This window comes from Blastopirellula marina, from assembly GCF_002967715.1.
Classification (GTDB): Bacteria; Planctomycetota; Planctomycetia; order Pirellulales; family Pirellulaceae; genus Bremerella; species Bremerella marina_B.
The window spans coordinates 57,672-173,014 of the sequence record NZ_PUIA01000081.1; the positions used below are offsets into that span (position 1 = coordinate 57,672).

The following is a 115,343-nucleotide window of genomic DNA, read 5'->3' on the forward strand; positions in this document are numbered from 1 at the left end:
TGGCCATATCCACTAGCCACGGTCCGACGAGCGGCAAGCGTAGCAGCTTCCGGTCCATGGCGATCGCGAATGTTTGTTTTTGTCTCAACTGTCGAATCGCAATCGCAAGTCCGATCAACGCCAGCAGAATGATCCATCCGTATGACGTGGTGAAATGACCAACATTCACCAGAATCTGCGTTGGCAGAGGTAGGGGAATCTTCGACTTACGATAGGTATCCTCGAAGACCGGCAAGATAAACAGGATCATGAATGCACAAACCCCACTTCCAGCCAACGTTACGATAGCCGGATAGCTGAGCTTTTTCATGATGCGACCGCGCAGGTCGTTGTCGGTTTCAAGCTTATCGGAGATTCGACGCAGAACTTGCGGCACGTTGCCGGATCGTTCGCCGATGCGAATCTGTTGAATGAGGATCTCGTCGAAGACCCCCTCCTGGCTACTGAGTGCCTTTGAGAAGCTATCCCCTCGTTCAATCGCCGAGTGCAGCGACATCAACAGGGTTCGCCCCCAACGCATCGTCGATTCGTTGGCGATCGTCATAATGGCTTTGGGCAGTGTGACGCCGTTTTCTAGCAGTGTCGCCAGGTGCGAGAACACCTCACCCAAACGACGCGGCGAGACGGACTTGCGTCGGCGTCCAGGCGTCAGTTGAATCGAATGCAGCCAATTGAAAAAGCCGCCAACCCCGGAGCCTGATGCGTTTGATCGAACTGTCGTTGCTTTCATGGCAGTGGCCTAACCCATCGTCTTGAAGTACGCTTCTTCCAGCGTGGTACGCCCTGCAACGGCCATCCGAATGCCGGCAGTCAACAGATCGGTCATCCCTTCCTCGACCGCCATTTCTCGTAGTTTTGCCTGAGGCATTCCTTGATCGATCGCCTCGGCCATACGCAACGTGTTAACCATGATCTCGAATACCGGCACACGCCCCTGATACCCGCTACCCAGGCACTTGTTGCAACCGCGTCCGTGGTAAAACACGGCATCGGACGGAATCTTGCAGCGACGGGCGATCGTCTCAAGCATCGTCTGATTCGGCTTGGCAGGCTCTTTGCAGAAAGGGCATATCGTACGCAGCAGACGCTGTGCGACGCTTCCCAATAGCGAGCCACCAATACGGAAGTGATCGATACCCAAGTCGTTCAATCGCGTCACCGAACCGACCGCATCATTGGTATGCAATGTACTGATCAGCAAGTGCCCGGTCAGAGCGGCTTGAACGGCGGTCGTTGCCGTTTCGTGGTCGCGGATTTCACCCACCATGATGACATCGGGGTCTTGCCGCATGATGTATTTCAGTGCGTTGGCAAAACCTAGCCCGAATTCGTTGTCGGAATGAACCTGAGTGATACCTGGCAGGCGATATTCCACAGGGTCTTCCACCGTCACGATATTGCGGTGAACCTGGTTCAGCTCGGTAAGCATCGCGTAAAGAGTGGTCGACTTACCAGAACCTGTCGGCCCAGTCACGACCAGCATGCCGTGCGGCTTGTCGATCAATTCCTGCAGACGCTGGCGATCAATATCGCTGAAGCCCAACTGGTCCATACGGAAAACCTTCGAGCTTTCGTCGATCAGACGCATCACGACCTTCTCGCCCAGTACGGTGGGGATGGTGCTGATACGAAAGTTCACGCTTTTGCCGTTGTCCTCAATGCTGATATGGCCGTCCTGAGGGCGACGCGTCTCCGTGGTATCCATATCGCCCATCACTTTGATACGGGCAATCACGGCCTCTTCAATGTGATTGGGAATGGTCATCACTTGCTGCAATTGACCATCGACACGGTAACGTACGCGCATTTCCGGCTTGTGCGGTTCCAGGTGAATATCGCTTGAGCCTGAGTTGATTGCCCCCGACAGGATGGACCTCACCAGACGAACCACCGGGGCTGACTCTTCTTCATTTAGAGCGGCGATTTCCTCGGCCTGGTCATCCTGGTCTTCATGCTGCTCGAGTTCCTGCAGCTTCATGTCAACGATCGTCTGGCGAGCGACAATCTTGTCGTCGAACCCACGATCGAGCGTATCTTGAATATCGGCGGTGAAACTCACGATCGGATCGATTGGGTAACCGGTGATCAGTTCCGCTTCCGAGATCGTCTCGATGTCGTCTGGAGCGGCCATCGCCAGTTGCAGACGTCGTTTGACCAGGCCAACAGGCACCGTCGTACGGCTTCGCGAAAACTCTTCCGGGAGCAGACGAACCAACTGCGGATTCACTGCCTCGGCGACGATTGTCTCGAAAGGAACCTCGAACTGCTCGGAAAGTGCTGAACCGACTTGCTCGCGAGTAACGAGCCCTCGGCGCAGCAGAATGGCCCCCAGCATACCTCGTTCGGAACCCTGACTACGGAGCGCCGATTCGAGTTGTTCCTGGGTGATATGCCCGCGGGCTACCAGAATGTCACCTAGTCGTCCAGCCATCGTGAATCTCTGTCAATGCACCCGTTCGACTAACTCACCGCCTGAGGCGATAAGAGCAGTTCGATCTTGTGTTCTAAAACGGCCGGGTCGTAAGGGGTTACGAGGTAATCCTTGGCCCCGGCTTTGAATGCCTTTTGCACGACATCGAGACTTGGATCGGTTGAGAAAACGAGGACCGGTGTCTGGTAGCTCTTTTCATGGACCTGAAGTTGATGAATCAGGTCCAAGCCTTTCATGCCGGCCAGTTCCAGGTCGACAATTACCAGGTCGATCTGCTTCTCTTCAAACTGAGTAAGTGCCGCGTCCGAGTTCTCGACGATCTGCACTTCGAACCCAAGCAGTTCCAATCGGAAGGCGGTGATGTCCGCCAAAAGCGGATCGTCTTCGACGACGAGAATGAAATGCTTGTTTTTACGCATAGCTGCGTCCTTCGAAATGAAGCTTTGGATGTCGCTATTTAACGCACAACCTTAGCTTTCCCTGGAAGGCAAGCAAATCGACAGAGATTGAAATGGGAGATCAGCCCGCATAACCGTTATTTACGGATCATACGGAACGACTGATCATCGCTGGCTCGCAGCTCGCTGCTTAGCAGCTACTTCCACCAACTGGGGCGAGGGACGCAGAGCGATCAGGGGATATTGCTTTAAGAAGTAAGGAGCCTGAGCGACTTCTTTCAGTTGCTCTCGTAGTTCCGGCGGCAGTTCTGCCAGTTTCTCTGGCGTCGTCAGAACGACCATGTTCGGGCCGTCGGCAAATTCCGCCTGAAGTTCGTCAGGGTCCTCGGGAATGAACTTTACCGACTGACGGGCATAAAACACCCAACTGGATTCGCTCACCCCGAAAGAGCATAGCTGAGCTTCTGGCTCGGCGGCCTCGATATCGGCCAATAGCCGACCGATCTGTTGTTGATCTGAAACACGCTGAGCGATAACGGCAAACACCCCGACGATAAACAACATGGAAGTGACCGCGAACACGCGAAACGCTTGCTGATAGTTCTGCTGCGACTTTCGCCACCACGCCAGGCCACCACCAACGACAAGCAGCAAGCCAACCAACGCCACCAGTTCTTCGCCTGGCATGAATTTGCCAGCCAGGATCGTCAAGGCGACCACAAGCACCGCTCCGACGACGGTCGTCAATCCGAATCCAAGATCGAGCCAGCGAGGTGAAAGTTCAGTCCGCTTTTCGATCACTCGGGATACAAACACCCCAGTGATTAGCGCGAGGCCAGGGTAAAGCGGCGTGATGTAGCTGGGAAGCTTCGTCTGTGCGATCGAAAAAGCCCCCATCCATACGCCAACCCAACAGCAGCAGAAAATCAGCGCGGCTTTCGTCTTCGTATTGCTTCTCAGTTGCTGGCTCAGATCCCACAGCATCGGCGTGAAAAAGACCGACCAGGGAAAGAAGCCAACGCATATTGCGATCAGATAGTAAATCGGTGGCCCTGAATGCCCTTCAAAGGAAGTCACCGCGCGATTGAGATTGTGGTCGAGGAAGAAGCCTTCGATCCAACGAAAATCACGAGCGGCGACCCAGATGTACCAAGGCAGTGCCACTCCCAGGCAGGCCACGACCGCAAGGATCGGACGCATGAACCAAACGGTTTTCAGAAAATGAATTGGGTAGAAAGGTCGCAACAAGGAAACTCCCCATTGCCACCAGGTGGTCGTTGGCTCGGCTGCCGGCAAACGCATGATCAACAAGAACATGCCCATGATCGCCGTTGGCAAGATCAGTCCTACCGGCCCCTTCGACAACACAGCCAGCCCCAATGCACCATATAGCAATGCGACTTGCCACCACTGGGCCGGATAGTAGGTCGACTCGGTGCGTTCGCTTTGCTCGCCTTGCGGGAAACTGAAGAAAACAAAGGTCCACAGCCCCAGCGTGACAAAGAAGATCAAAGGTGCATCAGGGGTCGCCGCGCGCGACGCGACGGTAAACATCATCGTGGTTGCCAGGCAAACACCGGCCCATAGTCCGGCCGTGACATTAAACAATCGCCGCCCCATGTCGTAGGTCAGCAGAACCGTCATCATTCCCAGGAACGCGGAAAAAAACCGGGCGCTAAACTCACTGATCCCGAATAGGGAATAGGCCGTAATCATCAGCCAGTAAAGAAACACAGGCTTGTGCGTGCGTAGCTCGTCATTAAATCGAGGAACGACCCAGTCCGCGGCTTCGATCATCTCGATCGCGCAGCCAGCATTGCGTGGCTCGTCGCGATCCCACAACTTGGGACCACCGAGATTGGTGAAGAATACAACTAAGCAGAGGGCAATAAGCAGCCCCAGGTTTTTGTTCGCGGAGAACATGGCAGCATTCCTTTGCTTGCACACGGGTCAAGCGGGCAGTTTACCCGAATTGAAGCCCCTCGGCCAATGGCACTTCGCCAGTACCAGTCTGCCATTGGTGAAACCAACGAAAAGCGTTAATTTGGCGATAGCACGGCATTTACCATCGATCGGAACATGTACAAGACAGTGACCACACACCACGCCAACGCAAAAGTGGAGTCCCCCCGGCAGGCAGAAAGCTCCTACGCCGCCCCCTTGCCTGCTCCGAGCTTGATGGACGCGAAGGTCGAGCGGTTTCCTGCTCGCTTCTTCATAGTTCTATCTGGCGTCCTGGCCCTCTGTGGCGTGCTTTCGTTGTTCATCGATCACGCGGTCAGCGGTCAGTTGGCAGCCCCCCCTCACGAATTTCGTTACATCGAAGGGGATTTGAAAAAGCTTATCGCTCTTTCGGAAGTCTTCGGCCACGGTACCGGCGTGATCATGGTCGTCCTGGCTGTGTTTGCCCTGGATCTGGCCAACCGCTGGAAAGTCGGCTTGCTACTAGGCACCGCTTTTGGTGCTGGCCTGATGGCGAATGTTGCCAAGTTCTTTGGAATCGCTCGCTATCGCCCTCACGCGTTCGATTTTTCCTTGTCCATCTGGGACAGCTTCTATCAATGGTTTCCGTTTATGAATTGGCTGTCGCAAGACGAGCTCCGCCAATCGGCCCTGCAAAGCTTTCCATCTGGCCACTCGGCAACGGCGGCGGGGCTTTGTGTGGGACTCTGCTTTCTTTACCCCCATGCCCGTTGGTACTTTCTGCTGGTCACTGCCCTGGCCTGTTTTCAGCGGGTTGTCTTTCAGATGCATTTCCCCAGCGATGTCTGCCTGGGTGCTGCCCTGGGGATGGCCACCGCAACATTTCTGCTGACCTATGGACGGCTGCCCGAGGCTGTCGCTTGGGCGGAATCGAAGATTAGGAAGACCAGGCCAACTGGGTAGAAGTCGGGCAATCAATTTCTTCGCCAGTGATTCGCCAAACCTGTGGGAATTTGTCACACTCGACGCTAGATCTTGTTCCGATCCCCAAGGAGTACCTCATGACTTCCCTGCTTTGCGTGATGGCGATTCTGACGGCTCCTCCTTCCCAGAAACCTGTTGTCAGCACAGAACTCAACCCTGCCCAGGTCGAACACCAGGAACCGCTTGAGCCGCATGAGATCCGCAAGGCTATTCGGACAGCCCTGCGCGATGAAGCAACAAGTGATTCGATTCACAAGCGACGAAAGGCGATCGTTCGCATCTGCGCCCTCTATGCCGAGATGATGCTCAACGAGGACTTCGCCGAGTACGAGAAGGAAAAACTACAGGCCAAATTGGGGTCGCGACTTCGGAGTGTTCGAGACGACCTCAAGAAGTTAGCTGAGGAACAGCCTGCCGAAAGTTTGTCGGAAGCGAAGTCAGCCAACGGCGGGGGTGCCATCGACGAGCGTGGTGCCGATGAACTGATTGAATTGATTACCACCACAATCGATCCGGAAACCTGGGAAGTTCACGGCGGTAAGGGAAGTATCTTCTACTTCAGTAACTTCCGTGTTCTGGTGGTACGGCAAACGCAGGACGTGCACGCGAAGTTGGGCGGAATCCTTGGTGCCAGGCCATAAAAAAGCCTGCCACGTTGCGGCAGGCTTCTTGGTTCAAAATATATGACAATCGCGATGACTACTTAGCGATGTCAAGCAGTTCGATATCGAACAGCAGAACGGCATTGGGTGGAATGCCTGGGCGGCCTTGAGGGCCATAAGCCAGGTCGGCAGGAATGTACAGCTTCCACTTGCCACCGACCTTCATCAGTTGCAGAGCTTCTGTCCAACCTTCGATGACACCATTGACGGGGAACTGAGCTGGTTCGCCACGCTTGTAAGAGCTATCGAACTCGGTGCCGTCGATCAGGGTGCCTTTATAGTGGCAGACAACCGTGTCGGTCAGCTTTGGCGTAGCCCCGGTACCTTCTTTGACGACTTCGTACTGCAAACCGCTCTTGGTGGTTTTGACACCTTCCTTCTTGGCGTTATCGGCCAGGTATTCCGTACCAGCCTTGGCGGCCATTTCGGCCTTTTTCTGCATCTGGGTTTGGACCAAAGCCTGGAAAGCCTGGAGAGCGGCACCGACCTGTTCTTCAGTCAGCTTCGACTCGGCACCGGTCAGGCCGTCACGAAAACCTGCCACCAGGGCATCGACGTCAAAGGGTACATCGGGATTAGCAATTTCGTTCGCGATATTACGGCCAATGGCGTAGGAAGCTTTTTGTTCGGTCGACTCCAATTTAATCTCCTGGGCAAAAGCCGCGTGAGCGACCAGCACCATCGCGATGGCGCAAAGTGAACGGATCATGAATTTCCTTTCGGGCATTTAGGTGGGGTCCCGGGACGGGTCAGTACCAAGACCAATTCCAGGTACTGCCGCTAATTATCGGGGTTTTTGGTGGTTCGGAAAAGAGAGGGGCGGGCAAAAACGTCAGTTGTTGGCTCGCAACCATTGCGATGCAAAACGTTCAGCAGCCGATCGATTCGGGAAAATCTCCATACCTATCTGAGCACTTTGTTGCTGGGTAGCATCAAGTTTGCGAACTTGTTCCTGCTGCCACTTGGCCGCCAACTCTTGGCTGTGGAAGACATTGGCTCGTCCAAAGGAACGATTGTTGACCATGACCTGAACGGACGCCACCACATGGGGGAATTCCTTCAGCGGATGGTCGTAAGGCTGAGATTTCAGGTGATCAACGACGGCGCGTTCAATCTCGGCAAAGTTGTCTCCGAAATACTCTTTGAAGACTTCCTGGTTGCTGGAAACCTTACCATTGGTGCCGCGGTCGATCGCCCCTTCCAGTGGCCTCAGTTCGCTGACCTTTTTCATGAATTTGTCGAATTCGATCTTCTTACGAGACGCCAGGTAATGGGTCAGTGCCCAGGCCGATGCGTATCCGGTCGAGGTCAGGCTACCGGCCCCGACGGTATCGTCCACCATCGTACCGTCGGCCTGGTTGGCATCCCGGGCTTTCAGATACGACTCCAACTCGAACATTCGCATATCGTTGATATCCCCTGCCCCTTTCCAACGCATGCGTTTCCCGAATTCAGTCGGTGCGTAGTACTCGGCAATTCCCTCCGAAATCCACATCGGCCAGCGGGATAATCGCTGCTGAACGCCAATGTTGTGCAGGATTTGATGGGCTCCTTCGTGCGATATCGTGGAGATGGCCTGACGAATGTAGAGATCCCATTTGAAGGGCGTTTGAGTCGGTTTCTCGTACATGACGACGTGGTTTTCGATCGTATCGTAGTACGCAACAACCCCGTCCGGCAATTGGGCAAAGTCTTTGTATTCGCGTTCGGTGGCGAACATGATCACCACCAGCGGCACCTCAGGCTCATGAACGTCGATCTTCTGCCGTTTGGCATGGGCCATCACGCCCGGAAGCATCGACTCCATGATTCGCATGGTGCCTTGGGCGAACTCGTTGGAGGTGTTGTAGACAAAGATGAAGTGTCGAGACGTAAACGTGCGAAACCCAGGATGCTCATCCTGCAGTCGCTTTTCAAGCTCCTTACGGTCCATTCCCTCGAACGGCTTATCGGTCTTCTTGACCTCGCTGATCGAACGTGTCACCAGGCGACCATCCGGCTGAAGAATCACCAGGCTCGACCCGATCGCAATCTGGATCTTTCCGACTTCCTCTTCCCCATCCTCCGTTCGGAACTCGACGTTACCGGTCACGTTATACAGGACCAGCCCAGGCTTGATGTCGAGGCCGAATGCCCGGGGATCAGGTACCGTTACTCGCTTCTGAGCGGTTGCGTTCGAACTTGCCAACGCCCAAGCGGCAAACACAAGACCTAAGCAAACAAGGGAGCGACGATACGACATTCGTGCTTCTCTTAACAGCGAAACAGCATTCGGGATGAGTTGGGAGCGGTAGGAGTGGCGTGCCCAGAGCCCTGGAATTGCCTCCCTGCAAGTTCATTGTCGTGACCAAACGCTTTCCGGCAAGCAAATTTCATAGCGATTGCCCGCTGCCCCGCTGGAATATCAAAAAGTTTCTCGATTTCTGACACTTAGGGCGATTAGTGGGGTTTAGATTAGATTGAGAGCATTACCCAAGTTGCCTCCGTGGCACCATAGCTTGGCAGGCCATTACCAGGCAAATTATCCGCTAACTCTTTAAACTGCAAACCCTTATGCACACGATGCTTCACTGGCTCAATAATCCATACCGGGCATTGGCTTTTGCCTTTTCGTTTGCTGTTGTGGCCGCCAACTACCATTTTGCCGCCCTAAATGCGGCAGACCCCACCTTCGTAGGGGCATTGGCTATTGCCTTGGAAGATCAGGCAGCCAACGAGCTACAGTTAAGTGACGAAGTGCGGGTAAAACTGAAGACCCTGGCTTATGAACGCGAAAAGCAAGCGCTGGATATGGCCTTGGAATTGAAAGGGGCTTCCCCTGAAGAAAAGCAGGCCAAGTTGGATGCCTACGTCGCCGAGTCCGAAAAGCAGGCGATGGCGCTGCTAACTCCCGAACAGCAACAGAAGCTGGAAAAGCTAAAGGTTAAAAAGGCTGGGCTCCCGTCGATTCTAGAACCTTCGATCGCTGGTCAGTTGAACTTGGCCGATTGGCAGAAAGAGGAACTCTCGCGCCGTCTTGCGGCCGTGCAGAAGCCTGACGCAGGCCCTCGCGAACAGGCCGAATTCGAACGATTTGCTAACCGACTGTTAAGCCCATCGCAACGCGCGAAATGGGAAGAGCTGGCTGGAATCTCAAACAATCCTGAAACGATTCCCGCAGATCAAGTGGTTCCTCCAAATCGCGAAGAGGCAGCCCCTCCTGCGTCGCCTATTGCTACGAATGCCCCTGGTCCCGCGCCGTCGGCGATGTCCCCTTCGGACGTCGCGACTGCACCTGGTGACCACACGATGAAGTTCAGCTTTCGCTATCAACCATGGGGAGACGTGCTGGACTGGTTCGCCGAACAATCGGACCTGTCGTTGGTCATGGACTCCCCTCCCCCAGGTACTTTTAACTATACCGACGGCAAACCTTATACTCCGTCAGAAGCAATCGACCTGCTCAACAGCATCTTGCTGACCAAAGGCTATACACTCGTTCGACGAGAAAAGATGCTGATTGTCGTAAATCTGGAAGACGGGATTCCACCGAACCTGGTGGCGACAGTCTCGATGGAGGACCTCGACAATCGTGGCGAATACGAATTGGTCAGCTGTCTTTTCAATCTGAAGAAGATGACCGCGGACGAAGCGGAAGCCGAGATCACTAAGCTGATTGGCCCTCAAGGATCGGTGGTTGCTCTGACACAGTCCCAGCAAGTATTTGTTACCGAGACAGCAGGTCGCCTGCGCACCATCCGCGATATGATCCAAGCGGTCGAAAACCCGTTTGGTAGCGATGTTACTGTCGTCGAAACCAAGAACTTGATGGCCGAAGAAATCTTGGCCGTGGTACGCCAACTGCTGGGCATGGAAGCAGGCTCGAACACCGCTACAGACGGTTCCATTCGTTTGGCTACCGATACCCTCGGAACCAAGATCTTCATCACGGGGAAAAAAGATGCTGTTGAGAAAGTCCAGAAGCTGATCACCCAGGTCGATGTGCCTGGCGGCGGCCTGGGCAGTTCTCCGGCCGATCAGCTTCAACTGGAAGTTTACCCGCTAGGAACGCTCGATCCAGCCACGACGCTGCAGGTCATGCAGACCCTTCTGGCCGGCAACCCGGACGTTCGCCTGGCGATCGATGAAAATACCGGCAATCTGATCGCATTGGCCCGCGGCGATGAACACTCTACCGTCAAGGCAACGCTTTCTCAGATGCAGCGCGACTCGAAGCAGGTCGAAGTGATCCAACTGATGGTCGTCGACCCGCAAATGGCCGTGCTATCGATCAACAAGCTTTTTGGGGCCGCAGGAGACAAACCGAATCCCAATGCACCCATCATCGATGCCGATCCGCTGAGCTCGCAGCTTCTCGTGCGTGGAACTGGAGATCAGATCAGTCAGATTAAGGATCTGCTGATGAAGATGGGGGAAGATCCAGAAGCAGCCTTGGCCATGAAAGCGGAACGAGGCAACATTCGTTCGATTCCCCTTTCTGGTACCGCGGCCGAACGTGTCTTAAGTGAACTCGAAATGCTGTGGCCAACAGTCAGCACGAGCCGTATTCGCGTGGTACGTCCTTCGTCGACTCCAGCCGTGCGGGGCTATAACCCCAATGCACCGGCCGCAGAATCGCCGGCCACCACAGGCAATTCGTCGAATGACGAAGCCCACAGCGTTCAGCCTTCATTCGACTCGGAAGCTAGTCACTCGCGAAATGGGAAGTTCCACTTCGTCACTTTCGACGAAGACGACGCTCCCGAAGCGCAAGCCAAACAGGCACCAATCATCACCACGGCTCAGGCCCCTAACCCATCCAGCCAGCAGTCTGGCCCACCAGCTATCAAGCCTGCTCCTGAATCCGACGGAACCCAGAAGCCAGGCGAGATCGTGGTCATGATGGGGCCCAGCGGTTTGATCATTGCCTCGGACGACCAGGACTCGTTAGACAAGCTCGAGGCGCTGATTGAAACCTTGAGCTCACGTTACTCGTCCTCGGCTGAGTACTCTGTCTATTACCTTCGCTACGTGAAAGCCGATGTTGCCGCGCAGATGCTGCAAAGCATTCTGACGGGCGTTACGCCAAGCGACGACGGCGGCGGATCGCTGATGGGTGATATCGCCTCGGAAATGCTCGGCGGTGGCGGCGGCCTGATGGGATCGCTGATGGGGCTTGGCTCCAGCAGTGCGAGCACCTCCCTCTCGGGCGGTTCCTTGAGTATCATCCCCGACATGCGACTTAACGCGTTGGTCGTTCAGGCAAGCGTGCAAGACTTGGACAAGATCGATCAGCTTCTCAAGATCATGGACCAGCCACACAGCCCAGAGCAGGTCGAAACCAAGCGAACGCCTCGGATGATCCCTGTCCTGTTTACCAGTGCTCAGGATATCGCGACCATTGTGCAGACCGTGTACGCCGACCGAATCGCCAGCACCGGAAATGGGCAACAACAGCGTCAGCCTTCTCCAGAAGACTTCATCCGCGCTCTGCGAGGCGGCCGGGGAGGTCGCGAAGGGGGTGGCGGTGGTGCCGCAAGTGAACCAGAAAAGATGACCATCGGCGTCGATGCCCGAAGCAATTCGCTGGTGGTTTCTGCTCCGGATCCGCTGTTTGAAGAAGTAAAATCCTTGGTCGAAGAACTAGATCAAGCAGGTGACGACACCAATCAAACCATGCAGGTGGTCAAGGTCCGCAGTTCAAATCCCGAGACGATCCAGAAGGCGTTGTCATCATTGACCGGTCAATCGGTCACAGTCAATTCGACCGCGGCGAACAGTTCGAGCAGTGGCTCGAACAATGCCAGCAATAATGCCCCGGCGGCAGCAGCACCGAACCCTGACGAAATGCGTCAACGAATGGAAATGTTCCAACGCATTCGCGATCAGATGCAGCGTTCAGGAGGCGACAGTGGCCGTGGAAGCCGCGGAGGATCAGGGGGAGGCCCCCCATCCGGTGGCAGCGGGCGAGGTGGCTTTAGTGGTGGCGGAGGAAGTGGCCGCGGTGGTCGCTAAACCTAACTGGCAACCATTCCCCGAGTGATTAAAGCGAGCTCGGGGCTGATTGCTTGGAATTGTTCGAGCAGGATTCGCAGGTCTTCCTCTGCTCGCTCAAAGTCCTCGTTACGTCCGTGATCTTCCATTCGTTTGGCAGCTTCAATCCCCTTCTCTGCAGCGAAATATCCAAACGAACCTTTCATGCTGTGGGCACTCCGTTGAAGCTTGGGTCCATCCTGATTGGCGAGCGCGTCTTGCATGTCTGTCAGCAGACGCTGGCTATCTTCCATAAAAACACCAATCAACGTAACCAGTAAGTCGTGGTCACCGCCGACATTCGCCAAGGCACCGGCATAGTTCACTAACTTTAGTTCGACAGGCTCCTCAGCTACTGGCTCGCTTGGCTCAGGCAAGCTTTCCACTTCGATGGCCTCCTCCACGACATCGCGGTCGTTTACGATTGCCTCCTCTGTTGGCAACGGCGAGTCTTTTCGCGTCAAAACACGCTCGATGACTTCGTACAGGACATTCGCATTGATTGGCTTGGTGACATAATCGTCCATGCCAGCCTCCAAGCATCGTTCCCGATCCCCTTTCATCGCATGAGCCGTCATGGCAATGATCGGTGTGTGACGTCCCGTTTCAGCTTGGATCGCACGAATGGCAGCCGTGGCCTCAAACCCATCCATAATGGGCATCTGAACGTCCATCAAGATCAGATCGAACTCGTGGGCACTCCAAGCTTCGACAGCCTGTTTGCCATCTCCGACGACATGGACCTCGTGCCCGCACTTTTCAAGAAGAAGCGATGCCAGCTTTTGATTTACCAGGTTGTCTTCCGCTAGAAGAATCTTGGCCTGAATGGTGACTGGCATACCGTCCGCAGTTGCTTGACGCTCGTGACGGCGTGCGAGTTCCTCGTAACCGAGAACAGTGACCATAGCGTCGAACAAATCAGACTGCTTTACCGGCTTCGCAACGACGGCATCAATTCGACACGGAAGTTCCTGGATTGCCTTTTCACTCATCACTCCACGTGTCAGCAAGATTGCCTTGGTAGCCTCGCAGCCCATATCGGACTGTAGCCGGCGCAGGAGTTCAATTCCTTCAATGGTCGGCATTTCATCATCGACAATCACCACACGCTGCGCTGCCTGGCAGTTGGCCGTGGAATTCCATTGCGCCAGCGCAACACCTCCGTCTCGAAACGGTTTCAGCGATAGCCCCCAGTTATCCAGCATTTCAGCAACGACTTCCAATGCGGAATCGTTGTCGTCCACCAAGGTAACGTGGTTTGCCAGTGCTTCCCGCGGGAATGGTGCCAGCCGCGCGTCAGTCGCGCTGCCTTGCTTCATCAGCGTGGTAAAGTGAAAAGTGGTACCTTGGCCCAGTTCACTTTCCACCCAAATCTGACCGCTCATGAGTTCAACCAGACGCGAACAAATGGAAAGCCCCAGACCGGTGCCTCCGAACTTTCGCGTCGTGGAGCCATCCGCTTGCTCGAAGGCGGCAAATATTTTCTGCAAGGATGACTCAGGAATTCCTACGCCGGTATCGATAACGCTGAAGTGAAGTGTTACGAATTCATCATCTTCAGCTTCGCGTGACTCAACCCGTAGGACAACTTCGCCTGATTCCGTGAACTTGATAGCGTTGCCCACCAGATTCACGATAATCTGCCGTAAGCGTACGGGGTCTCCCAGCACTTCGGCCGGCACCTCAGGTCGAATATGACAGACCAATTCCAAGCCTTTGCCGTGTGCCCGGAAAGCCATCGTTTTCATCAAGTCGCCCAGAACTTCGCGTAGCTGAAAGGGAATCTCTTCCAACATCAGCTTGCCGGCCTCGATCTTCGAGAAGTCGAGGATGTCGTTGATGACCCCGACCAGCGCATCCGCCGAAGTCTTGATCATCTGCAAGTATTCCCGCTGTGAATCGGTTAACTGGGTTTCCAGCAGGATGTCCGCCATACCAATGATGCCGTTCATTGGGGTACGAATCTCGTGACTCATATTGGCAAGAAACTGTCCTTTGGCCTGATTCGCGGCATCGGCAACTTCCTTTTGTTGCTGAATCATATCGTTAGCCAAAGCCAACAAATGCGATTGGGCCTGGATCAGCATGTGGACCGACATCAAGCGATAAGTTCTCGCTTCGCAACGAACGGCAATAGGTTCGTAAGCAACGTCACGAGGACGACTCAGCGCCGCCCGCGCTGCCTCGTGGATGCCGATATTGCTGGTCAATTCCAGCGGTTTGATGTTGATTGCCTCGTACAGAAGCCGTACCGGCCGCTGCGAATAGAGATCTCGCGAGAACAGGCGACTCATGTACTCGAGAAACTTCTCGCGTGAGACTACTCCCAACAATTGATCTTCGACCAGAATCAGGATCCCAGGGAGATCGTGATTGGCGTTGAAGATCTCTTCGACTTCTTTGGTATAGGTCGAAGCATCGACTGCGATGTCATAGGCCGGCAGTTCGGCGACAGTCGAGTTACTCAGTAGTTTGGATAGATCGGAATATATCATCGGGACGTCGCAACGCCGGTTCTCGGTTCGGGAAACGAACGGTTGCCCCCTACGCTTAGGAGGCATCCGTTCGCACTTTGGCAAATTTGATGGCCTTCGACGCTTCGTCAAACTCGAATTCATCCATGAATGCCTGCAGCAACACCAAACCGCGGTTGCCGATGCGATCTAGTGCGTTAGCCGCATTGGGATCAGGTATCGTCGCCGGATCGATGCCGGGGCCATCAAATGCGATTTCAAATTGTGCTTGGGTCGAAGACATCTTTGCCGCGACTCGCACGGTTCTTTCGCGATACGGTTCAGCCATCCGGCGTGATTCGACCAAAGCCAGAGCCTCAGGATTTCCCAGTTGCAACTGATCGATTTCGTCGAGAGTTAGTTCGAGGTTGCCGCGATAGCAGGCACTAAACAAAGCCCCTTCCAAGGCCATACCCAAGCGAACCTGACCACTGTCCTCGCATAGCCCCAGGCTTCCACAAATCTGCTGAATCATTTCAACGAGGCGTTCAAACAACGCTGGGTCGTTTTGCAGTTCGAAGGTGAATTCGGCGGTCCGCATACAATCGGTAAGTCGCTCGTAATTCTTTTCCGCTACCCCCAGAGCACGGACCTGTTGAACCGTTGAAATCAATCGCTCGGCGATCAACGCTTTGGGAACATAGCAGGCGGCTCCCTGCTCCAAGGCCTGGACTGCAAGTTGTTCGCTACCGTGGGCCGTTGTCAGAATCACGGGGATCTCTGGATAGATGGTCTGCATTCGCATCACCAACTCCAGGCCGTTCATTTCCGGCATGTTTAGATCGGTCACCACCAGATCGACTTCTTCGCTGATGGCATGCAGCTTTTCCAGCGCTTCCATGCCGTTGCCCGCCTTGGCGATCGAGCCGTTCGATGGATCTTTCTTCAATATGGCTTCAATCAGGTGCGAATCGACCGGCGTATCATCGACGATCAGGATGGTGGACATATTATACTCTCCTACGATCCCGAAAATGAGAAAGAAAACCATCGCAGCATGTCCACTTCGCGTCGTCTTGAGAAACTCAGGACGAGTGAGGACAGACTTTGAACAACAACGGCATATCGTTCAGTGAACGCCATCTTGTGATGACATCAACAAGGCATTTGGCCAGTTGGCCGATCCAATCACGGTACCGTCGAATGAGTAGCATAGCGTCAACGCGGCGTTCAAATTACAGGTATACCCGCCCTTGAGAACCTCACAGCGCGACATCGATTCAAATTCATGAAACTTTCACGATGCCAATTGAGCGTTAACAGTTGTTAACCGGAAAACTCACAATGAGGCAGTTCAAGAACTCATGGCAACTCGAACGTTAGCTCCAGACATTCCACCACGATTTCGACTGCGTCTTCTTCTTTTTTGCCATGGCACCATTTCCGACACGGACATCCACTTCCGAATTTTCCAGCACGGTTCCTCGCAGGATGGCATTAAAGAATTTAGCCCCGGTTAGCTGGGCCCCTTCCAGGTTGGCGTCGGTAAGGTCGGCTCCGATAAAGATCGCCCCTTCCAGGCAAGCCTTCTTGAGCGATGCTTTCCGCAGGTTGGCACCTTTTAGATCCGAGGACCGCAAGTCAGAGCGATTTAAGTTCGCCCGCGTGAAGTTCCCGCGTAGTTTCGCCATACTCAGGTCGCAATCGGAAAGCGTAGCCACCTCGCACTGCGAGCCATTCATGTCGGCGTAGCGAAATGAGCTGCCGTTGAAATCACCGCCGTTGAGGGTTGCCCCACGCAGCTTCGCGTTCGAGAAATCGGCCCCACGGGCGATAACGTTGGCCAGGTTAGCATCCGCCAGACAGGCATCTTGGAAGCTTGTCTTTTCAAGGATGGCGCGGCTCAAGTCGGCTTCACGCAGATCGGCGATATCGAGTATCGCCTCGGTCAAGTTCTGTTCGACCAACCAAGCTCCACATAGCGGCAGACTGGAGAGCTTCGCCCCTATCAAAGTCTTAAGCTTGATTTGACGTAGCACTTCACCAGACGACTTATGGCGTATCTCGATCATGCCCACGACGATCCGTGAAAGTAACCATCGCCCGACAAGTACCGACTTCATGCGTCGGATGCCACGACGATAGAAAGGGGTTTGCTTTGATCGGAATCGAACGTACCGGTCGTTTTATAGGCTGTAAATCGAAATCTGTGGCTTGTTCAACAGAATTGACGAACCTTAACAAACACTTGAAATACAGGGAATTCCACTAGCCTTTCCCCGATTCAAGAGCTTCCTTCGGAGTAATCACTCCATCGCCGTTGAGGTCGTACTCGTTGAATTCACTTACCTTGGAAGTGCTCCAGGAGGTTGTGAATTCATGCATCATGATCTGGCCATCGGCATCCTGATCGTTGCTCAGGAACCAATCTGGCAGGCCTTTGGGCAAACGCTCGGTTGCAGTGAGGAAGCGGTATGTTTCCTGCTTCGGTTTTTCATTCGATACACTACGCGAGGAACGGCCTTGCCCGAAGCTTTCCGACCGCTGGGTTAGCTCTTCCACGGTAATTTTGCCGTCACCGTTCTTGTCATAGTCGGACGGATTGCCACGCAGCCGCGACCATTCATCCTTTTCCAAAACGCCATTTCCGTTGCGATCGTTTTGCTTCAAAAGGCTCTCGGCATAAAGACGGAAACGGGCATCCACTCCGCGATCGCCGCTACCGCGATCTTCCGAGCGACCTTCGTCCCGCCCGCTGCTTTGGCCTCCGTTGGAACGGACGACCCGCAGGCAAAGCTCTTCGATCGAAAGACGTCCATCCTTGTCTTTGTCGTCTTGGGTCGGATCATCACGCCAACGAACTTCCGACCACTCAGGCCCATCCAGATAGTGATTCTTGTTCTTGTCGTAACGCGACATGATTCCCATCACCTGGTCGACGATGGTCTTGCCGTATCGCTCTTCGAGCGACTTACCATTAACAGGCGGGGGGGCATCGAAGCCTGCGGCTGGTTTTGCGTCGGACGCGGCCCCAAAACTCATGCTTGCCGATTCTACGCCAGCCTCGCGCTTTTCGCGGGCCTTTTGAACTGCTTTCGAGGCATCTTCGACGTTGATGCTGTTGCTGTTTTCCATGCCGGTACCGGTGAGGATGCGTCGCACGAACTCGCCTCCTCGACCTTCCAATTCGCTTCCTTCAATCTTGCCGTTGCGATCTTGGTCCATCCGGCGAAGCATCTCGGTCGGGTCGAATCCTCCCCGTCCGCGATCACTGCCGCGATCACTGCTACGGTCTCGGTCACCACTGTCACGACTACGATCACTGCTGTCGCCGCCTCGATCGCGACCGAAATCTCCTCCTGGTCCTCGCCCGCCGAAGTCCCCTCCAGGACCACGTCCACTAAAGCCACCGCCAGGGCCGCGGCCCCCAAAGTCTCCTCCTGGCCCACGACCACCAAAATCGCCACGCGGTGGCCCCTGCGCGCAAACAGCATCCGCAGCCACAATGGCCAAGGCAAGAGAAGCTATCGGTAAGACAAGTCGCAGTGCAGACTTAGCGATCATGAGCATGATCCAGGGATTTGGCACTTCCAATGAAATCAAAACAGAATGACCTTCAGTGTAATCAGGGTCACGCCATAACGTTAAACCCCGCCAAGCAAAGCAGAGTTGTGCAAAGAGTTGCTATTCCTGTCAAAAATCAGGATTTTGAGTTGGATTTTCGAAATAGACCAGAACCTTTGCCGCTGGCCATGGTTGACGTTATTTATGCAGATTCCCCCTGTCGGCACTACGCATTCGCTAGAAGCCACAGACTCGATACAATCACCCTCGTTCTGGGGGGCAGTTCCATTTCTATTCTGAAAGGTGCTTCGATGAAATTCCTGGTGGCTTTGATTTGTACTGCCGCTGTCGTGCTCGCAACCAACTCGGCCATGGCTCAAGGTCCTGGCGGTCGAGGTGGCCCAGGTGGCGGTGGATTTGGCGGAGGATTTGGAGGTCCAGGGGGTGGTACCGATCTTTTCGGCCTTCTGAACAACGAATCGGTTCAGAAGGAACTCGAGGTCGTTCCTTCTCAGTTGGATGACATTCGCAAGCTGGGCGAGGAAATGCGTAACAGCATGCGAGACATGTTCCAAGGCATGCGTAATGCCAGTGAAGACGAACGTCGAGAAATGTTCAGCAAGCTTCAATCGGCTCGTGAAGACGTGGAAAAGGACCTGGAAAAGGTTCTGATGCCTGCCCAATTGCAGCGTTTGAAGCAGATCCAGGTTCAGCAGCAATCGCGTGGACGTGGTGGCGTTTCGTTCGCAAACCCACGTATCGTTGAGGCCTTGGGACTTTCCGAAGCCCAGTTGGCGGACCTGCGTGACAAGGCCGAAGAGTTGCAAAACGAAATGCGAGCCAAGGTGGAAGAACTTCGCAAAGAAGCCGACGCCGAACTTCTGCAGATGCTGACCCCAGAGCAGCAAAAGAAGTGGAAGGAAATGATGGGTGAACCCTTTGAAATGGAACAACCGCGTGGTGGCTTCCAAGGGGGTGCCCGTGGTGGTCAACGTGGCCCAGGCGGTCGCGGTGGTAACGATGACGGCGAGATCTAACTCGTTGCATTGCAACCTCTTATAGAAGAGAATGCTTAACACAAACAAACCCCTCGCCAGTGCTACTGGCGAGGGGTTAACCGTTAAGATCGGAATCCCTGAACATGGAATCGGGAATTCGCGAAACAATTGGTGGTTGTAAAACGTTTAATACTTAGCAAGCTAAAGCCTAATCCCCCGTTCTCCTCGAGTGGTCTGCCCCTAAATTGGTGGCTGGCAATCGGTCAGGCGCGGTAACCTGATTTCCATCCTCTCCCCTTCTTTGTGTGCGACAAGACTTCATGGTCGATGCTGGTGAAATTCTGTTGAGTTGCGGACTGTTAACGCCTGAACAGGCCGAGATCGTCCGAAACGAACAAGAATCGAGCGCGGACTTCATTCCCAAAGCCGTTCAGCTTTCCTTTGTCGAAGAGGACGAAGCCCTCAAGGCATTGGCCACGGCAGTAGGCCTGGATTTCATCGACCTCAACCACACCGAGATCGATACGGCCCTGATCAAGACGATTCCCCAGCGTCTGATCTACCGCCAATCGCTGCTTCCGGTACGGCGTGAGAACGGCAGCATTGTTGTTGCCACAAGCGATCCCTTCGACCTGTACCCTTTGGACGAAGTCGCATCCGCGACCGGATTGAGTGTTGTCCCGGTCCTGGCTGGCCGCACCGAAATTGCGAAGCTGATCAAAGCGAACCTGGGTGTCGGTGGCGAGACGGTCGAAGGGTTGTTGGCGCGTAAAGAAGAAGACGAAGCCGGTGTTGAACTACTGGCAGATCTCGACGACGATGGGGGCGAACTGGCCGAGATCGAACAGGAAGCTTCCGTCATCCGCCTGGTGAACGAAATCTTGCTGGAAGCGATCGAATCGCGAGCGAGTGACGTTCACATCGAATCCCAATCCAACAACACGGTGGTCATCCGTTACCGTATCGACGGCATGCTCCATTCGCAGCCGGTGCCGCCGGAAATCAACTACTTTCAGGCCGCCATCATCAGCCGTTTAAAAATTATGTCGCGGCTGAACATCGCGGAAAAGCGACTGCCGCAAGACGGTCGTATGAAGTTGAAGGTCCGCGGCCGCGAGATCGACGTCCGTGTATCGGTGATCCCCATGATCCATGGCGAGAGCATCGTCATGCGTATTCTGGACAAAGGATCTCTCACGTTCGACCTGCAAAAGCTGGGGATGGATAAGGACGTTTACTCCCAGTTCCAAAAAATCATTCGCCAGCCGCACGGTATTATTCTGGTCACTGGGCCTACCGGTTCCGGTAAAACGACCACCCTGTACAGTTCACTGCTGGAAATTCGGGACGAAGCAACCAAGATCATCACGACCGAAGACCCGGTCGAATATCAGCTCGACGGCATCAACCAGATTCAAGTCCACTCGAAGATCGGTCTGACCTTCAGCGCTTCGCTGCGAAGTATCTTGCGTCACGACCCGGACGTCGTTCTGGTGGGTGAAATTCGCGACTTGGAAACGGCCGAAAACGCGATTCAAGCCTCTCTCACGGGGCACTTGGTGTTCAGTACGCTGCACACCAACGACGCGGCAGGGGCCTTTGCCCGTATGGTCGACATGGGGGTCGAACCGTTCCTAATCGCCTCGACGGTGGAAGGGGTTATGGCCCAGCGTCTGGTCCGCCGCTTGTGCTCAGAATGCAAAGCGCCCCACGAGGTGCACCGTGTCGACCTGCCGGACGACTTTCCTTGGGACGACTTGCAAGAGCAGGACGAAAAGCGACTCTTTCACCCCGTGGGTTGCCGCAAGTGCCGTGGCGTCGGTTACACCGGGCGTATGGGCATCTACGAACTGCTGACCTCCACCGAAGACCTGCGTCAGATGGTGCACGACAACGTGAGTAGCTGGGAAATCAAACAAGCCGCCATGAAGCAAGGGATGTCCACGCTACGGCAATATGGCTGGCGAAAGGCACTCAGCGGGCAGACATCGGTGGAAGAAATTCTTCGTGTCACCAAGAGTGATAATCTTCGCGGACATTAGTACAATACAGATCCTTCCTCACCCCGAACCCACCCACGATCATGCCTGACTTCGCTTATGTCGCACGTAACCTGCAGGGCCAAAAGGTCACTGGCAAGTTGACTGCGCAGACCGAAGGAGAGGTCATCAATTCGCTGAACGCGAAGCACCTCTTTCCGATCGAAGTCAAGCTGGAAAAACAAGGTGCCCGCTTCCGTATTGGTGGAAAGCGAGTCAGTCCGCAGCAAGCGGCGAACTTCTATGCTCAGCTGGCCTCGCTGGTTCGCAGCGGTGTGCCGTTGATGCGATCGCTCAACGTGCTTTACGATCAGGCCTCGAACCCGGCCCTCAAATCAGTGCTGGAAGACATTCGTGGCCGTGTCGAAGAAGGGGAGCCGCTCGACTCGGCCATGGCACGCCATCCGCGTGCTTTCAGCGACATGGCCATCAACATGGTTCGTGCCGGTGCCGAAGGTGGCTTCCTGGAAGATGCCTTGGAACGAGTTGCTGCGTTCACGGAAGAGCAAGAAGATCTGAAAGGCCGCACGCTCAGCGCACTCGCCTACCCAATCTTCCTGGCCGTCGTGGGCTCAGCCATTTTGACATTCCTGATCGTCTTCTTTGTGCCGAGCTTTGAAGAAATGTTCGCTCGTCTGCGAGAACGAGGGCAATTGCCGGCAATCACCGACTGGCTCCTCTGGTTCAGCGGAACCTTGAACAGCTATGGATTGTTTATCTTGATAGGGATCATTGGTCTGTTCGCTTATTTGCGAACGGCTTTGAAATCGGAAACCGGCAAACGCCGACTCGACTATTTCAAAATCAAAGTTCCCCTGCTCGGTTCGATCATGCTTGATTTATCCGTCGCCAGGTTCTGCCGCGTGCTGGGCACGATGCTAAAAAATGGCGTTCCCATTCTGCGAGCTTTGGAAATCAGTCGCGAAGCCGCCGGCAACCGCATTCTGGCCACGGCCATTGAAGAAGCATCCGAGAACATTTCCTCAGGCGAATCGCTCGCTTCGCCCCTTAGCAGTTCTGGCTATTTCCCCAAGACGGTTGTGGAAATGATCAGCGTCGCGGAAGAATCGAACTCGCTCGACCGCGTCTTGGTCGAAATAGCCGACGGTTTGGAACGAAGAACAACACGGCGGCTCGACCTGGCAGTTCGCCTGTTAGAACCCATTATGTTGTTGGTCATGGCGTTCATTGTGTTGATCGTCGTGATCGCATTGCTGCTGCCTGTCTTCCGGATGAGCAGTGCGTTGTAACACCAAGATATTAATCGCGCTTTCGTAAGCAGACACACCCAATTTGTAAGGAGTAAAAGTTCATGACCCATTCTCGACGTCGCCGCCGTGCGGTAACCGGTTTTACGCTCATTGAAGTTTTGTTGGTGCTTGTGATCCTGGTGATTCTCGGCTCGATCGTGGGTGTTTCCGTGTTTGGTGTCCAGAAACAAGCCCTCGAAAAGGCAGCCAAGACCCAGGTCGAAAGCATCGAGAGCGCCATCAAGTTCTACAAGTTGAACATGAACAAAGCTCCCGAATCGCTCGACAACCTGATCACCCAGCCTTCGGACGACAAGGGGAACAAGTGGAAAGGTCCTTACTGGGAAGAAGACACCATTCCGCTCGACCCATGGGAAAATGAATACCAGTACGAAGTCAACGGTGCAGACTACAAGGTCTGGTCGATGGGTCCTGACGGAGCCAGCGGCACCGAAGACGACATCAACGGCTAACATCCCAATTTGTTGAGAGCCAAGGTGGGTGCCATGCCCACGTCCGCGTGAGCATGCCACGCCGATGTGGACATGGCACCTGCCGTATAAAGAACCAGGCAAATTGCTTTGATCAGAATTCCAGCAATTCGAGGTATTCGCCATGCTCCGCAGCCTTCCGCTGTCGGTGGCCGCCGTGCGTTTACATTGCTGGAACTTCTGTTGGTGCTGGCCATTCTCGTTGTGCTGGTGGGACTCGGGACGCCGGCGGTCTACAACTCGCTGCAAGGGCATCGCCTGACGGTATCGGCCGAACAGGTTCAGACCTCCTTCATGCAGGCCCGAGTCGAGGCCATGGAGTCGGGCCGTATCCGGATGTTTCGCTTCCAGCAAGAGACAGGCAATTTCGCCGTGGCCCCGTTCGTTCGCAGCAGTGACGAACTGGAAAACAACATGGCCGGCACCAGCCAAGGGATCGGCGTATCAAGCATCGTAGTCGATTCCGTCGAGGCGGAAACGATCAACGGCATGTTGGAAGAAGGGGTCGTTTTTGCCGGTGACAATGTCGAAGCCGATATTCGCAGCTACACCTTAGAGCAAGAGCAAGGAGGTGACATGAACATCAGTGGATGGTCCCGCCCCATCTTGTTCTACCCCGACGGTACCGCGGCGGACGCCACGGTGTTTCTTCGCGGGCAAGGCGGGACAATCACCTCGATCAAGCTACGTGGCCTGACAGGCATTGCTCGTATTCAAGATCCCGATCTCGAAGATGGGGGTGTCGATTAAGCGATGAATCCCCTACCTCACAACCGAAGCGGCTTCACGCTGATTGAAGTCATTCTGGCCCTCACTATCCTGGCAGTGTCTTTGGCACTTCTGGGGCAACTGGTTGGTCTTGGCTTTCAGAATGCCAAGCAAGCCCAGGGACTGACCGAAGCGCAGATGATTGCCGAGACGATCATGGAAGAGATTGCGTTAGGCCTGATTCCGCCCGATCCGGTGACCGATATGAACGTCACCATGACGAGCGATCTCTCCACGCTCTCCGTTGAGCAAGATACGCCGTGGGTTTATAGCATCAACTGGGAATCTGCTCCGGTCGATGGCCTGATCATGGTAGCCGTTCAAGTTCGCCGCGCCGGTGCCCAGTCTGCGGCAGAGAACGATTCGTTCCAGATCGTTCGTTGGATGCGTGACCCAGAACTGGCCCTGGAAGAAATCCCCGAGTCCAGTGATGGAGCTCCCCTGGAAGTTGGAGGGGCCATATGATGAAACGCCAATTACAATCTGGCTTCACCCTGCTGGAAGTACTGCTGGCTTCGTCCTTATCGGTGCTGATCCTATTGGCCCTGGGGGGCGCTATCCAGTTTTATCTGTTCCAGGTGACCGACAGCCAGACCAGCATCGAGCAGGCTCAACTCGCCCGAGCCGTCATGCGTCGCATGGAGACCGACCTGCGAAGTGCCATCTGGAAAAATGAAATTGACTTCTCGTCCGTAGAATCCCTCGCAGCCGACTCGCTTGCTGGTGGAGCCGGGGACCTGGCCGCCAGTGCAGGCCTCGATCCCACCATGGCCGAAGATGCCTTGGCTGGTTCAAACACCCAGGAACTCGCTACGTCCGGAGTAATTCCGACCACGATCGGCCTGTACGGAAATGCCTATGAACTTCAGGTCGATATCAGCCGCATTCCGCGGATCGACGAGTACGATCCGCAGTACACCAGTTTCCGCTCGCGCGAAATCGGCGATATCCCCAGCGACATCAAGACCGTTACCTATTTCCTGTTGCAGCCTGGTGTGTCCTCTCTGGGTCACGGGACCGTCGGCGACGCAGGTATCACCGAAACGCAGTTTGGCCTGGTTCGGCGTGAGCTCGATCGTGCAGTCACGCAGTACGCATTGAACAACGGCGATTCGGCCAACCTGGATGCCTCGGCTGAGATCCTCGCCCCGGAAGTATCTCTCGTTCAGTTTCGTTACTTCGACGGATTTACGTGGGTCGAAGAGTGGGACTCGGAAGCGATGGGGGGCCTTCCCATGGCGGTCGATGTGATCATCGCCATTCGCGATCACGACATGACCCAGGCACTGCTCTCGGGCGGTGCGGTCGAAACGCAGGTTGCCGATGCGACCAATCCCATGGGGCAGGTTTTCCGAAGATTGATTCGCATTCCGACCGCCAAGCCGTACGAAGAACCAGAAGAAACCGATTCGACCGACACGATGAGTGAGGATGCCGCCCTATGAGCACCTCCAGGCAAACCTTTCGATCGAAGCGTGGCGCGGTGTTATTCGTTGTCCTGGTGGTCGTGATGATGATCACCCTCTCGGCCTATGCCTACACCGAATTGATGTTCATCGAGAACAAAGCAACACATCTCACCGGGCGACAGATTCAAGCCCGGAATGTTGCCGAGAGCGGCATCGCCATGCTGAACGTCTTCCTGGAACAAGAGCAGGAACTGATCGACGAGCAAGGTGGCATCTACGACAACCCAGACATCATGCGTGGCATTCTCGTCTACCCTGACGACACCGCCGAATCGCGTGGCCGATTTTCGGTTCTCGCCCCGGCCCTCAATGCCGATGGTTCAATCGAAGGGATTCGCTTCGGCCTGGAAGATGAATCGAGCCGAGTCAACTTGAATGCCTTACTGATGTTGGAAAGTCAGACTGAAGGCTCAGGCCGAACACTTCTCATGGCCCTGCCAGGCATGAATGAAGAAATCGCCGACTGCATCCTCGACTACATCGACGAGGATGACGAACCCCGCGAACTCGGTGCGGAGTTCGATTACTACAACACGCTCGATCCGCCGTACAACCCGAAGAACGCCCCGCTGGAAACAGTTGAGGAACTTCTACTCGTGCGTGGCGTGACGCCCGAACTACTGTTCGGCCGTGATACCAACCGCAATGGCCTGGTCGACGACCACGAATGGGCACCACCAGCCGATGGCGATCGCCAGGCCATGGAAATGCTGGAGTTAGTACCTGACCTTGGCTGGTCGTCGTACCTGACGCTGGTGAGCATGGAGAAGAACTACTCCAACACGGGTCAGCCCAAGATTTATCTGAACGAAGAGAATCTGCAAACCCTGCACGATAACATCACGGCCATTTTCCCCGTAGAGTACGCCGACTTCATCTGTGCCTATCGCTTGTACGGTGGAAGCGGAAGTAGCAACCAAGGAAGCGGTGGCAACAGTGGCAGTGGAGGCAGCAGCAGCGGAAGTGGCGGCGGTGGTTCGGTTAGCCTCGATCTTTCGCAACAAGGCCAAACCAAGATTAACAACGTACTGGAACTGATCGGAGCGTCAGTTCAAGTGCAGCAAGGTAATCGCACCGTCAACATGCAGTCGCCCTTCGAGGACAGCGTTATTGCGATGAATGTCTATCTGCCAAGCATGATGGACAACATGACGATAAATCCCTCGCCGGTGATCCCTGGCCGAATCAACATCAACCAGGCACCGTACGAGGTGCTATTGGGAATCCCGGGCATGGACGAAGAAATTGCCGGGCAGATCCTTGAGCAGCGTCTCCCGGTTCCCGATCCAGAAGATCCTGTAACGCGTCACGAGACCTGGATCTTACTACGTGGCATCGTCACGACTCAGCAAATGATTTCTCTCTCGCCATTTGTGTGTGGCGGTGGTGATGTCTACAGAGCACAAGTGGTCGGCTACTTCGAGGATGGAAGTGCTTTCAGCCGCCAGGAAGTCGTGATCGACGCCACACAGCCCCAACCCAAGGTGATGCTGTGGCGAGATATTTCCGAACTTGGCCGAGGGCATCCGTTGGAAGTTTTAGGAGTCGAATTGGGAATCGACGACGGACAAATCAACTGATTTCTGCGGCCAGCCGAGCATTTTTCGGCACGCACCGATAAGCCTGCGAAATACAATAGAATTATGGCTAAGAAACTCGCAATAGAATGGGACTCGCGATCTCTCCGCTTGGTGGTTGCCCGCCAGCGCGGATCGAGTATCGTCGTCGATCAAGCTCTACACATTCCGCTACCGATCCCTCCTGAAGGCACCGATCCAGGCCCTGTCGAAAGCCGGGTCGCTCGACTTCTAACCGAGCAAGTCGCGGCGCATGGACTGAGCAAATTACCTGCGATTGTGGCAATCAACCGATCATCGATCGAACTACAGGTTGTCACCGTTCCACCCGTTCCCGATGACGAACTTCCCGACATTGTTCGCTATCAGGCAATACGTGAATGCACCAACCTGGGTGATGACGGTGTCGTCGACTTCGTTAAGATGCCCCCCACCGACGATGGCAAGTCACGCGTTCACGCCGCTGCGATTTCCGCCAAGACACTCAAAAGCTGTCAAAAGCTCTGCGATCAGGCTCAGATCCAGCCGCAAAGCTTTTACGTTCGCTCGTTCGGTTCCGCTCATCTGGTTGCCAGTCAATCTCGACTTGCCGGACAGACGTTCCTGATCGTCGAACCCCTGGAGGATCGTGTCGAGCTGACGGTTGTTAGCCAAAGCAACGTGATCCTGACACGTTCGACACGCGTTCCCGGAGAACCCAATACCGACCACTACACGCAGGCACTGCAGGGCGAAATTCGCCGCACAATGCTCGCCGCTCAGTCCAAGGGCACTTCCGAGTCGATCACGCAGATTGTGATCCTGGGCCAACCGACTTCGCCTGAAACCTGGCGTTCGCTTGGGGAAGACCTGAAGGCCAAGGTTGAGTTTCTCGACCCGCTTTCGGCTGAGCACGTTTCGAGCAGCGTCCAGGTCGCACCGGAAATCGCCAGCCAGTTTGGTGCGTTGATCGGTACGCTGTTGGCCGATGGATCGGCGCATCAGGCAACGATCGACTTCCTTAACCCCCGTCGCAAACCAGACCCGCCAGACCGCAAGCGTATCTTTGTGTTGGCTGGTTTGGCCGCGGCCAGCGTGGTGCTGATGGCTACTTACCTGATGTACAGCGGCATCGCCTCGCGCGACGCCGAGATCGCTGAGCTAAAAGAAAACATCGCCAAGCTCCAGAAGTCGAACAAACCACTGATCGCGATTGAAGATGAAGTCATCGAAATCGATAACTGGGTAACCTCGGATGTCCAGTGGCTTAACGAACTCTATCGGATGTCTAAGCAGCTTCCTTCGGCTGATGAAATGATCACCACCCGAATCCACATGCAGCCCAGCAATGGCGAAGGGGGAACGACCGCTTTAGAAGGTTACGTTGCCGATCAGTCGGTGATTCGCAAGATCGAAACAAGCTTGATGGACGAACACCATGCAGTGCTCGGCAAGGGTTCGCAGGAACGCGTCTATGGCGACAACTACACGATTAGCTTCCAGGAATACGTAACTATCACCCCGGACGGCACCGACCGCTTTGCCCCGCGTGAAGACAACGACAAGTCCGAGCCAGTAGAGGAAGCTAAGAACGAGTCAGCAGAAGTTTCGACCGATGCCCCAAAGGATGAAGCTACACCGGCGGAAGCTCAAAACGAAGAAGCTGAATCGGCCGAACCAACCACCGACACCGTAAACACCTCAGGAGACCAGTCATGAGCCAACGTGAACGTGTCTTGGCCATCCTGGTAGGCGTCTGCTTACTGACGGTTGGTGGTTACTACTTTATGAGCCAGTATTCTTCAGCCCTGAGTAGTCGCGATCGTCAGATCGAGACCCTCTCGAAGCGATTGAAGGAAGAAAAATTCGTCGAAGCCAAGGCGGAAATGGCGATGGACCGCCTGGTCACTTACCGCCAGCACGCGCTGCCGGAGAGTATTCGTGCTAGCCAATCGTTCTACCAGGAGCGTCTGCGCGAAACACTTGAGGCAACTGGTTTCAACGATATCGTCATCAAGCCGCTCAATGGACGCCGGGGTGGCAATCACTACCAGCACATGTTTACCATTAACGGCCAAGCCACGATGGAACAATTCGTCCAATTCACTTACGAGTTCTACTCGTTCAACATCCTGCATAAATTCACCAAGCTGACGATAATTCCTGTCAAGGATTCCGAGCTTCTCGACATCTCGATGAACGTCTCGGTACTCAGTGTGGACGGCACCGATGAAGTCCCGCAGCCAGATGAAGTACGTCTGCCCAAGTTGGCCCACGGTAGCGCCAAAGACTATACCGACGTCATCCTGCAGCGGAATCTGTTTGCTCCGGCCAACAAGCCTCCTCTGTTCACCTCGAAGACCGAAGTCGAAGCGGAACTGGAACGTCCCCTGCGGTTTCGCCTGAGTGCCAGCGATCCCGATCGCAAAGACCGCGTGACCTTCTTCCTGGGCAAGGATCCACCGCAAGGGGTCGAGCTTTCCGAAAGCGGTTCGCTTCAATGGACGCCAGGGGCCTTGGGGGAATACAAGATTACGGTCGAAGCCCGCGATAACCGCCTTCCCCCCAAGAGCTCTACGCAAGAGCTTTTGGTTAAGGTCGTCGAGCCCAAGCCGGAACCGATGCCCGATACGACGCCCAAGCGTCCCGAATTCGACGAAGCGAAGTTCACCTTCCTGACAGGTACGGTTGCTGTGGGTGGCCAGCCAAAGGCCTGGCTTAACAACCGGCCGAAGAATCAGCAGCTGAAACTGGGGCCTGGCGATACCTTCTCAGTCGGTACCCTCAAGGGGAAAGTCGTCGACGTAAAAGACCGTGAGGTAATCATCGAAATCGAAGGGGACCTGCGAGTCCTCTCGATCGGGCAGCCCCTTGCCGAAGCCACCCCAATGGGCCCAGCCGGCGATCTTTAATCAATAGCCCGTCAAGGTTCAAAAAACCAACCGAATCCAACCATGCCGTCAGCTAGCTGACGGCATTTTTCTTTTAACGAGAGTTCGCCAGCCGTCAAAGTCTAACATGCTGGGAAAATTTATCGCTTGTACCGGTTGGAATCGGTGTAGGGGTAATTCGTGTACTACCGAAAATTCCATGTAGTGCGAGGTGCGCGGTACTCCAGCTATATAGCTGCGCAAATGCAAGTGAGGACAACGGATGGTCAGCCCCTTCGATCAATTAAAAATGACACGTTTACTGGTCAGCGCACTCGTCGTCGCTGTGAGTGGTTTGCTGTCTTACCCTGTCGGTGCACAGGAACAGACATCTGCCGCTAGCGTAGAGTCGTATCAAATCAATCCCCAGAAGCTGGAAGGGCTGACGAGCGTTCTCCAGCAGCTGTTCTCAGGTAAGCCGGATGTGATCATCCATGCGGACAAGTCCTCTGGCAAGCTTGTCGTCCACGCGCCCATGGCCGTTCAGTCGCAGATTGCTCAGTTCGTACAGCAATCCGGCTACAAGGCCGCCAACGCTGCGCCAGTTGAACTGAACGCCTCGGAATTGCGTGTGCGTCCAGCCGTAGACCAGCCAAACGCCACTCCGCCGGAACCGCTGTTTCAACGCAGCCGTGATCTCGGTGACGGCCTCGTTGAACTCGAAATCAAGCTGAACAACCTCCAAGGGGAATCCCTGGAGTCAGGCATCGCCAAGCTTGTTGGCAAGCGAATCCCCGCCAGTATCTCGGCGGAAGGTGCCATGGTGATGATGACCCTGCCTACCAACACCGACAAGAAGGTGAGCCTGCAGGTTTATCGCAACGAAGGCACCGCCATTCTTCGCGGTGCGTCAGATTCGGCACGCAGTTGGGGCGAAGTCATTCGCGCCATGGACACTCCATCCCACAGCGATGCCTACCGCACGACCCTCGTTTCACTCCGCAACGCATCTCGCGACAATGTAGAAAAGGCACTCGATCCACTGCGTGACGCTGAAAACAGCCTTGCCAAAAAGCAGGTCTTCGAAGCTCTAAAAGACGTTGCCGGCAAGAAGAAGCTCCGCTGGAGTGGTGACCTGGCCGCGATGATCTTCCAACCAGAACCAGAACAGCCAGTCGAAGGTAATGCCAACGACGACGACAATGCTGCTCAAATCATCGGCCAACCCCAAGGCGGCAAGCCGATTGATATTCCGGACCAGCCAAACCCCAACAACCCGCAGTTCACCATCAGCCCAGAAGAAGATGGCGGACTCATTGGTCCGGTTCAGATCGAATTCCTGGAAGGGCTGGACGTGATTGTCGTGCGTGGCCACAAACGCGACGTCGAACGTATCACGAACATCATTAACGATATCGAACGACTGAGCGTAGAAACCCAGCCCGTCATCGAAGTTCGCGAACTGCTGCACGCCAACAGCGAAGCAGTCGCAACGATGATCAACGAACTTTACGAAAGCCTTCTTAACGCCCGCTATGGCCAGGTCAGCATCACGGCCCTCAACAAGCCCAATGCGATTCTAGTCATCGGTCGTGCTCAAAGCGTGGAAGGGATTCTGGAACTGATCGAAAAGCTGGACCAACCTGTTGGCCCTGCCAAGACCCTAAAGGTCTTCCCACTTGAGAACTTGGCCGCTGCGGAAGCACAGACCAAGCTTTCCGAGTTCTATACCGAACCTACGGCCCTCGGAACGCGGATTCGTATCAGCTCCGATGTTCGTAGCAACTCGCTAATCGTCGCGGCCAGCCCGCGAGACATGGTGGAAATCGAATACCTGCTGAAGCAAATCGATGTTCCGACCAGCGAATCGACCCTCAAGTTGGAAATCGTGCAGCTTCGCAACTCAGTTGCTGAAGACCTCGCTCCTATCTTGCAGGAAGCCATTACCGGAACGCCTGCCACCGGCGGAAACCAGCAGCAAGCTCAGTCGACTGCCCAGGTTCGCGCCGCCATGCTTTCGTTCATGACGCTAGACACCGAAGGTAAGCAGATCTTGCGGTCCGGAATCTTGAACGAAGTCCAAGTGACCGCGGATACGCGTTCCAATGCCCTTATCATCAAAGCTCCTGAGCACAGCATGGAGTTAGTACTGGCTTTGGTAAAGCATCTCGATTCCCAGCCTTCGGCTGAATCGCAGATCAAAGTGTTCACGATCGTCAACGGTGACGCCACGCAGCTTTCGACAATGCTGAACGAGCTGTTCCAGACCGTTCAGTCGGCCAACAACCAGGCCCGTCAAACCAATGCGTTCTTCACGCCGCAGGCCGCCAGCACCGGTGAATCGAGCCTGATTCCGTTGAACTTTACCGTCGACACCCGCACCAATAGCATCATCGCCTCAGGCTCTGCCACGGACCTTACCGTTGTCGAAGCGATCCTCCTTCGCTTGGATCAGGACGAGGTGACCGAGCGAAAGAGCACCGTCGTGCGTCTGCGTAACGCTCGTGCCGATCTGGTTGCTGAATCGCTGACAGCACTTCTTTCGGAAGAAAGCCAACTGCAAACGCTCGACCCTTCGGTCGTCAGCCCATTCCAGCAATTGGTTCGCGAAGTGATCGTGGTGCCCGAACTGTTCAGCAACAGTCTGATCATCAGTGCCACTCCACGTTACTTCGACCAGGTTCTAGAAATCGTGCGAGAACTCGACGAACGGCCACCGATGGTCATGCTGCAAGTCTTGATCGCCGACGTTCGCCTGAACGACCTGGAAGAACTCGGCTTCGAGCTTGGCCTGCAAGACTCGGTACTATTTGACCGAAGCGTGGTTTCCTCTGGCTCGCTCGATCCAGGCTACAACTGGAACAATCAGACACTGGGCAACAGTTCGAGCGCTGCGAGCCTCGCCACGGCTAGTGCCGTCGGTAGCCAAGGCCTGACGAACTTCGCCCTGGGGCGTGTTAACAACGACCTCGGTTACGGTGGTTTCGTCTTCTCGGCAGCCAGCGAATCGGTCAATATTCTCGTGCGTGCATTGGAACGGGAAAGCCGACTTGAAGTGCTCGCTCGTCCACAAATCATGACCATGGACAACCAGCCCGGCTTTATTCAGGTGGGTGAACGTGTCCCTTATATCACCTCGACGCAGCAAACCGTCAACGGCACGATTAACACGACCGAACTGATCAACACAGGGATCATCCTCAGCGTGACCCCGCGTATCAGCCCAGACGGTGTTGTTGTGATGGCTCTACAAGCCGAACGCTCGGCTGTCGGCTCGGAAGCCAATGGTATTCCGATCTCGATCAACCAGAACGGTGACGTCATTCGTTCGCCACGAATCGATACCCAAACCGCGACGGCCGTGGTGAGTGCTCGCTCGGGCCAAACGATCGTCTTCGGTGGTTTGATCTCGAACTCGTCCGAAGTGGTCAATCGCCAGGTCCCACTCCTGGGCGACGTACCGCTGCTGGGTCGATTCTTCCGCTACGACAGTTACAACGCTCAGCGTAGCGAACTACTGATTATCATTACGCCAATCGTGGTCCGCTCGGACGAGGACGCTGCGTTCCTGAAAGAACAGGAAATGTGCCGCATGAGTTGGTGCCTGGCAGACGTGGCCAAGGTTTACGGCCCCGAGGCCCTCTACGGTATCGATCCTTCGATGCCAATGGACGATGGCATCATCGCGATCCACCCAGACGAAAACCCTGCAGGCGTTCCGGAAGTGATTCCGCCTGGGTATCACGCCCCGGTCCTGGATCCTCCACGAGGTCCACTCCCGCCGCCTAATCAGCAGTTGCCGAGCCTGGGCTCGCCGGGCTTCGCGCCACCAAATGGCGGTATACCCCGATCGTCGGTTCTACAGCCAGTCGAAGTTCGTCCCGTGAACTTCCAACAGAATTACCAGGCGATGCCGCCGCAACAGCAACCGGTTCAGGGATACCCTCAACAGCCACCGGCTCAGCAGCCGCAGCAAGGGGCAGTCTCACAGTATTCGCAGTACACGCAGCCACAACCGGTTCGCTAGTCGCTCTTACAGAACACCAAGGAACAACAACCATGCAACGTCATGCATTCGCGCTGAGTTTGGTTTACCTGACGGTTCTCGCGGCAAGCGGCTGCTCTTCCCTGGGCAAAATGCCAACCATGCCGTGGGAAGATGAAGAACCAGAATACAAAGTCCCGCTGAAGATGGTCGTCACATGGAAGGACGCCGTTCGATACAACCCGAACGATCCTCCCACACGCGGCTTTGGTGGACGTATTCATTTCTACGACGAATCGCAAAAGCCTGTCCGCGTTCAGGGTAGCTTGACCATCTATGGCTATGACGATAAACGCGTTGGCGATATCGATGCCGAGCGTCCTGATCGAAAGTTCGTATTCGAGGCCGATAAATTTCAATCGCACTACAGCATGTCCAAGCTTGGACATTCCTATAGTTTCTGGGTTCCCTGGGACCGCGCCGGTGGCGAGCAGCGAGAGATCACCCTTGCTCCGTTCTTCCGTACGGAAACAGGTCAACTCATCATGAGCGAGCAGAGCAAGCATTTGCTCATGGGTGTTGCCATGAAGGAAGAGGGGCAGGCTCCCACGCCCCAATATCAGCCCAGCCCCAGCGATCAGGTCGCTCCGGAAGTGGCCCAAGTGACCTTCCAGCGTAACGCCCCACCGGCTATGCCACAGATGCAACCGCTACAGCAGACATCGCAACTGAACACCACGACGATTGAACTACCGTCGACGATGAAAGAGAGGTTGCGGTATGTTGTACCGAGTGCGCCGCAGCCGAACGTGCAGCAGATGATGCCGCCCCAGTACCAGCAACAGTCGGCAATGCCCCAGTACCCTGCGTCTCAGTACCCTGTGATGCAGCAGCAACCAGCTCAGCCACTGATGAATCAGGCAGCGGCTCAATACCAAGGCGGGGCGTATCACAGCCGCGCACCGCAGTCGATGCAGTTGAAGCCAGGCGTGAATCTACAGACATTCCGGCCTGATTTTGCAGACTCGAAAGCTTACAGCAATTACCTGGCCAGTGGGCAGCAGCCTATTGGTCAGCCGGTGATGGCTCCTGCAATTCAAGCTGGTTCACCACCGATGACACCCCAACTTCCATCGCAACAAACCGTTCGATCAACCGCAAATCATCTTCAGACTCCACAATCCCCGACACTGTGGCCACCCGGTCTTCCACAGACACGGTAATGCCAGGAAAACGACCGATCTTTTGAACCCGACGGGTGATGTCGGAACTCACGAGACTGGCTGGAATTCTTGGATGATCGAATTTCACGGTCAGCCTGGTCGGCAGACGGGGCGTATCATCTTGGCCGAAGCCATTTTGAAACGCCTGGTTGTTGAACATATTTCCGAAAGCTCCGAACCGGCCAAAGCTATTTCGCCCCGTGTTGCCACCCAGTCCGAGCTGCCCCGTTCCCGTGGTACCGCCACCGAACGGGTTCAGCTGGTTCTGTTGCATCAAAGCAGAAGCCGCACTGGCATCGCCAGTTCCCCCCAAACCACTGGTTCCTGACGAACCTGAGGTCGATCCGGTTCCCGAGCCGGAACCATTGGCGAACGACGGAGTCGGCAGCGGCGTCGAAAACATGTTGTTACCGGGGCTGCTGATCGAGCCTCCTGAATTGGAGTTAAAGCCCGCCCCAAAGTTGCTGTTGGGCTGCTGCACGGTGTTGGAATTGATGGATTGCCCTTGGGCATTGGCAAACGATAGTCCGCAGGTCAGTGCACCGCAGATTGCCAGGCAAATAGTATCAATTCGGCGAAATCGCATGGTCTCTCTCTCGTCCTTGGCGAACACTTGGTCAACATAAACCGCGCCAGAAATGTGCATCTCCATTATCGCGAACAAGGCGAGTATCACCAAGTGATTTTCGAGTATTCGCGTGGGGATGGTTCATTCTGGTATCGACACCCCCGACCTCGTGAAGCTTGCAACACCACGTTTGCCCGCACAATACATGCCGCCGCCAAGAGCATTTCAGGCGGAACGGGTTTCCCAGGAGAATTTTCCCGAACAATCTTGAAACTTTGCCTGACCGGTACGGGTATCTCAGATGAGTTCCCCAGGACACAAACGGTTAACTCTTCACCACTTAAGGTGCCTCAATGAAATTCAGCCTCACCCCACTTCTTACCCTCCTGCTATCAGCCCTGCTCGTTTCGAGTACCTGGGCGGAACGCCCCAACGCAGCACGAATTGTCTCGGACCAGACGTTCGCTTTCCTGCGGGTGGCAAACACGCCCGATTTTATTGCGAAAATGGAGCAAACGGCCATCGGCAAAGCGGCCAACGACCCTCAAATGCAGCCATTTGTCAGCGGCATTTGGCAGACACTCAAGCAGTCGGCGGCCAACGCCGAGGAACGTAGCGGCATCATGCTTGAAGAACTGCTGAGCATCCCGCAGGGAGAATTGGTCGCCGGCGTGGTTGCCATGCAGGAAGGACAGCCCGGTGTCGTTATCATGTGCGACCTCGGCGAGGATACCCGTGTTATCGAAAAGGTAGTCAGTCTGCTAGAAACGGTCGCCGGCAACGATGGTGCCCTAATCGAACGTAGCGAGTTCAAAGGTGCCCAGATCACCTTGATTCGCGGCAACAACGGCCCTCTAGCCATCTGTATTCACGAGAACGTCCTACTGCTTTCCAACCGGATTGAAGTCGTCGAAGACACTTTGGAACATTGGTCTGGCGACCGAGAAGACAGCCTGGCATCGGACGATCGTTTTACGACCATCGTCTCGTCATCGCGTGGCACCAAGGACGAGCCAGCCCAGATGATCTGGTATGTCAATCCGATCGACGCCCTACGCACCATTACCAAAAACCAACCGGGCGGCAGTTACGTCATGGGCTTTCTGCCGGTCCTGGGCCTTGATGGTGTGAAAGCGATTGGCGGAAGCTACATCGCCGCGACCGAAGACTTCGATACGATTGGCCACTTGCACATCATGCTGGAACGCCCCCGTACCGGCGTGATCGAAATGATCGCTCTGAAGAATGCTTCGACCGAGCCGGAAGGCTGGGTGCCAGAGGACGTTACCAATTACATGACCAGCAATTGGGACGTAGACAAGAGCTATGGCGCATTGGAAAACCTCTACGACAGCATCTTTGGCGAAGGCAAACTGGCCGAGGACATCGATCGCCGTATCAACCAGCGAACCGGTATCGATTTCAAAACCGAGATCATAGAAAACCTGGAAGGCAAATTCACGCTAGTCCAGTGGTACGAGCCCCCGGCACGCATCAATAGCCAGGCCACCTTTATCGCGGCCAAGATCAAAGACCGAGCCCAGATGCAAAAGACACTGGATCGTATCGTCGAGTCGCTGCCTCGGCTGAACGATGTGGTCGAGAAGCGTAACTTCGGCGATGCAACCTTCTACCAGGCCAACGTTGCCGATGCCCCCATTCCGGAAGACGTGCCCGAAGATCGACGACAACGAATGGAGAACCGCCGGGCTCTGCGACCGGAACCTTGCTTCGGATTGATTGGCGACTACCTCTTTTTCGCCGATCGCCCAGGCATCGTCGAACATGTCACGATGACTTTCGGCGGTGACTCGCCACGACTGGCGGATGACCTGAGCTTCAAGCTTGTTCTCAACAAATTGCAAGCTCACGCTGGTGAACGCAAAGTCGCCATGGTCAGCTTTGCTCGGCCAGAAGAGAGCCTACGAATGGTCTACGAGTTGGTCCAAGCCGATTCAACCCGCACTTTCATTGGCCAGCGTGCGGAGCGGAACGACTTCTTCAAGAATCTGCAAGGCAACCTCGATGCCAACCCCCTACCCGACTTCAACGTCATCAGCCAGTACCTGGCTCCTAGCGGAGCGATCATGGTCGACGACGAAACCGGGTTGCACTGGATCGGTTTTTCGCTGAAACGCGACACCGAGTAATCATACGGATTCCAGCTTGGACAATCCTTACGCCCCTGATGACCTCAGGGGCGTTTTTTATTGCGCCACATACAATCAGGTCGCCTGTGAACCACCTCACAGTCATCAGGTACTTTCCACTGTCGATAGGACGGATGGTTGAGAAGCACGCGATTCCGCGGTTATCTTACAAGCATTTGTGAACCAATCGCCCCATGGATCGCCCCTGATGACCGCGTTCGGCATTACCCCCAAATCGTTTAAGCTTCTCGACGAACTAACCGCCAACAACAATCGCGAGTGGTACCACGCACACAAAGAGGAACTTCGCGAGCAGCTCCTCGATCCGTTCGCGAGCATTCTCGAATCCGCATCCGCCAAGATGAAGAATGCCAAACGTCCCTTCTCTGGCAGCAAGCAGACGATGTTTCGCTTGTATCGCGACACCCGCTTTTCCAATGACAAGCGTCCCTACAAAGAGCATGTCGGCGGCCTGCTGACACCGTCAGGCAACAAAAAAGAAGACACGGCCCTCATATATGCCCACCTGGCATCGGACGGCGGCTTCATCGCATCCGGGTTCTATCGTTTGGAAACGAAAGACTTGAACCGCATACGCGATCGCATGATCGAAGACGCCAAGACCTTTCAGGCGATCACGCGCAAGATCACCAAGGCAGGCTACCATTTCGCTGAGATTGAACCTCTCAAATCGATGCCACGCGGCTACGCCCAATACGCCGACCACGAGCATGCCACCTTCCTGAAGATGAAGTCGCTGATTGTCTCTCAGAACCAGTCGCGGGAAGCGTGGATCGACGGTTCGGTGGTGAAGGAGTTAGTCAAACTGCATAAGGCGACTGTCGACTTGATGCTCTTCGGATTGGAAGCGATCGGTAAGAAATCGTGAACTCTTACCGATCCAGCCTCCCTGTCTTCGCCAGTCGAGATCGGATTATTTCGACTTCAGCCCGACAGTGTTCTCGGCAATGACTTCGTACTTATAAGACTTGCCTGATTCGGCCGTCTCGTCGAGGTACTTCATCTCGACCAGCGGCTGAATAGGTGTGTCGCTGTACTGTAGGCCCTGGAATATCGAGCGACCAAATGGATTGCGAGACTTTTCAGGCAGCGTGGCGATTGGCTTGCCATCACGCATGATGGTGAAACTGGCCAGCCCGCTTTCCAGGTCAGCAGCAGCGTCCCACGTAATCACGTTGCCTTCGACTTTCACCTGGGTCGGTGCTGGCGGCGGGGTGTTGTCAGTGACTTCAGTATTCTGCATGTACTGCACCCAGGCCTGAGCAATTTCGTTGGTCGGCAACCAAATCGATTTGCTCTTGTCTCCAGCGAACCTCTTCGCGGCAACCGGCGATTCAATTTCACTTCCTGGCATCGGCAGCGCGACGAGCAACCCCTCTGATTCGTCCAACTCGTTCAGTGGCCGGCCACTTTCTTTGGGCAGACGAAGCGTCAGGCAGGCATCGAGCCAAGGAATCGCCAGATAACGTTGATTGCCACATTGATGGCTGGTAAGCGGATCGACCGAAACCGATACAAGGCCTCCCTCTTCACGCATCTTGCCGAAAAACGCCTGCACCCCAGGCCATACCCCCGAAAAGCGTCCCTCTTTGACCGAATAGCCTTCCTGCGTACCCAGGTTGCACATCACCGGAACGCCCAGTGCCGCAGCAGGGACATTCTCGTAGGCGACAATGTTGCGACCTTCCTTTTCCTCGAACAGCGGCACACCACTGCGCAGCCAGGCTGCGGCTACTTTCTCGGGATGCAGCAGGACCATGCCACCGCACCAATGGCCACCACCGCTATGACCCCAGATGGCCCACGGCACAGATGTCAGTTCGGTGTGTCCTGTTTGCTTGGCGAAATCAGCGAGCCCCTTTTGAAAGGCATCCGACGAACCGTTGCGAGGATCGCACCATAGCTGACAATTAGCCGCTTCCGGCTGCTCGTAAACAGGGGACAACAACGCACAACCGTGCTTCTGAGCCAAGGCTTGCCAATGTAGATCGAAAGCTCCGGTCTGCCCTGAACGGCACGACCCAACGCCACACCCATGCTGGTGAACGATCACGCCCCGCAGCTTATCGACACCTTCCGGCAGCCACATCGTATACGTGACCGGAAATTGAAGCTCTCCTTCTTTCGTCGAGGCCTCGTATCGTACGCGATAATAGGGGGATGCAACCGGGACAGGATCGCTATAGGGGTTCTCTTTTTCCTGGGCGATCGCGGTCGTAGACAACAAGAGGAGCAACAGCAGGCAGCGCATGGGGATTTCCTGAGTGGTGAGGACGGCTTGAGGTGGGATGATTTAGTTTGACTCATCCGCAACGCGATTTCCAGCCACCCGCGACGCATAATTGCAATCGTTCTGAAATTGATTACCTTAAATCTGCTTCCTCATTCCTGCCTCTCTCCTTGAGTTCTAATCATGCCCAAACAAAATATTGCTCTCGCCCTGCTCACAATCGCAGCAATTAGCCGCGCGCTTTCGGCCGACGACTTTCAGCCGAACCAGAAGGAACTGCCGGTACCACCACCGGAAGGTGCAATCGTTTTGCTAAGCAGTGATACAAATGAGTTTCTCAGCAAAAATGGGGGAGAAATCAACTGGCCGCTGGAAGATGGCGTACTCACATCGACACGCGGAGAAGGACGGTCGAACCACATCGTCTCGAAGCCTCATTTCCGCGATGCCGATATTCACGTCGAGTTTAAATTGCCCAAAAAAGGAAGCGGCAATAGCGGCATCTATATTCACGGCAACTACGAACTTCAGATCATCAACTCGGTCGAAAAAGAAAAGCTCGACCAGGGGGACATCGGGGCGGTATACGGCTTTGCTCCAGCACTCGTCAATGCGGGCAAAGGCCCAGATGAATGGCAAGTCTATGACATTCGCTACACGGCCCCCCGTCGAGACGAGTCAGGCAAGATTGTGGAAGAAGGAACGATCACTGCCTGGCTCAATGGCCAGAAGGTGCAAGAGGGAACCAAGCTCGGAGAGCCCCGTTCCAATTACCATCCTTACCGCTACAACACCACCGATTACCTGAAGACGATCTGGGAAAAGCAGAAGCAGACCGGTATCGGTCCCGTGTTTCTCCAAGACCACGACAACGCCGTGCAGTTCCGCAACGTGTGGGTGAAACCGCTGGATGACAAAGCGTTGGAATACCAGGCAGACAAATAGCCCTGTTCTGATCGATTTAATTACCAATCCGCAGGCTTTCACTGCCTGCGATCGTAGCCATCGCGCGGTAGGTTGCCAGGTCGACCGTTTCTGAGACGAAGTGAACCGAGCCGTCGGCATAGCCCATCAGCACGCCACCAGGATGCCGACTACGAAAACCGTTCTGTCCTTCGAAATCGTCGAGGGCAAACTCGGTACCATCAGGCTGACGGGCATTGGGAGGCAGTGCCGCATTGGCGGTCGCTTCAATCGTGTGGGCATACGAGAAACCGAGTCCGTAACAGTTGCTGCACTTGGCCGCGGCTTCGTTCCAGACCTGCTCGCCGACCAGAAAGGTGTTACTCGTTCCGTCGACCAGGCTGCCTGATTTCTTCTTTTGATGCCAAGCCAGCGGAATCATGATGCCGTCTCCCCATCCCCATGGTTCGCAGTTGCCGTTGGCACCGGTGTTGGCATAAGGACCCCAGCAGAAGTTGGAACCGAGCACTCCTTTGTAATTGGTTAGCCCCGTCGAGACACCATTCATATAGATGGTGTTCTCAACGTACGGACTGTGTGCCTGCATCGAGTCGCTCGGGCAAAAGAAGCCTGGGATCGACTGGGAAACGGCGGAACTATTGCCGAACGTCTGATTAGGGATTTGCCCATGATCATAAATGGCGGACTGCTCGAGATACGGCAGCAAAGCGGTCAACCAGCTCCAGCCACGCGAATCGGCTCCGCCATAGTCTCCCCATTGATCCCAACCAGTAAACCAACTGTAGCCTGGATCGCTGTAGCGATTGAAGACAATCTCTTGGTGGGCCGACTCGAAGTTGTGTGTGGCGAGCACGATTTGCTTCAAATGATTGGAACACTGCATCCGCCGAGCCGCTTCCCGCGCCGCTTGAACCGCCGGAAGGAGCAGCGCGATTAAGATTCCGATAATCGCAATCACGACTAACAATTCCACCAACGTGAAGGCTCTCCGCCGTGGCACCATCATCAACTCCTCGTTTTCGTGACGATTCTCAAGTCGTATTGCTCTGGCCCTGCATCACGACGTACCTCTACCGACAAGGGCGTCGTCTGAGGTGAATTATACCGAGCATCAATCATGCTCTTCGGTAAGCCTGCGTGCCCCACTCTCGCAGATGATTTCTCATGCATGAAAACGGTGACCCGATAGCCCCCTTCCGGTGCTCCGTGATTTCCATGAACATAGACCCGATACGTTCCATCAGACTGGATACTTCCCACCGGCAGGACGCCGTTCTCTTGGTCATTGGGATAAAAGCAGACCGATCCACCAGACGCCGGACGATCATCCACATGGACAGTTCCCTGAACGGGTATCAGACCAGGATCGTTCGCGGACAAACCACATCCCAAGCTGGTCGCCATCAAAAAGGCAATGAATCCAGCGAATCCTGAAGAGGAAGTTATCACGAGTTCCGTTTTCAAATCGCTTTTACTTTCCAAATGATGCCCGTGAAAAAACGATTGTCCCGTGAATCAACGCCTCAGGAAAGCCAAAAAATCGGCCATCGCCGGCAAGTCTCCCCTTCTATCTAGGTAGGCCGTATGAATTAGGAAAGTGACGTCGTGGCAAAAGGTAGCCCCTAAATCGCCTGCCTACCGTTGCGATTTGGTGCTAAATCGAGTAGTTGTATTAAATTACCGATGAACGATTTACCCCCTCCGATAACTCTCCATTCACAAAGCAGCCGCCCGCATGAGCGAACAGGAAGCCAAGAAGGCCGAAGATAAGACCATCCTGCTGGTGGACGACGATACCGAAATCGTGGAAACGATGCGTTTCGCCCTGGAATCGAAAGGGTATCGCGTGCTGGTCGCTCGCGACGGCAACCAAGGTCTGGCTCTGGCCGAACGAGACGACCCCGATCTAATCGTGCTAGACATGATGATGCCCAAGCGGAGCGGCTTTCTGGTGCTGGAAAAATTGCGCCAAACGCACAAGATCCCAACGAAGGTCATCATGGTTACCGGCAATGAAGGGAACCGCCACAAAGCCTATGCCGAAATGCTGGGTGTGGACGACTACATCCGCAAGCCATTCGCAATGGACCGGTTGCTCGGGGCGGTCGAGAAGCTGATTGGGTAGTTGCTTTCGGAATCTTCCTGAAGCAGCAAAAGCTCTGCCGGCATTAGATTACCTCTTGGCGAAGCAACCCAGCGGGTGACTCAGGTGCAAATTCCTAGCACTCTGAGTCCTTGAGGCGATGGCTCAAAGTCGTATCTTATTTCGATGCTATAAGCTTCATGATTCTAGTGAAAACGTCCTCACCTGGATCTAAGGCCCAAAATCTCTGAAGCCCAAAAGCTAGGTAATTGCACCGTATTCACGGTGCTTGGCAAACGTCGTTAAGCGTGGCAACTTCTGGCCATTTCCTGCTCACTAGCACCGATTCTGTTGCATAACGATCTGTCGATCTTATCCATTTTAAAAAATTACGGGGCCCCGCTTCGTATTAATCGACAGTACCGAACTTCAATTAATTTGGGACGTTACAACTCGTACCATTTTTCACAAGTGATAAGGTCGCCGAAAACACCGTAATCTTTCTATTGCTTATATCCAAACTTCGGTCGATACTTCAATGAAGGGAAGGCAAAGTGATCTTGTAGCCGATCCGACTCGCATTCTTCCCATTTGTTCTTTCTTCGCGACGTTCTTTCTCAATCGCGCTCGGCGTTTGGCAGACTTTTTTCCGAGAAGCTGTGTGCGCATGCGCGGTCCGACAGAATAAGCAAGAAAGATACGACTTGGCAAGAATCGCAGAATTCGTCATACAAGACCCCATCGCCCCATCCCCAAACGTTTCGTAGCCGAAGATTGGCTTGCGATCTGGGCTGCGGACTGTGTCCACCACAGGTTCACCGAGTAGGACTCGGTTCCTAATCGCAGGAGGGATCAGCATATGGCCGGCGGTCGTCAAATCGTTTCTTTTCTGGCTGAACGCCAGAACCTGGAACAGTTCCGAAAGAAGAACTGGCAAGGAACCTTCGAGCAGTACCTCGATCTGGTCGCGCAGAATCCTTCTGTCACACGTAACGCATTCCAGCGTTGCTACGACATGATTCTTTCGTATGGGGTGGATACCTACGAAGTTTCACGCGAAAAGCGAGTGCACTACCGCTTCTTCGACGACCCCATGGACCACGGCAAAGACGCCATCTTCGGCCTGGAAGACTCCCAGGTTCAGTTGGTCAACGCCCTGAAAAGTGCGGCTCACGGTTATGGCATCGAAAAACGTGTACTGTTGTTGCACGGCCCTGTGGGCAGCAGCAAGAGCACCATGGCCCGATTGCTGAAGAAAGGGATCGAACGCTACTCGGCCACGGACGAAGGTGCCCTGTATTCGCTGGGCTGGACCGATCCAGACAACCCAAGCGATCCGTTGGCGATCCACTGGTGCCCGATGAATGAGGAACCGTTGCATCTCATTCCAGAAGATTTCCGCAGAGACGTCGCAGCTCAATTCCAGGAAGCCAGCGCGCTTGCAGACTACCCAATCAGCATCAGTGGCGAACTTTGCCCGTTCTGCCGCTTCCATTACATGGACAGCCTGAACCGTCACGGCGGCGACTGGACGAAAGTTATCGAAGACGTCCATGTTCGTCGGGTCATCCTCAGCGAAAAGGATCGCATTGGCATCGGCACCTTCCAGCCGAAGGACGAAAAAAATCAGGACTCCACCGAACTGACCGGCGATATCAACTACCGCAAGATCGCCGAGTACGGTACCGACAGCGATCCGCGTGCGTTCAACTTCGACGGCGAATTCAACGTCGCCAATCGCGGTATTATCGAGTTCGTCGAAGTGTTGAAGCTTGACGTGGCGTTCCTGTACGACCTGCTGGGTGCCAGCCAAGAACACAAGGTCAAGCCGAAGAAGTTCGCCCAGACCGATATCGACGAAGTGATTCTTGGCCATACGAACGAGCCTGAATATCGTCGGCTGCAGAACAACGAGTTCATGGAAGCTCTGCGTGACCGTACCGTCAAAATCGACGTGCCGTACGTTACGAAGCTATCCAATGAAGTGAAGATCTACGAAAAGGATTACAACAACGACAAGGTCAAAGGGAAACACATCGCTCCTCATACCATCGAGATGGCGGCCATGTGGGCCGTTCTGACTCGGCTAGAGGAACCGAAGAATGCCAGCTTGACCTTGCTGCAAAAACTGAAGCTATACGACGGCAAATCACTGCCTGGCTTCACCGAAGAAAACATTAAGGAGCTCAAGTCGCAAGCGAAGCGGGAAGGGATGCTCGGCATCTCGCCTCGCTACGTGCAAGACAAGATCTCCAACGCGTTAGTCGCACATCCCGACGCGACTTCGATCAACCCGTTTATGGTGTTGAACGAGCTCGAGTCGGGTCTCGGCAACCATTCCTTGATCACCAGCGAAGAGCAACGCGATCACTATCGCCAGCTTCTCGAAGTGGTCAAGGAAGAGTACGAGAACATCGTCAAGAACGAAGTTCAGCGTGCGATTGCCGCGGACGAAGATGCGATGGCTCGCCTATGTGCCAACTACATCGACAACGTCAAAGCGTACACGCAGCGCGAACGGGTCAAGAACAAGTTTACCGGCCAGTATGAAGAGCCGGACGACCGCTTGATGCGATCGATCGAAGAAAAGATCGATATCCCAGACAGCCGCAAAGACGATTTCCGCCGCGAGATCATGAACTACATCGGTGCCTTGTCGATCGACGGTAAGAAATTCGATTACAAGACGAACGAACGTCTCTACAAAGCACTCCAACTGAAGTTGTTTGAAGATCAGAAAGACTCGATCAAGTTGACGAGCCTTGTCTCCAGCGTCATTGACCAAGAGACACAGGAAAAGATTGACGTCGTCAAACAACGACTCATCCGCGATCACGGTTACGACGACGAAAGCGCCACGGACGTGCTCAGCTACGTCGCCAGCATCTTCGCCCGCGGAGATGTCACCGGATAAGCAAACATTTCAGCGAGACAACGTGGTGTGGATTACCCAGTCTGGTCCTCTCTTCCCTGCCACTGGGAAAAGAGGATCAGATTGGGAATCCCGCCCGTTATCGGCCACGGGAATGATCCCTAGTGGCACATCGCCAATACACCTTCACCCACCGGCATAAGCAAGGAGAAAACCATGGGGCTGAAGATTGATCGCGACGTACACCGCTTCCGCGAGATTGTCCGCGGTCGGATTCGTGATAATCTTCGGAAGTACATCACTCACGGCGAGATGATCGGCCGTAAGGGGAAGGACTTGGTTAGCATTCCGGTTCCCAGCCTGGATGTCCCCCATTTCAAATATGGCAAAAACAAAGGGGGAGTCGGCCAAGGGGATGGCGAGGTCGGCGATCCGGTCGGTAAAGGTGATGACGGCGATGGTGCCGGCCAGGCCGGGAACGAACCGGGGCGTCACATCCTGGAAGTCGATGTTCCGCTTGAAGAGCTCGCCGCGATGATGGGAGACGAACTAGAACTTCCCAAGATCGAACCCAAGGGAGATGCCAATATCTCTCAGTATAAGAATCGATATGACAGTATTCGTTCGACCGGCCCCGAATCGCTTCGCCATTTTCGCCGTACGTATGTAAAAGCACTGCGACGGCAGATCGCCTCCGGAATTTACAACCCGAAGAACCCAATCATCATTCCGGTCCGCGAAGACACTCGCTACCGCAGTTGGACCAGCATTCCGCAGCCGGAAGCGAACGCCGCGATCATTTACATCATGGATGTCTCTGGCTCGATGACCGATGACCAGAAAGAAATAGTTCGCACCGAAGCGTTCTGGATCGATACGTGGCTTCGTAGCCAATACAAAGGGGTCGAACGCCGCTACGTCATTCACGACGCCGGGGCCAAAGAGGTAGACGAAACCACGTTTTATCACACCCGAGAAAGTGGCGGTACACGAATCAGTTCCGCCTACAAAGTCGCCCAGCAGATTCTGGAAAAGGAGTTTCCGATTTCGGAATGGAACATTTACTGCTTCCAGTTTTCCGACGGCGACAACTGGGGTGAAGACAACCGTACCTGTATGAAGATGCTGGAGAACGTCCTGATTCCAGCGTGTAACTTGTTCTGCTATGGCCAGGTTGAAAGCCCCTATGGTAGCGGCGAATACATGAAGTCGCTCGTCAATCAATTTGGCAAGAACCATGAAACCCTGATCTTGTCTCACATTGAAGACAAAGATGCGATTTACGACTCCATCAAGCAGTTTCTCGGTAAAGGTAAGTGAGGTTTTCCCTAGAGGTAGCATTTATGTCGACAGCCGATTTGAATCCCGAAACGCCGCATACGTACCTGGTACGCGTGGGGCATAACCAGGTCACGGTCGTATGCCAGACGGCAGCCGAAGCGATTGAGCGCGCCAAAAAGCAACTACGCCGCGACTTTCCCCGCCTATGGGACGTGATCAGTTCCCTTTCGGAAAGCAAGTTCGAGGTTAAGGAACTCGATTAATCATCGAGCCCAAGGAGGATATCCCATGCCCATTACGCATCGCAGCTTCGCCAATTTGCCGGAAGAACTGGCAGAAGTGCAGGTCGAAATCGAGCAGCATGCGCTCGATTACGGCTTGGACTTCTTCCCCACGATCTTCGAGTTGGTCGACGTCGAGCAGCTCAATGCGATTGCTGCGATGGGGGGGTTCCCGACCCGTTACCCCCACTGGCGTTTCGGCATGGAGTTCGAACGCCTTTCCAAAGGATATCACTATGGCCTGCAGAAGATTTACGAGCTAGTCATCAACAATAACCCGTGTTACGCCTACCTGCTGGCGAGCAACCACTACGCCGATCATAAGCTGGTGATGGCCCACGTGTATGGACACTGCGATTTCTTTAAATGCAATCAATGGTTCAGCAAAACCGATCGCAAGATGATCGACCAGATGGCGAACCATGGCAACCGTATTCGCCGCTACATGAACCGCTTTGGGGTCAGCGAAGTTGAGAACTTTATTGACGCCTGCCTGAGCATTGAAGATCTGATCGACATTCATTCTCCCTTCATCCAACGCTCGCGCGGAGAAGATCGCTACAAGTTCCATTACAACACCGAAGGAGAAGACGTCGGGCAGCCGGCCCGCGACTATAAGATGCCGGCCAAAGGATACATGGACAACTTCATCAACCCGAAGAAAAAGCCTTCGGACGACGACGAAGCACCGCGACCAGCCGTCGCGATCCCCGTCCCGGACGAGCCGACCAAAGACGTGATGCTGTTTTTGCTGCAGTACGCTCCGCTACGGCCTTGGCAGTTGGATGTGCTGTCGATGATTCGGGACGAAGCGTATTACTTTGCTCCCCAGGGGCAAACGAAGATCATGAACGAAGGGTGGGCTACCTACTGGCATTCGACCATCATGACGCGGCACGGTCTGCATGCCTCGGAAGTGATTAACTACGCCGATCATACCTCCGGCACCCTGGCCAGCAGCCCGACACGCCTGAATCCCTACAAGCTAGGTTTAGAACTACTTCGCGACATTGAAGACCGCTGGAATCGTGGCTGTTTTGGCCAAGACTACGACGACTGCGACGACTTCCTTGAGCGACAGAACTGGAACACCGAAGTGGGGCTAGGACGCGACAAGATCTTTGAGGTGCGGCGCATCCACAACGATCTGACGTTCATCGACGAGTTCTTCACGCTCGACTTCTGCCGACGCTACAAGATGTTTCAGTTTGGCTACAACGAGTCAACCGAATACTACGAGATCGAAAGTCGCGAGTTCCCCAAAGTGAAGCAGCAGCTGCTGTTCAGCCTGACCAACATGGGGAGGCCCGAGATCTTCGTAACCGACGGGAACTATAAAAACCGAGGCGAGATGTTACTCACGCATCGACATCACGGGATTGAACTGAAACTGGACTATGCTCGCGATACGCTGACCAATCTTTACACGCTTTGGAAACGCCCGGTGCATATCCAATCGATCCTGGACGACCAGGAAGTCCTGCTTAGCTGGGATGGAACGCACCATGAATGCGTGAAACTGGAATCGAACTGACGACCAATTACTTATCAACACGCCGAAGAGAAAGGCACACTTCAGAGGAGGGCACAGTCATGACTCAAGACATAAGACAACGCCTGGATAATCACGTGGCGCCGAACAGGAAGTTCGAAACGGCGCTGAACCAGGGAAAGGTCACGGCTACCGACCTGACGGTCGAAAAAGTGGGCGTATCGACGCGCCACATCGATTACCGATTCAATGAGGGCAAAAGTCATGAAGCGGCAAGTGACGTTGCGGAAAACCTGGTTCGCCGTGTCGACTACCTGCTGGAACCGCTGGCGATCATTGAACGCGATCCAAGTGAAAGCAAAATTCAAATTCGCTCGCAGAAACCTTCTGCCGATGGGCAAACGCGGCGCTATTACGAGGTAAACGTCGACGGTCACGGCATCTCGATCGAGCGTTATCAGGCCTCCGGCAACTCACGCGAAAACGACGATATCAACCTCACTCGTGAGTCGTTTGAACGCCTGTGCCGCGACCTGGATGAAGCTTCGGCCCCGAAAAATCGCAAATAGGCGGTTTATTCGAGAGAATCCTTTGGCAATATCCTCCCCTTTCACACTACTTCGATGGGACGATCCGATTTGATAAACTGAATCGCTTGGTAAGACACATCTGGTCCCTTGCGAGAAGTCTGATTCATGAGCCACGGCCGTCCCGGTTCCGCCCCGCTTCCTGAGCCCTCGATTATCCCGACTGAAGGTTGGCACTGCAGCCACTTTTTCTACACCTTCGACCGAGCCCTGCTGACTGGCTATTCCCCCGAGGAACTTGCGGCTGGCGCAAAAGAGCTGATCGATATTTTGAATCCCGAGTCGGAAGCCAGCCCCCAGCGGCTTCAGGTCTCGATCGTCAGCGGTCACAAGGCAGACTTTGCCCTGATGCTGATGGACCCTAACCCCCTGGTGATCGATTCAGTACACCAACGATTGATGGCCAGTTCGCTTGGTGCGGCGTTGCAGCCAACCTATTCGTTCGTCTCGGTCACTGAGATCTCGGAATACGTTCCCTCCATCGAACAATACGCCGAGCGCCTGATCCGCGAAGGGGAAGAGAAAGATTCCCCTTCGTACGAAGCCAAGGTCAACGCCTACGCCAAGCGTCTGCCAATGATGAACAATCAGCGGCTCACGCCAGACTTCCCCCCCTACCCTGCCACTTGCTTCTATCCGATGAACAAGAAACGCAAGGTGGGTGAAAACTGGTTCTTGCTTCCCTTCTCGGCTCGAAACGCATTGATGGCCGAACACGCTCAAAGCGGGATGCAGTTCGCCGGCAAGGTCTCGCAGCTGATCACGGTCAGCGTGGGGCTCGATGACTGGGAATGGGGTGTCACGCTGTGGGCACGTAACCCGGAATACTTGAAAGACATTGTCTACAAGATGCGGTTCGACGAGGCGAGTGCTCGGTACGCCGAGTTCGGTCCTTTCTACACCAGCTACATCAGCTCGGCTGAAGAGATGCTGAAGCATTGCCGGGTTGGAATCGTAGACTAAGCAAAAGGTTTACCGCATGAACTCCAATCGCCCTCTCAAGATCGACGACATCAAGAAGCCGGAACTGGCTGAGGGGGCGCATCCGTTTGCGGAAGAGGAGCCTGAAGGCGAACAAGCCAACGCCAATGCTCCGGTCGACTATCGCGGTGCTTACGAGACCGTCGGCAAATCGACCGGGGTGTTGCTGTTGATCATGACCATCACGGGATTTGTCGCCAGCGCCTTACCGCTTTCCCGTTATTTCTTGCCGGAAGCAGGCTGGCAACTAGGGCTGTTCGGCTGGCTTGTTTCGTGGATCATTGCCTTGCCAGCCCTCGTTTTCGCCGTGAACGACTTGAAGGCCATTCGCCTGGGGCGATATACCGACCAGGGAAAGTGGATGGTCAGCCTATCCTTCTGGCTGGCACTTCTCACGGTCGTGAATTCGATTTCGACGGCCGTTGTGATCCTAGTTTTCGGTGCCGAGTGAGAAGTCCGGCAATTCCGACATCGGTTCGGACAGACCAGTCGAGCTTTCCTTCTTTTCATCCGCCGCATCCGAAGCCTTGTCGACTTGCTTCTCGTTTTTCTTCTTTTGTGGAATCAGAAAGAGCCGAACCTTCGTTCCTTCAGCAGGGATATTCTCTGTGAAAGCTTCGAACCAAAGATCGTTGTTGGCGTCGGTACTGGGAACCGGCAAGTCCATCATCGACGACTTGAAGTTGCTCACGCAGATTAACTCCCCTCCTTCGGCGGCGTAAACCATTTTGCCTGGCAGCGTGTCAGGATCGATCCCCTCTTCCTTGGCTTTTTGAACTGCTTCAAGCGAAACGTCTTTCCAGAAATAGCTGCCAGGGAAGACCCAATCGTAGTTCATCACCTTCTTGGTCCGAGCATCACGTACCCAATCTTGGGCTTTTCGGGTTTGCAGCTTGCCGTCGGCATCTTTCCATTGAACCAGGACATCGATCTTCTGCCCTGATGGTGCCTGATACTCGGGATCGAACTCAACCGGCTTTCCCTGCTCGGCCCCAATCGCCAAGAGCCCCGCGTGAACGACATAGGCATCCGCAGCGATGGCAACAACCGATTCATGCTCCTTCGTTCCCCTTAAGCAGGCAAACATCTCCAGCGAACCCCTCCGCAAACAGATCTCGCCATCCAGGATGACCATCTTTCGCTTGGTGTCGATCCAAACCGGCATGTTGGGCATTAGTTTACGAATCGCAGCTTTGCCAGGCTCCTTTTCCTCAGCCGGTTTCACATCGTCCTTCTCCGTTTCGGCCGGCAGGGCCTTTTCTTCTGCTGCGGTCTCGTCTTGCGCCTGAACCGGTGTGCCCATCTGCAAGCCTGGGACCAGTAGAGCCAGAACGACCCAGGCGACGCTCGGTTGGTTGCGATATGTCGTACCCATAGCAAAACTCGACGGAAAAGAGGTTCAGGGGGGCGTCAAACTTCGCCCACATTGCTAAGATGATCTATCCCACGTGGAAGTCAAACCTGCGTGAAATCATCGGTTAATCTTATTCTAACAAACTCTCGCTTGATGGAAGCCATGGCCACGGACATTAGCCCCCGCAGCAAGGACGACCAAGCCAACACGCCAGCACCTGTTCCTGCTTGGGCCAAACTCGCCAAAGCGGCGGCCTCAGGAGTCGAACTGAAGGATTGGCAGTCATGGCAAGACTACCTGAAGAAGCGAGATACGGTTCCGCGGCTACAATCATTGGTATCTGGCAAGAAGACGTCTCCTTTGGCCTGGGCTCTGTTCGCCGACGAGACACTCGATTCGCGAACGTTGCCGCTGCTGGAAACCTTGGGAGAGATTGCCTCAGGCCGCACGCAACCCAATGCTGATATCGTCAAGCAAATGGAAAGCTGGCTAAGTGACCTGGAACGCCGAATTGCCGAACGCAATCTCGTTTTAGAGTTGCTGGCCGTTGCCCATGCTCTTCCTAACTTGGCATCGATCACCAGCGCCCAGTTGTGGTGGAATCTGCTGGACAAAATCGTCAGCCACGCGAACGATGCCGTCGCCACTAATTTTGAGAACAAAGTCTTCGAACAAGGGTTGGCTGGCGAACTCCCGCTAACCTTGGCCTATCTCTTCCCCGAGATTAAGGCCTGTCGCCAGATGGGCAAGCCTGCGGCCCGTGTTATCGATGAAGGGATGCAGGCCCTAACCGATGGAGAAGGTCTGCCGAAGGTCGATCAGTTGCTGCACCTTCGAGCGATTCTCGCTTGTTGGACCCGGTCGATCGTCATGATCAAAAACATCGACGGGCTACGTTTCTCGGAAGATGCTTTCACACAGTATCAATGGCTCGTTCGTCATGCGCTGCGAATGACACGTAGCGACGGCACGCAAACCCTGTCTCAAGGCATCTCCAGTGCCTACAACCGGCACCTGCTGCTATCGGCACTGGCCCAGGCAGAGGACGAAGATGATGAGGAAGTCGCTAGGCTGACCCTTCCCAAGATGAAGGGGAAAGGGAACGATCTTCACCTGCCGACTCCCAGCTACGAATCGGCCTGGAGCCAGTTTGCTTACCTGCGTCCTAGCTGGCACCGGTCCAGCCCACGTCTGGCCGTCCGACACGACCTGGAGCCGCTGATCGTCGAGCTTGAATCCCGTGAAGAGATCGTAATGAGCGGCACGTGGGACACAACGATCTTGATCGACGGGGTCGCCATTTCCCCAACCGGCAACTGGGAACAAGTTGGCTGGCAGTCGGACGACGATGGCGACTACCTCGAACTGGAACAAATCTGGACCGACGACGTAAAGCTGCAGCGGCTTATCTTTCTAGCCCGTGAAGACAACTTCCTATGGGTGCTGGATACCGTATTGCTCGACAGCCCGGCTGATAAGATTCAATACCAATCGCAGCCTCCGATCGTCGCACATGCCAAGCTCGGCACCGCGGCCGAAACAAATGAAGTGTTCATCGAACTTTCCGGTTCGAAGATCACACTGTTGCCGGTGGGTATCAACGAATGGCAAAGTGATACCTCGCTGGGGAAAATCGGCGTGGTCGACGACAAGCTTTCCCTTCAGCAATCAGGCAGCGGTCGCGGCCTGGTCGTCCCCATGTTCTTCGATTTATCGAAAAAGGGACAAGGCAAACTTCTTACCTGGCGGCAATTGACCGTTGCCGAAAAGCTGGTCATTCAGCCACGTGATCGAGCCGTTGGCTACCGGGTTCAAACAGGCACAGGGCATTGGGCCTTCTATCGCTCGTTGACCGAAAAGGCGAGTCGTACGTTCCTGGGCATTAATTTGATTTCAGAAACGCTTGTCGCGCGCTTTGACGAAAACGGCGATATCGAGAAACTTCTGGAAGTGGAAGCTTCCTAACTGACTGACTGCTGCACACCCTTATGCACACGCAACTCCGCGAAAACCTGGACCGCGTTCGTGGTATGATCGCCGAGGCGGCCCAAGCCTCTGGCCGAGTTGCCGATGATGTCTGCTTGATCGGTGTTACGAAGTATGTCGACATCGATACGACCAAGGCCCTATACGAACTCGGCTGTCACGATCTGGGTGAAAGCCGACCCCAACAGCTATGGGCCAAGTCGGAAGCGATGGCCCATTTGTCGCCGCGTTGGCACATGATTGGGCACCTGCAACGCAATAAGACGAAACGTACCATCCCTCTTCTATCGGTCCTTCACGCAGGCGATAGCGTGCGTCTGCTACAAGCAGCCCACGCCGACTGGCCGCATGCCGATCCTTTGCCGACACTACTAGAGGTGAACATCTCTGGCGATGCCGCCAAGCACGGTTTTCCTCCCGCCGAGATCCCCCCTGCCCTGCGACAAATTGCCGCGTTGAACCACCTAAAAATTGTTGGTTTGATGGGGATGGCTTCGCTTGAGGGAGGTCGTGATCAAGCCCAGAAAGATTTCGCGGCATTGCGCGAGTTACGCGATCAACTGCGAAGTGATTGTCCGGACGAAATTTTGCTGGATGAGCTCTCGATGGGCATGAGTCACGATTTCGATTTGGCGATTCGAGAAGGAGCCACAATGGTTCGCGTCGGTTCGAGCCTGTTCGAGGGATTCGACGGTGGACATTAACGTCGTCGACCATCCGGAAGGTTGCGTTCTCGACTTGAAAGCCCAACCAGGTGCTCGGAAGACCGAGTTTCGTGGCGTTCAAAACGGAGCCATTAAGGTATGTGTGACGGAAGTCGCCGAGAAAGGGAAAGCCAACAAAGCAATCTTGTCATTCCTCCGAAAGTCCTGGGGATTAAAAGGATCGCAGTTGGAAATTATCTCGGGACAGACGGCTTCGCACAAACGCCTTTTGATTCGTGATCTTTCACCACAAAATGTGTTGCAACTATTGAAAGAATGCGGCTTAGAAGACGAATAATGGACATTCCGTCCATTTCGCCTTGTAGGCAAAACGGCATTGAAATAGCATCTAGTTAGCATGCTAATTTGCATGAAACGGCAGACTTAGTTAGGCAGTAAGCCTGCGTGTCCCCTCTTTTCCTTGTCATTGTCTTTTCGCGGAAATCTCATGAAACGGCGGGTCGGAAAATTTATTGGACTGATCGTCGTCACACTCTTTGCCCTCGCCGTCATGTATGTGAGTGGTGGGCGCAATGATTTCGGGGCTCAGCAGAAAGAGACCGATCCCGATAGCTCCGTCGTAGAAGTACTTGCTCCGGTCACCGTGATGCCGCTAAAGAAGCAGCATATTGAAATCCTCGACAGCTATGCCGGGACGATCCTGCCCCTGGAACGGTTCTCACTGGCGTTTCAACTTGCAGGGCAAGTCGAAACTCTCGGGACGAACGAGGAAGGTCGCCCGTTGGATATCGGCGACCGCGTCAAAACAGGGCAAGTTCTTGCAACACTTGATACTCGCATCCTGATAGCACGGCGCGAAGAAGCGAACGCCAATCTCGAGAACGCACAGACCGAGTTCCAGCGTCTGGTAAATCTGCGCGAGAAAAGCCCCGGAGCAGTGACCCAAACCGCTTTTCAACAGGCAACTCAGGCCCTGTCCGTCGCCAAGGCCCTGAAAGACATCGCGGAGAAGAACCTGGAAAATGCCCAATTAGTTGCCCCGGCCGACGGCGTCATATCTTCCCGCATGATTAACCCCGGCGAGACGATCAACCCTCAACAAACAGTCTTCGAACTGGTTCAAGTCGATAAGGTACTTTTAACCGTTGGCGTGCCTGAGTCGCGTATCGTGGCCATGCAAAAGCAATTCAATGCGAACCGTCGGGCGTCGAAGGCGAATCCTCAATCGGGCACGCCAGATCCGACGTCGAACTTCAAGGTCTACATTCGCAGATTTGACACTTCGTCCAACCTAGAGAAAGACACCGTCCTGGAAGGGACCGTCTATCGAATTGCCGAGACCGTGGACAACCGAAACGGTTTGTTTGAGGTCGAAGTTCTCTTAGACAACGCCAGTCGCCTTCTCAAGCCAGGCATTGTGGCCAAAGCCGACTTCGTGGTTCGCGAGATCGATGGTTATCGAGTTCCGGTCGAAAGTGTCGTCTTCAACGATCGCGTGGCCAGCCTGTTCTTCGCCCAGCCGGCGACTGATTCCCCCACATCGAGCGTTGATTTCGTTGGTATGGAAGTCGCAGAAGTCCCGAACTTCGTGGCACATCGCATCGAAATACCCAGCTACATCGAGCAAGGCAGAAACTTTGTTCTGACCGATCTTCCTGGCAAGCACGACTTGCTTATCGTCCAAGGACAACACCGACTGGTGGAAGGTCGCCCGCTGGAAATCATGAGCGGTACGACGAACGTTGGCACCTCGGACGCTTCGCCTCTTTCCGAGATTCCTCCGATGGCAGAGGTCTCGCAACTTGGTCGCAAGCCAACCGGAAAGTAGACAAAGGGAACGCACACGATGAAAATCAGCGCCAACGCGATCGACCAGCCCCGGTTCGTGATTGTCTGCACGATCATCCTGATGGTGGCCGTGGTCATGGTGGCCCTCAACATTCCGGTCCAACGCACACCTGCGATCTCTAAGGCCGTTGTCCTGGTGGCAGTCCCCTACCCTGGTGCCCAGCCGGTGGAAGTGGAAGAACAGATCACCAGCAAAATCGAAGATGCCCTGCAGAAACTGAAGAACGTTGACTTCATTGCCTCGACCAGCATGCGAGGCTCGAGCGTAACCCAAATCATCTTCCTGGATGGAGTCGACCCCGATCAGGCTCGCGGGGAAGTGAAAGACCTGGTCGACGAGATCCGGCGAGAATTGCCGGTCGCTCGTGAAGTTCAGCCTTCGGTGACCGATATCGACTTCGAGAACACGCCACTGATGCTGGTCAACATGACCGCCCCCCAGGGCTTTGATGAAGCCGCTTTGAAGACCTTGGCCGAAGAGGTTCAGGAAGAACTCGAGACCATTCCTGGCATCTCCAATACGCAGCTATTCGGCGGTCGCGAGCGTGAATTGCACGTAAATGTCAACGTCGACCTGGCGGCCGAATATGGTTTGACACTCGGAGACTTTCGGCGTGCCCTCGCTGATTTCCATGCCGAGATGCCTGCCGGCGAACTCGATACCGGCACCTTCGACTTCCGCGTACGTAACGAAACACAGTTTCGTGGTGTCGACGACATTCGCAACGCCATCATCAGCCAGGTAGATGGAAAGATCATCAAAATCGGTGACGTCGCCACCGTCGAGGATACTTACCGCCGCCTGAAAAACGTGGCTCTGCTCAATGGCCAGTCGTGCGCAACGATCATTGTCAACAAAGAAGCCGACATCAACACGCTCGCGGCTGCCATTTCCGTCAAGGAAAAGATCAACGAACTTCGCCCGCAGTATCCCAATATCAAATTTCGTATCACGCGAGACACTTCCGCCGAAATCTCGATCATGTTCCGCGTGCTAGGTTCAAGCTTTGTCTTTGGCGCGATGCTCGTGCTGGTCATCCTGGCCTGGTCGATGGGCCTGCGTATCTCCTTTCTCGTGCTGACAGCCATCCCGCTTAGTTCGGCGGTCGGTTTGATTGCCCTGTACGCGCTGGGCATTCCGATCTCCAACATGGTGATCTTTGCGTTCATCCTGGTGCTGGGCATGGTGGTGGACGGGGCGATTATCGTTGCCGAAAACATTCACCGCCACATCGAACGAGGCGAAGACCCAGTCGACGCGGCCAAGATCGGAATCGAAGAAGTTGGCACACCGGTGATCATGGCCGACCTGACGACCGTCGCGGCGTTTCTGCCGATGCTGCTGGTCCCCGGCATCATGGGGGACTTCATGCGAGTGATGCCGGAAGTGGTCAGCGTGTCCCTGCTTGGAAGCGTGCTGGTCGACCACTTTTTCATTCCCGTGGTCGCTGCTCGATGGTATGGACGCCGCAAGGCCAGTGAAATTGTGCCGGACAAGACCGTCCACGAGGCCATTGCCCGAGACGAAGACGAGGCCGAGATTCGTATTCGACCGAACTTGGGCCTGTTTACCAAGCTGTACATCTACATTCTTCGCTGGGCGCTGCAAAACCGCTGGGCCGTAAGTATCAGCACGATTTTGGTGTTGGTCTGGGCGGGCTTCATGATGGTGCACGTCGAGAAAGAGTTCTTTCCCCCCAGCGATCGTGGACAGTTCGAGGTGAAGTATGAACTACCTCTTGGCAGCAGCATCCACCAGACAATCGCCGCGGCGGAAGCGATTCAGCAGCCGCTGCGTGAACTGGGAGCACGCCCCAACAGCGAACTAGTGAATTTTGTTTCTGCCCTGGGATCATCCGAAGGGCTCGCTAGCCGCCTGGAGAACGATCCGGCTGTGGGGCCAGAGTTCGGTACAGTCATGGTCGAGTTGCTTTCGCCACTGGATCGCGAACGTCATGAACGAGTCATCCTGGCTGAACTGCGGGAAAGGTTCGATCAAACCGTCAAGCAGTTTCCCGGCATGACCTATACCATCCAGGAAGTGGAAGAGGGCCCTCCTGGTGGCGCGAAAGTCGCCGTTCGTTTCACCGGTGATAACCTGGAACAACTGGGCCGCGTTGCCGAAGTGACGACCGACGGAATGCGGCAGATCGAAGGTGCCGTCGACGTGAAGACTGATTATCGAAACTTGAATCCGGAAATCGTCGTCGAGCCATTCCCCGAGGTCGTTGGCATGTACGGCATGTCCGAAATGCAAGTCGCCCAGGCAATTCAAACCGCGATCAACGGCGACACGACAATCGAACTCAACCTCGGAGACGAGGACGTGACGCTACGTCTTCAGGCGATGAGCGACTATCGAGCCTCGAAGGAGCAACTCGAACGGATCATGTTGACCAGCCCGACCGGTAAGAAAGCCACGATTGGCCAGTTAGCCAAGTTGGATCGCGCGACAAGCCTGTTTGCCGTCAATCGCTACGACCGAAAACGTGCCGTCACCGCTAAGTGTGACGTCCTTGAGAATCCTGATACTGACAAGATCTTCTCTCAACTGCGCGAAGAGATCCTTCCGTCTCTCGGTTTTCGCCCGGCCAATGAAACCGCCGTCAGCTTTATGGATATGGCATTCATCGGCACTGCCGGAACGCCGTCGGAAGGCCTGCGTGCCGAGTTCACCGGCGAAAGTGAAGAGACCGCCAAGAACATGAACTACTTGAGTGCCTCGATGATCATCGCGGTGATCCTCATCTTCGCGATTTTGGTCTACCAGTTCGGCAGTTTCCGCCAGGCTGGCATCGTTATGCTAACGGTACCACTAAGCTTCGTAGGGGTAGTCGCCGGCATGTACATCAGCGACTTCCCCTTCAGCCTGGCAACGTTCATTGGGCTAGTCAGCTTGACCGGCATTGTGGTGAACGATGCGATTGTGGTGGTCGACTTCATCAACCAAGGGCGCAAACGTGGGCTGAAGGTCCGCGATGCCATTATCGAAGCTGGCATCAACCGACTTCGCCCTGTGATGCTGACCACGGCAACAACGGTCGGTGGTTTGCTGCCTCTGTTTTTGAATCTCAGCGGCGGGGCAGAATTCTGGCAACCACTGACCGGCGCGGTCATCTTCGGCCTGACCTTCGCGACGATCCTGACCCTGCTGGTCATTCCCGTCGCGTACAGTCTGGCCTATTTCAATGCCGATAAGAAAGCGGCTGCCGCAGCGTAACCAAGATACGCTTAATTGCCGGCTTCCTGTGTTTGCGGCTCTGCTGGAATCTCGACCGGTGCTTCGGGAATTTCAATATCTAATTCCTCGTCGTCTGTTCCCAGCAGCGCTTTATCGACTGCCTTCTTCAATTCAGCAGCCAGGTCGATCTCGAAGTTCTGATCGGCGACTTCCTTCTCGTCGGCCAGGGCTTTGGCTGCAGCGGTCAAATCCCGCAGGTCCTCATCGGGAACATCATCGCGAAACTGAAGATTGCCATCCGGCTGCTCGTCGGCAATGCGTCCGTCGAGCAATGCCTTTAATTCGTCTTCGCTGATCTTCTTCTCAAACGCACCATGAGCAACTCGCTGAAGCTGTTTCTTGGCTTCGGCTTTTTCTTCGTCAGTCAAGCCGGAAGGCTCGATGTACTTGGAACGCGCGATCTCGACCGGCACGGCGGTAAACGCAGGAGACTCGAGAATGTGCTCGGCGACGCTACCTAGCTGTTCCATCGAGATATCGCCATCACGATACCCCTGAGCAACGCGGGAGACCTGTTCTTTCATGCCCGACTTTTGATCCTCAGGAAGATCAAATTCGTCAATTACCGCGTTCAACTGCGATTCGGCCAGGTTTGCAGCCATCACACCGATGTTGATGTAAACGTAGTAGCCGACACCACAGGCAACGCCAGCCAGAACCAGGCACACCACCAGGCAGCCAATGATCGCGGTGGTACAACCGCTACCACTTTTCTTAGGTTCTTCGACGGTGAATTGATCGTTGGACATCGGTGCAAACTCCTTTTGTGTGTAGCTTCAACGTGGCGAGCGGCCAGAGCGAATCGTTGAATATCCCCTGATTTCGGTAGATTATCGCCGATTCTCTTGAGCGGGCAATAAGAGCACTTCGCGGAACGCGTTAAAAGCTTGTTCTATTTTTTCCGTACTGGGGATACCTGAATGCACAAAGAGAGCGTATCGCAGCGTGATCGACTCCCCCTGCTTGAGTTGTACAGGCTTCTGATACGACATCGTCGCCCCCATCCAACCATCGTTGCGAACGTGAAAAGCACTGGGATAGATCGGGTTATCTGGATGGTTCATCAGTGTGATCCCTTCATTGGTATCACGCGTTATCGGCCCAGAATAGTCGACCCAGCGAGCAGGCTGCCGAAAAACTTCTTTCTCGTCAACTTGCCCTTCGCTATTGCGAATCGACCCGCCACCATCGTGCACGCCAATTGTCTTGGCCATACGAACACCCAGCGGACCAAACGGCGTATCACCAAAGGTGACCGGCCCGTTTTTGGCCGTCAGCACCAAGTCGATCACCAGTAGCCATTGATCACCTTCCAACGGGACAACAGTCATTGTGCGCATCTCGTCGAGCAGTTGCTTGCCAGCTTCAGTATCTACCCAGACATTGTGCATACGAATGACGGCCCGGTCATCGCTATCAATAAACTCGCCTACTTTGACGTGTTGGATCTTCCCCGGCGAACGGTCAGCCCAGAAGTCAACTCCATTCACATCGTGATGGGTTACCCATACCGAGTTGTGATGACTGTGCCCGTTGGGATCGTGCGGGTGCCCCATGCGTGTAAGACTTCGGCCCGACGGTCCTACGATCGGATACAGAAATGGGCGTTCCAAGTCAGGTGCATAGTGATAGCGAGTCAGTTCTTTGCCATCGCGAGTGATCGAAACCTGATCGTGCGGCAGCGGCAGAACCTGCATCCGCGGAACAGGCTTGGCACTGGGGAGCTTTTCGTCCGCAAGTCCGACGCTGGCCGTAAGCAGCAGCAATGACAGAACAATCAGGCAGCGAGGCATTTCGAGAACTCCGAATGGGGTAGGATGCTGGGCGGTAGGTTCCTACAGCCTAGCTGCCTGATCGAAGTAGCTCAAATAAAAACGGCCTCTCTAACCAGAGAGGCCGTCAAAATCGTCTCTGCGTTGAATGTGCGATTACTCTTCGTCGAAGTTGTATTCGATCTTCAGCACTTCCAGTTCGTACGTACCCTTGGGTGCTGCGATTTCAACCACGTCGCCAACCTTCTTGCCGATCAATTGCTGGGCCATCGGGCTATCGACGAGGATTTTGTTGTTCATGAAGTCTTCTTCGCCGGCACCCACCAGCGAGTAAACTTCTTCTTCGTCCATGTCGACGTCGCGCACGGTGACCGTAGCAAAGAAGCCGACCTTGGATGTATCGACCGAGGAAGGATCGACGATGAACGCCTTACCCAGCTTCGACTTCAACAGGTTGATCTTGGCTTGGATCATCCCCTGCGTTTCGCGTGAGCCGTGGTACTCGGCGTTTTCCTTAAGGTCCCCTTCAGCACGAGCGTTCGCAACCTTTTCGGTGATGGCAGGCATTTCCACCTCTTCCAAATGGTGCAATTCGGCTCGCAGCTTTTCGTAACCCTTCCGGGACATGGGCATTCGATCGGCCATGCTCGACATGTCAGGAACTCCCTCAATGGAAAAAAAAACGCGACCTGGGTCAGGCCGCATGACGTTCTGAATTGGTTTGTAGCTTTTATTGTTATTGAAAGATGAGGGGTTTGTAAAGCCAGCTTCTTTAGCGAGCTAGCGGTTTCACCAAATCGGCGATACAACCCCGCCAAGGTCGGCTTACTCAGGAAAGTAAAGGAAAGCCCCGCACGACGAACAAAACACCGGTTTACCGAGCTTCAGGTCACTAATCGTCTGAATACGCAGCTGGACATTACACTGGGTGCAGTAATTGTTGACGACCGATGCCAAGGCCTCTTCACCCCGGACTTTGACCACGCGTTTGTAGTCTTCTCGCACATCTGGCGGGATGTCCTTTTCCACCCCTTCCAGCAAGACCAAAACGCGGGCGATCTCTGTTTCCAGGCCGCCTCGCTCCTTCTCGACTTCGGCTTCGATCTTGGCCTGGTCTGCCTCGGCCGTTTCGACCCCTTTGATCGCTTCGGCCAGCTTGGCTTCTAACTGATCGACCTTTTCCAGTGCTTCCAGAATCTCGTCAGACATCACGCTATTGGCCATTTGGGCGGCCGCGATCTGCTCTTTGAAGATCTGGAACTCATCGTTCGTCTTGGCCGCGTTCAGCTTGCCTTCGATGACCTCAATTTTGCTTTCACTTTCCCGCAATTGCAGTTGCTTGCGGTCTGCCGTCATTTTCGTGCTTTGAATCGACTCTTTGACTTCGACCACGTTCTGCTGGGCAGCAGCTACGCGATTTCGAGCAGCATTCACGCGAATCGGACATCGCGCCAGTCGACTCCTAAGATCGCTCAATTGGCGATGAATTCGGTGAAGTTCCTGCAGAACTTCGCTATAGGGTCGCTCGGACATAGGTGAACCACTCGGGAATAATACGTTTTCAATAATCCAAATAATGTAGCAGTAGCGTTGGTTTTAGCACACGCCACACCATCATTTTACCCCACTGGGCAAACAAAAAAGCCCGGGCCTGATGACAGGCTCCGGGCTTTCCAGGTTCACACTCTCCACAATGTTTTCAACTACGCGGCATCAGCCGTGTGTAGGAAACCGGCCAATTGCTGGCTACGAACTGGGTGTTGCAGCTTGCGAACCGCCTTGGCTTCGATCTGGCGGACACGTTCGCGGGTGACCTTAAAAATTCGCCCAACTTCTTCCAGGGTATAGGTGTACCCGTCTTGAAGGCCGTAACGCAGCTTGATGATTTCGCGTTCGCGGTAGGTCAACGTTTTCAGCAAACCGCCGATTCGGTCTCGCAAGATTTCGTTGGAAGCCTTACGAATCGGTGTTTCTTCGTGACCATCTTCGATGAACTCGCCGAACGAGCTGTCTTCGCTTTCGCCGATCGGACGATCCAGGCTTACCGGATGGCGGCCGATGTCCATCACGCGACGAACTTCCTCCACCGGGATTTCACTACAACGCGAAATCTCTTCCATGGTTGGTTCGCGGCGAAGTTCCTGCAGCAGACGCTTCTGTACGTTGCGAAGCTTCGACAAGACGTCGATCATATGCACAGGAATACGAATTGTGCGGGCCTGGTCAGCAATCGCACGCGTAATGGCCTGACGAATCCACCAGGTCGCGTAGGTCGAGAACTTGAAGCCGCGGCGATATTCGTACTTGTCGACCGCACGCATCAGGCCGGTGTTGCCTTCCTGAATCAAGTCCAGGAAGCTCAAGCCACGGTTGCGATACTTCTTGGCGATCGAAACCACCAATCGCAGGTTGCCGCTGGATAATTCCCGCTTGACTCCTTCGTACTGATCGAACTGCTTGCGGAACTTATTGCAGCGAGCTCGCAGGCTGCGTGGGCTTTCCAGCGTCAACAGCATCAGGTCGCGAAGCTCTTTACGGAGGTTGGCACGTTCGTCCTTGGCAGCTGGCATGTCGCGGATGAGGTCCAAGCGTGCTCGAATTTCTTCCATGCGATCGGCGAAATCTTCCAGCTGGCTCATCACGGGAATCACGCGGCGCGTTCGTAGCGAAAGCTCTTCCACCAACTGCAAACACTTCTGACGACGGCGAATGAATCGCTTACGAGCAGCCACGCGTTCCTCGCGTGGAGTGCTCTTACGCAGCAGGCGCTGGAAGTCGCGACGATTTTCTTCCAGCATCACTCGCAACGTTTTCAGGTTGTGCGGCATGCGCCCCTGAATTTGTTCCTTGGTCAGGTTTTCGGTGAGCGAAACCTTGATGGTGCGATCGAACGGCAGTTCACCGCGGTGCACCTTTTCCAAAATTTCAACCGTATGACGCAAAGCGAAATCGCAGCCCAGAACCAAACGGCGGAACTGCTTGCGGGTGATTTCGATCTTCTTGGCCAGGGCGATTTCTTCCGTGCGGGAAAGCAGCGGAATCGAAGCCATTTGAGACAGGTACATCCGAATCGGATCGTCGCTGCTCTTGGTGATTTCTTCGGTGGCGAACGTTTCGCTGCCGCCATCTTCGTCCAATGCTTCTGCGAATTCGCGAGCGGACGGGGCCTTGGTGGCCGGGGCGTCGTCAAAATCGTCTTCCGGAGGATCGGTCACCAATTCGATGCCGCGGTTTTCAAGTTCGGTCAGCAGCGAGTCGAGCTTTTCGCTACCGCTGGCTTCGTCCGGCAGATAGTTGTTGACTTCGTCGTACGTCAACCAACCTTGCGACTTGCCTTTTTCCAGAAGTACGGTCAATTCTTGATCAGCAAATTCCATAGTGAAGACCTCCTTGCCTTCCCATAAAATTCTCTTCGGTCATTTTCGCCTGCGATCGGAATGCGGGTCATACCAACCGGGGCGACGTCAAGCGGTATCCTCTACCCATCCGTGGGAAAGGAAATACCCTGGCGATTTCTTTTTTGCTCGACGATCTGTTTCAGGAGGTCGAGCTCCTCCTCAGGGGAAACCTGTTTCTGCTGCATTGAGGCGACCTGTTGTCCTTCGAAGCGATCTTCATGTCGCGATCGGTAGGCAGCCACAATGCGTTTGAGTTCTTCGTCGGGGTCGCCAAATCCTCGCGACGCAGCCGACTCATCGAGTTCGATCAACAAGAATCGAAGCGATTCATTCTCAATCGAATCCAAAATCCCGGGGAACCCACAATCCTCGTGGGCATCACTACGGGACTTAATGACTTGGTAAATGGGCTTAGCCCCTTCGCTGATCAGTTCGTCTGGACCAATCTCTTCGAGACACCATTCGACGGTCTCAGGCAAAGCCAGCATCAGTTCGAGCAAGGTGCGATCCCAGTTATCGAGATCGCTGATCCGATAGGTTTTCTGCTTAACGACCGGTGTTTCGTCGAACGATACCGGCCGCTGTTTGCTACTGGCTGCCTTACGCAGGGACGACAACCGTGTTCGAAGTTCTGATTCGGCAACCTGAAACTGACGAGCAATCCGGGCCAGAAACTGGTGTTCGCGAAGCCGCACTTCCGACGAAGTTTCCGCAGCCAGGTTCGGGGCCTTGGCCAGCGTATTGAGCACGTCTTCCAGAGCATCGTTCGCCCCGTGCAGGTCGTTGGCCAGGTCGATCCCATCCGTCGCAATTCGGATCTTATGCTCCAAAGCATCCGGCGACTTCGCCAGGTGGGCACGAAATGCTTCGGCTCCTTGCTGCTGCACGAAATCGCACGGATCCAGCTTTTCCGGCAACGTGCAAACTCGCAGGTCAACCTGTTGAGCAATGAACAATTCCAGCACTTCGCTCGTTCGTTTCTGCCCGGCATCGTCGCCGTCGAGCACCAGGTAAACGGTGTCGGCATAACGACGCAGCAGTTGAATATGTCGCGGGCCAAGGGCCGTACCCAGCACGGCTACCGCGTTCTTTACGCCCGCTTCGTGCAAAGCAATCACGTCGGTGTACCCTTCGACGACAATCACCTTCTTGCTGTTGGTGATTTGATCGCGAGCCAGGTCTAACGCATAGACGTTGTCGCTCTTGGAGAAAAGCCGTGTCTCAGGCGAATTGACATACTTGGCCGATTTATCATCGGCATAGGCTGGCAAAATACGGCCACCGAACGCAATCGGCCGGCTTTGAACGTCGCGGATTGGGAAGATCACGCGTCCTTTGAAGCGATCGTACATCCGGCCCCCTTGCGACTGGCCGATCAAACCGACCTTCTCCAAGACTGCCTGCGTGTATTCGCTTTGGTTTGACTTATTGCAAAGCCACTGCCAATCGTTCGGCGAGAATCCCAGGTGAAAGCGTTGAATCGCCTCCTTGGTCAGCCCGCGATCGTGCAGATATCGGCGAGCCTCGTCGGCGATTGGGTCGCTGAGCAGCAGTTGGTGGAACATGCGTTCCGCCCAAGCCAATGCGTTGTATTGATACTTTTTGTCGTCCGGGCTGCCAGCAGGGGCAACGGGGCCTTGCGTGGGCAGAGTGATATTGGCTCGTTCGGCCAGAAGCTCAAGTGCTTCACGAAACTCGATAGACTCACGACGCATGACAAAGCTGAAAACGTCGCCACCGATACCGCAAACCCAGCATCGCCACGACTGGCGTTGTGGATTGACCTGAAAGCTAGGGCGGCTGTCGTCGTGCCAGGGGCACAAAGCGACGTAGCCACGTCCTTGCCGTCTCAGGTTCAGGTACCCACCCAAGACATCTACGATGTCCGAGGCGGCACGCACCTGTTCTTTTACGTCGTTGTCTGGGGGAAAAGCCAACCTTTGGACTTCCTTCCAGGGTTTTGCGGGAACCCTATGCCCGAGAAATGTCGTCGCGACTTTCGTCTCGTCTCGTGTTCCCTCACCGCACAAAGGAGAGGGTTTGGGTGAGGGGCTATCTTGCTCCTCACAGCCCGAGATCGACATTCTGGGCCGTGCCTTCCGTAGCACGTGGAAGCAATTTAGTCCATTTCCCAATTTTAGGTCAAGTTCGCATTGACCCCTGCCGACAACCACTTGGTTTCACGCTAGCAGATATCTTTTACAATATCGATTTCTGGACTTTTTGCGTAGTAGCGGCGTTCTATTGAAATGTGACAATCTGCGATCTTTTCGCCGGTAAACAGCGGAGAAACTGGCTATTATCAAAAATGAAGTTTGACGTTTTCGGTGAGGACATCTTTCGTCCTCCAAAAGAAAAAGAAACACTACTCATCGATAGCAACGCGTAAAAATTTTTTCGGTAACCGAATCTAGAGCTGCAACTTGGTCTCCCGTTTTTTTCCTCCTGCTGAGCAAGCCGACGAAAACGACCTGGTGATGGTGGGTGGTCGTCTTTCTTCTGAGTGGCTACTCGACGCCTATCGTCACGGCATCTTCCCCTGGCCGATGTGGGGGGACTGGATGCCAATGACCTGGTTTTCACTCGATCCACGCGCGATCATTCCATTGGACGGCCTGTATGTGAGCAAGCGCCTGAAGCGGACCATTCGTAGCGGCAAGTTTCAGGTTACCTGCGACACCGCTTTTCGCAGGGTCATGCAAGGCTGCTCGAAACCTCGGCACAAGAAAGATGGCACTTGGATCACGCCAGCCATGCTGAAGGCCTACTGCAAACTGCACGAGGAAGGTCATGCCCACAGTGTCGAGGTGTGGCATGAAGGGGAGCTCGCTGGCGGTATCTACGGTGTGGCCATTGGCGGGCTATTTGCCGGAGAGTCGATGTTTCACACAGTTCGCGATGCTTCGAAGGTGGCCTTGGCAGCACTCGTCTCTCACTTGAATCAGCGGGGATACAAGCTACTGGACATTCAGCAGTGGACCGAGCATACCGGCAGCATGGGTGCCATCGAAATCGATCGCGGCGACTACCTGGCGCTGCTCGAGAATGTCGTCGATTTGCCGGTGAACTTTGGCGACCAGCTATGCGAAATCAAGTTCTTCGGGACGTCCTTAGGTGATTAGCTTCTTTCTCAGAAGATTTAATCCCTGTTTGGCCATGCGCGGCCCCCAAATCTCTGGGTGCCCAGCCAGGCCGCTGCTGACAGATTGAACACCATCTTCGGAGGCCAAGGCAACGTAATATTCGTCGGCCGAGTCCGCTTTCGACAGCGTTCCCAGCGCCAGCCCGTAAGTGGCATTGCCCACGCTGCGTGCCTGAGCTGCGGCTTTCTCGACACGTTCTTTCGTTACCAGTTCGGAGGGCATCTCGACGGTTCCCCCGAGAAACGCCCGGCGATCGATGTCGACAGCCCCAAGCCAAAACGCCAGCAGGCCGGATGTTGAAGACTCGACCGTCGCTAACGTTTCTCCTCGCTGGAGCAGATCGCGAACGACAATGTCCTGTAGCTCTTGCTCTCCTTCGCCAAAGACCAGGTCACCCACAGCCGCATGGATTTGCTGCACTGTATCGGCTATCGCATCTTCGCACTGTTGGGCTGTTTGACCGGTGGCCGTAATCCGCAGCGAAATGGTCGCTTGATGCACGGTGATACCGACTCGGGGTTCCCTGCCCCGCTTGATCAGGTCAGGTAGCAAAGCCTCCATGTGGCTTTCCCCTACACCGAAGCACTTGACGACATGATGCCGGATGATCTTCTTGGCAGTTCCTTTGCCGGCCAAAGATGGAACGACAGTGGCTTCCCACATTTCTTTCATTTCGGCAGGAACGCCGGGCAAAGCAATGAATCGCGAATGATGCAGGCCCACCGAATAATCGAGATCGATCCCAGGCGCGGTTCCGTTAGGATTGGGAATGATACGGCTGCCGGCAGGGAACATGGCCTGAATCTGATTCTTGGGAGGCATCTCGCGGCCTCGCATGCTGAACCGCCGCTGAATATGTTCCAAGCTCTCTGCATCGAGTTCCAACTTGGTACTGGTCGCATTGGCCAGTGCCTGGCGGGTCAGGTCATCATCGGTCGGGCCAAGTCCTCCCGTCGAGATCACCAGCTTCGCTCGGGCCAACGCATTCTTGATGACCTGAATGTTGGCCTCCAAGTCGTCCCCTACCGTCGTGTGGAACAAAACTTCAATTCCCAGCGTTTCTAACTGCTGGCTAAGCCACTGCGTATTGGTATCTAATCGCTGTCCGCTGGTCAGTTCGTCTCCGATAGCCACAATCTCTGCGATCATTCCGCGTCTCTACCTTCCTAGGTGCACCCACAATGAGGAGATTTCTCTACCCCTTACGATACCGAAACCTAGCCGCTTCGACACGACCCCGAAACTTTACCGAGGCCACACTTAAGCCCCATTCCCTACGACTCGTTGCACACAACCGCGAATCCCATCAACGGCTTAACCCATACCAAATACTCCGGGGGCGAGTCTGCCGATCTCACCTAGGGGGGATGACACCCACACCTCCCCACGCCCACTCTGCCTGTCACCGACACTGGCAACCTTCGGATCAGGAATGCCTTCGAACTCTCCATCAACTTCGATCACCGCCATCTTTCGCGAAGCCTCCCAGGACGCACGCGACCTGGTCAGCAGGCTTGTTGCGCGAAAGAGCGAGAGCCTCGACTGGGTCGACGATTTGCGTCAACTTCAGTTTAGCTATCTCGATAAAAGCTCTCAGAAAAGGGACCGAGAATGTCGGGCCGGGTGTTCTGGGTGCTGTCTATCGGCTCAAGTCGATGTGACGGGAATCGAAGCGATCGCCGTTCGTGACTATTTGCGCATGTGTGTTGATCCTTCGACGCTAGCCAAAATCCAATCACGCCTGGAACGCGTCACCCAGCGTCGCATTGACCAGATGCGAGGGATGGCCCGCCAGCTGCCTCTGGCTTGTTCGATGCTGGGGGAGGATGGACGCTGCATGGTTTATCCCGTTCGCCCGGTAATCTGCTCGGGCGTCTTTTCTACCAGCCGCGATGCCTGCCTGGATGCCGAGCAAACCGCTAAAGCGGGGGATTTTTCGAGTACCATCCCTTTAGATAACGATGCGATTCAAGCCACTGGTGGGATCTCGGGAACTTTGCAGCGAATTCTCGTGGAACACAAGCTCGACGGAAACCTGTACGAGTTCAACTCAGCTGTTCTCGCGGTCCTGGCAGAAAAAAACGCGCTGAATCGCTTCCTGGCCGGCGAAGATCTGTTTCGTGACGCCATCTGCACCGATGCGCATTCCCCACCCAGAAAACTGGCTGTTCGTAAACCCAATTTTCTTAAAAAGCAAGCCGTCAGGCGAGCATGATCGATTGCGTTTAACCTCTTATCCCAGGTTGCCAAAGTGAAATCGTTGCTGGTACCGTAGGGGAGTTGTTGCAACGTTGCCAGCGTGCAAGGAGCGATGATCCACTGCTGCTGGGCGACAACAGAGCATTTTCGGGGCTACCTACTTGGGAACGATCGATCTATGGAATTCACCGCTGGCTTTGAGCATTTCGTTCGCACGGATGAGGCGTTAGCTCCCTACACCTGGTTGAAACTGGGTGGCAGCGCCGAGTATTTCGCAGAACCTACCACCATCGAAGAGCTAGCCGCCGCTGTCAAACGTTGTCGCGAGAATGAACTTCCCGCTCGCGTACTGGGTGGCGGCGCGAACCTGCTGGTCCACGACGAGGGGGTCCCGGGACTGGTGATTCTTCTCAGCCATCCGACCTTCAGCGGGATTAGTATCGACGGAAACCGCATGACCGTCGGCGGTGGTGCAAAGTTATCCCACGCCGTCAGCACCGCGGTTGGCAACGGCCTGGCAGGCCTGGAAGCATTGGCCGGTATCCCTGGAACCATCGGCGGGGCACTCCATGGCAACGCAGGCGCAAACGGTGTCGACGTCGGCCAACGCGTGGTCGAAGCCACCGTGATGACGCGATCTGGCGAAGTGCAAACACGCACTGCCCAAGACCTGCAGTTCACCTACCGTCAAAGCAGCCTCGACGAATTGGCAATCCTGAGTGCCGTTTTCGAGCTGGAACCAGCGGACTCGCCAGAGCTAACACGACGGATGCAAAAGTTCTGGATCGTGCAGAAGGCGGCCCAACCGGGTGGTTCAGAAAACTTTGGCTACCTCTTCTTCGATCCACCAGGCATTTCGGCAAGCTCTCTGATTGAGCAATCTGGTCTCAAAGGAACGAAAGTGGGTGGTGCCGAGATTTGCGCTGAACACGCCAACTTCGTTATCGCCGGTGACGGAGCTACTGCGAACGACGTCATTCGCTTGGCCGAGCTGGTGCAAAGCCGAGTTAAAGAGGTGACCGGTATGGATTTAAAGTGCCAGCTGACCGTTTGGTAGCAGGCAACTGCAAGCAGCCTCGAGTGCCCTCAGAGGGGCTACTTTGGGGGTGTTTCTTCCATAGAGCAAGATTCACCAATCGCTGGTCAAGTTGCCTGACTTGACCAGCCGATCTGATTTACAAGGGCAAGTCTTTAATTCCATAAAAGCGCGTGGAGACGCGTTTATAGGAATCGAATGATTCATTATGCTCTTCGCAGATGTAGCGGCGGATCTCGCCGACAGCCAAGGATTGGCCAACTTTCACAAGGATGCTTCCATTGGGTCGCAGCACTCAAACCCCGTCGGGTTTGCTGGGCTTGGGTTCACCAGCCGGGCGACAGCTATTGCTGTGCGTCGTCATCGTTGTAGCATTCTTGCTGATGATGGTCGCCGGATGGAATCGCTACGCCGATCAGTTTGCTGCTCGCGAAGAATTTCTGCTCTCGCCGCGCGAGATCATGATCACCGCCCCACCTGCTTGGATTCAGTCGGACGTCTTGATCGATGCCGTTCAAAAGGCCGATCTTCCCGATCAACTCGATTTGCGTGACCGAGAACTGACCAATAAAGTCGCTTCAGCGATCTCGGCCCACCCTTGGGTTCGCAGCGTCAATAAAGTAGTGAAACAATACCCGGCAAAGGTCCTTGTGGAAGTAGAATACCGCCGACCTGTGGCCATGGTTGAAGTTGAGTTTGTTGACGAAGGGGCCGTTCGTCGCGGTTTGATTCCAATCGACGTCGAAGGAACCGTCCTACCGCCTGGCGATTTCTCACGTATTCAGGCTAACGATCGCTATCCGCGCATTCAGATCGACCTCAAGCGACCAATGGTCGAAGCCGGCATGAAGTGGGACAACCCACGTGTTGCCGAAGCGGCCCTGATTGCCGCCGAATTGCTTCCACATTGGAGCGATCTAAAGCTGAATCGAATCATCCTCAAGGGAGATTCTGGGCAGCACTACGAACTAGAGCTCACCGATCAAACGCGAATCATCTGGGGAAGCCCGCCCGGCAAAGAATTGCCGCAAGAGACGATCGCCCAGCATAAAGTTCAGGTGATGCTGCAGAAAGCGGCGGAGTCGGCTCTTTCAAGCCATGCAGCTCAGCCATCGCTCGACCTGCGAACTGCCGGCCGAGCGGTAACCGGGCTTAATCCAGTACATCGATAACGAAGTGGCTAAACACTTTTCTCTGTTTCTGACGAATTGAACATTTCGGAGTCAGATGCTGGGATCGCTGGTGGAGTTGGCCATTGATGATCCAGTGTGATTTCTGAGCGGCGGATTGAAACACACTCAGGTGCCTCAATTCCAATTCGTACAGATTTGCCCGTGACTCTTAGCACGGTCACGGTAATTCCATTGCCGATTTCGATTTTCTCACCGACTCGGCGGCTTAGAACTAACATAGCGTCCTTGCCTCATACTGAGTGTTGCTGCGGGCTACGCGTCTACCTGAGGTGCCATGGCCTCGTTTCGCCGGTTCCGTGCAGCGAAGCAGTCGCGTAGCGGAGGATAAAAGAAGAGGAGATGAAGCGAGTTAGCTTCACCCCTCTGAGTATAGAAATCTCGCCGCGTTTCGCACCCAAGAAAATTAGGGAAAACCGAAATTAACAGGCAAAAAGGCAAAGTTTTTCAGGCCAGCCTATTGACATCAACAACGATAAATAATTACTCACCGGGTATCTGATTGAGCGTGTAGTATAGCACGTCGTGCCACAGCGAATCGCCACTCTTCTCGCGAATGCCGGGGAAGTGTATCTCGTGAATGTGCCCTTCTTTAAGCTCGTCGAGCGTGATCTTTACCGACATGTTATCTGCGGCAACTTCCACGTTCTTAATGGCCGGTTTGGCGTGCTCTACTTCAGGACTACCGTAGCTCGACTGATAAATATAGGTATACGTGTCGATGTAAATCGCATCGGTCTTCTTCGCCGACTCGGGATCGATCGGTTTGGTAAACGTAACGGTGAAGCCATCGGGATTAGCTTTCACGTCGAGAAGATCGAACGGTGTTGTGCCGGTCCAGTTGATTCGTTCCAGCGAGAAGGGCTTGTTCCCACGCGAGCCCCAGCCCCGGTTCGTTCCGCCGACAAACAGATTGCCATCAGAAGTCATCCACAGTGGCAATGTGCCTGAGCCAATGCCTTGCAGGAAAGGAATACAGGCTCCCTGGTAACGTCCATTCACTTTTTCCAAGACCACACGCATGACGGTGCTGTGCGACTGATCTCCTACGAGCATTTGCCCGGCGAAGGGACCGAACTTACCTTCCGAGCGATCGTAGTCGATCCCGCTGGCCGATTTGCCCATCTTGTCGTAAGGGAACAGAACGGCGGCCGGCATGTACTCAGGGATCTTCTTGGCTTCGATATGGAAGCGGCTGTTGCTCTCGGGGTCTTGCGGACGCGGCCCCATGTTGGGTGCCAACTTGTACCAATCATTACCGCCCGGGTGCCCCACGAAGTGGCCTGGTACCAGGTGCTTCAAACCACTGGTACCATTCCAAGGGCCTTGATTATCAGTATAGAAGATATCACCGGCAGCGTTCTTACCTATGCCGCCAGGACTGCGAACGCCACTAACCGTAGGCGTTGTCGTTCCATCTTCATTGACTCGCAAGCACCATCCGCGGAAAGGGACCTGGCTAGAGAACGATCCGGTCAGGCACAGCGTGACCCAGATGTTTCCTTCCTCGTCGAACCGCGAACCAAAAGCGTATTCGTGGTAATCGCCTGAAACACCCCAGCCATCAGAAACCACTTCAAATTCATCCGCTTCCCCGTCACCGTCTGTATCGCGGATACGCGAGACGTCGCAACGCTGCGTGACGTACAACCAGCCGTTGCGGTAAGCGAGCCCCAGCACTTCGTGCAAGCCGTGCGCGTAACGCTTAAAGGTCGTATCGGTTTCCGGAGAACTGGCCTTGGGGTTCGAAACCATATAGATTTCACCCCGACGTGTGGAAACGGCCAGCTTGCCGTCCGGCATCATTTCCATCGCGCCAACTTCCAAGACCACATCATCAGGAATCGGCAGGGGCGTAATCTTGTAGTACTTCTCTTGCTCGTTGTCCTGGGCACTCGCCATAACCGTGGAGCAGAGGATGATCAAAAAGGTGAAACTATATCGAAACATCGGCCAGTGCCTTAAATGTGTACGAACAAGCGATTGAGAACCGGCAGGATGAATTACCAAACGTACTTCAATTGGAAGGTCGACGGCTGATCTCCACTGGGGACCTCGACCAGCAAGTCATTGTGTTCAGGGCGGATGGTCGCCTTGGCTCCGATCACTTGCAATTTGAGTCCATCGCCAATCTGGAACCAGCCTTCTTCCAGGGCGTGAATTCCTCCGCCAGACAGAGCACGGAACATCAGTGGCTTCGGAGTTGACGGCCCCTCGACGGTAATCTCACGCACCAGCGACGGGAACTCTTTGACCTTCTCGGCCTTGATCGCATCTGAAATCGTTTGTTCGCCAAAGCGATAACGGAAGGTCGGATTGTTGAGTGGATCTAGCTTGTAGCCCAGGAACTGGTAGCCAGCGTCTTTTCCACGCCCTTCGGGCCACTTGCGGCCGGGCTCTTCGAGCATGGCGAATGGAGTTCCGCCGGGAAGCTGTACCACGTTGTCTCCCAGCGGCGGCTGAAATCCTTGACCACGGCCGGTCCAGTGACGCGATGCGTCAATGAACGCTCCTTGCCAGATCAACGCCACGTTCATGTCATTCGCATCAAACGCGATATTGGCCTTCTCGGGGTATCCGATGCCAATGGCGCGGCTACCGGCACCTTGAATGAAATTGCGGTAGATGACAGCCTTTCGCCAAGCCACCAATTCGATCGGCTGCTCGCCAACCCCATAGGGCTTAGCGGCTTTCTCTTGATCACTCAGGTAGATCCAAATGGCCTCGATCTGTTGATCCGCGTCGCCACTGAGGATGCTTCGCATGACCGACTTGCCGTTCGGCCAGGCCGTTGGCATGCGAGTTCCCTTGCGGAATCGGGGAGGATCTTTCACGTAGGCTAAGAACCAGTCGTGATTCAACCGCCGAGTCATAAGGGTCATATCGATCCCCTGAACGCCTGAAGCTTTCTCGCCGGCGAACGTATGGCACTTGATGCAACCAAAGACCTTATCCCCAACCATATGGCGACCAGTGGCTTTAATGCGTCCTTCTGTTTCCGGAATCTCGATCGGGGGATGCTCGGGAAGTGTATCGAGACCTGAAAACAGGTCTTTCAACTGTCCCACGTTCTGACCACCGAAGTTCGGCATGACGGTCAGCATGTACGGACGATCCTTGGCCCCTTCACGCAGCACCTTCGTCATCCAGTCTGGGGAAAGCTTTGCCCCGACACCGTCGAGCGCTGGAGGAATTCGGCCTTCGTCTCCCATTTCAGCCTGGGACGTGTGGAAGTACGAATTCAAGTCGGCATGGATGCCGCCAATCTCATCCCGCTGATGACACGCATAGCAGTTGAACGTCGCCATGTGACGGCGAACACGCTGTTCTGGCTCCCAAGCGGCAACGTTCGGTTCTTTACGCCGCTTGATCGCTGCTGCCAAACTTTGACGCTGACCTTCGGTCAACTTGAAGTCAGGAGCTTTCCCAGGGGTAGCGGCTAAACAGCCTTGGCTCGTATTCAAGTCCGCCAGACCAGGTCCGTGCAAGGCCATCGCATCCGGTTTGATATCACCCAAGCGATGGCAGTTGGCACAGCCCAAGGAAACAAACTGAACACGCCCCTTCTCGCCCTTTTGCCCATCGACCTGAAACTGTTTCGACTTATCTTCCCCAGTCGACTTCTTCGCATCGAGAAACACGAAGTCCGCAACGTACGCGTTTCGCAGCCCGTTAGGGCCGTCCATCATGACATCGAACTCCGCCTGGCCACCCCCTTCAAAGTATTCGACGCGCAGCTCGTGCATGCCCGGTTCAAGCTTGATCTTGCCAGAGCGGCGACTCTTGGGATGAATGCCATCGTTGATGACAACCTGCTTGCCATCGATTTCCAGACGGCTTCCGTCGTCCGAATCGAGATGGAACGTGTAATCACCTTTCTGAGCGATACTGAGAAACCCTTCGAAGACGAAAGCAAAGTTGTCCGCTTGTTTCGCCAGCCCAATGTCGAACGACATCGCCTCGCCGGTTTCTTTCGGTTTGAGCTTCGAGAAGTCAGGCAGTTTGCTGAAGTTTCCTTCGTAGTAGGCGTACTGCAAGCTGGCCGGCACTTCGACATCTAAATCTTGCAGCAGATACTGAGCGAGTTTCGTGGCCTGATCCGTATTCAGACGCAATGCCGGCATGCGGCCTGAGGCGCGCACTTTCAGTGGGTCTTGCAGAAATGCAGCCAGCGAAGGAATCGAGTATTTAGCCTCCAACGTCCCCAGCGGCTTGAGTTGAGCCGCCTCGGAAGGGCTCCCTTCGCGGGGGCCATGACAGGCCACACAGCCGATTTCGTGATATAACTTTTTTCCTTCGTTGATCTCACGCGCGCGTTTGCGTGCCTCTTGCACGCGCCCGGTAGAAGCCAGGAAATGTGTCAGGTTTTCTATCGCTTCGGTGCGTTCCGCTGGTGGTAAATTCCCCAGGACATCGGGCATGGTCGCCCCAGGCTTCAGTTGGTGTGGATCGCTGAGGTAGGCCTGCAAGTATTCCGGACGCACACGACTACCGACTAGTGATAGATCGGGCGCGGCTTTGGCCGTAAGATTGCCAAGATCTGCATTGGACTGCTTATGACATGCGACACAGTTCAGTTCGCTCCATAATATTTCGCCCCCAGCAGCATCCGGCGTTTGGCTGTGAAACTGTTGGTACCCAGGAATGATGGGACCCGACTGCGCCCAGACAGGACTGACACTGACGACCGCGCAAATCCATGCGGCCATGCTAGTCCAGCGAAACAAGCTCATCATGCGTGTTGCCAATTGTGGAAAATATGGAAGGCGAGCATCTACGGTGCGTAGGGTAGGAAAATAAGGCACCACAGATAGAAAGGTTACGGGCCTATTTCATCGCGATAGTTCCCAAGTGTCAACTAAGCCCATAAGATTTATTTTATGGTTTATCCAGAATTGCAATCCAGCTGAGTATTTTTTCGGCCCCAGAAACCGCATAACGGCGTGTTATAGAAACTAGTGGGTGCTATTGCGCTGGACGCGATCGGCCAACTCATCCAAATCGTTACGAAGCGACTCTAAGGTTTCTGGCAGTGTCGGGTCGGAGAGATCGACCTGGGTGGAATCTAACTCGCGCAGCTTTTGAACGGCCAAGTTGGCTCCAAAATTAGCGGCCATACCCAGCAACTTGTGAGCGAAGAAAGAGAACTGCTTCGGATCGCCCGATTCTTTGGCCACAATGAGTTCATCGAATTGTTGCTGATAATGCTCACAGTAAACCTGCATCAATTTCACCCGAAGTTCTTCGGGATAAGACGAAAGGGGATCGTTGTCTTCCTCTTGCCTGGAACTGCTTTCCGTTGTCGCGTGAAAGTCTCTTTTCTCTTGGGCACCTGGTTCATCAGGGCTTATCGTGCTAAGCACCGACCGCAAGCCTTCGAGAGTCACCGGCTTGGTCAGAAAGCCATCCATGCCGGCAGCTTCCGTCTGTTGACGAAATTCGTCGGTCGCATGTGCCGTCAGGGCAATCACCGAGGGACGCCGCCGATCGGAAGCGAGACAACGCTCGATTAACCTCTGGAAGAAGTCGAAACCAGTGCCATCGGGAAGTTCCAGGTCCAGCAGGATGACTTCCGGCCATTTCTCATCGATTCTCTCGAAGCCTGCGGCAATCGAATCGGCAAATCGATGGGGGACCGACAGTTCGTCAAGCATCGCTCCGACCACAAGGCGATTTGCCTCGACATCTTCGACGACCAATAAGTTCGCCTTCGCCAGCGAAAGCATTGCTTCCGCAGGAGCAGTCTTATCATGCCGCCACGGATCGGTCATATCGATTGGGCTGAATGATTTCTGGAAGGGTATCTCCAGGATGAATGTCGTTCCGGCTCCTAGCTGGCTGACGACCCGCATCCGGCCATTCATCGCTTCCACCAAACGGTATGCAATACTCAATCCCAGTCCCGCGCCTCCGTGCTTATCACGATCGCGTTCGGCCTGCTTGAAAGGTTCGAAGATCGATGCCTGATCTTCGGGCGAGATACCTGGTCCCGTGTCGGTCACCGTGATATTGCAGAGGATTTCGTGGGCATGATGCCGTTGCACTTCGGCTTCGACCAGCACTTTTCCTTCGGTCGTAAACTTCAGGGCATTCTGAATCAGATTCACCAGAACTTGTCTCAGACGGTTTTCATCACCCAGCACCCACAGATCGAGATCGTTTGATACGGTCAGCTCCAATACCAAGCCTCGCTGCCGGGCCTGGTGGGTGAACATCTCGACGACCCGATCCAAAGTTTGCTTCGGATTGAGCGGATCCTGCCGTAGCTTGAAGTCCGTATCAACTTCCAGCTTCGACATATCGAGAAGGTCGGTCAGCAGCCCCATTAACGACTGGGCGGAATCATGTATCGTACTGATAAGATTCTTTTGGTTGTCGATCAGACGACCGCGCAGAAGCACCTCAGACAACCCCAGAATGGCATTCATCGGTGTGCGCAGTTCGTGGCTCATCTTGGCCAGGAAACGGGTCTTCTCCTGATTCGCGGCCTCGGCGGAATCCTTGGCTGTTTCCAATGCTTCCGCATTTTCGCGAAGCCGTGTGACCATCCGCTGTATCTGGCTGACCGCTGGCCGAAAAATGAACAGCCCTTCGCACAACAGAACAACCAGAGTAATCAACAGCAGCCCTCGTTCTACTCGCTTCAAACTAGCGACGCGGCTCTCTGCTTCTTGATCGTAGGTGTAAACAATCTGGTCCATTCCGGCCAGAAATTCTCGTTCGTTTGCCAAAATGACATCAAGCGACGGCGTAATGCCTGGCCCGTCTTGCTCGTCGAGATCGGCGGATAGAATCGACATTACCGCCTGACGAATGGCCTGAAAACTGGGCTCCAGTTCGGCATACAACTCGGTAACCGTTTCGCTATTGTGACCAGGCAAACCAAGTTCTTCATTGCCAACTTGTAACCCTCGATGGCAGGTCTCCCACAAATCGAGAGACTCCCGCAGTTCATTTCGAGCTTCCACTTTCTCGAAAGGACTATCGCTGATATCGATTTGCAGGGCCAGCTTGGTGATCTTTTGACTCAACATTCGCTGGCGTCCCGCGATGTTGATGACCGTTGAATCACTCGACTGCTGCTCTAAGCTCTGCTGAACCAGCACTTGACCCAGAATAGTAAGCAATGCCACCGCGCTCAGCGCGAGCACATACATAACGGTTAAGCGATTCGCTGAAGACCTTGCAGTGGGAATGCCTTTTCCCGGATCGGTCATAAGATTAAACCGTGCTCACGAACTCTTCGATCGCCAGCCCAAGATAGTGAATCTTCTTGCGGAGACTGGTACGCGTAATTCCCAGCATACGGGCCGCCTTGGCCTGATTACCAGATGTCTTCCGAAGAATAATTGTCAACACATGTCGTTCCATTTCCATGACCGAGTCGGCATAGAGATCGTTGGAACCGGCCTCCATCTTGTCCATGATGAAATCCTCCCAGTCGCAGACGTGCGAGGAAAGCACCTTGGTCTCTAGACTGTCGCTGTTGCGAGGCATGTCCCGCAAGGCATTTCGCAGGTAATCCCCGGCAATGACCGTGCCTCGCGATTCAATGAGTGCCCGGCGAAGGACACTGCGAAGCTCGGCGACATTCCCTGGCCAAGGGTAGTCCGACAACAGCCGAAGCGCCTCGGGAGAGGTACGCACAGCCCCTGATTGGGCGATGCGTTCGACGCGGCAGAACTGACCTACGAAGTGATCCACTAACTTAGGCAGGTCGGCACCACGTTCACGCAGCGGAGGAATGCGAATCATGAAGGCGCTCAGCAGATAGAACAAATCATGCCGAATCACCCCTTCCGCAGTCAGCCTTTCGGCATTCCTGCTGGAAGTGAAAATGAGCGTTGTATTGACCTGAACGGGCTCGTGCCCCCCAACTCGTTCGAACGTTTTATCTTGAATGAAGCGAACCAACTTGCTTTGCAGTGGCTGCGGAATCGCTGAAACATCTTCCAGCAAAACGGTCCCTCCGTGGCACTGCTCGATCTTACCGATACGCCGATCGACTGCGCCTGACAGGGCATTTGGTTCGTGCCCGAACAGTTCACTCTCCAGCCACTCGGCGTTGAAATCGCTGCAAACGACCTTCACAAAGGGACGATCTTTACGGCGACCGTGCTGATAGATGGCTCTTGCGACCAGTTCTTTACCGGTGCCAATCTCCCCTTCGATCAAAACAGGGACGTCGTGGGCCGCGGCTCGACCGATCGCTTTATAGACTTCCTGCATCTCGGGACACTGGCCAATCAGGTGGTCCGCGCCATCGATCATCGGATCGACCTGCGATGGCAACTGCACCGGCATCAGCATCAATCGTCGGCTCTCAAGCGCTTGTTGGGTCTTTTCAACGACCTTTTCCAACTGTAGCGGCTTGGCCAGGAAGTCGAACGCACCTTGCTTCATCGCTTCTATTGCCAGATCACTGGAATTGCGAGCGGTGACAAATAGAACCGGAAGTCGTGCGTCGATTCGATTGATTCGCCCGAGTATTTGCAGACCTTCCCCGTCGGGAAGTAGGTGATCGAGAATTAGCACGTCGGGACGAAACTGAACAAGTTGCTGAAGCCCGGTAGTTCCTGTTTCAGCATGCTGAACACGAATATCTTCCTGGTTCAAAGCCGTGCGAACCACGGTCGCTACGCTGGGATCGTCATCAATCACCAAGACGCGGCGTTCACGTTTCGTCCCGAGATAATTTTGCGTTGTCAATTTGTTGCAGTATCAAAGTAAATAGAGAGATTCCGCCCATCCAACTCAGCAGCTACGCACGATGCATGCAATTCATGTACCGGCGAACATGTTGAAACCCGCAGCCAATTCCCATCTACCTACTGACAAACAACTTACGACACACGCAATTACCTTAAGAATGTACAATTCACCGCAGCGCTCGATTTCTTACGCTTTGCGTGCGCTCTTTTTAGGCACGAAAAAAGGGACAGCGAACGTGTCGCCATCCCTCTTTGTTGTCAAACTTTATTTCTAGGACTGTGTCTTAGAACTGCACGCTGAATTGTGTGTAGAAGAAGTCTGCATCCCCATCGAACACATTTGGATTGATCGCGTTCTGATCCTGGAAGTACGTTCCCGTGAAGAAGTGCGAATACCCGAAGATAATGTCCGACCGTGGAGTCAGTTGGCACTTGGCCATGAAGTCGATTTCCTGACCCAGGTAACGCGAACCAGCTGGTGTCGTGCCTGGATAAGGATTGTTGGTGACCGTATAAGGGACGTCATCGCTGTTCTGGCGATTGAAAATGTGGTACCAGACAATCAGGGTCCAAGGATCGCAAGGTTTGGCCGTCAACTGAACATTGATGTCCTCAATGTTGTTGCGTGCGAACAAGTCCATCCAGCCCAGGTAAGCATGTGCCAACGGGAACAATTGGTTGAAACCGTCGCGTGGAATCGCGTCGCCAGATGCCCAGTCGTAGTAAACCATGACTTTGGGCTTCCAGCACATTTCCTTGAACTGGTGACCAAACCCGAGGGTGAAGAATCCAGCATTGTGATCGTTGTTCTGAAATTCACCAAATTGGTAAGCACCTTCCAGATCGTAAAGAATCGAGTGTTTTTCACCATTTACACGGCTACCAAACGTTTGGTAACGGAATGGACCAGCAGCACCACCACCGTTGTTTTCGTAACCCAACCAGTACAGGTCGATGGTTCCCAGTTCGCTCTTCTTGTAGGTCGACCAGACGCCGTAGAACGATTGATCCAGGTTTGACGAGTCCCAGTCGTTCAGGCTCTTCCGCACCGGACGCGTCGCAAAGGCGTCGATATCCAGGGCATCGCTACGGTAGAAAGCCTTGAGACCGTCGAAGGTACGACGAATATTGGCCCAGTCCAGTGGCGAAACCAATCGCTGGCTTCCGTACAGCAGTTCCTGACGACCAACACGGCCATACCAGGCACCATCGCACGTTTCCATCAACTTAGCGTCGATGAAAAGGTTCTGCATTTCCCAATAGTTTTCATCGATTGGACGCGGCGGTGCCGTTTCGAATTCGCTAACCGCATGCAGCATTTCGCCATAAATGCGGATATTTTCATTCACTTCGTAGTTGGCGAACAATCGCAAACGCTGCAACAAAAAGTTGTCGTCGACACCGTTGAGAAATGGCTTCATGTTTTGTTCGTGGTGATATCGAGCACGGTATTCACCACCGATATCCAGAACGCCGCAGTCGCCAACGCACATCCGCTTCAAATCTTCGCCCAACAGGCAACCGTCGTAGCATGGGTCGCACAAGTAAGAGAAGTTGTTGTCGTAGTAAAGCGTTTTGTAAGCACTGGCCGCCTTCTTCTTAAGCTCAGCGACCTTCTTAGGGTCACAACCGGAAGCATCGGCAGCTTCCATCATGGTCGATTCAGCATATTCGACGTTAGAAGTCGTCGAAATCGGTAAGGCCGGAATCAACATGTCCGACGGCGAAATCGCCTCGTCCAAGACTCGTGTTACCGGGGCGTTCTCAAGAAGCGCCGATTGCGGCGGTACCAGGTCTTGCGCGTTAAGCACAAATGGCGTGGCCCCACCCAGGCAAACTGCCAAAGCAGCTAGCCAAGAGGTTCTGGAATGGGTCATGGGTCGTTGTTCCTTCAACGAATAATCAATCCGCAGGTCAGTCCGTTTAGTGGGGTATTGCACATTTCGTCCGCGTCATTCGCGGTTCTTCAGGGTATTTGGGCAGGTTACTTCAAATACGTCCCTTTGGTGGTTGGGTTGAACACGCTGTGTCCTTAGGTGGCGTCAGAATGACCGCGCCACGCGACGCTCCGCGCAATTAATGCGCTTCACCAATGCTGCATCTGCTGACTGGGGCCGCAGGGATGCGCGGTCATTTTCTTCCCTGCGGCTAAACGCAATAGCCACGTAATCCATTGCATAGAAGCATGTTACGAAGTGGTCATTTTATTTTGGCACACCCATTGCGATTCCTTACCGTGCCACGTCAGCCACGGTGCAGTGCGCATCAATGCCGCTCATCGCTCCATTGTTGAAATCATCGCCCCCTCCGTTAATCCGAGTCACTTGTAGGAATCGAGCATGAACTGGACTGGACTTTGGAATCGCCACGCACTGTTTACCCCACTGCTCGCGATTGTGTTATTGGCTGGCTGTGCGGAATCGAAATCGACTGGCCCGAGCCTGGACGAACTTGACCTGAGTTCCCTTGCTGCCACCGTCGACACCGAGGCTGCTAAGTCTTCCGACACCCCCACCACTGAAACCGATACGGTGGCCACGCTGGCCGCCCCGGAAAAGAACAACCTGAAGCTCGGCTTCATCAAGCTGACCGACTGTGCCCCGCTGGTGATTGCCAAGGAAAAGGGGTTTTTCGCTGATGAAGGTCTGCAGGTCGACGTCGAAGCCCAGCCCAACTGGAAGACCCTGTTAGACCGCGTGATTAACGGCGAGTTGGATGGTGCTCATATGCTTTCCGGCCAGCCGATCGCCGCCACGATCGGTATCGGGACCGAGGCCCACATCATCACGGCCTTCACGATGGACCTCAACGGGAACGGCATCACCGTCTCGAATAACATCTGGCAGAAGATGCAAGAGAACGATGCCAAACTAAAGAGCCCTACCCCTCCCCACCCGATCTCGGCCGATTCACTTCGCCCGGTTGTCGACGAGTACCAAGCCAGTGGTACGCCCCTGAAGATGGGTATGGTCTTCCCCGTATCCACGCACAACTACGAACTACGGTACTGGCTCGCCGCTTCCGGCATTCACCCTGGCATGTATACCGAAACCGATACCGTGGGCGAAACCAACGCCGACGTCCTGCTTTCGGTCACACCACCGCCGATGATGCCAACCGTGCTGGAAGCCGGCAACATCCAAGGCTACTGCGTCGGTGAACCTTGGAACCAGCAAGCGGTCGCCAAGGGAATTGGCGTTCCGGTGACCACCAACTACGACGTCTGGAAGAACAACCCAGAAAAAGTATTCGGTGTGACGAAACGCTGGAACGACGAAAATCCGAACACCCATGTCGCCGTGATCAAGGCGCTGATCCGTGCCGGCAAGTGGCTGGACGAGACCGATGCCGACGGCAAGTTCGTCAACCGTGAAGAAGCCTGTCGCATTCTGGCTAAGCCCAACTACGTGGGTGCCGACTACGATGTCATCAAGAATTCGATGACTGGCTTCTTCTACTTCCAAAAGTCGGACAAGCGTCCGATGCCTGACTTCAACGTCTTCTTCAAATACCACTGCACCTATCCCTGGTACAGCGATGGGGTATGGTTCCTGACGCAGATGCGACGCTGGGGCCAAATCACTGAGCCCAAGTCGGCCCAGTGGTATGACGAAACGGCCAAAAAGATCTATCGTCCCGACATCTATCGCAAAGCTGCGGAAAACCTGGTTGCTGCCGGTCAACTGACCGACGCGGAAGTCCCCGCCAAGGATACCGACGGCTACAAGCCGCCAACGGAAAAAGGAGATTTCATCGACGGGGTCATCTACGACGGACACGACCCGATCGGTTATCTCAACGCTCACACCATTGGCAACAAAGACAACTAAACGCGTAGTGGGGTGGCCGGGGGAGGCGTAGGCGGAAGCCACCTCCGGCCCGTTACCACTATGCCCGACGATACCCACTACACCGATTCAACCGTACGAAAGATTCGCATGAAGTACAAAATCATCCGCATTCTGGACGTCGCCGGTCTCCGCGTGTTCGAGCCGGTTGTCCTGCTGTGCTATGGAGAAGACCCGAAGCAGCAGCTCAAACAAATTGGCCTCTATATCGCTATTCCGATCTTGGTGATGGTGGCCTGCGTGATCGCCTGGGACCAGATCGGTCCGCGTATCAAAACGCGTGCCGGCGAAGTCCCCACGCCAGCCCAGGTCGTCAAAGCCTACGACGGCATCGCCGACTTCCACAATCGCGAATACACCAAGGTCAGCGACTACAACGAATCGGGCGTAGGCCGTGAAAAAGCCCTGGCCACCGCTCAGGAAGAAATCCAATCGCTCGACGCCGAGTGGGAATCGATCAGCCAACAAAGCGAAGAGCTTCTCAACAAGTTATTAGCGAAAATCCCTGTGGCAGCAGCCAGCGAAAAAACCAAGATCGAAAGCGAATGGAAGAAGCTCAACGATGACCTGGCAGCTGCTCAAACGACTGCTATCGATGCTGCCCGCCAGAAGTTTGCCTTCGTCGAAGGGATCTCAGCTCAGTTCGTCTCTGCCAGCCTGACGAAACTTTCCGACGCGGTTAGCGCCCAAGAGCAAGCTTACAAGCAGGAACAACAAACACGTTCCAAGGCCCTGGTAGCCATGGCCAACAAGATTCCGGCCGACGATTACAAACAGAAAGTCGAGTACGTTCAGTTAGTCAACCAGCACCTGGAAAAGACCAACGACGAAAACGAACACCTCAAGTCGCTACGGTCAGAACTTTCCGAACGTCGCGGCAAGTCGCTTCCGGAAGTCGAATCACTGCGACAACAAATCAGCGCGACCGGCCAGAAGGCCGAGTTCCTGAAGACTCGCGTGAATTTGCTCACCGAAGGGAATCGCGAGCAGAAGGTCACCCAGGCAACTTCCGAAATGGAAGACCTGAAGCGGAAGTATGCCACCGCCAGCGGTCCTGAGATGTTCGCCTTGGCTCAACAACTGATCCAGCGTGAAGAACGCATCAATACGATCGCTGGTTCCGAGTTCGCCAAGCCACCGACGTTCTTTGATCAGATCTGGACAAGCCTGAAGTGTGTGTTCACGGGATTCCTCATCGCCACGGCCATCGCCATTCCGATCGGTGTCTGCTGTGGCATGAGCCGGGTGTTCATGGCCTCGATGACTCCGCTGATCTCGCTGTTCAAACCGGTCTCGCCGATTGTCTGGCTGCCGATCGTGTTCTTCATCGTCGGCGCGTTTATTACACGCCCCGATGAATCCTGGATTCAACCCTCGTTCCTCAGCTCGGCCATCACCGTTGCTCTTTGCTCGCTTTGGCCCACGCTGGTGAACACTGCCCTGGGGGTCTCAGCAATCGACCAGGACCACCTGAATGTGGCGCGAGTTTTGCGACTGGGCCTCTGGGATCGCCTGACCAAGATCATCATTCCTTCTGCCCTGCCCCTGATTTTTACAGGACTACGCATTTCGCTGGGGGTGGGCTGGATGGTGTTGATCGCCGCTGAACTTCTTTCCAGCAGCCCAGGACTTGGGAAGTTCGTGTGGGACATGTTCAATAACGGCTCGTCCGCTACGTTTGCCCAAATGTTTGTTGCCTGCGGTTTTGTGGGCGTCATTGGGCTATTGCTAGATCGAATCATGATCGTGTTCCAACGCATGGTCAGCTTCGACGGTGCTCCTACGGCTCTGTAATCCATGATTGCCAACGTCATACCTAAAGGAAAACGCCACATGGCAATCCTCGAACTAGACAATGCCACCATCGGATTTGGCGAGTCCCACCGCCGATATACGGTGCTCGAAGGAGCCAATCTGAAGGTTCACGAGAATGAATTTGTCGCGATTATCGGATTCTCTGGCAGCGGGAAATCGACTTTGATTTCCCTGCTGGCAGGGCTCCTTCTGCCTGATGAAGGGGCAGCCCGCTTCAAAGGTAAGCAGATGAAGGGGCCTGGTCCCGATCGCGGAATCGTTTTTCAGAATTATTCTCTGCTTCCCTGGCTGACCGTTTACGGAAACATCGAACTGGCGGTGAAGCAGGTCTTCCCTAAGTTCACCCGTAGTAAGCGGCGTGATTACGTCCAGCACTACATCGACATGGTCAGCCTGACCGGCAGCGAAGCCAAACGTCCTTCCGAACTATCCGGCGGGATGCGGCAACGACTGTCGCTGGCCCGAACGTTGTCGATGCAGCCAGAAGTGCTGCTGCTAGACGAACCGCTAAGTGCCCTGGATGCCCTCACGCGGAGCGTTCTGCAAGACGAAATTATTCGATTGTGGGAAGAAGATCGCCGCACCGTGGTCATGGTCACCAACGACGTGGACGAAGCCGTGCTAATGGCTGACCGCATCGTTCCTCTTACGCCTGGCCCGTCGGCCAAGCTCGGCCGTGAGTTCCCCGTGACACTCGATCGTCCGCGCGATCGAGCCACGCTGAACTTCAACCCCGAGTTTAAGAAGCTCCGCAACGAGATCACACGCTACATGATGGGCATCAACGAAGAAGCGAAACAACTGCGAATCGCTTCGGATGTGATCCTTCCCGATGTCGAACCGATTCGTTTCGGCGTCGCTTAACGTTCAACCAAGGAAACGTCATGTCACAAGAGAACCGCTTCGTCGAAATGTACCGCCTCGTCAAGGCGTACCCCAATCCTTTCGGCGACGACGTAAAAGTGGTCGATGGCTTCAACCTGATTTTGAAGAAGGGAGAAGTCGTCAGCCTGATCGGTCACTCCGGTTGCGGCAAATCGACCGTGCTGACCATGGTCTCCGGGCTCAATCCGATCTCCTCTGGCAGCGTGGTTGTTGCCGGCAAGGAAATTTCAGGGCCAGGTCCCGATCGTAGCGTGGTGTTTCAAGCACCGTGCCTGCTGCCGTGGATGACGGCCATGCAGAACGTACGAATGGGGGTCGATCGCGTTTACCCTCATGCGACCCGTACCGAACGCCGCCAGATCTGCGAGTACTACCTGAGCGTCGTCGGTCTGGCCGACTCGATGGACAAGTACCCCCGAGAAATGTCAGGCGGCATGCAGCAGCGTGTCGGGATCGCTCGAGCCATCGCCCTGAAGCCCAACATGCTGCTCTTGGACGAACCGTTTGGCCGCCTCGATTCGCTCACGCGAATGGAACTGCAGGACGTCATTCTGGGCATCCTCGACAAAGAAAAAATCACCACCATGCTCGTCACGCACGATGTCGACGAAGCGATCTACATGGCCGACCGTATTTGCATGATGACCAACGGCCCCAATGCCAAGGTCGGACAGGTACTGGAGCTTCCCCTGCCCCGTCCGCGAAACCGAGCCGAGACGCTCGAGCACCCGTTGTACTACGAACTCCGCGGTTCTCTGGTCTCCTTCCTGGAAGAACAGGAACGCCACAAGCATCACAAGCCGAAGTCCGCCGAACCGGAAGAAGCGACTCCGCAGCCAACCGTCACGCTGTCGGAAGAAGAAGACTCGCCAGCATCCGAAAACGTTACCGCCAACGCTTAACACTTGATCAAGGTACGAAATGGACATGACCACAACGATCGCACCTTCGGTGTTATCCAGCGTCCACGTCTGGATCTACAACGAGAACGCGGGCCAGCTAGTCGGTGCTTGCGGCTACCCGGAATCCCCCGCTGGCCCACCAAACCACGAATTGATTCACGTGTCGGTCAGCGAGCGACGCTCGGCTATTCGCTGCCCCGACCAGAACACGATCGAAATCGCTTTGCCGATATTGATCACCAACGAGGTCGTCGCTGCAGTTCTATTCACAGTGCATACACCGGAAGACTGCAAGATCGCGCTCGAACGTTGGTCGCGAACCGATCGCGACGAACTCGGCCTGGCCGAATCGGCTTACCGCGGCCTGGCGCACTTCGAGACGATCAGCCCCTATGTCAAGTTTCCCCGCGGTTCGGGGCTGCCTGGCGAGACGTGGGACGATCGCAAATCGCGTATCATTGCCCGCATCGATCAAGCCAAAGCGTTCATGCGTGCCGCCGGTGCTCGCAAGGAAGGCTTACGCTACGGCCTGGGCGTTCCGATCATGGCCACCGAGCACGAACTCGAATGCGTGCTGGTCTTCCTCAGCACGGTCGACTTCCCCTTCCAGCAGGCCATGGAAACGTGGGCTCCCAGCCAAGACCAAACCGAGCTCAGGCTGGTGCAATCCAGTTACGCCGTCGGTATTTCTCCACCGCAGCGATCGATCGTTAACTATGGCGAAGGAATCGTCGGTCAGTGCTATGCCTCGCGAATTCCCGTCATGATGCATAACGCCGACGACGACCACTCGCTCGTTCCGCTGTTCGATCAAGGGGCCCGCTTTGCGTTGGCAATGCCGATCTTCAACGGCGACCGTTTGGTCCAGGTTCTTACTCTCTTTGGCTAAGTCAACGGAATTCGCATGGCCATTGGCGAACAAAACGCGGAATTACAAATCGCTCCAGAATTCAACCTGGTCGACATGCTGTTGTCGGAACAACGCGACCTGTCGGCGGTCGAGCGATTCTCGCAGCGGCACGATCAACATGCCGATCCCCTGCTGGCCCCGACCTATCGCGAGTTGATTCCCCTCTCCGAGCCTGGTCCCGGCGAACAGTACGCATTCGAGGTAGACCTCGATGCTTGCTCCGGCTGTAAAGCGTGCGTGGTGGCCTGTCATAACATGAACGGCCTCGAAGAGTCCGAGACCTGGCGTCGCGTCGGCACACTGCAAAGCTCGGTTCCCTCGAAGCCGGTCGTTCAGCACGTGACGACGGCCTGTCATCACTGCGTTGACCCCGGCTGCCTGTCCGGCTGTCCTGTGCAAGCCTACGAGAAAGATCCCAAGCTGGGCATCGTCGTTCACCTCGACGACCAGTGCATTGGCTGCAAGTACTGCACGCTGATGTGCCCCTACGACGTCCCCAAGTTCAGCGAAGCAAAAGGGATCGTTCGCAAGTGTGACATGTGCCGTCATCGACTGGCCGAAGGGGAAGCGCCGGCTTGCGTTCAGTCGTGCCCCAACAGTGCGATCAAAATCACTATCGTCGACCAGGAAGGAATTCGCAGCGAATCGCTCGAAGGCAAATTCCTTCGTGGTGCAGCCAACCCCACAACCACCAACCCCACCACGCGTTACGTCGGCAAGTACCGTCTCGACGCCGAGATGGTTTCGGCTGGGGCTCAGGAGATCATCCCCAATCACGCTCACTTGCCGCTGGTCGGTCTGCTGACACTCACCCAGGCCGCACTCGGCATTCTTATCGCCAGTGCTGCCTGCCAGTGGTTTGGCGTAGGGGGCATGGTCAGTGCGATGCTGGCGACACTTGCTGCCATGGCTGGTCTCGCGGCCTCTGGGGCTCACCTCGGAAGACCGATGTATGGCTTCCGCGTGTTCCTGGGCCTGCGTACCTCGTGGCTCAGCCGCGAAGCCGTCCTCATGCCGGCCTTCGCTGGTCCCCTGGTGGGTTATGCGGCTTCCTACTTCATTCCGTTGCTCGAACCATTTCGCATGATGATGGCCTTGGCGGCCATTGGCGGCGGAGCGATCACGATCTTTTGTTCCGCGAAGATCTATATCGTCACGAAGCGCCCGTTCTGGCAATCGTCACTCACGTTCAGCAAGTTCGGCACGACGATCGTCCTGGCGGGCCTGGCTGCCTGGAACCTGGAAACCGCTTTGGCTGGCCAGCCTCCTTCGATCTTCGCCTTACTATTGATTGTCGCTGTGACGATGGCCCGCCTGGCATTGGAATATCAGGTTCTGTGCCAGGCAACTCTACCAACGACTGATCCCATCGCTCGCTCAGCGCGATTAATCATCGGCCCGTTGAAAGTGTGGCACCAGATACGAATCGGAGGCTGGATCCTCGGTGGGATCGTTTTGCCAACGGCACTTTTGACACTCGCAAGTCCTATTTCGGTCGTCTGCGCGGGGTTGGCCTTGGCCTGCCTGGCTGCGGCGGAATTGATTGATCGCGGACTTTACTTTGCCGCCGAATCCACACCAGCCATGCCGAACCTGCCCAAGTAAAAGGACGCGAACATGTCGACAGCAACCACGCCTAATCTGCTGAAACAGTTGATCTACGCCAAGGACGGTAGCCTCACTCGCGACCTGCTGCTGTACCCCGGTGAATATGGCCTGGGGAAAGTCCCGGCCGGCATCAAGCCCAACGCCACGACCACCTCGGTCTGCGGTTTCTGCTCGACCGGCTGCGGCCTCGAACTGCACATGAAAGATGGCCAGGCCGTCAATCTCAGCCCGGCGGTTGACTGGCCCGTGAATCTCGGCATGGCCTGTCCTAAGGGGTGGGAATCACTCACCATCCTGAAAGCGAACGACCGCGCCACGCAGCCACTGCTCAAAGGGGCTGACGGAAAGCTGGCACCCGTCTCGTGGGACGAAGCGATGAAGACCTTCTGTTCACGCTTTAAAGACATTCAGGCCAAGCATGGCAATGACTCGGTCGCGTTCCTTAGCACTGGGCAGATCGCTACCGAAGAAATGTTCTTCCTCGGTGCGCTCGCCAAGTTCGGCATGGGCATGCTACATGGCGACGGCAACACGCGGCAATGCATGGCCACTGCGGTCGTTTCCTACAAGGAATCGTTCGGCTTCGATGCTCCTCCGTTCACCTATGCCGACTTTGAAGAGTCCGACGTCCTGGTCTTCGTCGGTTCCAATCTTTGCATCGCTCATCCGATCATGTGGGAACGCGTACTCCGCAATCCGCACGATCCTAAGATCATCGTCATCGATCCTCGCCGTACCGAAACAGCCGTCGCCGCCACGCATCACTTGCCGCTGCGACCCAAGACCGACATGGCACTTCTGTACACGATTGCCAACGTGCTGATCGAAAAAGGCTGGATCGAAGAGTCGTACATCGCCAACCACACCAATGGCTTCGAGCAGTTCAAGCAGCATGTTGCACCCTACAAGCTGGAAGACAGCCTGACCAACTGCGGGCTCGCACCTTCGGCCGTCATGGAAGTCATTCAAGCGATTCACGACGGACAGCGGGTTTCGTTCTGGTGGACAATGGGAGTCAATCAAAGCCACCAAGGGGTCCGCACCGCACAGGCAATCATTAACCTGGCCTTGATGACCGGCAACATCGGACGCCCTGGTACCGGAGCCAACAGCATCACTGGGCAGTGCAACGCGATGGGTTCGCGCCTGTTCAGTAACACAACGAACCTGGTGGGGGGACATGAATTCACGAATGAGGAACACCGCCAGAAGATCGCTGGCATTCTCGATATTCCTGTTGCCAACATTCCGACTGAGAACAGTTGGTCGTACGACGGCATCATGGAAGGGATTCGTCGCGGCGATATCCGAGGCCTGTGGGTGATTGCCACCAATCCTGCCCATTCGTGGATTCATCAACAGGAAGCGAAGGAAACCTTTGCAAAGCTGGACTTTCTGGTCGTTCAAGACATGTACCACTCCACCGAAACGGCTGTGCTCGCCGATCTCATGCTGCCAGCCGCTGGCTGGGGTGAAAAGGAAGGGACGTTCATTAACTCGGAACGCCGCTTCGGCTTGCACAAGAAGGTGGTACCAGCCCCAGGCGAGGCCTTGGCAGACTTCCAGATCTTCCGCCTGGTAGCGCATTACTGGGGATGCGAGTCGATGTTTCACCAGTGGAAAACACCGGAAGACGCCTTCCAGGCGATGAAGAAGTGTTCGGCCGGTCAGCCCTGCGATATCACCGGCATCCGCGACTACCGCATGTTGGACGATGCCCGTGGTATTCAGTGGCCCACCCAATCCGACGAGAGCACCGGCGACGACTGGATGCCAGCGTCCCAGCGGCGTTTGTTTGAAGATGGCCAATACTTCCATGCCGACGGCAAAGCACGTTTCATCTTTGAACAACCCGAAGCCCCCGGCGAGGTCCCCAACGACGCCTTCCCACTACGCCTGTTAACCGGCCGCGGCACCGCGGCGCAGTGGCATACCCAAACCAAGACCTCCAAGTCGGCCGTGCTGCGGACGCTTTACTCGACGACCTTGCTCGTCGATATCAATCCGAACGATGCTGACTCGCTGCTGATCGAGCCACACGACTGGGTGCTGGTTCAATCGGCCCGCGGCGAGATTCGTGCCCGGGCCAATGTTACCTCCAGCGTCCAACCAGGGCATGTCTTCCTGCCGATGCACAACGAGGTCACCAATCAACTGACGTACCCTCAGTTCGACACCTATTCGCGTCAGCCGTCGTATAAGAACGCCGCCGTTCGCATCGTGAAATCGGTTTAAGAATTAGGCATTACACCACTTTATCAGGGACCGTTTTGCCTGGGCCGACGCCCTGAACACCAATTGTTCACGTCAATTAGATAAGCATAAAAACACAAGTGGGCACATCGAGCCTACTTAAAAGGCAATTCGACTCGGTCCCTGTTTTGCCCAGATAAAGTGGCGCAGAAAAAAACCTCTTCCTGACATCAGGAAGAGGTTTTTTCATTGAGCTCAAATTCAGCGACCAGCTTAGCGGCGATCACGTCCACCGCTATTACCACCTCCGCTTCCTCCACGGCGGCGACGACCACCGCCGCCACCACCACTGCGGCCACCTCGTTCATGAGGACGGGACGGCGGTGCGTTCTCGTGCCGCTCGATGTTCTTGTCGACCATGGCGGTCACTGCATCGGTCCACGAAGGAATCTTCTTGTGCTTGTCGCGTGGCTTGTCATCGTCTTCGTCCGATTCACCACGACGGCGACGTGAGGGGCGACGGCGACCACGCGGTGCTTCGTCGGCATCGTCATCGCTGTCGAGATCACTCTCGATGTCCAAATCGTCATCGTCATCATCGAAGTCCTCATCTTCCGAGCGACTTGGGCGACGACCACGAGGTGCTTCTTCCTGCGTTGATTCTGAATCGGAAGACTTACGCGAACGACGGCGACGTCGACGACGACGCGATGGGCGTTGTTCTTCTTCCCCTTCTTCCTTGTCCGAGCGAGAATCTCGGCTTTCGACTTCTTCGTCCAGGTCTTCTTCCTGGTCGTCATCGTCAACAGGGGCCGCTTCGCGAACTTTCACTTCTTCGTCGCCACGCGAGCGACGTCCACGGCGGCGACCACGGCCACGTCCGCGACGTTCACGTTGTGGGGCAAGTTCTTCTTCGTCCTGCTCGTCTTCGCCGGCATCAGCGTCCATCACATCGGTTTCGCGGGTTCCTTCGTCGAGGAAGATCCCATCGAAGCCTTCAAAGTCGTCATCACTCGTCGGGCGCGACTTAGCAGCAGGACCGCCCATGATCTCGGAGGCTCGCGTCTCGGCAGGCGAACGCTCAAGCGGCTGTTTGAAGGCCGCCAAGTGTGGGCTCTCCTCTTTCTCTTCCTTCTTGGCAACAACTGGTGCTTCGACCTTGGCGACTATTGGGGCCTGCTCAGCGGCCGGTGCTTCTTCCTCTTCCTCTTCCTCGTCGTCCTCTTCCTCTTCTTCCGGCGAGGCGAGGCCCAACATTGAGGAAAGCGAAGCCCAGTGGCTGCGTTTCTTGGGCTTCTTCTTTTTCGGCTTGGGAGCTTCTTCCGCGATCACTTCCTCGGTGGCGGCGACCGGGTCTTGATGCGGTGGCTCGACGATTTCTTGATTGTCGGCCGGTCCATCAGAAACCTGCGAAAGTTCGTCTTCCGGCTCGATTGCATCCTGGAATGCGTCTTCAGCTGCTTCCATATCGGAAACCGCAGCTTCTTCTTCCGCTTGCCGGGCAGCTTCTTCCGCAGCAGCGGCTTCGGCAGCGGCGGCAGCTTCGGCGGCCGCTTTTTCGGCAGCCTCTTTCGCAGCGGCTTCTTCTGCTGCTTTTTGCTCAGCCTCGCGAGCAGCGGCTTCGGCTGCTTCGGCCTTTTCGAGTTCTTCCTTCGAGATGGCACCAATTTCGGCGGCCAGGGACAACCAGTGCCCAGCTTTTTTCGAGTTGCTCATGTATAAAGTCAACGTTTGCCCGGTTTACGGGCCATGCCTTCCTGCATAAAGGGTATCCCCCGCCCTGGGTAATTACGGGCCATTAGACGGCTCTTCGCGGCGACCTCACGCTACCTACGACAATTTCTGTGGTCGCCAACCCGGATGGCGGGGATGCTTGCATAGTCTCACGTATCATACAGCGACAGTAGAATCTTGGGAAGGTGATTCGCTGTTTGAAGATACGACACGCGGCGACCCGCCCGAAAAGCCCTCGCAACCCTCAAGAACGACAGCAAGCCGAGTCCCCTCGCAAAGGACTCGGCCTGCTTAATCCCCCATCGGATTGTCGAGTTACTCGGTCGGATACATCGAGAACGTACCGTTGTTGGCCACATTAAACAGTGGACGGTAGTAGTTCTTGCCCGCACTCGCAGAGCTGCATGCACGGGGGTACCAAACCAGGTTGATTCCAATATTCCAGGTCTCGCAGGTACAAGGATCGCCGTTGTCCTCATTGTCGTGACGTGGAATCAGGTACAGAAAATTCGTTTCCAGCGCCAGGCACTTGGTAATTGGCACGTTCACGTCCGCACCCACCAAACCGAGTTCGTTGTCGGTCCAACCGCCCGAGAATCGCATTTCACCACCACACACCTCCAGAGGGGTGCGATAGAAGAAGGCGAACATGTTGTGCGGCTGGAACGATCCGTTGACGGTCGTCGGGACCGAGGCACCCGGCAACAAGATTTGTTCGTTGATGTCGCTCGTTTCATCAGAAGCGGTGAACCATAAACCGAACTCGCCTTTGCACTGGAACTTCCAGCTGAGTTCGCCGCGAATCTGGCTGGCATCGATGTCGTAGTACCAGTGATCGCTCATGTGGTCGTAAACCAGACCACCCTGCCAGCCCCAGTCGACACGGCGGAAGAAACCGGCAGTCAAAAAGAACTGGTCGCGGTTGTCGTCGGTGAAACTTGCTCCGTGCAAGTTGGCATTGGTCCCATTCACACCCAGCTGAACGCCGAATCCATGGTCACGCGAGAACAAAGGAGCACCCCAGTTCACGCCGTACAGAAAACCAAAGCTACCATCCATGCCGGCGTTCAAAGGACCTTTAAAGCCCTGAACACCTGCCCGGAACGAAAGATTGTCCAGGTTCAGTCGGAAGCAAAGTGGAAAGCAGATCGTTTCGCACGGGCCACAAACACCGCACGTGTCGCAAGAGCCACACGAATCGCCGCAAGCGGCTCCTCCTTGGCAAGACGAGCATCCAGGTCCGCCGTGATAGGTAGCCGGGTCATGGATACCAGCGACCGCCGGACCTTCCATGATAATTTCGCCTTCCATCGGCATAGTGCCGGAAGCTTCATTCAGTACGGAATAGTCGACCTGCTGAATGTCTCCGGCTTGCACCTTCGAGGCGACATAACTTGCCCGAGCAACGCGTTGACGAGCCGCGAAGACACGGTCTTGATCGGTCGAGAACAGGCTCCGAATTGCCGTGGTAGGGGACGGAGGACGGTTGTAATTTTCGGAAACCACATGCTGCAGCTTGGCAGGTTCACGTGGTTCTGCTGCGGTCGCGAGATCCGCAAGTGTGCTTCCGCATGAAGCGGTCAGCAAAGTCAGAATCCAGGGGAAGACTCGCATGGCCTTTCCTTCCTTCGACAGTTGATTGAAATACCGTTGGGGGGATGGCAGTGGAAGCGCAAGTTCGCGCTGTCCATATCTGCGTATCGTCATCAGAAAAGTCGCCACTTTCGGAAAAGTCGAGATAATCCGCAAAGTTTTCCCAGTCCACTGAATACAGTGCATAGAAGCAGGTACGTATTCCACCCACTTAACCCAAACAACCGATTACTGAAAGACTGGGTAATCTGCGATAGAAGTATCGGTTGATCTGATTATTCTGCTTTTTTGCGTGGTAACGGCTCGATAAAGATTGTCGTGAACGAACACCTTGCCTCTGACATGCCGCGTCACCCTGACGCTTCAACTTTCGAGAAGGATCTCAACCAATGAAAACGCAACTTCTGGCTGTCGCCGTTGTGCTGGTTACCAGCATCCAGGCCTACGGCCAATCGTGTGGCTGCGAAAGCAATCATGTCGTCACTCACTCGTCCGCTAGCTGCAGCTGCAATCAATGCTGCACGCCATGCTTCAACCCACTGGGTGAACTCGTTGAAGGGGTCGGCTTTACCCTGAAGACCACCGCCTGTGCCGTCAAGCGTGGTGTTAACAGCCTGTTCCATCCGATCCGTTTCAATGGATGTGGCTGCGGCTGCGACACGACTCCTTCGTGCGGTTGCGATACATGCGGCTCGAACTGGGAAAGCTACGAAGGGCACCACCCAGGCATGGAATACATCGAACAAGGGACTCCTACCGTCCCATCGATTCCTGGACCACCAATGGTCCCAACCACGGAACCCTCTACCATCCGCGAGCCAGGCAAATGGCAACCGGTCGGTACCCAGGCTCACCGATCGAGCGCCCAGGTTTCGCATTACTCGAAGCGAGTCGCCGCGAAGCCAACCGCCCGCCCAGCTACCTACTACGCTCCCACGCCAGCTAAGTAATCGCCCCTACTTGGTTTGCGATAAGGCGTCCTGCCAACATAAAAGAAGGGGAGTCCAACCGGACTCCCCTTTTTGCATGCGCTGATGCTGTTTTGTTCGTCAGACGATCCACTAGATCGTGTCCAGCACCTGTCCCAGGTCGGCGATCAAGTCTTCCGCTGCTTCCAGCCCGACCGAGATACGGATCAGTTCATCTTTGATCCCGTGGGCCAGGCGATCCGCTTTGTCGTAGCTGGCGTGCGACATCGACGCCGGTTGTTCGATCAACGATTCAACCGCGCCCAGGCTGACCGCCAGCTGGAACAGCTTGGTCTCTTCACAGACCTTCTTCGCCGCAGCGAAACCACCTTCGACCTCGAAGCTCATCATCGCACCGAACCCGCCGTCCATCTGCCGGGCAGCGATCTCGTGTCCGGGATGGGTCTTCAGGCCGGGGTAAAGGACGCGGGTAACCTTCGGATGATCGTTCAGGTACTCGGCGATCTTCTGAGCCGTACGGCACTGTTCGCGAACTCGCAGTTCAAGCGTCTTGATGCCGCGGGATGCCAGGAACGAACCGAACGGATCGAGCACGGCACCGGTCGCGTTTTGAATGAAGTAGAGCCGATCGTACAGGGCCTTATCCTTCACCACCAAGGCTCCACCTAGCACATCGCTGTGCCCGGCCAGGTACTTGGTAACCGAGTGCTGCACGATATCGATCCCCAGTTCCAGCGGCCGCGTCAGGACCGGCGTAGCGAAGGTGCTATCGACACCCAGCAGAACGCCAGCTTTCTTGGCGACTGCAGCACAGGCGGCCAGGTCGGTGATCGACATCAGCGGGTTGCCGGGGCTTTCGACCCACATCATCTTCGTGTTGGGCTGAATGGCCGCGGCCAGGTTCTCGGGATTGGTCGCGTCGACCAGCGTAATTCCGATGTTGTTCTTCTGCGTGATCTTGTGCAGCAAGCGATAGGTGCCGCCGTAGATATCGGTACCGGCGACAATGTGATCGCCTGCTTCCAGTAGCATTGTCGCACAGTGGGTGGCCGCCATGCCGGAAGCAAACGCCAGGGCTCCGCAGCCCCCTTCCAGTTCGGCCAAAGTCGTTTCAAGGTTCTTACGTGTCGGATTGCCGCTACGCGAATAGTCGAACTCGCCCCACTCCCCTGCCCCAGGCTGCACGAACGTGGAAGCGACATAAATCGGTGGAACAACGGCCCCGGTTAGCGGATCCTTCTTGTTACCGACGTGAATGGCCTTTGTGCGAAATTGCATGGGGATTCCTTCTCTCGATCTGTATAGAACGCAAAGATGGCTATCGACGAAGACATCGTAGCCATCTCACGCTTTGCGTTTGGTCTGTCTTGCTACGCGTTGACTAGGCGTTGTCGAGGGCCTGCTTCAGGTCAGCGATCAGGTCTTCCGTGTCTTCGATACCACAGGCGATGCGGATCATGTTGTCGTAGATGCCGAATTTGGCACGGTTCTCAGGCGTTTGCTGATAGTAGCTCATCACCAGCGGCTGCTCGATCAACGATTCAACACCACCCAGGCTCGGCGCGATCTTAAAGATCTTCGCGTTGTCGACCACGTTGGCCGTCTTGCGCCAGTCGGCACCCTTCACGTTGAAAGTCACCAGGCCGCCGTAGCCGCGCATCGTGGCCTTGGCGATCTCGTGATACGGATGCGAAGGCAAACCAGGATAGTAAACCTTTTCGACCATCGGGTGATCTTCCAGGAACTGGGCGATCGCCATGCCGTTGGCGTTGTGACGCTCCATTCGCAGCGAGAAAGTCTTTAGACCGCGAAGCAGCAGGTAACAGTTGTGCGGAGCATTGATGCCACCCATCACGCCGCGCAGCTGACGCACGTCAGCCAACTTCTCTTCGCTACCGATAATCACACCGGCCAGAAGGTCGTTGTGACCGGCCAGGTACTTGGTAGCCGAGTGCAGCACGTAGTCGACACCATATTCCAGCGGACGCAGGTTGTATGGAGTCGCCAGCGTGGCATCGATCAACGTTTCAACACCGTGCTTCTTGCCGATCTCGGTGAACTTCTCTAGATCGACGCAGCTCAGGTGCGGATTGGTAGGGGATTCGCTGATCAGCATCTTGGTGTTGGCGTCGATCGCGTTTTCCATCGCGTCGTAATCGCCGGTCTTCACCGTCTTCGTTTCAACACCGAAGCGGGCCAGGTGTTTGCCGCAGAACTCGCGGCTGCGGTGGTAGCACTCGTCGAAGAAGACGACGTTGTCGCCAGCGCTGACCTTGGCCATCAACAGACCGACGAACGCTGCCATGCCGCACGAGTAAAGGACGGCCGATTCGCCCCCTTCGATGGCCGCCAGTTTGGCTTCAGCCGTTTTCTCGCCGGGGTTGCCGTAACGTCCGTACTCTTCGCGAAGCTGGTTCTCTTCGATATAGCGAATGATCGAATCGGTGTCGTCGAAGGTGTAGGTCGACGCACAGAAGATGGCATCGGTGATTGCGTTGCCCGGTTTCATGCGGGCCTCGCCCCCTTGTACGGCGGTAGTGGAGGTGCCTACGTTTGTCTTCTTTTCTGGAGCCACGGACATGACAGGTGTTCTCGCAAGCGATGCGGGAAGTGGCAGATCAACGGCAGTACGCCTATCAAGAACGCCACGGTTCCCAAATGTTCGATAGGGCCGCAGCATGTGATCTGTTCTAAGAAAAATTGCCGCTTGGGAGGAGCGACAACGGCACTTTAGCAGATAGGCTGCAAGCGGCCACAAATCCCTATTAAACCAGCATTGAGTGTAACCGAGCGCAAGATGCCCCGCAACGGGCTGCTTTCTCTATTTTCTCGCGTCGAAACAGGTCTCAACTTCGGCGGACAAGTTTCCATTAAATCGAGGGGAACGGTAGTTAACGGTCAGGCAGTGTCAGTGCGAAAGTTTACCTAATCGTTAAATTCAACTACTTGCGATCCATCTTGAATGTCTTTAAAACCGAAGCTTCGTTTGCCATCCCTGTCACGGATTTCGGATGGCAAGACCCGCTTCGATACCCGCCCACGGAGGTTTGTTCTCCCCCATGACCCGATTGACCCTAGCCCTTTTGTTGACGCTGACCATGTCCGCGTCGCTCGTTGCCGCCCCCACCACAACCGAGTCGAAGGCCGACGAGAAGAAGGAAGTGGAAACCAAGAAAGCCGACGCCCAAGTGCCTGGCGATGCCTTTCTTCACAAGCACCCCACGCTGGTAAAGATGTGGCACCACTCGAATCAGGTTCGCGGCCGGTATCAATTGCCGGCTCAGCGTATCAGCCCCGAACTGACCAAGGCCGCCCAAGACCATGCCTGGTACATGGCTCGCACCGGGCAGTTCAGCCACTCGGTCAATGGTGGCTTCGTCTCGCGTGCTCGCCGTCACAGCTACCCCGGCTCGCCTTATGGCGAGATCATCCTGTACGGTTCGCCGAGCATTCCTGAATGCTTCAACGGATGGCTTAACAGCCCCGGGCACCGAGCTATCCTGCTTAGTGGCGCTCGCGAAGTTGGCTACGGTTACGCCATTAGCGCCAACGGCACCGCGTATTGGGTTGGCGTATTCGGCAACTAGCTGACGCTGGCCAGTAAGTTCGATCCCAAAGAAAGCGGCCCCGAAACAATCGTTTCGGGGCCGCTCATTTTTTCGAACGAAGCCAAGCTCGGTCTAGTCGACCAGTTCGATCACGCCGACATCGTTGTCGTCTTCTTCGACCTTAATTTCAATTCCTGACTTCTTGAAGTCCGCGTACTTCTTCGGAACAAGGTTCTTCTCGCGAAGACCACCTGGCTCGCGGATCTCGGTGACGACGTTGCCGCTGGCATCGACCAATTGCACCTTGTGGACTGCCACGCGATGCGTGCCAGGGGTTAGGCCGTCTCCCGGATCGAACGTTTGGGCCTCGAAGTAGCCCTGATCGTCGGTGATTGCCGAACCACCTTTTCCTGTCTCATCGACTGGCTGAAACGTAAGCACGGCGTCAGCAACCGGTTTCCCTTGATAGGTCACCTGGCCGGTGACTTCATATACCGGCGGTCGACCGCGTGTCCACTTGTCGTCACGTTTCCCACTGCAACCGGCCAGCAACGCGCACGCGACTGCGGCCATCAGCAAGACCTTGCTGGCATCTGAAATGCGTCTCATGAAACTTTCCTCCTGTTGTTTGTCGATGTACTACAAGGAGGCGTTCGTTTCGCCGCCGGACTTCGAGCCGATCGCTCCCCAAACACCAAACGGACTGATGCCCGAGGTGACCGGAGCAGTCGCCAGATTACCGGTATCAATGGTCTCAGGCACGAACCGCACCGAGCCGTCGGCAAACATAGACAACACGCCGCCTGGGTGCCGGCTCGATGCCGAGTAAACCCCGCCAGCAGCTTGCGAACTGCACGTCGCGCTGTTCGGGGGCAGCACAGTGGTAATTGCGCAGTAGCCGGTGCGGCCGTCTTGCCAGCGTTGACCGTGGCAGCGGTACTGGGCAATCAGGGTGCCGGAAGTGTAGTTGTTGCCGGTCAGATAAGCACGACAGGCCAGCGGATTGTTGGTCGAAGCACCGACAGCTCGGCCCAGTTGGTCGCTGGCCGGGGCGACAATGATTTCCGACATGGCCATCGTGTTGCTCAGCCCGTCGGTGATGTCGCGGAAGCGAGTGTAAATGAGATAACCAAAGATACCCCGCACGTTGGTTTCAGGATCGACCGCTGTCGAAGAGCCCCCGAAGCTGAAGTTATCTCCCATGCACAAACCGTAATTCAGCGGCGAATACTCGGCGCTTCGATCCGTACCCGATGGCGAGAACAGCCCATCCGACGGACACATGAACGCATCGATCTGCCCCACGTAGCCGGACGTTGCACTGCCGCTCCAAGCGATTTGCTTGTTGGCAACAATCTGATCGTAGCGGTTGTCGGCTTCGATGAACGGTAACAGGCTCACAAACGCACTGTGACGCGTGGCCGGAGCCCCCGAGACGGTTGACCAATCAGGCCCGCCTTGCCGTGGAGGCAGTGCCTGGAAGGTGTCGTGATAGTTGTGCATGGCGATGCCAAGTTGCTTCAAATTATTCGAGCAACTCATCCGCCGGGCCGCCTCACGGGCCTGCTGCACCGCCGGTAGTAGCAAGGCGATAAGGACGCCGATAATCGCGATCACGACCAACAGTTCGACTAAGGTGAAGCCCCAACGGCCTCGACGAGCGCGAAACATTTCCACTGACTTTCATGCGAGATGATAATAGGAGAGGATTTAGGCAGGGAGGACCGCAACAATGGATGCCAGAGATTCTTAGTTGCCCTGAGAACCATTACCAACCCATTACGGCATTGTGTCATCCATTAGCCGTTTTTGCCAATAGAAATCACAATCATTTTGATAAAAACCACTCTCCATGCCTGCCCACTCCGAATCAGTCAGCTTATCCATTCCGCTGCGAATTTCCGGCCTGGTAGCAGGCAAGTCCTTCCTGCCAATCAGCTCGCAGCTTTGGCCGTCAACGCAGCGTGCAGGGGGCAGTTGCGGGCAATCTCTCTTCCAGTGCGATATTGGTGCAGCAGTTCTTTGGAACGCTGGGCCAGCATGCGGCGGACTTCGCGGCGTTTGCCTTTGACGCGGGGGATCTTCATTGTGTCGTAGGCGGTCGTTTGATGACGCATCCAGGCAATCACGGCTGACTCGGCTCGCTGCTCGATAGGAATTCGCTGCGTGCGAGCCACCGTCCCGCTACCGACCGGCGTCGCATGCGAGGTCACGGCCGTTGCGAATTGATCGGCCAGTTCAGCGTAATCGGGATGGAAGTTCAGGTAAGCAACAACCGCTCCGAAGAAGTCTTCGACGTACTCGGCCTGTTGTTTGTCGCGACGCGCGGCGGCGGCCTTTTGCTTCTTAGCATAGGCATCGGTCGAACGCTCGGCATCGAGTTCAGCTTGAATTTTGCGTATCGTAGCCCCAGGTGCCCAGATGCCGCGCGAGAACATCCGGCGTCCCTTCTTTTCCTGTACAGCTAAGTACTCGCCGGCAGCTTTCACTCGCCGCGTCAAACCGGCATCACCTGGTGGCAGGAGGGACCAATGAGGTGGTACTTCAATCACATTTCCTTGCGGATCACGAACGGTACGCTCTCTGGGGCCAGGAGCATAAGCTGGCTGGGGCATCGATTTCCTTTCGACGTCGGTCAAATCCTTCGTAAGAGGTTGCTGCCCACTTAGATGTGGTGCAGGTGATCGTCTTCTTCCGGCAAGACGCCGGCCATCAGACGACCAATGGGCTCGGTGGTTTTGAATCGCATGAGCACGATTCGCACGATGGCCGTGATGGGAGCCGCCAACAACATGCCGACCGGTCCCCATAGCATCCCAAAGAATGCCAAAGCCAGAAGGATGGTCGCCGGATGTAGCTGCAAGCCGTCTCCCATGATCTTCGGCTCGATGACGTTACCCATGGTCATTTGCACGGCCCCCGGCAGCACGATCGCCAGGGTGATCATTAAGGCCGAATCGAACTGCACGATCGCAATCGGAATCGGCAACAGCGTGGCGATGATCGAGCCGATCGAAGGAATAAAGTTCAAGCAAAACGCGATTAGCCCGAACATCGAAGCAAACTGCATCCCGATCATCGCCAGGCAGCCCCATACCAGCAAGCCAGTGATGGCCGAGATAAAGAACTTCGTGGCGATGTACTTGCGAACGTTGCGGTCGATCTCGGCATAGATCCCTTTCGAGACCTTGTAAGGATCGCGCCCGGCGAGCATGAAGCCGACAAAGATCGACGTGAGCACGGTACTGCTGATCAAGTTCAACAGGGTCGCTCCGGCCTGGGTAGCCAGCTGCGGTGCCTCGAGACGGATCTGCGACATCAGCGCTCGAAACAGCTGCTGGGTGCGGTTGATGTTACTGCGAGGAGTAATCGGTATGGCAAAGGAACCTGACTTGCTTTCCATTACATCATCTGATTGCTCTTCGACTGGTACCATAACCTCCGCATCCGCATCAGGTTCGGCCTCGGTTGGCGGGTCATCGGTAAAGATCGGCTCGCTGGCATCGGCCGGTGGTTCCGCCGGATCTTTGCTGACGCTTCCTTCGGCTGGCGTTTCTACCGGCTCTTCCTCTGTCGTAGCAGTCGAGACGACGATCGGCGGATTCTCTCCTTCGCCGACACCACTGATGCGGTCCATCAGCCTGGAAGCGGCCTCGAGCGGGCCTTCCAGCCGCTGTTCAAGTTTTGTCATGAAGGTCTTATCGTTGGCCACGGTCGTAACGTTCTGGATGACCGTCGTCACCAGAAAACTCATCAGCACCAAGACCAGCACAACCAGCAGCAGCGTCAACGAGACGGAGATGAACTTGCTGAACTTCAGCCGGATCATCTGAAAGTCGACAATCGGCGCGACGAGGTAGTTCAGAAACAACGCCAGCGTGAATGGCACAAGAACCGCACGGGCATACATTAGCCCGAACGAAAACGCGATGAAGGCCAACACGAGAAGTGCGCCTGTCTGAAGCCATGATTGCTCTTCGGTGAGCTTCTTGACCGACAGTCCTTCTTGATTCATCAATTCTCCCCCTGCTTCCCATAACTCGCCGGTGTCGCGGTTCATTATCCCCGCGATCTACCCCGGCGTGCAATGGGATGGAAAGCGATGAATTACTCGCTCAGCTCTTTCTTCAGGTCCTGCAGAAGCCGCGGAACATAGCCGCCGGTGCGTGGTGGGGCCTGTTTTCCCCCATCGGGAAGCTTTGCCAGCACGGGTGCCAACGGCTTGGCTTTTTCGTCCATGGCATCGATCGAATTGAGTGCCAGCATCGACACATAGACTCCGTTCTCGACCGGGTCGGCCAATTTGCCGAGCGTATCGAGAGCCATCTTCACGTCCTCTTTGTTGCCATAGCAGCCCAGTGCTTCGGCGACAATGCACCGAACGCTGGGGGAGTCGTCGTTCAAAGCGACACGAAGTTGCTGGCGTGCCGCGTCGACCGCTGCTTCTTTCTGCATCAAGACACCCAACGCCGCCCAGTAGCGAACCGCGTTTTCTTCCGCAGAAAGCTGATTGATCAATCCTGGCAGCATTTTCGGATCACGACTGGAAGCCAGGATCGCAACCCCCATGATTTGATTCATCGGGTAGTCCGTCTTGTGACCGAGCTCGTAAGGAGAAAGTCCGTCGCCGCGCGAGTGGATCTCATCTTCCGGGAGAAAGCCGATGTCGCGAATTTTTGCCTGCCACTTATACAGTGCGTTCTTCAGTTCCTGATGCTGCTCCGCATATTTCGCATCGCCTGCCAGGTTGTTCACCTCATCGGGATCGCTCTCGAGATCGTACAACTCTTCCGCTGGCTTCTCTTCCCAGAAGTGGCTCTGAGCGTCGTTCAACTCGCCGGCATCGTACATCTTCTTCCAAACCTGCGTGGTTGGCGTCTGGAACATGTAGTCGATGTGCTGGCCGTAAATTTTGTGCGGCATGTAGTTGCGGATGTAAACAAACCGTCCGTCCGTTACCGAGCGAACCATGTCGTAGCGTTCGTCCATGCGGCCGCGGAAGCCGAACATGTACTTCGGTGGCAATGTTTCATACTGCCCCATGAACGCGTCACCTTGCATCCACTCTTTCGGCTCGATACCGGCGAGGCTCAACACGGTTGGGGCCAGATCGACGAAGCTCACCAGACGCTCGGACGTTCCGCCCACTTCGTATTCTTTAGGAGCGAGTTTCTTAAACTTCTCGGGCACGTGCACGATCATCGGCACGTGCAGGCCGCTGTCGTACGGCCAACGCTTACTGCGAGGCATACCGCTGCCATGGTCGCCGTAGTAGAAGATGATCGTGTCTTCTTCCAGGCCATCCTTCTTCAGTTGAGCCAACACCTGGCCAACCTGTTTATCCATCTCGGTGATCTTGTCGTAATACTGTGCCCAGTCGCGACGCACTTCCGGCGTGTCAGGATGATACGCCGGCACACGAACGCCAGCCGGATCGTGAACCGGCGTGTGAGGTCGTTTCCGCAGTTGGCTTTCGTGGCTGGTCGTGAAGTTGAAAACCGCGAAGAAAGGCTGGCCATCATTACGGTTACGCCAATGCGCCTTGCCGCTTGACTCGTCCCACACCGTGCCCTCTTTGGCGAGGTTGTAATCTTCCTTCGAGTTGTTCGTACAGTAGTAGCCTGCTTCGTGCAGATAGTAAGGAAACATGTGCACGCCCTCAGGCAGCACCGTCTGGCTTCGCATGTGCTCGGCACCGAGTGCTGGCGGATAGATGCCCGAGATGATCGTCGTGCGAGCCGGTGCACAGACCGGGGCATTCGACCAGGCCCTCTTGTACTTCATCCCCTTAGCGGCGATCGAATCGATGTTGGGCGAGTCGGCGTACTTGTCACCGTAGCAGCCCAATTCGGGACCGTTGTCTTCGCTCGTGATCCACAAAATGTTCGGCAGATCAGCCGCCGACAGCGTGCTGCTGCAGGCAAAGATGCAGGTGATTGTGATCAGAAGGATATATCGCATCATGAGGGAAAACTCTTATCGAAGGAGGTTGGGGCCAGGCAATGATGGACAAGGTTCTCAAATGGGTCTCTCTATATTACCTCTTCCCGCGGCCTTTGTCATTTTTCACGAATCACGAAATTTCCTTGTTGAGCTGACCAGATTTCGTGAAAATGAGGCACCAAACCCAACTTCTCACCTCCTGCCCCTCATCCAACATGCCACAGCCCCCCTACCCGATCATCGACACACACCAGCATCTTTGGGATCCGAAACGACTGAACCTGCCTTGGCTCGCCGGTGCCGGTCCCCACTTGAATCGCAAGAACGCCATTGAGGAGTACAACGCTGCGGTCGCAGGCCTGCCGATTGCTTCGGCCATTTACATGGAAGTGAACGCGGCCCCCGACCAAAAGCTACAAGAAGCAAAACTGGTTCGCGAGCTAATCGCCTCAGGCACGGCCGTGACCTCGGCGGCGATTCTCTCGGTCGATCCCGGCAGCGTTGACTTCCACGAGTTCGCCAACCAGTTTCAAACGCAAGATTGGGTGAAGGGATACCGCCAGGTACTGCACAGTGGTGCCACGCCGCCGGGTTACTGCTTGAAGGCCCGCTTCATCAACAATTGTCGTCACCTCGGTGCGACCGGCAAAACTTTCGATCTGTGCATGCGACCAGCCGAACTAAAGGATGGGTTCAAATTGGCGGAGGCCTGCCCCGATACCCGCTTCGTGCTGGATCATTGCGGTAATATCGATCCGAAGGCCTTCTTCGCGAAGGACGATCCGCGCGGTGGATCGAATTCGCAGGACGCTACTCGGTGGAAAGAGGACATGGCTGCACTGGCTAGTCTACCCAACGTGGCCTGTAAAATCTCAGGCATCATCGCTCGCGTACCGAAAGAGTGGACGCCGGACGACCTGCGCCCGGTGGTCATGCACTGCGCCGAGGCGTTCGGCAGCGATCGCGTGGTCTTCGGTACCGACTGGCCAGTCTGTCTGTCCGGCGGCAGTCCGCGGCAGTGGGTCGAAGCATTGACACAGATTACAGCCGACTGGTCGCCGGAAGCTCAACAGCAGCTCTGGAGCGAAAACGCCAAACGTGTCTATCACCTGGGCTAGTTTGTCATTGCTTAAAAAATAGAGCAAGGGCACTCCGTTGGATGAAGTGCCCTTGCCGTTCAGATTGACTTGCCACCGCCATATCGCGGCGACATGAAAACATCGCTTACGCCATGTGGCAAGGATTGAAGAGGTCGTCGACCTCGTCTTCGTCGCCAGCGATCAGGTCGATCCCTTCACCTTCCGGTTCTCCTTCCACACCCGAAACGGCTGCTGCCGAGACGGCGATCAGGATGCTATCGGTATCGGCCTTGGCACCACCGAAGCCCGTGTTACCCAGGTCGTCGGTGACGATCGTCAGCGTGGCGTTCCCTTCAAAGGATGCATCTGGCGTGTAAACCAGGCCGGTCAGCAGCGAGTTGATCTGATCGATCGAACCTAGCAGCTTGTGACGGTCGCTCTCGAAACCGTTGGCCAGGGTCAGCACACCACTGTCGACGCTGATGGTCACTTGAACCATGGCATCGGCGGCGTCCGGATCGGAAACCGAAATGGCATTGCCATTGGCTTCGTCGAAGACAATCGGGGTAGCCGAATCGGTTGCCTGGTCGCCGGGAACCGAGTTAACCGGTGCGGCGTTCTCGTTCTCGACACCACTTGGTGCGGAAACAGTGATCGTCACGGTAGCGTCAGCCGACAGGCCGAGGGCATCGGAAACGGTGTAACCGAACTGAACCGTTGCAGGTTCGGTCAGGCCTTCAAACTCACCGTTTGGATCGAAAGTCATGCTACCGTCGGCATTGAGGGTCAGCATGCCTCCCCCTGCCAAGGCGATGGGCGTACCCACGCTGGCGGCTTCACCATCGACTGCAGTGACGGTCATCGTGTCGCCGTTGTCGACATCGCTATCGTTCATCAGAACGCCAGCGACGGCCAAAGTCAGCGCGGTGTCCGACTCGGTCGCAAAGGCATCGTCTTGGGCAACCGGGGCGTCGTTCACACCAGAGACGGTGATCTCAACGTCGGCGGAAGCCGTACCAGCGACGGCATCCGAGGTGGTGTACGCAACGGTTTCGGTTGCCGATTCACCTTCGGCCAGACCAGCGTACTTGCCGGTCGGATCGAAGCTTAAACTGCCATCGGCGTTGATGACAATCGTGGCACCAGAAGCCAGTTCGATGGCCGAACCCACGTTCGCGGCATCGCCGTTGACGTCGGAGACAACCAGCGAGTCACCACTGTCGTTATTGAGCACGCCCCCTGCTTCCACTTCCAACGGAGTGTTGGCATCGGTGGCGAAGCTATCCGACTCGGCAGTCGGGGTAACGACCACTTCATTGACCGTCAGCAGGAACGACTCGGTCGTCACCAGTTCTCCATCAGACACGCTGATGGTGATATTCGCCGAACCGAATGCACCGGCCAGCGGAGTGACGATCAAGGTCTTGTCGGCACCGTCCCCAGCCACGATGATGCCAGCGGGATCGACCAACGCAGGGTTATCGGATTCCACGCTGACCACCAGGTCTTCTGCAGCCGACTCAGCATCGGAAACGGAAAACGCGAGGGGGGCAGTCGCCGAGTCCTGGTCGATCACCTGATCCTCCACCGCAGTTATCGTCGGGGCAGTATTCTCCCCCGCGAGTTCGGTCACCGTCAGCACGAACGATTCCGTGCTGGTTTCTTCACCGTCGCTCACGCTGATGGTAATGGTGGCCGTACCGAATGCCCCTGCCAACGGAGTAACGATCAGGGTCTTATCGGCTCCGTCCCCAGCGACGATGATTCCCGCAGGATCAACCAGGGCCAGGTTGTCCGATTCGACGCTAACGACCAGGTCTTCGGCAGCCGTTTCAACGTCACCCACGGTGAACGCCAGCGGCTCGGTAGCCGAGTCTTGCGAAATCGTTTGATCTTCGACAGCCGTAACTGTTGGCACCGAGTTGCCTGCAACCACTTCGTTGACGGTCACGACAAACGATTCGGTCGTCGTCAGTTCGCCATCGCTCACGCTGATGGTGATGGTGGCCGAACCGGTTGCACCGGCCAGCGGGGTGATGACCAGCGATTTATCGGCACCGTCACCGGCGATCAGGATCCCAGCAGCATCGACCAACGCCAGGTTGTCCGATTCGACACTGACGGCCAGGTCTTCGACAGCCGTTTCGAGGTCACCCACGGTGAAAGTCAACGGATCGGAAGCCGAGTCCTGTTCGATCACCATGTCGTCGATTGGCGAAATCGTAGGAGCCGAGTTCTCGGCCACGACTTCGCTGACCGTCAGCAGGAACGATTCGGTGGTCGTCATTTCGCCATCGGTCACGCTGATGGTGATGTTGGCCGAACCGGTCATACCGGGCAGCGGAGTGACGACCAGTTCGTGATCGGCACCGTTGCTGGTCATCACCAGCGAAGCAGCGTCGACCAAGGCTTCGTTGTCCGACTCCATCGTGATCGTCAGATCTTCCGCAGCCGTTTCGGCATCACCCACGGTGAAAGCCAGCGGATCGGTAGCGGTGTCTTGATCGATGATCTGATCTTCCAGCGGGCTGATAGTCGGTGCCGTGTTGGCGGCTTCCGAAACAGTCAGCGTGAAGTATTGGGCATCGGCCAGGCCGTACTGATCGACAGCGAGAATGCGAATGGTGTAATCACCAGGTTCGACACCTTCACCTGGTGCGATCGACAGGGTCGCTTCACGCGAACCAGCTTCCTGCGTCAGCGTGACGTACTCAGGCGTTTCGACATCGAGCAGCATGAAGATTTCGTCGCTCTCGTTCTTGTCGGTAGCCGTGATCACGAACTCTTCAGCCTGACCAATTTCCAACGCTTGATCGGCAATTGGCAAGAGGTCCGGTGCATGATTCACCGCGATGGTGCTGGTAGCCACGGCACTGTCGTACTCGCCATCACTGACGGTGATTTCAACCAAACGTGAAGCCGGATCGGCATCTTCGTTGGTGTTGTTGTAGGTCAGCGTTTTCAGCACGTTGGCGTAGTTCTCGGCGGTGTCTTCACCACTCAACAAAATCGAGCCATCGGCATATTCCACGCTGATATTGGTCCCTTCCACGTCGATCGAGAGGGATTCGGCAGCGCCGTCCATCGGGTTGGTTAGGGTGACTTTCGCCGACTGCAGCATGTCGTCGTTTTCGTCCGAGACGGTCAGGTCGCTATCAACGACACTGATCGGGCCGTGGCCCACTTGGAAGACCGCGTCGTAGTCGATCCCTTCCTGGTCTTCACCATTGAGGTCGACAACCGGGCGACCAACACGCACGTCGATCATCAGTTCTTCGACATCGGCGTTGGAAGGCTTGCCGTTTTCGACGGCAATGATCTTCACGCTATAAAGACCTTCCTGCTCGGCAGTGGGGGTCCACTGGAAATCGCCGGAGAATGTCATCGACATTCCCTCGGGCCGCTCGTCGCTATCTGGATCGAGCTGAAACATGACCATCCTTGGCCCATCTTCCCCTTCGCTGACCGATGCGCCAAGTTCACCGAGGTTAAAGCTCAGTGTCTCGCCGGCGAAAACCGTCTGCGCGGGAACCGCTGACAAATCCAAGTCCAGCGGAGTTCCACTCAACATGCTGCGATCTTCCAGCTGTTCCCCGAGAGAAGCTTTAAACCTGGGGCGTTTGAATCGCATTGAGAATCTCCGTTTTTAGATGGGCAATCATTTCGACCACGCTCCCATGCGCGGCCGGTTCGAGAGGCATTGTGCGTCCGACTTGAGAAAGTTCCACGGTCGGAAAAGTTTTTGCGGAACTTTCATCAGCGATAGCGTTATCAAAGCTAGGGCAAAAATTGCCGAGGTATCGTTACGTCTCGATGAATTCCGGCGGGACGCATCAGTCGCAACTTTTTGTTCACGCTGGCGGCAAAGATTTCCGATTCGACGTAAGTCCAGCAACGAGACAACTCTTCAATACTTCCCAAATGGTTTATCAACATGTTGATATCTATTGGTTATCAACAAGACGGCACGCGTCGATGCATGCAGGTAGCATGAAGAAAATCTTGGCATTTCGGCTCAAGTTTTATTTCTCGGTTCCAACTGTCTAGTGATAGCAGGACCGCCGATTGTGCAACAGAAGATGCTGAGAGGTTGAAAATGGCTTTAAGCTGGGAAGTCCGGGAGGGACTTGGAAGTTCTCAGCGTTCGGTTTTCACCAGGAAATGTAGGCTCGCAGCGTTATGCCGGCAGACGGCGTGTTAAGAATCGTGTTTCAGAACGCCAGCGATGATGTCTTTGTCAAAGTAGTTGATGCTCATGCCGGCATCGACAGCGATGTTCTGGGCCTGGATGCCACTCGAGCGAGGGCTTAGCAGGAAGACTGCCACGTCGGCCGCTTCCTGGGTGGTGACGGCACTCTTGCGAGGAATGACCTGCTCGGCGAACAGGTACGCATCAACATAGCCAGGGATGCCCGCGGATGCGGATGTCTTAAGCAGGCTTGGCCCCACGGCGTTGAATCGCACGCGAGAGAAACTGCTGAAGCTTTTTGTGAGGAACGCCAGCGACGAATCGAGAGCCGCTTTGATCGGGGCCATGAAGCCGTAGTTTTCGCTGGCCATCGTGGTTGTAGAGATCGAAATGGTGACGACCGATGCGTCTGGGTCGAAGATGTCTTTCAGAGCGTTGGCCAACTTCACCAGCGAGAAGCACGATATGTCAACCGCTTGCAAGAACTGAGCCTTGGTCGTTTCGTGAAACGGCTTCATCCCCTCGGAGTAGTCGGCAAAGGCCATCGAGTGGACCAGTCCATGGATGGCGATGCCTTGGGCGGTGAGATCGTCGCGGAGTTTGTCGATTTGCTCTTGGTATTCGACATCGCAAACGAGCACCTGGCGATCAGCCAACAGCTTGCCCGTCGACTCTTTGCGGGCCTCGCTGCGGACGACGTAGATCACCGTCGCTCCAGCTTCTTCCAGGGTCTTGGCGATATGCCAGGCCACGCTTTTGCGGTTGGCGACCCCAGTGACAACAATATTCTTGCCGGTGAGTTTAAGAAAGTCGGTCACGGTTACGCGTCTTCCATCTTCGCTACGGTGCAGGCAAAGTCGAACCGCATCGACAGTTTGCCGTCGACGGTTACTTTGCCGGTCATGAAGAACGCATCCGCCATGCGTTCGTTCAGCTTCACGTTCATTTCGATTGTGTCGCCAGGGCGGACCATTTTCTTGAACTTCACGTCATTCAGCCGCGTGGCAACCGGCACGCCTTCGCCGTCTTGGACGAACTTCGAGAGCAAGATCGCCCCAGCCTGCATGGTGGCCTCGCACAGGATCACGCCTGGCACCAGCGGGTAATTGGGGTAGTGCCCTTGGAAGAAGTATTCGTCAGGCGTGAACGTCTTACGGCAGATGATGTGCTCGTCCGACTGCTCGACAACTTCGTCAACCAGCAACATCGGGGCGCGATGGGGAATGGCCGCTTCGATGGCGGATTTCGTCATGGTGATTCCTACGTTACTTGGTGCTATCGGCCAACTGCGATCCGGCGGAAGTCTTCATGATGTACGAGTCGACGTCGTTCGAGACAATCACGCCGTAGTTGATCGCGCCCAGCCAGCCAGACATGATGATGCCCACGCTGCCGGCGTGATACAAACCGGGGATCTGCTCGGGGATCGCGCGACTGACGGCCAACCCTTCGAACTTGGTGCCGAAGCTGGAACCAAACGCATGCTTGGTGTACCGCTGGAACGTCTTTGGCGTGGAAACTTCAACGTGGTCGATTCGCTCGCGAACGTTGGGAACGTACTTCTCGAGCGCGTCGAGCGTGGTCTCGGCCAGGTCGTCCTTGCTGGCTTTATACTCGTCTTCCGACAGATTCGCCCAGTCTTCGAACCGAGCATTCGTGCTAGAAACAACCAGCGATCGCGGACGCCCTTCCGGCCGCGTGTGCGGGTAATAGAACGAGTAAGTTCGGCTGGTGATGTCGCGACTCAGCAAAAGATCGGTACGGAATGCCGGAGCCGTGCTGCTGAAAAGAAGGTCGCCCGTTTCTTCCGGAATCTGCTCATCCGGCTTCATGGCGATGTAAACCTGCGTGCTGGAATTGTTCAGCCGCACCTCTTTGGCATCTTCAATGAACTTCTTGTCGAAGTACTGCTCGCCGACGAGGTCGAAGATAGTCAACTTCAGGTTCGAGTTCGAGACGATCGACTTGCACTTGATCGTCTTGCCGTTGGCAACGATGCTGCTCACGCGACCGTTTTCGAGGTTGATCTTCTCGACATCGACGTTGATGCGTACGTCGACGCCTGACTTCTTCAGATCTTCGTGCATCAACTGGATGAGCCGGTCGGTGCCTCCTTGGAAGGTGAACACCCCTTTGCTCATGAAGTTCGAGAAGACGATACCGTAGCTGATCGCCGGATCTTCGAGGGTCGAACCGTTGGCGTAGGTGATCGGTTCCATCAGCAGTCGCACGACATCCTCCCGGCCGGGGAAGAACTTGTCGAACAACTGCTTGGTTGTCATGCCCTGGTCGTCGTAGAAATTCATCCCACGCGCAGTGTCGAAGAATTCCTTCACGGTCGCTTCCGGCACGTTGAAGTCTTTGATCAGCAACTGCGTGAAGTCTTCACGATTGAACGTCGTCGACAGCGAGAACATCGGGTTATCGAAGCGGATGTTCTTCAACTGGACGATCGAATCGGCGATCTCGCGGGTCCAATAACGCTTGCAGCTTTTGATCATCCCGATCGGGAAGCCGTGCAGCGAGATGTCGAAGATGTGACCACCAGGACGCTTGAACCAAGTGGCCATGCCGCCCAGCTTGTAGTGCTGTTCGCACAGCAACACGCTGCGTCCCTGACGTGCCAAAGTATTGGCGGCCGTCAGCCCAGCCAAACCGCTGCCAATCACGACAACGTCGTATTCGTCCTTGGTGTCTTTCAGAAAGTCTTTCGGCATGATTCTATTTCCTGTCCCCTCGCCCCTCCGGGGAGAGGATTAGGGTGAGGGGGCGAAACGATATTGGCTTCGCTGATTCTTCAGTGATTGAATTATGAAGGTGTCCGACACCTTCGTTGCTCGTTGTGTTGTCTCTTGTGGATGTAGCCCCTTACCCTTCCCCTCTCCCCTCAGGGGAGAGGGGACTTAAAAGCTGGGGCTGAAGCCCCAGGCAGGCAGTGGACTGGGTGCGAAGGATTACCTCACGTATTGCCGCTTTAGCCGGCATCTTGCAGGCAATATCGGTTGGCAACCGATACGCCACTCATGATGGAACCGATGATGCCGACGTAGCCTTGATCGGTTCCGCAAATGTACAGGT

86 protein-coding genes (2 of these 86 cut by a window edge) are annotated in these 115,343 nt (G+C 55.3%); 45 read left to right on the top strand and 41 right to left on the bottom strand.

Annotated elements, in window-relative coordinates:
- The 4 genes from C5Y96_RS24010 to C5Y96_RS24025 all read right to left on the bottom strand — a co-directional run.
- On the bottom strand, positions 1–730 hold the 5' portion of the coding sequence (locus tag C5Y96_RS24010; RefSeq protein ID WP_105358759.1) for a type II secretion system F family protein. It extends 413 nt beyond the left edge of the window; the window shows 730 of its 1,143 coding nt (coding positions 1–730); the start codon lies at positions 728–730; its stop codon lies off the left edge, out of view.
- A 9-nt stretch (positions 731–739) separates the two neighbouring features.
- Positions 740–2,431: a GspE/PulE family protein gene (locus C5Y96_RS24015; RefSeq protein WP_105358761.1), complete on the bottom strand. Its 1,692-nt coding sequence runs from the start codon at positions 2,429–2,431 to the stop codon at positions 740–742.
- Positions 2,432–2,460: 29 nt separating this feature from the next.
- Positions 2,461–2,850: a response regulator gene (locus C5Y96_RS24020; RefSeq protein WP_105358763.1), complete on the bottom strand. Its 390-nt coding sequence runs from the start codon at positions 2,848–2,850 to the stop codon at positions 2,461–2,463.
- A gap of 144 nt (positions 2,851–2,994) precedes the next feature.
- Positions 2,995–4,752: an ArnT family glycosyltransferase gene (locus C5Y96_RS24025; protein WP_105358765.1), complete on the bottom strand. Its 1,758-nt coding sequence runs from the start codon at positions 4,750–4,752 to the stop codon at positions 2,995–2,997.
- 156 nt (positions 4,753–4,908) lie between these two features.
- Here C5Y96_RS24025 and C5Y96_RS24030 point away from each other — a divergent pair, with 156 nt between their 5' ends.
- Positions 4,909–5,715: a phosphatase PAP2 family protein gene (locus C5Y96_RS24030; protein ID WP_105358767.1), complete on the top strand. Its 807-nt coding sequence runs from the start codon at positions 4,909–4,911 to the stop codon at positions 5,713–5,715.
- A gap of 98 nt (positions 5,716–5,813) precedes the next feature.
- Entirely contained in the window at positions 5,814–6,377 is a 564-nt protein-coding gene (locus tag C5Y96_RS24035; RefSeq protein WP_105358769.1) for a hypothetical protein, read from the top strand.
- A 58-nt stretch (positions 6,378–6,435) separates the two neighbouring features.
- On the opposite strand, the gene C5Y96_RS24040 is transcribed toward C5Y96_RS24035, so the two are convergent.
- Together C5Y96_RS24040 and C5Y96_RS24045 are read right to left on the bottom strand one after the other, a co-directional pair.
- A complete protein-coding gene (locus C5Y96_RS24040; protein ID WP_105358771.1) occupies positions 6,436–7,107 on the bottom strand; it encodes an FKBP-type peptidyl-prolyl cis-trans isomerase in 672 nt (223 codons plus the stop codon).
- A 123-nt stretch (positions 7,108–7,230) separates the two neighbouring features.
- Entirely contained in the window at positions 7,231–8,640 is a 1,410-nt protein-coding gene (locus C5Y96_RS24045; protein ID WP_105358773.1) for a DUF1570 domain-containing protein, read from the bottom strand.
- Between the two features lie 311 nt (positions 8,641–8,951).
- Between C5Y96_RS24045 and C5Y96_RS24050 the strand changes: the two genes are divergently transcribed.
- Positions 8,952–12,392, top strand: a complete 3,441-nt coding sequence (locus tag C5Y96_RS24050; protein WP_105358775.1) for a secretin N-terminal domain-containing protein — start codon at positions 8,952–8,954, stop codon at positions 12,390–12,392.
- 2 nt (positions 12,393–12,394) lie between these two features.
- Here C5Y96_RS24050 and C5Y96_RS24055 read toward each other — a convergent pair whose 3' ends face one another.
- The 4 genes from C5Y96_RS24055 to C5Y96_RS24070 form a co-directional block, all read right to left on the bottom strand.
- The gene (locus tag C5Y96_RS24055) at positions 12,395–14,905 is read right to left on the bottom strand and encodes a response regulator (RefSeq protein ID WP_158261398.1); all 2,511 of its coding nucleotides are present in this window, start codon (positions 14,903–14,905) and stop codon (positions 12,395–12,397) included.
- A gap of 55 nt (positions 14,906–14,960) precedes the next feature.
- The gene (locus C5Y96_RS24060) at positions 14,961–15,872 is read right to left on the bottom strand and encodes a response regulator (RefSeq protein WP_158261399.1); all 912 of its coding nucleotides are present in this window, start codon (positions 15,870–15,872) and stop codon (positions 14,961–14,963) included.
- Between the two features lie 370 nt (positions 15,873–16,242).
- On the bottom strand, positions 16,243–16,986 hold the full coding sequence (locus C5Y96_RS24065; RefSeq protein ID WP_105358779.1) for a pentapeptide repeat-containing protein: 744 nt from the start codon (positions 16,984–16,986) through the stop codon (positions 16,243–16,245).
- A 145-nt stretch (positions 16,987–17,131) separates the two neighbouring features.
- Positions 17,132–18,427 carry a hypothetical protein gene (locus C5Y96_RS24070; RefSeq protein WP_199188787.1) on the bottom strand — a complete coding sequence of 432 codons (1,296 nt, stop codon included), beginning with the start codon at positions 18,425–18,427 and terminating at the stop codon, positions 17,132–17,134.
- 311 nt (positions 18,428–18,738) lie between these two features.
- Here C5Y96_RS24070 and C5Y96_RS24080 point away from each other — a divergent pair, with 311 nt between their 5' ends.
- The 11 genes from C5Y96_RS24080 (at position 18,739) to C5Y96_RS24130 (ending at position 33,895) form a co-directional block, all read left to right on the top strand.
- Complete coding sequence (locus C5Y96_RS24080) at positions 18,739–19,464, top strand: hypothetical protein (protein WP_158261401.1); 726 nt, start codon at positions 18,739–18,741, stop codon at positions 19,462–19,464.
- Positions 19,465–19,745: 281 nt separating this feature from the next.
- Positions 19,746–21,467 carry a GspE/PulE family protein gene (locus C5Y96_RS24085; RefSeq protein ID WP_105358785.1) on the top strand — a complete coding sequence of 574 codons (1,722 nt, stop codon included), beginning with the start codon at positions 19,746–19,748 and terminating at the stop codon, positions 21,465–21,467.
- 41 nt (positions 21,468–21,508) lie between these two features.
- A complete protein-coding gene (locus tag C5Y96_RS24090) occupies positions 21,509–22,714 on the top strand; it encodes a type II secretion system F family protein (protein WP_105358787.1) in 1,206 nt (401 codons plus the stop codon).
- Between the two features lie 62 nt (positions 22,715–22,776).
- Complete coding sequence (gene gspG, locus C5Y96_RS24095; protein WP_105358790.1) at positions 22,777–23,187, top strand: type II secretion system major pseudopilin GspG; 411 nt, start codon at positions 22,777–22,779, stop codon at positions 23,185–23,187.
- Between the two features lie 108 nt (positions 23,188–23,295).
- Entirely contained in the window at positions 23,296–23,955 is a 660-nt protein-coding gene (locus tag C5Y96_RS24100) for a prepilin-type N-terminal cleavage/methylation domain-containing protein (RefSeq protein ID WP_158261402.1), read from the top strand.
- A 3-nt stretch (positions 23,956–23,958) separates the two neighbouring features.
- Complete coding sequence (locus C5Y96_RS24105; RefSeq protein ID WP_105358795.1) at positions 23,959–24,438, top strand: prepilin-type N-terminal cleavage/methylation domain-containing protein; 480 nt, start codon at positions 23,959–23,961, stop codon at positions 24,436–24,438.
- On the top strand, positions 24,435–25,418 hold the full coding sequence (locus C5Y96_RS24110; RefSeq protein ID WP_105358797.1) for a hypothetical protein: 984 nt from the start codon (positions 24,435–24,437) through the stop codon (positions 25,416–25,418). Before C5Y96_RS24105 ends, C5Y96_RS24110 begins: the two co-directional genes overlap by 4 nt.
- Positions 25,415–27,022, top strand: a complete 1,608-nt coding sequence (locus C5Y96_RS24115; RefSeq protein ID WP_105358799.1) for a type II secretion system protein GspK — start codon at positions 25,415–25,417, stop codon at positions 27,020–27,022. Before C5Y96_RS24110 ends, C5Y96_RS24115 begins: the two co-directional genes overlap by 4 nt.
- 63 nt (positions 27,023–27,085) lie before the next feature.
- Entirely contained in the window at positions 27,086–28,717 is a 1,632-nt protein-coding gene (locus C5Y96_RS24120) for a hypothetical protein (RefSeq protein ID WP_105358801.1), read from the top strand.
- Positions 28,714–29,910, top strand: a complete 1,197-nt coding sequence (locus C5Y96_RS24125; protein WP_105358803.1) for a cadherin repeat domain-containing protein — start codon at positions 28,714–28,716, stop codon at positions 29,908–29,910. The genes C5Y96_RS24120 and C5Y96_RS24125 overlap by 4 nt, the downstream gene beginning before the upstream one ends.
- Positions 29,911–30,178: 268 nt before the next feature.
- Positions 30,179–33,895, top strand: coding sequence for a secretin N-terminal domain-containing protein (locus C5Y96_RS24130; protein WP_158261403.1), 3,717 nt, complete (start codon positions 30,179–30,181; stop codon positions 33,893–33,895).
- A 1,023-nt stretch (positions 33,896–34,918) separates the two neighbouring features.
- Here C5Y96_RS24130 and C5Y96_RS28230 read toward each other — a convergent pair.
- A complete protein-coding gene (locus C5Y96_RS28230) occupies positions 34,919–35,350 on the bottom strand; it encodes a BON domain-containing protein (RefSeq protein ID WP_409994435.1) in 432 nt (143 codons plus the stop codon).
- On the opposite strand from C5Y96_RS28230, the gene C5Y96_RS27910 reads away from it, so the two are divergent.
- The 3 genes from C5Y96_RS27910 (at position 35,277) to C5Y96_RS24145 (ending at position 38,683) form a co-directional block, all read left to right on the top strand.
- Positions 35,277–35,702 (top strand): hypothetical protein, encoded by a 426-nt coding sequence (locus tag C5Y96_RS27910; protein ID WP_233199097.1) that lies wholly within the window; start codon positions 35,277–35,279, stop codon positions 35,700–35,702. The two genes, C5Y96_RS28230 and C5Y96_RS27910, sit on opposite strands and share 74 nt — an antisense overlap.
- A gap of 295 nt (positions 35,703–35,997) precedes the next feature.
- Positions 35,998–37,794 (top strand): DUF3352 domain-containing protein, encoded by a 1,797-nt coding sequence (locus C5Y96_RS24140; protein ID WP_105358810.1) that lies wholly within the window; start codon positions 35,998–36,000, stop codon positions 37,792–37,794.
- Positions 37,795–38,002: 208 nt separating this feature from the next.
- Positions 38,003–38,683, top strand: a complete 681-nt coding sequence (locus C5Y96_RS24145) for a DUF2461 domain-containing protein (protein ID WP_105358812.1) — start codon at positions 38,003–38,005, stop codon at positions 38,681–38,683.
- Positions 38,684–38,728: 45 nt separating this feature from the next.
- Here C5Y96_RS24145 and C5Y96_RS24150 read toward each other — a convergent pair whose 3' ends face one another.
- Complete coding sequence (locus C5Y96_RS24150; RefSeq protein WP_105358815.1) at positions 38,729–40,066, bottom strand: alpha/beta hydrolase family protein; 1,338 nt, start codon at positions 40,064–40,066, stop codon at positions 38,729–38,731.
- 162 nt (positions 40,067–40,228) lie between these two features.
- Between C5Y96_RS24150 and C5Y96_RS24155 the strand changes: the two genes are divergently transcribed.
- A complete protein-coding gene (locus C5Y96_RS24155; protein ID WP_105358818.1) occupies positions 40,229–40,990 on the top strand; it encodes a DUF1080 domain-containing protein in 762 nt (253 codons plus the stop codon).
- A gap of 16 nt (positions 40,991–41,006) precedes the next feature.
- Here the strand turns inward: C5Y96_RS24155 and C5Y96_RS24160 are convergent, their stop codons facing one another.
- A complete protein-coding gene (locus C5Y96_RS24160; RefSeq protein WP_261341407.1) occupies positions 41,007–41,972 on the bottom strand; it encodes a DUF1559 domain-containing protein in 966 nt (321 codons plus the stop codon).
- 732 nt (positions 41,973–42,704) lie between these two features.
- Here C5Y96_RS24160 and C5Y96_RS24170 point away from each other — a divergent pair.
- From C5Y96_RS24170 to C5Y96_RS24210, 8 genes are all read left to right on the top strand, one after another.
- The gene (locus C5Y96_RS24170; RefSeq protein WP_105358824.1) at positions 42,705–43,094 is read left to right on the top strand and encodes a response regulator transcription factor; all 390 of its coding nucleotides are present in this window, start codon (positions 42,705–42,707) and stop codon (positions 43,092–43,094) included.
- An 817-nt stretch (positions 43,095–43,911) separates the two neighbouring features.
- Positions 43,912–45,966, top strand: coding sequence for a PrkA family serine protein kinase (locus C5Y96_RS24180; RefSeq protein WP_105358828.1), 2,055 nt, complete (start codon positions 43,912–43,914; stop codon positions 45,964–45,966).
- Positions 45,967–46,140: 174 nt separating this feature from the next.
- Positions 46,141–47,244, top strand: coding sequence for a DUF444 family protein (locus tag C5Y96_RS24185; RefSeq protein ID WP_105358831.1), 1,104 nt, complete (start codon positions 46,141–46,143; stop codon positions 47,242–47,244).
- A gap of 23 nt (positions 47,245–47,267) precedes the next feature.
- Positions 47,268–47,468 carry a hypothetical protein gene (locus tag C5Y96_RS24190; protein WP_105358833.1) on the top strand — a complete coding sequence of 67 codons (201 nt, stop codon included), beginning with the start codon at positions 47,268–47,270 and terminating at the stop codon, positions 47,466–47,468.
- 25 nt (positions 47,469–47,493) lie between these two features.
- Positions 47,494–49,020: a SpoVR family protein gene (locus C5Y96_RS24195; protein WP_105358836.1), complete on the top strand. Its 1,527-nt coding sequence runs from the start codon at positions 47,494–47,496 to the stop codon at positions 49,018–49,020.
- Positions 48,996–49,547 (top strand): hypothetical protein, encoded by a 552-nt coding sequence (locus C5Y96_RS24200; RefSeq protein WP_146115791.1) that lies wholly within the window; start codon positions 48,996–48,998, stop codon positions 49,545–49,547. The genes C5Y96_RS24195 and C5Y96_RS24200 overlap by 25 nt, the downstream gene beginning before the upstream one ends.
- Positions 49,548–49,673: 126 nt before the next feature.
- Positions 49,674–50,528 (top strand): hydrogen peroxide-dependent heme synthase, encoded by an 855-nt coding sequence (hemQ, locus tag C5Y96_RS24205; protein ID WP_105358840.1) that lies wholly within the window; start codon positions 49,674–49,676, stop codon positions 50,526–50,528.
- Positions 50,529–50,544: 16 nt separating this feature from the next.
- Positions 50,545–50,997 (top strand): hypothetical protein, encoded by a 453-nt coding sequence (locus C5Y96_RS24210; RefSeq protein WP_105358842.1) that lies wholly within the window; start codon positions 50,545–50,547, stop codon positions 50,995–50,997.
- Here the strand turns inward: C5Y96_RS24210 and C5Y96_RS24215 are convergent.
- A complete protein-coding gene (locus tag C5Y96_RS24215) occupies positions 50,977–51,921 on the bottom strand; it encodes a YdjY domain-containing protein (RefSeq protein ID WP_105358844.1) in 945 nt (314 codons plus the stop codon). The two genes, C5Y96_RS24210 and C5Y96_RS24215, sit on opposite strands and share 21 nt — an antisense overlap.
- 141 nt (positions 51,922–52,062) lie before the next feature.
- Between C5Y96_RS24215 and C5Y96_RS24220 the strand changes: the two genes are divergently transcribed.
- The 5 genes from C5Y96_RS24220 to C5Y96_RS24240 all read left to right on the top strand — a co-directional run bounded on the left by C5Y96_RS24220 (position 52,063) and on the right by C5Y96_RS24240 (position 59,619).
- Positions 52,063–53,865 (top strand): hypothetical protein, encoded by a 1,803-nt coding sequence (locus tag C5Y96_RS24220; RefSeq protein ID WP_146115792.1) that lies wholly within the window; start codon positions 52,063–52,065, stop codon positions 53,863–53,865.
- A 23-nt stretch (positions 53,866–53,888) separates the two neighbouring features.
- The gene (locus C5Y96_RS24225; protein WP_105358848.1) at positions 53,889–54,590 is read left to right on the top strand and encodes a YggS family pyridoxal phosphate-dependent enzyme; all 702 of its coding nucleotides are present in this window, start codon (positions 53,889–53,891) and stop codon (positions 54,588–54,590) included.
- On the top strand, positions 54,580–54,888 hold the full coding sequence (locus C5Y96_RS24230) for a DUF167 domain-containing protein (protein WP_158261406.1): 309 nt from the start codon (positions 54,580–54,582) through the stop codon (positions 54,886–54,888). Before C5Y96_RS24225 ends, C5Y96_RS24230 begins: the two co-directional genes overlap by 11 nt.
- Before the next feature lie 150 nt (positions 54,889–55,038).
- A complete protein-coding gene (locus tag C5Y96_RS24235) occupies positions 55,039–56,379 on the top strand; it encodes an efflux RND transporter periplasmic adaptor subunit (protein WP_105358852.1) in 1,341 nt (446 codons plus the stop codon).
- Positions 56,380–56,397: 18 nt separating this feature from the next.
- A complete protein-coding gene (locus tag C5Y96_RS24240) occupies positions 56,398–59,619 on the top strand; it encodes an efflux RND transporter permease subunit (protein WP_105358854.1) in 3,222 nt (1,073 codons plus the stop codon).
- 11 nt (positions 59,620–59,630) lie between these two features.
- Here C5Y96_RS24240 and C5Y96_RS24245 read toward each other — a convergent pair whose 3' ends face one another.
- The 6 genes from C5Y96_RS24245 to dnaG all read right to left on the bottom strand — a co-directional run bounded on the left by C5Y96_RS24245 (position 59,631) and on the right by dnaG (position 66,747).
- Positions 59,631–60,389, bottom strand: coding sequence for a hypothetical protein (locus tag C5Y96_RS24245; RefSeq protein WP_105358856.1), 759 nt, complete (start codon positions 60,387–60,389; stop codon positions 59,631–59,633).
- Between the two features lie 81 nt (positions 60,390–60,470).
- Positions 60,471–61,433, bottom strand: coding sequence for a PmoA family protein (locus C5Y96_RS24250; RefSeq protein WP_105358858.1), 963 nt, complete (start codon positions 61,431–61,433; stop codon positions 60,471–60,473).
- A 135-nt stretch (positions 61,434–61,568) separates the two neighbouring features.
- Positions 61,569–62,057, bottom strand: coding sequence for a transcription elongation factor GreA (gene greA, locus C5Y96_RS24255; RefSeq protein WP_105359094.1), 489 nt, complete (start codon positions 62,055–62,057; stop codon positions 61,569–61,571).
- Between the two features lie 180 nt (positions 62,058–62,237).
- Complete coding sequence (locus C5Y96_RS24260) at positions 62,238–62,945, bottom strand: zinc ribbon domain-containing protein (protein ID WP_105358860.1); 708 nt, start codon at positions 62,943–62,945, stop codon at positions 62,238–62,240.
- A 170-nt stretch (positions 62,946–63,115) separates the two neighbouring features.
- Positions 63,116–64,789 (bottom strand): sigma-70 family RNA polymerase sigma factor, encoded by a 1,674-nt coding sequence (locus C5Y96_RS24265; RefSeq protein ID WP_105358862.1) that lies wholly within the window; start codon positions 64,787–64,789, stop codon positions 63,116–63,118.
- 101 nt (positions 64,790–64,890) lie between these two features.
- Positions 64,891–66,747, bottom strand: a complete 1,857-nt coding sequence (gene dnaG, locus C5Y96_RS24270; RefSeq protein WP_158261407.1) for a DNA primase — start codon at positions 66,745–66,747, stop codon at positions 64,891–64,893.
- 486 nt (positions 66,748–67,233) lie between these two features.
- Here dnaG and aat point away from each other — a divergent pair, with 486 nt between their 5' ends.
- Complete coding sequence (gene aat / locus C5Y96_RS24275) at positions 67,234–67,932, top strand: leucyl/phenylalanyl-tRNA--protein transferase (protein ID WP_105358866.1); 699 nt, start codon at positions 67,234–67,236, stop codon at positions 67,930–67,932.
- Here the strand turns inward: aat and C5Y96_RS24280 are convergent.
- Positions 67,921–69,102: a CinA family nicotinamide mononucleotide deamidase-related protein gene (locus tag C5Y96_RS24280; RefSeq protein WP_105358867.1), complete on the bottom strand. Its 1,182-nt coding sequence runs from the start codon at positions 69,100–69,102 to the stop codon at positions 67,921–67,923. The two genes, aat and C5Y96_RS24280, sit on opposite strands and share 12 nt — an antisense overlap.
- Positions 69,103–69,385: 283 nt before the next feature.
- Between C5Y96_RS24280 and C5Y96_RS24285 the strand changes: the two genes are divergently transcribed.
- The 3 genes from C5Y96_RS24285 (at position 69,386) to C5Y96_RS24295 (ending at position 72,360) form a co-directional block, all read left to right on the top strand.
- Positions 69,386–70,168 (top strand): YkgJ family cysteine cluster protein, encoded by a 783-nt coding sequence (locus C5Y96_RS24285; protein ID WP_105358868.1) that lies wholly within the window; start codon positions 69,386–69,388, stop codon positions 70,166–70,168.
- A gap of 162 nt (positions 70,169–70,330) precedes the next feature.
- Positions 70,331–71,209 carry a UDP-N-acetylmuramate dehydrogenase gene (gene murB, locus C5Y96_RS24290; protein ID WP_105358869.1) on the top strand — a complete coding sequence of 293 codons (879 nt, stop codon included), beginning with the start codon at positions 70,331–70,333 and terminating at the stop codon, positions 71,207–71,209.
- Between the two features lie 260 nt (positions 71,210–71,469).
- A complete protein-coding gene (locus C5Y96_RS24295) occupies positions 71,470–72,360 on the top strand; it encodes a cell division protein FtsQ/DivIB (RefSeq protein ID WP_146115793.1) in 891 nt (296 codons plus the stop codon).
- Positions 72,361–72,368: 8 nt separating this feature from the next.
- On the opposite strand, the gene C5Y96_RS24300 is transcribed toward C5Y96_RS24295, so the two are convergent.
- From C5Y96_RS24300 to C5Y96_RS24325, 6 genes are all read right to left on the bottom strand, one after another.
- Positions 72,369–72,599 (bottom strand): carbon storage regulator, encoded by a 231-nt coding sequence (locus C5Y96_RS24300; protein WP_105358871.1) that lies wholly within the window; start codon positions 72,597–72,599, stop codon positions 72,369–72,371.
- Positions 72,600–72,861: 262 nt separating this feature from the next.
- Complete coding sequence (locus C5Y96_RS24305; protein WP_105358873.1) at positions 72,862–74,328, bottom strand: hypothetical protein; 1,467 nt, start codon at positions 74,326–74,328, stop codon at positions 72,862–72,864.
- A gap of 53 nt (positions 74,329–74,381) precedes the next feature.
- Positions 74,382–77,114 (bottom strand): c-type cytochrome, encoded by a 2,733-nt coding sequence (locus C5Y96_RS24310; protein WP_105358875.1) that lies wholly within the window; start codon positions 77,112–77,114, stop codon positions 74,382–74,384.
- A gap of 219 nt (positions 77,115–77,333) precedes the next feature.
- Positions 77,334–79,505 (bottom strand): ATP-binding protein, encoded by a 2,172-nt coding sequence (locus C5Y96_RS24315; protein ID WP_158261408.1) that lies wholly within the window; start codon positions 79,503–79,505, stop codon positions 77,334–77,336.
- 94 nt (positions 79,506–79,599) lie between these two features.
- A complete protein-coding gene (locus C5Y96_RS24320; RefSeq protein WP_105358879.1) occupies positions 79,600–81,087 on the bottom strand; it encodes a sigma-54-dependent transcriptional regulator in 1,488 nt (495 codons plus the stop codon).
- Between the two features lie 286 nt (positions 81,088–81,373).
- Entirely contained in the window at positions 81,374–82,966 is a 1,593-nt protein-coding gene (locus C5Y96_RS24325; protein WP_105358881.1) for an alginate export family protein, read from the bottom strand.
- A 462-nt stretch (positions 82,967–83,428) separates the two neighbouring features.
- Between C5Y96_RS24325 and C5Y96_RS24330 the strand changes: the two genes are divergently transcribed.
- The 7 genes from C5Y96_RS24330 (at position 83,429) to C5Y96_RS24360 (ending at position 93,292) form a co-directional block, all read left to right on the top strand.
- Positions 83,429–84,919, top strand: a complete 1,491-nt coding sequence (locus tag C5Y96_RS24330) for a CmpA/NrtA family ABC transporter substrate-binding protein (protein WP_105358883.1) — start codon at positions 83,429–83,431, stop codon at positions 84,917–84,919.
- 108 nt (positions 84,920–85,027) lie between these two features.
- Positions 85,028–86,731: an ABC transporter permease gene (locus tag C5Y96_RS27645; RefSeq protein ID WP_199188788.1), complete on the top strand. Its 1,704-nt coding sequence runs from the start codon at positions 85,028–85,030 to the stop codon at positions 86,729–86,731.
- Positions 86,732–86,770: 39 nt separating this feature from the next.
- Positions 86,771–87,616: an ABC transporter ATP-binding protein gene (locus C5Y96_RS24340; protein WP_105358885.1), complete on the top strand. Its 846-nt coding sequence runs from the start codon at positions 86,771–86,773 to the stop codon at positions 87,614–87,616.
- A gap of 20 nt (positions 87,617–87,636) precedes the next feature.
- Entirely contained in the window at positions 87,637–88,539 is a 903-nt protein-coding gene (locus tag C5Y96_RS24345; protein WP_105358887.1) for an ABC transporter ATP-binding protein, read from the top strand.
- A 25-nt stretch (positions 88,540–88,564) separates the two neighbouring features.
- Complete coding sequence (locus tag C5Y96_RS24350; RefSeq protein ID WP_105358889.1) at positions 88,565–89,428, top strand: GAF domain-containing protein; 864 nt, start codon at positions 88,565–88,567, stop codon at positions 89,426–89,428.
- Positions 89,429–89,443: 15 nt separating this feature from the next.
- The gene (locus C5Y96_RS24355; protein ID WP_105358891.1) at positions 89,444–91,054 is read left to right on the top strand and encodes a DmsC/YnfH family molybdoenzyme membrane anchor subunit; all 1,611 of its coding nucleotides are present in this window, start codon (positions 89,444–89,446) and stop codon (positions 91,052–91,054) included.
- Positions 91,055–91,066: 12 nt separating this feature from the next.
- Positions 91,067–93,292 carry a molybdopterin oxidoreductase family protein gene (locus C5Y96_RS24360; protein WP_105358893.1) on the top strand — a complete coding sequence of 742 codons (2,226 nt, stop codon included), beginning with the start codon at positions 91,067–91,069 and terminating at the stop codon, positions 93,290–93,292.
- Between the two features lie 231 nt (positions 93,293–93,523).
- Here the strand turns inward: C5Y96_RS24360 and C5Y96_RS24365 are convergent, their stop codons facing one another.
- Positions 93,524–94,966, bottom strand: coding sequence for a hypothetical protein (locus C5Y96_RS24365; protein WP_105358895.1), 1,443 nt, complete (start codon positions 94,964–94,966; stop codon positions 93,524–93,526).
- Between the two features lie 333 nt (positions 94,967–95,299).
- Entirely contained in the window at positions 95,300–96,598 is a 1,299-nt protein-coding gene (locus tag C5Y96_RS24370) for a DUF6666 family protein (protein WP_105358897.1), read from the bottom strand.
- 368 nt (positions 96,599–96,966) lie between these two features.
- Here C5Y96_RS24370 and C5Y96_RS24375 point away from each other — a divergent pair, with 368 nt between their 5' ends.
- Complete coding sequence (locus C5Y96_RS24375) at positions 96,967–97,527, top strand: hypothetical protein (protein WP_105358899.1); 561 nt, start codon at positions 96,967–96,969, stop codon at positions 97,525–97,527.
- A gap of 111 nt (positions 97,528–97,638) precedes the next feature.
- On the opposite strand, the gene C5Y96_RS24380 is transcribed toward C5Y96_RS24375, so the two are convergent.
- Positions 97,639–98,784, bottom strand: coding sequence for a trans-sulfuration enzyme family protein (locus C5Y96_RS24380; protein WP_105358902.1), 1,146 nt, complete (start codon positions 98,782–98,784; stop codon positions 97,639–97,641).
- A gap of 103 nt (positions 98,785–98,887) precedes the next feature.
- Entirely contained in the window at positions 98,888–100,087 is a 1,200-nt protein-coding gene (locus C5Y96_RS24385) for a trans-sulfuration enzyme family protein (protein WP_105358905.1), read from the bottom strand.
- A gap of 478 nt (positions 100,088–100,565) precedes the next feature.
- Here C5Y96_RS24385 and C5Y96_RS24390 point away from each other — a divergent pair, with 478 nt between their 5' ends.
- The gene (locus C5Y96_RS24390; RefSeq protein WP_158261409.1) at positions 100,566–101,093 is read left to right on the top strand and encodes a CAP domain-containing protein; all 528 of its coding nucleotides are present in this window, start codon (positions 100,566–100,568) and stop codon (positions 101,091–101,093) included.
- 93 nt (positions 101,094–101,186) lie between these two features.
- On the opposite strand, the gene C5Y96_RS24395 is transcribed toward C5Y96_RS24390, so the two are convergent.
- The 5 genes from C5Y96_RS24395 to C5Y96_RS24415 all read right to left on the bottom strand — a co-directional run bounded on the left by C5Y96_RS24395 (position 101,187) and on the right by C5Y96_RS24415 (position 107,018).
- On the bottom strand, positions 101,187–101,663 hold the full coding sequence (locus C5Y96_RS24395; protein WP_105358909.1) for a carboxypeptidase-like regulatory domain-containing protein: 477 nt from the start codon (positions 101,661–101,663) through the stop codon (positions 101,187–101,189).
- A gap of 30 nt (positions 101,664–101,693) precedes the next feature.
- The gene (locus C5Y96_RS24400; protein WP_105358911.1) at positions 101,694–102,725 is read right to left on the bottom strand and encodes a DUF1559 domain-containing protein; all 1,032 of its coding nucleotides are present in this window, start codon (positions 102,723–102,725) and stop codon (positions 101,694–101,696) included.
- 263 nt (positions 102,726–102,988) lie between these two features.
- Positions 102,989–103,669, bottom strand: coding sequence for a DUF2293 domain-containing protein (locus tag C5Y96_RS24405; protein ID WP_105358913.1), 681 nt, complete (start codon positions 103,667–103,669; stop codon positions 102,989–102,991).
- A gap of 50 nt (positions 103,670–103,719) precedes the next feature.
- Complete coding sequence (locus tag C5Y96_RS24410; RefSeq protein ID WP_105358915.1) at positions 103,720–105,114, bottom strand: AI-2E family transporter; 1,395 nt, start codon at positions 105,112–105,114, stop codon at positions 103,720–103,722.
- Positions 105,115–105,161: 47 nt separating this feature from the next.
- The gene (locus tag C5Y96_RS24415; protein ID WP_233199100.1) at positions 105,162–107,018 is read right to left on the bottom strand and encodes a sulfatase-like hydrolase/transferase; all 1,857 of its coding nucleotides are present in this window, start codon (positions 107,016–107,018) and stop codon (positions 105,162–105,164) included.
- A 149-nt stretch (positions 107,019–107,167) separates the two neighbouring features.
- Between C5Y96_RS24415 and C5Y96_RS24420 the strand changes: the two genes are divergently transcribed.
- Complete coding sequence (locus C5Y96_RS24420; protein WP_105358917.1) at positions 107,168–108,115, top strand: amidohydrolase family protein; 948 nt, start codon at positions 107,168–107,170, stop codon at positions 108,113–108,115.
- A gap of 106 nt (positions 108,116–108,221) precedes the next feature.
- Here the strand turns inward: C5Y96_RS24420 and C5Y96_RS24425 are convergent, their stop codons facing one another.
- The 5 genes from C5Y96_RS24425 to C5Y96_RS24445 all read right to left on the bottom strand — a co-directional run.
- On the bottom strand, positions 108,222–111,707 hold the full coding sequence (locus C5Y96_RS24425; protein ID WP_105358920.1) for an Ig-like domain-containing protein: 3,486 nt from the start codon (positions 111,705–111,707) through the stop codon (positions 108,222–108,224).
- Between the two features lie 566 nt (positions 111,708–112,273).
- On the bottom strand, positions 112,274–113,083 hold the full coding sequence (locus C5Y96_RS24430) for an enoyl-ACP reductase (protein ID WP_105358922.1): 810 nt from the start codon (positions 113,081–113,083) through the stop codon (positions 112,274–112,276).
- A 2-nt stretch (positions 113,084–113,085) separates the two neighbouring features.
- Positions 113,086–113,517, bottom strand: coding sequence for a 3-hydroxyacyl-ACP dehydratase FabZ (gene fabZ, locus C5Y96_RS24435; RefSeq protein WP_105358925.1), 432 nt, complete (start codon positions 113,515–113,517; stop codon positions 113,086–113,088).
- A gap of 13 nt (positions 113,518–113,530) precedes the next feature.
- Positions 113,531–114,982 (bottom strand): phytoene desaturase family protein, encoded by a 1,452-nt coding sequence (locus C5Y96_RS24440; protein ID WP_105358926.1) that lies wholly within the window; start codon positions 114,980–114,982, stop codon positions 113,531–113,533.
- Positions 114,983–115,239: 257 nt separating this feature from the next.
- On the bottom strand, positions 115,240–115,343 hold the end of the coding sequence (locus C5Y96_RS24445) for a phytoene desaturase family protein (protein ID WP_105358928.1). Its footprint extends 1,288 nt past the window's final position; only the last 104 of its 1,392 coding nucleotides appear in the window; the start codon falls outside the window, past its right edge; it ends in the stop codon at positions 115,240–115,242.

What these genes read in the sequence shown, in the direction of transcription:
- C5Y96_RS24265 (WP_105358862.1), bottom strand. Translation starts at nt 64,789, where the DNA reads ATGGAATTTGCTGATCAAGAATTGACCGTACTTCTGGAAAAAGGCAAG.
- C5Y96_RS24045 (WP_105358773.1), bottom strand. Translation starts at nt 8,640, where the DNA reads ATGTCGTATCGTCGCTCCCTTGTTTGCTTAGGTCTTGTGTTTGCCGCT.
- fabZ (WP_105358925.1), bottom strand. Translation starts at nt 113,517, where the DNA reads ATGACGAAATCCGCCATCGAAGCGGCCATTCCCCATCGCGCCCCGATG.
- C5Y96_RS24425 (WP_105358920.1), bottom strand. Translation starts at nt 111,707, where the DNA reads ATGCGATTCAAACGCCCCAGGTTTAAAGCTTCTCTCGGGGAACAGCTG.
- C5Y96_RS24235 (WP_105358852.1), top strand. Translation starts at nt 55,039, where the DNA reads ATGAAACGGCGGGTCGGAAAATTTATTGGACTGATCGTCGTCACACTC.
- C5Y96_RS24020 (WP_105358763.1), bottom strand. Translation starts at nt 2,850, where the DNA reads ATGCGTAAAAACAAGCATTTCATTCTCGTCGTCGAAGACGATCCGCTT.
- C5Y96_RS24140 (WP_105358810.1), top strand. Translation starts at nt 35,998, where the DNA reads ATGAAATTCAGCCTCACCCCACTTCTTACCCTCCTGCTATCAGCCCTG.
- C5Y96_RS24125 (WP_105358803.1), top strand. Translation starts at nt 28,714, where the DNA reads ATGAGCCAACGTGAACGTGTCTTGGCCATCCTGGTAGGCGTCTGCTTA.
- greA (WP_105359094.1), bottom strand. Translation starts at nt 62,057, where the DNA reads ATGGCCGATCGAATGCCCATGTCCCGGAAGGGTTACGAAAAGCTGCGA.
- C5Y96_RS24410 (WP_105358915.1), bottom strand. Translation starts at nt 105,114, where the DNA reads ATGAACCGCGACACCGGCGAGTTATGGGAAGCAGGGGGAGAATTGATG.
- C5Y96_RS24300 (WP_105358871.1), bottom strand. Translation starts at nt 72,599, where the DNA reads ATGTTAGTTCTAAGCCGCCGAGTCGGTGAGAAAATCGAAATCGGCAAT.
- C5Y96_RS24305 (WP_105358873.1), bottom strand. Translation starts at nt 74,328, where the DNA reads ATGTTTCGATATAGTTTCACCTTTTTGATCATCCTCTGCTCCACGGTT.
- C5Y96_RS24025 (WP_105358765.1), bottom strand. Translation starts at nt 4,752, where the DNA reads ATGTTCTCCGCGAACAAAAACCTGGGGCTGCTTATTGCCCTCTGCTTA.
- C5Y96_RS24035 (WP_105358769.1), top strand. Translation starts at nt 5,814, where the DNA reads ATGACTTCCCTGCTTTGCGTGATGGCGATTCTGACGGCTCCTCCTTCC.
- C5Y96_RS24390 (WP_158261409.1), top strand. Translation starts at nt 100,566, where the DNA reads ATGACCCGATTGACCCTAGCCCTTTTGTTGACGCTGACCATGTCCGCG.
- C5Y96_RS24250 (WP_105358858.1), bottom strand. Translation starts at nt 61,433, where the DNA reads ATGCCTCGCTGCCTGATTGTTCTGTCATTGCTGCTGCTTACGGCCAGC.
- C5Y96_RS24210 (WP_105358842.1), top strand. Translation starts at nt 50,545, where the DNA reads ATGAACTCCAATCGCCCTCTCAAGATCGACGACATCAAGAAGCCGGAA.
- C5Y96_RS24105 (WP_105358795.1), top strand. Translation starts at nt 23,959, where the DNA reads ATGAATCCCCTACCTCACAACCGAAGCGGCTTCACGCTGATTGAAGTC.
- C5Y96_RS24440 (WP_105358926.1), bottom strand. Translation starts at nt 114,982, where the DNA reads ATGCCGAAAGACTTTCTGAAAGACACCAAGGACGAATACGACGTTGTC.
- C5Y96_RS27645 (WP_199188788.1), top strand. Translation starts at nt 85,028, where the DNA reads ATGAAGTACAAAATCATCCGCATTCTGGACGTCGCCGGTCTCCGCGTG.
- C5Y96_RS24380 (WP_105358902.1), bottom strand. Translation starts at nt 98,784, where the DNA reads ATGCAATTTCGCACAAAGGCCATTCACGTCGGTAACAAGAAGGATCCG.
- C5Y96_RS24190 (WP_105358833.1), top strand. Translation starts at nt 47,268, where the DNA reads ATGTCGACAGCCGATTTGAATCCCGAAACGCCGCATACGTACCTGGTA.
- C5Y96_RS24145 (WP_105358812.1), top strand. Translation starts at nt 38,003, where the DNA reads ATGACCGCGTTCGGCATTACCCCCAAATCGTTTAAGCTTCTCGACGAA.
- C5Y96_RS24150 (WP_105358815.1), bottom strand. Translation starts at nt 40,066, where the DNA reads ATGCGCTGCCTGCTGTTGCTCCTCTTGTTGTCTACGACCGCGATCGCC.
- C5Y96_RS24090 (WP_105358787.1), top strand. Translation starts at nt 21,509, where the DNA reads ATGCCTGACTTCGCTTATGTCGCACGTAACCTGCAGGGCCAAAAGGTC.
- murB (WP_105358869.1), top strand. Translation starts at nt 70,331, where the DNA reads ATGGAATTCACCGCTGGCTTTGAGCATTTCGTTCGCACGGATGAGGCG.
- C5Y96_RS24030 (WP_105358767.1), top strand. Translation starts at nt 4,909, where the DNA reads ATGTACAAGACAGTGACCACACACCACGCCAACGCAAAAGTGGAGTCC.
- C5Y96_RS24225 (WP_105358848.1), top strand. Translation starts at nt 53,889, where the DNA reads ATGCACACGCAACTCCGCGAAAACCTGGACCGCGTTCGTGGTATGATC.
- C5Y96_RS24285 (WP_105358868.1), top strand. Translation starts at nt 69,386, where the DNA reads ATGCCTTCGAACTCTCCATCAACTTCGATCACCGCCATCTTTCGCGAA.
- C5Y96_RS24120 (WP_105358801.1), top strand. Translation starts at nt 27,086, where the DNA reads ATGGCTAAGAAACTCGCAATAGAATGGGACTCGCGATCTCTCCGCTTG.
- C5Y96_RS24200 (WP_146115791.1), top strand. Translation starts at nt 48,996, where the DNA reads ATGCGTGAAACTGGAATCGAACTGACGACCAATTACTTATCAACACGC.
- C5Y96_RS24220 (WP_146115792.1), top strand. Translation starts at nt 52,063, where the DNA reads ATGGCCACGGACATTAGCCCCCGCAGCAAGGACGACCAAGCCAACACG.
- C5Y96_RS24240 (WP_105358854.1), top strand. Translation starts at nt 56,398, where the DNA reads ATGAAAATCAGCGCCAACGCGATCGACCAGCCCCGGTTCGTGATTGTC.
- C5Y96_RS24420 (WP_105358917.1), top strand. Translation starts at nt 107,168, where the DNA reads ATGAGGCACCAAACCCAACTTCTCACCTCCTGCCCCTCATCCAACATG.
- C5Y96_RS24360 (WP_105358893.1), top strand. Translation starts at nt 91,067, where the DNA reads ATGTCGACAGCAACCACGCCTAATCTGCTGAAACAGTTGATCTACGCC.
- C5Y96_RS24070 (WP_199188787.1), bottom strand. Translation starts at nt 18,427, where the DNA reads ATGATCGCTAAGTCTGCACTGCGACTTGTCTTACCGATAGCTTCTCTT.
- C5Y96_RS24415 (WP_233199100.1), bottom strand. Translation starts at nt 107,018, where the DNA reads ATGATGCGATATATCCTTCTGATCACAATCACCTGCATCTTTGCCTGC.
- C5Y96_RS24015 (WP_105358761.1), bottom strand. Translation starts at nt 2,431, where the DNA reads ATGGCTGGACGACTAGGTGACATTCTGGTAGCCCGCGGGCATATCACC.
- C5Y96_RS24050 (WP_105358775.1), top strand. Translation starts at nt 8,952, where the DNA reads ATGCACACGATGCTTCACTGGCTCAATAATCCATACCGGGCATTGGCT.
- C5Y96_RS24340 (WP_105358885.1), top strand. Translation starts at nt 86,771, where the DNA reads ATGGCAATCCTCGAACTAGACAATGCCACCATCGGATTTGGCGAGTCC.
- C5Y96_RS24085 (WP_105358785.1), top strand. Translation starts at nt 19,746, where the DNA reads ATGGTCGATGCTGGTGAAATTCTGTTGAGTTGCGGACTGTTAACGCCT.
- C5Y96_RS24330 (WP_105358883.1), top strand. Translation starts at nt 83,429, where the DNA reads ATGAACTGGACTGGACTTTGGAATCGCCACGCACTGTTTACCCCACTG.
- gspG (WP_105358790.1), top strand. Translation starts at nt 22,777, where the DNA reads ATGACCCATTCTCGACGTCGCCGCCGTGCGGTAACCGGTTTTACGCTC.
- C5Y96_RS24350 (WP_105358889.1), top strand. Translation starts at nt 88,565, where the DNA reads ATGACCACAACGATCGCACCTTCGGTGTTATCCAGCGTCCACGTCTGG.
- C5Y96_RS24325 (WP_105358881.1), bottom strand. Translation starts at nt 82,966, where the DNA reads ATGACCCATTCCAGAACCTCTTGGCTAGCTGCTTTGGCAGTTTGCCTG.
- C5Y96_RS24115 (WP_105358799.1), top strand. Translation starts at nt 25,415, where the DNA reads ATGAGCACCTCCAGGCAAACCTTTCGATCGAAGCGTGGCGCGGTGTTA.
- C5Y96_RS24280 (WP_105358867.1), bottom strand. Translation starts at nt 69,102, where the DNA reads ATGATCGCAGAGATTGTGGCTATCGGAGACGAACTGACCAGCGGACAG.
- C5Y96_RS24405 (WP_105358913.1), bottom strand. Translation starts at nt 103,669, where the DNA reads ATGCCCCAGCCAGCTTATGCTCCTGGCCCCAGAGAGCGTACCGTTCGT.
- C5Y96_RS24130 (WP_158261403.1), top strand. Translation starts at nt 30,179, where the DNA reads ATGACACGTTTACTGGTCAGCGCACTCGTCGTCGCTGTGAGTGGTTTG.
- C5Y96_RS24160 (WP_261341407.1), bottom strand. Translation starts at nt 41,972, where the DNA reads ATGGTGCCACGGCGGAGAGCCTTCACGTTGGTGGAATTGTTAGTCGTG.
- C5Y96_RS24080 (WP_158261401.1), top strand. Translation starts at nt 18,739, where the DNA reads ATGAAATTCCTGGTGGCTTTGATTTGTACTGCCGCTGTCGTGCTCGCA.
- C5Y96_RS24385 (WP_105358905.1), bottom strand. Translation starts at nt 100,087, where the DNA reads ATGTCCGTGGCTCCAGAAAAGAAGACAAACGTAGGCACCTCCACTACC.
- C5Y96_RS24055 (WP_158261398.1), bottom strand. Translation starts at nt 14,905, where the DNA reads ATGATATATTCCGATCTATCCAAACTACTGAGTAACTCGACTGTCGCC.
- C5Y96_RS24215 (WP_105358844.1), bottom strand. Translation starts at nt 51,921, where the DNA reads ATGGGTACGACATATCGCAACCAACCGAGCGTCGCCTGGGTCGTTCTG.
- C5Y96_RS24060 (WP_158261399.1), bottom strand. Translation starts at nt 15,872, where the DNA reads ATGTCCACCATCCTGATCGTCGATGATACGCCGGTCGATTCGCACCTG.
- C5Y96_RS24170 (WP_105358824.1), top strand. Translation starts at nt 42,705, where the DNA reads ATGAGCGAACAGGAAGCCAAGAAGGCCGAAGATAAGACCATCCTGCTG.
- C5Y96_RS24370 (WP_105358897.1), bottom strand. Translation starts at nt 96,598, where the DNA reads ATGCGAGTCTTCCCCTGGATTCTGACTTTGCTGACCGCTTCATGCGGA.
- C5Y96_RS24040 (WP_105358771.1), bottom strand. Translation starts at nt 7,107, where the DNA reads ATGATCCGTTCACTTTGCGCCATCGCGATGGTGCTGGTCGCTCACGCG.
- C5Y96_RS28230 (WP_409994435.1), bottom strand. Translation starts at nt 35,350, where the DNA reads ATGCAACAGAACCAGCTGAACCCGTTCGGTGGCGGTACCACGGGAACG.
- C5Y96_RS24260 (WP_105358860.1), bottom strand. Translation starts at nt 62,945, where the DNA reads ATGTCCGAGCGACCCTATAGCGAAGTTCTGCAGGAACTTCACCGAATT.
- C5Y96_RS24185 (WP_105358831.1), top strand. Translation starts at nt 46,141, where the DNA reads ATGGGGCTGAAGATTGATCGCGACGTACACCGCTTCCGCGAGATTGTC.
- C5Y96_RS24310 (WP_105358875.1), bottom strand. Translation starts at nt 77,114, where the DNA reads ATGATGAGCTTGTTTCGCTGGACTAGCATGGCCGCATGGATTTGCGCG.
- C5Y96_RS24375 (WP_105358899.1), top strand. Translation starts at nt 96,967, where the DNA reads ATGAAAACGCAACTTCTGGCTGTCGCCGTTGTGCTGGTTACCAGCATC.
- C5Y96_RS24180 (WP_105358828.1), top strand. Translation starts at nt 43,912, where the DNA reads ATGGCCGGCGGTCGTCAAATCGTTTCTTTTCTGGCTGAACGCCAGAAC.
- C5Y96_RS24195 (WP_105358836.1), top strand. Translation starts at nt 47,494, where the DNA reads ATGCCCATTACGCATCGCAGCTTCGCCAATTTGCCGGAAGAACTGGCA.
- C5Y96_RS24110 (WP_105358797.1), top strand. Translation starts at nt 24,435, where the DNA reads ATGATGAAACGCCAATTACAATCTGGCTTCACCCTGCTGGAAGTACTG.
- C5Y96_RS24400 (WP_105358911.1), bottom strand. Translation starts at nt 102,725, where the DNA reads ATGTTTCGCGCTCGTCGAGGCCGTTGGGGCTTCACCTTAGTCGAACTG.
- C5Y96_RS24395 (WP_105358909.1), bottom strand. Translation starts at nt 101,663, where the DNA reads ATGAGACGCATTTCAGATGCCAGCAAGGTCTTGCTGATGGCCGCAGTC.
- C5Y96_RS24345 (WP_105358887.1), top strand. Translation starts at nt 87,637, where the DNA reads ATGTCACAAGAGAACCGCTTCGTCGAAATGTACCGCCTCGTCAAGGCG.
- C5Y96_RS24245 (WP_105358856.1), bottom strand. Translation starts at nt 60,389, where the DNA reads ATGTCCAACGATCAATTCACCGTCGAAGAACCTAAGAAAAGTGGTAGC.
- C5Y96_RS24355 (WP_105358891.1), top strand. Translation starts at nt 89,444, where the DNA reads ATGGCCATTGGCGAACAAAACGCGGAATTACAAATCGCTCCAGAATTC.
- C5Y96_RS24155 (WP_105358818.1), top strand. Translation starts at nt 40,229, where the DNA reads ATGCCCAAACAAAATATTGCTCTCGCCCTGCTCACAATCGCAGCAATT.
- C5Y96_RS24065 (WP_105358779.1), bottom strand. Translation starts at nt 16,986, where the DNA reads ATGAAGTCGGTACTTGTCGGGCGATGGTTACTTTCACGGATCGTCGTG.
- hemQ (WP_105358840.1), top strand. Translation starts at nt 49,674, where the DNA reads ATGAGCCACGGCCGTCCCGGTTCCGCCCCGCTTCCTGAGCCCTCGATT.
- C5Y96_RS24365 (WP_105358895.1), bottom strand. Translation starts at nt 94,966, where the DNA reads ATGAGCAACTCGAAAAAAGCTGGGCACTGGTTGTCCCTGGCCGCCGAA.